Source organism: Tengunoibacter tsumagoiensis (assembly GCF_003967535.1).
Lineage (GTDB): Bacteria > Chloroflexota > Ktedonobacteria > Ktedonobacterales > Ktedonobacteraceae > Tengunoibacter > Tengunoibacter tsumagoiensis.
Genome location: NZ_BIFR01000001.1, coordinates 5,056,832 through 5,168,355, shown reverse-complemented (window position 1 = coordinate 5,168,355; position 111,524 = coordinate 5,056,832). Strand labels below are relative to the sequence as shown.

The following is a 111,524-nucleotide window of genomic DNA, read 5'->3' as shown; positions in this document are numbered from 1 at the left end:
TCTGATGTTCAGCGGGAGTGGGGAGAGAAGTAATGGGAGCATGAGCAGTGGATTCACCGCGAACATAACGAAGAATTCCTTCGAGAATTGTGCAGAACCCCTGGCCACCAGCATCGACCACGCCGGCCTGTTTGAGAGTTGGAAGGAGATCTGGAGTGCGGGCAACCGATTGGCGAGCAGCATTCACAATCTCTTGCATCAGAGCCACAAAGTCATCGCCCCGTTCAGCGCTTCGCCTGGCCCCTTCAGCAGTCTCGCGGACAACCGTCAGGATCGTCCCTTCGACCGGTTTAATCACTGCTCGATAGGCCAGAGTCGATGCTTGTTGGAAGGCATCAGAGAGATCCTGGGGAGTAAACGTAGCTTTATCGCGTAGACCTGCGGCAATGCCGCGCAGAGTTTGAGAGAGAATCACGCCAGAATTTCCACGAGCGCCCAATAAAGCATCATGGGCGACCTTGGAGGCAATCACACCCGCCGAGGTTTCCTCGCTATTAACAATATTGCGAATAGCAGACTTCATCGTGGCGGCCATGTTGGAGCCGGTATCGCCGTCTGGGACGGGGAAGACATTGAGAGCGTTGATGTACTCACGATTCTCCTCGAGCCATGCAGCGCCTGCAAGAATAGCTTTGCGGAGATCCTGGCCATCGAAAACGCTAATGCGTCTGGCTCGTTGGCGTTTGGTGGGTGATAATTTTTCCTCCATAGCGGCTGTGCTACCTCAAGTCCTTTATTTCTTTTCGGTGGATGGTCCATGGATAAGCCCCTGGACATTGACATTCACCTGACTAACGGGAATACCGAGCATCTTTTCGGTTGAGAATTTGACACTACTCATAATATTGTGAGCGATTTCGGAGATGCGTAGTCCATATTCCAGTGCCACATACACGTCGATAATTAATTGGTCATTGGTAATAGTAACCTTCACGCCTTGATTGCTCTGTTCTGGTGCCAGGAGCACGGCTTGTCCATTGCGCAAATGGGCGGCGGCAAGCCCCAACACGCCATAGCAACCATATGTTGCCTGGACTGCAATACTATGGATAGCATTGGGGAGTACCTCGATTTTGCCGAGGGGGCGTGAGCCATCTTGCGGTTGTAGAGCAGATGCTTTTGGCATATGCATGTATCTTCTCTCTTGCCAAATTAGCCAATATCAGTTATACTCGCATAACGTGTTCGGATTATCCAACACCAGTACACGAGTTTTCTTGAAGCAGTATACCAGAGGGCTCGAGGATAATCAAGTAAACGATACGGAACACTCAGAGAACCTTCTTACGCGAGAAGGGGTTGCGTCGTGTCCGTTGGAATTTTTTAGGGAGGAATGGAAATGTCAGCAGGTCGTTGTGATATCTGTGAGCGCAAGCCGATGTACGGTAACAACGTTCCCTTTTCGCAGCATCGTACACGCCGCCGTTTTGTGCTCAATGTACAGCGCCGCCGTATCGAGGTGAATGGTTCGCCAAAGAACGTCAATGTGTGCACACGTTGTTTGCGGACGATGAGCAAGCTGCCCAAAGTGCGCTAAGCTCTCAGATAAGATGTTAAAACAATCTACAAAGACACTCCTACAATAGAGACAAAACTGATCTGGATGGGGTTATTTATTTGCTCGTGAGTCAGTCATCATATTGCCTGTCTGAGGAGCGAAATGAGCCAGCTAGAACGACTCTGGTGGGGGTGTCTTTGTGTGTTTAAAAGAGTATTGTTCTGTAAAAGAGAATTGCATGCGGTTACGCTATGTCCATGACATGACCGCATGCAATTCTCTCTGGCTATGCTTGAGGGGTAATGACAGGAAGCTCTGTTCCTGTTTTCTTGACGCGATTCTCGAAGCGGGTGCGGAGCTGGCCGCAGGCGGCTGCGATGTCGTCGCCTCGTTCGGCGCGGACGCTATTGCTAATGCCGCGCTCGAAGAGAATGTTGCGAAAGGCGCGGATGGCATCTGGTCCAGGTGTGCTATAGCTGGCCGAAGTGGCGTTGACGGGGATACAGTTCACATGGGCAAACTGCTGCAAAGGCTTGAGAAGCCTGGCAAGCTGTTCAGCATGCTGTGCTGTATCATTGACGCCTGAGAGCAGGACATACTCAAAGGTAACCTGACGTCGCGTAACGGCAATATACTCCTGGATGGCGGCAAAAAGCTCTTCCAGCGGATATTTTTTGTTGATGGGCATTGTCTGCCCACGCAGCTCGTTGGTTGGAGCATGGAGCGAGATTGCCAGATTGACCTGGAGCTTCTCCTGACTGAGCTGACGAATGGCAGGCGCAAGTCCCACCGTTGAGATTGTCATATGGCGAGCACCCAGGTTAAATCCTTCTGGACTATTGAGGATGCGCAGGGCTTGCAGGACATTATTGTAGTTGTGCAGGGGCTCTCCCATCCCCATGAGCACAATGTTAGTGATATGATCGATTGGTGTCGTACCAGGGAGGCCTGGGGCGCTCCAGGCTTGAGTGCGCAGCTCGCGGGCAAAATGCAGGACCTGGGCAACAATCTCGCCCGAGCTGAGATGGCGATCAAAGCCCATCTGACCAGTGGCACAGAATGTGCAGCCAAAGGCGCAGCCAGCCTGACTGGAGACACAGACCGTAGCGCGTGCACTGCTTTCGCCTAAAGGAGGATAGAGCATCAACACCGACTCGACTAATTTCCCATCTGCCAGTTCGAGCAGAATCTTACGGGTGCGATCGTCTTTTGAATGTTGTTCACTGCGCACGATCATCGGGCCGATGGATGCCTCTTCTTCCAGGCGTGTACGCAGAGAAAGGGGCAGATTGGTCATGGCTGCAAAATCGGTGACAAGCTGTTGATAGAGCCAGCTATAGATCTGTTTGGCGCGGAAGGCAGGTTCATTCCGCTCTTTGAGCCACTCTTTTAATTGGTCAAGAGTGAGCGCAAGGAGATCTGTTTTCTTTGGCATGGTCGTTGTGTTAGATAATGATGTCGGTGTTATGGTCGTCATAGCTTCATTATAACACGTTCTGGCTGCGTTATGATGATTGAAATTGGTCTCCTGTGCCCCGAAAGTGGTAGTGTAGGGCATCTTCTTTCATACTTTTTGCTACAATGAAACGTATACCGAATAAGAGGACTATCATTGTAACGTGCTAGTGAGCCTCGTAACACAAAGATGGAAGAAGGCAAGACGGTCTATGTCGATTCCTACTGAACAGACGGAGAAAGCTATCGCCCAGGATCAGCAGGCAAATGTTGCGAGTTTTCGGCAGGTGCTGAAGAATCGCAATTTTCTGTTGCTCTGGCTGGCTCAATTGATCTCCCTTACGATTCTCAACGCAGCGAATTTTGGCCTGATCGTGCTGGTTAATGAGCTTCCCAATAAAACGTTTATGGCTGGTCTGGCGATCATTGCCTTTACATTGCCTGCCATTCCCTTCAGCGCTATTGCGGGCGTCGTTGTGGATCGAATGGATAAGCGCCTTGTCATGTGGGTAAGCAATCTGCTGCGCATGTTTACTATGTTGTTGATGTTTGCTTCGCTATTATATGACCATACGAATGTGTGGAGTCTCTTCGGGCTTATGTTCCTGACTTCCCTGATTGGCCAATTTTTTATTCCAGCGGAGGGGTCGGCTATTCCACTTCTCGTCGGAGAGGGTGAGCTGATGCCAGCTCTGTCGTTGTTCAATGTCTCATTGACGCTCTCACAGGCCCTGGGTTTTCTCATTCTAGGCAGCATTATCACCAAGCTCTTCCCTCCGTTTACGATCCACTTTGGTTCGTTTATGCGTACTGTTCAATCGACGGATACGATGTTCTTGATCGTTGCTGTGCTGTATGCTGTCTGTGTCGTGCTTATTCTGTGTATTCCTGCAAAGGCATTCGCTGAAACTCATTTGCGCCGTCAGAAGAATGAGGTGGAGATTCATACAACATATGATGCGGCAAAGAGTGCTCTTTATACGCTCTGGCGGGATATCATGGGGGGATGGCGCATTATTCGCTCGGATCGTCTGCTCTTCTTCTCGGTGATCCAGCTCTCTGTCGTAGGTATTTTGATGCAATTGATTGGACAGCTGGCTGGTACGTTTGTGCAGGAGATTCTGAAGCACCCGCCAACTGATATGTCCCTTGTCCTGGCTCCGGCTGCAATTGGTCTGGTAGGGGCTTCAATCTTTATGACGAAGATTACGGCGCGGGTAGACCGGATTCATCTGACGACGATTGGTTTTATTTCGCTTGCGGTGGGTTTTATTGTCTTGCCTGCACTGGAATTGCTGGCGATCTTCCTGGATCCAGCGCATGGGCAAGAATCGCTCTGGCTGTTGATTCTGGTGGTGACTGTCTTGATCCTGCTAGGTGTGGCGATGGCCTGTGTCAATATTCCAACGAACACGATCATGCAGGAGAGAGCGCCAGATGCTGGTCGAGCTCGTGTGCTCTCGCTGCAATTTATGATTTATAGTGCGGGCACAATTCCTGTGCTGTTGTTTGCAGGTGCCTTTGCCACCTTTATTGGCTTCAACCAGCTGATAGTGGTTGTGTCGGTAAGCCTCTTGCTTTTCTGCTGGTGGGGTGTGCGCTACATCAAGGGTCATACCAACGATCCTAAAGTGGATTATAGTTTAAACGAGGACGAGGAAGAGATAGAAGCTAATAGCGCTTCATAAAATGTGTTTCAGCACGTATTTTTGAATGAAATCGACAAAAAGGCCTTCTTCCTCAATCGTGGGGGCTGCACAATGGCAGCCCCTCCATGGCCCATGTTCTCGTTAAGCCATGGAGGGGCTCACACAGCGGAGCAGGAAAAGAGGAAAGAGACAAGCGACTTTCCCTACTTTACATCGTTTTATGTATGAAATGGTGCGTAATATAGCAATACAAGTAGGGAAGGTAGCTTGTCTCCTTCCAAAATTTCCCGTTCCGCCATGCCAGCCCCCCCATAGCATCATTTCCCCATTAAGCCATGGAGGGGTGACCAGAGTGGAGTGGGAAAAGAGGAAAGAGACAAGCGGCTTTCCCTACTTTACATCGTTTTATATGTGAAATGGTGCGTAATACGGCAAAACAAGTAGGGAAGGTAGCTTGTCTCCTTCCAAATCTCGAAGCTCCGCCATGCCAGCCCCCCCATAGCATCATTTCCCCATTGAGCCATGGAGGGGTGACCAGAGTGGAGCAGGAACAGAGGAAAGAGACAAGCGACTTTCCCTACTTTAAAGTGCATGATGTGTATTTTTATGTTTGAGATAACATTACCAGTAGGGAAGGTTGCTTGTCTCCTTCCAAAATTTCCCGTTCCGCCATGCCAGCCCCCCCATAGCATCATTTCCCCATTAAGCCATGGCAGGATGACCAGAGTGGAGCGGGAAAAGAGGAAAGAGACAAGCGGCTTTCCCTACTTTAAAGTGCATGATGTGTATTTTTATGTTTGAGATAACATTACCAGTAGGGAAGGTAGCTTGTCTCCTTCCAAAATTTCCCGTTCCGCCATGCCAGCCCCCCTATAGCATCGTTTCCCCCCATTAAGCCATGGAGGGGTGACCAGAGTGGAGTAGGAACAGAGGAAAGAGACAAGCGGCTTTCCCTACTTTACATCGTTTTATGTGTGAAATGGTGCGTAATACGGCAAGACAAGTAGGGAAGGTAGCTTGTCTCCTTCCAAAATTTCCCGTTCCGCCATGCCAGCCCCCCCCATAGCATCGTTTCTCGTTTCCAATTGAACAATGGAGGGGTGAACAGGGTAGTTTAGATTACCAGATATAGTCAAAACAGATGAGTTTCAGATCTTCACGTTTCAAGCGAGGTTGCTGAATCCGTTGTATTGGACGGAGATCAGTGGCCTCACCAATGCTGAGAACGCTCTGTAGAAGCTCTGACAATTGCCCATTCTTGGTAAAGATATCATAGGCCTTCTTTAAGGTTTTGATATAGACGCGTGGTTGTGGAACATTGAGACGACGAATAGCGTCAATAATCTCTTGACGATTGAAGCCGGGATGATCATAGACCTGGCGCAGGATGACGATAATCTTTTGTTGAATCGGATCAAGCGTCCTGGGGGCCTCTTCCTGGTGGGCCTGCTTTTCGGCGCTTTGCAGAATGTCGGCGATGACTTTTTCCTGGAGGGCGAAGATATCCAGCTCTCGCGATCCTGGTACGCTGCGTAACGTTTCAGGAGAGCATTGAATCAGATTGGTGATGAGATAGCGATTCTGTTCAATCTCTCCTCCAGCATGGCTCTCGGTAAGGTCGATATAGCGCCAAAAATGCTGACGCCTTATCTCCATGCCTGGTTGCTCTGGCTGGGGAGTGCGGCGTTTTTTTTCACGGGTGCTAAAGGCGAAAAAGACTCCTCGTGCTCCCTGGCGCTCCAGTCCACTATGAATGCCGTCTGGCAGGTTTTGAAGCTGTTCGCGCATCCCTTGATCCAGCAGATCTTTGAGCGATTGGAGCAAAAACTCGCTACTGACCAGTTCGGCAAATTGTTCTTGCTCTTCAACAACGCTGCCATCCTCATCCTCTATCCGTTTCAAGGTATTAAAGTTCTGGGGGTGAACAATCTCTCCAAGGATGCTGGCATCGAGGAGGCCGTTGCGATCAATGGCAGCAATCTTATTGGAGAGGCTCTGTACCAGCCCGAGTAACTTCTCCAGGCCATCATCGGGGAACATATTCATAACCCAGAGCGTCTCAAAGCTGGTTCCCAGGCGATCAATTCTGCCTGCCCGCTGAATCATTCTCGTTGGATTCCAATGCAGATCATAGTTGATGAGGAGCCCGCAGTCCTGAAGATTCTGGCCTTCCGAGAGCACATCGGTAGAGATTAAGATATCAATCTCTTCTGTTGTGTCTGCAATCTCTTCACGATGATTGGCTCGCGGGGCAAACTGATGGACAAGCCGGGAGCGCTCTTTGCTATCGGCTCCGCTGTCCATGCGCCGAATATGAGGATTGCCTGCCTGATCTCTCCATGGACTGTTCTCATCGCTACACAGTTGTTGGTAGAGGTAGCGAGCTGTATCTTTGTAGTAGGTAAAGATCAGAACTTTCTGCCCTTTGAGCTCTCCACTCAATAGCTCCAGGAGGCGCTGAAGTTTAGCATCACGTCGGGATGGAATCTGTGAGATCCGTTGCCAGATCTCACGCAGGGCGTCAACATCTTTCCGTAGATCGTTGTGGAGCCGTTTGAGATCATAACGGGTTGTATCAAGCCGAGGGAGCTCTTCAATAAATTGCCTGGCCTCTTGCTGGTTGTCAATCTCCTCGGCGCGGGAGTTGGGCGTGGTTGTTGCATCATCCTCTTCATCTTCGCGCGCCAGGAAGCGCAGGGCCTTCTGAAAGCTGGCACTATCTAAGATCTTGTTATCGAGTACATAGCTTTCAAAGGTCTCAAAAAACTCCAGGGCGCGGCGCACGCTGATCCGAAACGCTTCGATGCTGCTCTCAAAACGCTTGAGATAGCGACTCTTAAAGATGCCGACCAGGGCTTCTTCGCGACCTTCCTCCAATTGATCTCGCTCAATCCCTTTCTTTTTGTAGCTCTCCAGACGATAGGGAGCGAGCCTGAGCCCTTCAATCCGCTCTACGATCTGGCTATAGATCCCATCATAGCTTTGCTCTAGATGATAGCGGATGGTCTTGAGCTTCCGTTCGGGCCAATGAATGCTCTCGCCTTTAATGGTCGCGTCTGGATAGGCATGTTTGATAAAAGGGCGGGTGCGCCGAATCACGACCTCTTCTAGCAGGTTGAAGAGGGCTATGCCGCTTTCTTGCTGACGATTAAGACGGCGGGCGGCGGCGAAGTAGCGTGGGAGATCGCCAATGCCTGCGGTGGCAAAGTAGCCGCGATCTCCTCCTGTCATGAGATTAATCTGATGGTAGAGATCAAAAACCGTATTATTGATCGGGGTGGCTGTCAACAAGATCAGTTTTTTGCGCTCATGGCTGAGGCGTCCCTGTCTCTGGTTTGCTGCCAGGAGCCGTTCAAGGTTCTCATAGCGGCGGGTCGTCTGATTGCGAAAATTATGACTCTCATCGATCAGGATTAAGTCGGCGTCGGCGTCCTGATAGATCTCAAAGCTCTCTCGTCCCAGGATCTCCTGGGTGATGATGTGGGCTGCGATATTGGCGCTTCTGAGCTCTTCCTGCCACATCTTCTGAAGAGCTGCAGGGCAGATCACGACGGTTTTGTAGCGGCGATGATAGGCGTAATCCTCCAGAAGCTTTTTTCCGATCCAGGTCTTGCCAAGTCCGACGCTATCGGCAATCATGACGCCGTCGTAGCGGGCCAGGATCTTCCGCGCCTTCTTTACTGCATCCTCTTGAAACTCACTGAGCTCGACGGCTGAGCGGGTTCCGCTGCTCTGTTCCTGTTCGCTCTCCAGTTCATCGCTGAAATAATCAAAGAGGGCCTTCATGTAGATCTGGTAAGGGGTATATTCTTTGCGCCCAAATTTGGAGGCATTTAGCAGTTCGATCAGCTCTTCTTTAAAGTCTCGTGAGCTATCCCAGCAGCGCTCATACCAGTCATTGAGCTGGTGCATGGCAAGCAGGCCGGGGACGTTGGCGGCAATTGTGCGCTGCTGCGCGGGCAGTTCGATGAGTTGCTGGCGTTCTGGAGCCTCCATGATCCCTTTGACGCGTTCGGGGCCGATCTCTTCGGGCAGGAGACGGGCGCGATGAACAAGATTCAGTTCGCGGCTAGTATGCAGGCCGGCCAGCGTAAAATTGGAGGAGCCTACGATGGCGGCATCTGGCATCAGACGCGCAAAGTCGTTGTCGCCATAGAAGAGGTAGCATTTGGCATGCAGAAAACCCTCCTGATGGTGACGAACGAGAACCTCCTGTCGCTGGAGGAATGCGATCAGTTCTTCGACAAGATCCTGGGTGTGGGCATTAAATGGTTCATCGGAGAGCTCGCGCAGCAGACCTTTGACGGGCCGGGCCGCCGCTTCACGAATCCCAAGATCTGCCCCAGCCTCTGGCTCATCGCCCAGTAAGAGGCGAAAGGTGCTGAGATGGGCCAATCCTTGCTTCAGTAAGCGCCAGCCGCCCACATTAAAGTAGGCGCTGGCAATATCCAGCGAGTGCCCATGGTGCAGTGCTAAGAGAAGATTCAAGATGGCTGAGAGCTTATGCTGTTGATTATCAATCACAAAGGGCAGCTCTTGCGCGGTAGTTGGCTGCTCGCTGGTGGTATAGAGTGGTAGCTCAAGCTGTCGATCTGGCTCTGGCATCTATCGCTCTCCCTCTACGATCTGGATCTCTTCTGCGGTCAGTCCATAGAGCCGATAAACGATCTGGTCGATCAAGGCATCGGTCTGCCGCAACTGTTCTTTGAGTGGGAGTACAACCTGTAGGCTCTCACTATAGGCTGCCTTGATGAGCTCCAGGGTTCCCCGGGTCGGTGGCGGGTACATCCGTTTCAGATTATCCCTGGTGAGCAGAATCTCTTGCAGTCGCTCAAAAGAGAGTGGCTCCTCGTGTTTCTGATAGTCACCAGGATAATCCAATAGCTCATCCTTATACTTGAGCAGCGCCAGACCCTGCTTATCCGGCTGTGGCTGAAGATGGAGTTGCAGTACCAGCCATTCCAGAAAGCGCCGCTGCTCAGCCTGCTTCTGCTTATTCAGATCCAGCATCACTTCTGCAAGATATGCCAGCAGATCCTGAACCACATCTGAGGCCTCTGGCTGCTGAGAGAGATGATGCTGGACAAAGGCCAGGATCTCTGCTTGATTTTGTGACGAGAGAGTCGTCTGATAAAGCTGTTTGGCCTCTACAAGGTATTGGGTGCGAAGAGGTTGTGGGGTGGCAAAATTGATCTTGTAGATAGGAATTTGAGCTATGTATTGGTATATAAAACGCATATAACCACCTCTTAGAGATGGCGATATTGTTCGATAAAAGAATTCAACTAGTGATGAATTTAGTATAGTAAGCAAAATTATTTGATGAGGAACAATTGGCATGATATATGTTGTATTTACTGCATATAAGTTTTTCGAGTCGAATGCAAACTGGGTATGGGCTGCAATATCGGGAAAGACAATCTTCGGCTTTTCAAAATCTGGATAGTAGTCGCAGTGACGGAGCTCCCACCAATATTTCCCTTTATCCCAGCGTTTTTCTAACTGCTCTTGATACTGCTGAAGATGTTGAAAAATGGCGGGATAGCGTTTGATGGGCACGCCTACATACGTCCAGATCAGATATTTTTCCTGAAAATCGATGGTATATTTGCGCACATTCTCCCCCACAAGAAAGGGCTTAATAATCTCAGCGCTCTTAGGGTCTTGTGCGATCAATTGTTCGCGTGTGGCTTTGTCGATAATAAAAGCCTCGTTGAAGCCTGTTAAGATGCCTCGTCGGATAGCGCCCCCCGTATACTGCTCAAGCGTCACGCTATTGACCTTTAGTTTGTCCAGGATGGCCTGGGTTGAACTGGAACTGAGGGTCCAGTTCTCGCCCTCGAAGGAGTTACGGGGAAGAGCGGTGTTGACCCTGGCAATCTCCAGGGGCAGTTTGTCAAAGGCTAGGGTCTTCATTAATGCATACTGGATCGGCTCCTGTGAGGGCCGGGCCCGGGTTGAAGAGATAATCACGGGGTAGGCGGTGGCATCGCCAAAGACTGGCAGGTCGCCAAAATCGATCAACTTTTCTAGTTTTACTTCGTTTATAAGATACTTGCGCAAGTTTTTGCCATAGTTGGCACGCATAAATTTATTGGCGGTAATCATCCCAAAATGCGATTTTATCCCCCCCCCGTTGTGCAACAGAGCATGGCCGCGCTCGATAAAGTATGTGTAGAGATCCGCGATATTACTATGCACGTTTTTATAGAGCTCTTTGAAGGCATTCTTATCTTCGCTTAAGCCCTCTTGCCGAACATAGGGCGGATTGCCGATCACGGCGTCAAAGCCTGCCATGCCATTGGGCTTCCGTCCCAACGCATTGAAAAAAACCTCCGGGAATTCCAGATCGTAGTGGAAAAAATTTTTATGTTGTTTATCAGCTAACTGCTGGCCCTTCTCAATTGATGCCAGCGTCAGCCCTTTGAGCTCGTGGTAGCTTCCATGCAAGATTTTTTTTGTCTGTGTATTAACAGTATCCTGGGCCCCTTTATTGCCAAAGTACTCACTGATCCAGACATCCATCAAGCGTTTATAGGGGGCCAGCACCTGTTCCGCATCGGTATAGAAGTTCTGAGACTCATGGACCTCTTTGACGGTTACATCAGCCCGTTTGCTGAGCTGTAACATCATATCAGTCCCACTGAGAAGGGCTGCAAAATCCATCCCCCAGATATTCCGCGCCATACCATCTTTTACCTCCTGGATACTGCCCCCCAGCAGCGAATTACCCCATTTCATATGGTGATCCAGGAAGGAGAGCGGGGCACCCAGCGTAAAGCTATCCAGCCAGACGCTCACCTTAGCCAGCTCTACTGCCATACGATTCAGATCGACGCCAAAGATACAGCGCTTCAGGACCTGGCGCTTGAGCAGGTTGATCTCGGTCAAACGATTGCGATCGATCGAGACCTCCTGCTGCTCAACGTCGCTGGCAATTGCCAGCTCAATCTCTTTGAGGGTTCTACGAATTGGATTATTGGGGTAGCGCTCGAGAAATTTCAGCATGCGGCGCGTAATATAATCAACGGTCTCGACCAGGAAGTGGCCGCTTCCCATAGCGGGATCGAGGACCTTGATATCAAAAAACTCATCAACCAGCTGTAGCTCCTCTGGACCGAGCAGGATAATCTGTTTTGGTCTGATCTGGCGACGCTCAAACTCTTTATTGTCGCGCTTCTGCCTGACCACCTTCTCCTCAATCTGTCGGAAGCGAGGGATGAGGAGCTGCTCTTTGGCATCCAGGATGGGCCCGACCGTCTGTTCAACAATATACTCAACAATATAATCGGGCGTATAATAGCTGCCAGTTGATTTCCGATCTGAGCGATCATTCTCAATATAGGCATCATTGGGGCCTTTGACCGAGGCATACTTTCGGGCTGGAGGAGCCTTGCGAGCGGGTACAATCGCCCCTTTGACCTCCACCATCTCTTCAGTCGCGACACGCAGCTTAAATTCCAGCAGCCCCTCATAGATGCTCCCCAACTGGCGAACGCCAAGACTTTTATAATCGATCTGCACCAGCTTATGGCTTTTGGGATCGAGATTGCGAGCCAGCTTATCCAGTCCCGAGACCAGATGGCGATCAGAGATCGGATAGCTGCTTAACAGATAGGTATCTAGCTCCTGGGGAGAGAGCGTATCAATGAGGCGCTCCCACTCCTCAAGCGTCCTAACAGGAGCTGCCAGCGAGCTCTCCGTTAAGAAGAGACCGCCATTATACGTTGGCAGATTAAACTGAGGATCGCCCTTATCAACCGCGCGGAAGAGGCGGTTGAGGTAGTGGTAAAAGGCCACACTGTGATAAGAATATTGTTGCTCAATCGCCTTAAGCGCCTGCTCCTGATTATCGCCAACGCAATCAGCAATCTCAAGTTTTAGCTTTGTCAGGCTCTGTTTATAATAAGATGGATCACGTAGCGGCAGTAGATCGCGGCTCTCAGCATAGAGCAAGAACAGCAGTCGATAGAGATAAGTCAATGTAGCATTAAAGAACGGTTTCAGCACCTTGTCGCACTGCTCAGGGCTGAGCAGGCCCATATTGGTAGGAAGCGTCCCGGCCCGTTGAGCCGAATGGACCAGACCCTCGGCAAAGTAGGCAAATATCTCCTCAAAGATACGCTTCTTCAGCGAATCGCCTAGAGTTAAGGCATATTGCTGGCTTTCAAAGAACAGATAATCCAGATATGTTTTCTGCTCATACTGAGGATAGTGAAGAAATGCCTCAGCACTAAAGAAGAGCCAGAAATAGCGGAAGGCATCCTTCGCCTCCTGGCTGTGCTCGCTATCGCGTCTGATCGCCAGCGTCTCCGCCAGATCAATCTCATAGTAATTGGTCGCGCGGCTATGAGCTTTAGCCGAATAGAGTCGCCAGAGCTTGCCATTCGTCAGAATCGCCCAATCTACCCCCTCTTGATCGAGAAGATTGACCACCACCGCGCCAGGATTCTCCGCATTGGTCTCATCCAGTCCCTGTCTACTGGCGGCCATCTCTTCATTTACCGCCTGGTATGTATCCAGTTCACGGCCCCAGCCATAGGCCAGGCAGATCGCAATCTGCTGTTGCGTTGGCTGGCCCGTCTGAAGATCGCGAGCGTAGAGCCGATAGCTAGGCTGGCGTACACCATTGGTATCAACATAGGAATCGACCACCCTGGCATCAAAGTGAAGCGCCGTAAAAAGCTCCGTCAGGAGTAGATCCCGGGTTTGCGCCAGCGGTTGACCATAGAGGGTACGGTCGATCCCATCGTACAGCTCACGGGCGCGCTGATAGCTCCTATCAAAGCGGCGTAAGACCGGGCCTGGCTTCCTGGTCTGTTGCCAGAAGCCATCCGCATCATCGTGCAGATTGATCAAATAATGATCAGAGAACAGAGCTCGATTATTAAAATATTCTTCACTCCAATCAGCGACATCAAAGGCACTATGGAGGATATGACAGTGGGCCGCCACACTTCTCCCTCTGGGCCAGGCAAGCCGATTGAGCACCCGTAGAATCACACGTACCCGTTTGGGATGAAGAAGATCAACCTCTATCTTTCGTGGCGTCGCCTTTCCCACCACAAATGCAGAAGCCATCTCTGGCAGACTTTGCTGCATCAATAGATCAGGCGTTTGATTGGTAGGTTGTTGAGTGAATATACCAGCTGCTCGATCGACATAGAGCAAGGTTATCTTCCGCTCACCGGCTTTATTGAGAACGACCAGGAAATCTGCATTTTTTCGGCTGAGCTCTTGAAATATTCTGGTCATAAGAGGAGCAGTTAACGTTTTAAGCGTATAGTAATAGACATAAAAGACGGATGTCTCATCAAAGTGCTGAGCCAGTTGTTTGCAAGAGAGAATATTTTCTAATAAAAGATCATTTGTATGAAGAGACGTCTGATAATCGTCCTGGAGCGAGCCTTGCTCAGGAATAGCATATCCTAATTGGGAGAAGAGTTCTTGTAGACTATTGGCACCTAAGAGGGATGGAAGCATCTGCTCAGTAATTTCAAAAGTAGGAGACTGCATTGTGCTTATCTCATATTTCTAGCGCAAGCGCCCATAAATAGACATCCACAAGATAAAGATATTTCAAAATATAAAACAAGACTAACATCGACAGGAACGGCCTGTCAAGATAAAGACGAATCTTTTTCATCAATTGATGCTATTAGATCTTTTCACAAGCGTCAACTCAGTGGATGGAGAGTGGATAATTGTGAGACCAGTACGACGGCAGCTAGTATAGAGGGCCTGGTACAGCTCATTCGCAATGTCGCTCTGAAGAGGAAGAAGTTCGACCAGTTTCTGAATGACCCATTCCTCATGAGCCATTCTTTGTAAAGCATAGGCTGAGCTCTGACGAACCTCCAGAAGGGTTCGTGTCGAGAGGAGTTCGAGGAGCGTGGGAATAAGGGTGTTTCTTTGCAGCCGGGAGAGACTTTGAATAAAGAGGCACCGTCGCCAACTCTCCAGACGTCGATCAGTGATCACATCGCTTAATTGTTGATCTGGCATTATTTTTGTCACACTATCCGTTAACTCATCCAGATAGATACCATATGTATGGAGACTAACCAGACGATGTTCATCCTGCTGTATCAACTCTTCTCCAAGGGGCATAAGTTGTGAATCATCTCCTAACCAACCAAGTGTCATACGGATTGCCAGTTGTAGATATGTGGGTACGTATGAGGAAATAAGCAGAGACTGTAGGAAAGTAACCGTGAGGGGATGGGTACTTCTGCGTAGAGCCAGAGCCAGCCAGATCCTCGTCTGTTCAGTTAAACGTTCATCCTGTATCCACTGGATAAAAGAGTCATGATTGGCCAGCTCATCTCTTTTGAGCATTCTTTCCGCAATACTCTGGAACTGGTAATAGGTGAAGGAGTGCACACAGAGAAGCTCAGCCAGACGTCGCTGAACCTCTTCGTCATCAGTCTCTACCAGCGTATTGATCACGTGTTGATGTCTGACCGGGTGGAGCTCGCCTTTCTCCAACAAAGGGAGAACCTGCATCAAAGCAAAATCTGGGACAAGCTTGATGAGCGCGATAGCACACGCCTGAAATAGATCTGGATCATTGCTTTCATGGAAAAGTTGTGTGAGCGCCGGGATGGCATTCGTAGCCATAAGCTGTGCTAAAGCCAGGGGGAGCGAGTTGCGAATACGAGATGAAGTTTTCTCATTTTCGAGAAGTGAAAGGAGCGTTTGGATCGCTCTAGAGTCTCCCACAGCACCAATCAGCTCTGCATAATCCAGAAGAGGGGAGACAAGAGCCTGTTTATCCTCTTGCAAAAGTTGAAAAAGAAGCACTAGATTCTCAGAAGTACAAATGGCACGAAGAGATGACTGCACAACATTCTCCATCTGATACTCGGAAAATGGAGCATAATCACTATCGGATACAACCCATTCAAAAACGCCCTGATTGGCCAGCAACAGAAGTCGTTGTGCTATATCACTTGAACAAGAGCCACCAAGAGCCAGGGCCTGTATAATAGCAGCTTGCATGGAATGCTCCGTCGAAGGAGTCAGGAGGGCAAAGAGGCTTGCATAAATCGTACCTTCGGCATCAAATTTCCCTATGTTTACCAGGGTTTCAGCAATCTGACGTTGGAGAAGAGGATTCGAGGAATTCTGAAGCAGATGTAAGAGTAGAGCTGGAATCCGTTGTCGGACCTCCCTCATTGTTCTAATAGAGGGGAATGAGCAGAGACAGCGGCCAGCCAGTAAGAGATTCGTAAAAAAAATATCATCCGCAGAGGTAAACAAACGATGAAGAAAAGGGCCTGCATCATTAGTTAATCCTATAAACAGCAGAATAACCTCTTCCCACCAGGGATCGCCGCGATAGTCAAAGAGTTCATTCTCCACATGATTTATCGTTACATATGTAGCTGCAAAATACTCCTGAAACGTGAGATGAAGAAAACCAAAGTAGTCATGGCCCTGTTGTCTTAAGAGGCCATTCTCACTACTCATCTCTTCCAGGATAACATCAACCTGATGAGAGGGATGATTATAATGAGCAATGAGATCGGTTAAGATTTTTCTGAGCTCTGAGCCCTGTTCTGAGCTTAATCGGCTTTTATGAAACTTCCAGGCAATCTCAGGAAGCATTGCCAATTGTTGTGAGACTGGAAAAACACGCAGGCGTGTTCTGTGACGGCTTCGATCCCAGTGTGAAAGAAGTTCATCCACACAGCTTTTATACAGATCAGCCCGGTGATAAAAAGATTGACCACCATTGGCCTCATAGGTTAAAGCCATGAATGAAAGCAAAAGAGGATTAGCAGCCAACATTTGTAGGCGTGGATCATTGTGTAGCATTGCAAGAAACTGCTGAGAGTTGATTGAGTATGTAGCATCTCTATAGTGGGAGAACCACTTCTGGATAAATTGCTCAATTTCAGGAAGCTGAAAATTCTGTATGGCTAGTTCTGTAAAACCAGATAGACGTCCATATGCGTTATAGCTAATTTTGCGGGCAGTAACAACGAGAGGGGCCTGAGGATACTGTTTGGCAAGCAAGAGGATTGCTCGACAGACCCTTTGGTACGAGGTGGCAGCTTGCTCAAGGGTCGTTCCTATAACCGTCTCATCAAGGGCATCCAATAGAATAATGACCTGACCCTTTTGAAGTAATTGATCAAGGTGGTTAAAAGAATCCGTCTGCGAGAGATGGTATTGACTTTGGAGGTAAGAGCATGCGAACTCCAACAAACCTTCTTGTGAGAATGGAGTCGCCATTTCATGAAGAGGGATATAGAGTGGAAGAAGAGAGGATTGGGGTTGAAGGGATTGAAGAGCCAGCCGTTTTAATAACGTCGTTTTTCCTGCTCCAGGATCACCAACGATGACGCAGCGCTGAAAACGTTTGATTGCTACCATGGGATCGAACGTTTGAGTGGATCGCTTATCGTTTGCTTGTTGTTGCCTTTCTGTGAAGGCGAAAGATTGTTGTTGGTTAAAGTCTTCAGCTCGTTTGATCTCTTGCTGAATCTGCACCTTTACATAAATATCTCCAACGGAGACAGGGTGATTCATCGTAAGAACTTTAATCTGAGCAATCTCAGGATCTTGTATCAAGTACCTTTTGTAGAGCTCTTGCCAGTCCTCATTCGAGAGAGAGGATACATTGAGCGCTGGTAGAGATATCTCTGTTGGAGGATCTCGTTGGGCAAGGGTTTCTAATCTCTGTTCAGCTACCTGGCGGATTCGTTGCCCAACATTGCTCCACCATTCTTCAGCTTCGGCCTCACCTTGCATGCTGGAGAGAGGCTCATTCCAGGGATGAGCTGGTTGACGATCAGCAATCCAGTCGAGATTCTCGCGAGGAAAAGAGCGAAGAAGAATAGGAATAATAACAAGGCCACCATCTAGTTCTGCTTGTTGAAGAAATAAAAGATCTTCTTCATAAATACTGTCTTCAGCCTGAAAATTGACGCCAATCAGCAGAATCGCCATGTGAGCCTGAAAGATCATAGCACGCAAGCTATCGAGGCGATTGTCTCCCGGGAGAATATTCTTCTTCTCGGAAAGGCTATAACTGATGTCAGAATGACGAAAAGAAGCCTTGAGGTGTATCTGTAGCTTCTCAAGATAAGGTTTATCATGAGGATGATGGCTTGCACAGAGGTAGATAGTAACAGATCTCTTAGCAGAGGATGATAACACGAGGATCACCTCCAATAGAATTATAGTATGGCTGATTTAAATATGAAGAAATATTGATAGTATATGGATAGTATATGAATATTCTATAACTTCGTCAATAAAAGAAGGTGATGTCCGAGGTTGTGTCCAAAAAGGGGGGGGCGGTTCTTCGGGAGGATGAGGGAAGGGAGAAAAGGTCATCGTGTATCGGGAAGATGGAGGGAGGGAGAAAAGGTCCTTGGTAATCGAGAAGATGGATGAATGGTGAAAAGGTCCGCGGCCATCATTTATGATGGTTGATGAGAGCCAATCCAACCTGTTGCCCTCTGATGAGCTACGAGTGATGTTCCACGGCTCCGGTTTTTTTACGCTTTTTCGATAGCGGCCTGGCGGGTCTGAATTTTGCGGAGGCGTTCGCCATCGAATTTGAGGCCGCGAGCATAGGTATAGATACCGTTCTGCTCAATCGAGACATCTGTGAGCTGGGTGTAGCAGTAGCCAAACATATGCTCGTTATCCAGGAGGATGTCGCAGAGAGCCTGGAAGCGGCGATAAAACTCTTCCTCACTATCGGGCGCTATGCCATAGCCCCAGCTAGAATTGGTATTGCTGTGTCCGGCCTTATGATCAGGCTGCCACCACATACCCCCAAATTCGCTGACAAAATAGGGCTGACCACGATAAGGAGTCGAGATCTGGACCTTACCATCGCGCTTATTCGTAAACGCGATTCCTTCACCGAGATGTGAGTGTTCCTCTTTGAAGGTCTCCAGATCCTTCCAGAAATCTTCTCCAGTGAGATAATAGTGCGAGTCATAGACGTCGGTCTCAAGGACACGATGCGAATAGCCAGAAGCATCAAGCACAGGCCGTGTGGTATCCATAGCTTTGGCCGCCAGGAATAGCGCACGCGTAGCATCACCCAGCACTGTGTTGCTATCGCGTATATCCTGGATGGTCTCATTGAGGGCACACCAGCCGACAATAGCAGGATGTGAATAGTCGCGCTCCAGCTCTTCAAGCCACTGTGCTGCAAAGGTGATGGTATAGCTGGGATCATCCTGCCAGGGGACACGGTCCAGCGCACCCCAATCGGGGAATTCTCCCCAGACGAGATAGCCCATTTTGTCGGCATGATAGAGAAAACGCTCTTCAAACACCTTCTGATGTAGCCGGGCTCCGTTAAAGCCAGCGGCCAGGCCAAGTTTGATATCCTGGATCAGAGCCTCTTCATTTGGGGCCGTCATAATGCCATCAGGATAGTAGCCTTGATCCAGCACGAGACGTTGAAAGATCGTCTTGCCATTAATTTTGATCGCCTTCCCGTCCAGACTGACACTGCGCAGGCCAGCATAGCTGGTGAAGCGATCAACGACTTTTCCCTCTGCATTGCGTAACTCGATGATCAGATCATAGAGATGAGGATCTTCCGGTTGCCAGAGACGACGGCGCTCGGCTGGAATGGTCAGATCGAGGCGTGGTGCCAGATCGAGGTCGGCTCGCGTCTCATTTTCAACAACGACCCCCTTTTCATCCAACAAGGTCGCATGCAAGCGCAGGCCAGGTGTATTATTGGTCAGCGGCTGCTCCAGACGAATGATGCCATTGGCGACATCAGGAGTGATACGCGTGCGGCGCAGAGCAATCTCTGGCACAGGTTCAAGCCAGACTGTCTGCCAGATGCCAGTCGTACGTGTATAGAAACATGTATAGTCGGCGAACTGCTGCGATTGCTTACCTCGTGGTTGACCGGGGCGGCTATCATCGCGAGCGCGTACAACAATGGTAATGGTCTGTCCAGCGATCTGGCCCAGATCGCAGCTAAAAGGTGTGAAGCCGCCGCGATGGCGAGCCACCTCTGCACCATTCACCCAGACTGTGCTATCATAGTCAGCAGCCTGGAAGTGTAACAGCACCCTTTGTCCAGCCCACTCCGAGGGAACCGTCACAGTGCGTCGATACCAGACAGCCTGCATAAAATCTTGATAGTGGATGCCTGATAATTCGGACTCAGGGCAGAAAGGGACGGTAATCCGTTGCTGTAGAGAACGTTCGACGAGGCCGCGCTCAAAGCCGCTATTGCCGTGATCAATCTCGAACTCCCATTCTCCATTGAGGCAGAGCCAGTCTGGACGGACAAATTGAGGACGAGGATACTCTGGACGTGGGATATTCATTCTTGCTCCTCCAGGTGATGCTGGCGACACTGGCTAGCATCTTATTGCTACAAGGTTGGTTTTGATACGTGGCCTGTCGATGCAAGGCCGGTCAGATCTGCTGCTTATCATACTGAAGAAAGCGAATAGAGGCCATGAGTTATTCCAACGTTGACCTTCGCGAAACCCACATCGTTGGGATACGAACGCGCGAACAGATCATCAATTCGCAGCTCCATCCAGCCCTGACCAGCTATCAGATCTGGTTAGCTGGCATCTCTTCTGCCTTCCCTCCATTTCAGTTTGTGCGCCATCGGCCAGCCACGAATCAGTTTCTTGTCTGTTTAGCTGGCAGAGGTGAGGTCTGGTATGAGAATGAGTGGAGGCTCTGTAGTGCTGGTATGGCCTATATTACTCCGCCCCATAATTTTCATGCGTACCGGGCCCTCGATCAAGAGCAGGCCTGGAAGCTCTGCTGGATTAACTATAGTCCGAGCTTTCATGATCACTTTATGAGCGCAATTACTGCGCCACTTTTGCTTGATGTCGAGCCACAAGAATTGGCGCTGGCGATGGAGGGTCTCTACCATGAATGTATGGGAGCAGCCGAAGAGATTGCGATCCATCATTGGATACAATTAACGCATCTCTATGCGCAGCGTCTTCTCGGCGAGCGAGCGCGAGATAACCGTCTGTTCAGTCTCTGGAAGAAGGTTGACGCCAACCTTTCGCACTCCTGGAATAATGAAGAGTTAGCCGCAATTGTGGGAGTAAGTAGTGAGCATCTGCGTCGGCTCTGCCAGCAGCAATCTGGTCATAGCCCGATGAAGCATCTCACGCTCTTACGGATGCAGCGGGCGATGGCTCTGCTGATTAGCGATTCCAATACCATAGAGGCCATTGCCTTTCGCGTTGGCTATGAAAATGCCTTTGCCTTCAGCACAGCCTTCAAGCGCCATGTTGGAATGTCGCCTTCCCAGTACCGGTTACGCAATCAGCCATAGCAAAAGAAGCTTCAAGCAAAGACCTGACCTTTATCGACAAGAAAGACTAATTCAGTCGCAAACTCGTACCGTTTGATCTCCCATGCTTCATCCGCAACCAACTGGCGAAAATGAGCCTCATAAAAAGCAGCCATACCTTTGCCACGACCACCGAGACTCTGCACAGGAAATGAAACAATGAGATAACGAGCCTGTATCTGCCTCAACAGCCGATAGCTTGCCTGTTTATCTACCTGTTCGAGGCATGGGAGTGCCTTGAGGATAAAGGCTACATCAGCCGTTTGAGCAGGACAATGAGTAATGACATTACACGTCTCAGCGTAGCCAGGGATATGTGCTAATGAGAGGTAGGTATTCAGGAAATCTGTCATCTGCTGATAGATATCATAGGCATAATACTCAACGTGGGGAGGAAGGCACATCCAGGGAATAGCCAGAGGGTTTAGCCCGCAAGCGATATCGAGGACGCGATGGATAGGTGGGAGCTCCAGCAGCAGAGTCGTATAGAATTGAGCGAGAATAGGAATACGTTCGCGGGTCGAGGCATGACCATGCATAATCTTACTGCTTGCCTGCTTAATACTCTGCTCATCTCCAGAGAGGAGCGCTTCCTGGAGCGTACTGAGCCAGACAGCGTAGTTGGAGCGATCATCTAGATACGCTCCTCCAATCTGATGAAGTTTATTTTTAGTAGCTTTCAGCGCCTCTTTCAGATTGCGGCGCTTTGCCAGTTCCTGGGCCCCGATGGTCTGAACCAGATCGGGACTGACATCACGCTGCTTGCTACTGGAGAGAACTTGCTGCACCAGAAGCGCGATGAGATCCTGCTCTTTATTGGACATCGGCAGCCGCTCGCAAACGTTGGGTGAGCATCGTCATAAAGCGCAGGTTGTGTATAGTAGCCAGGCGAAAAAAAAGCGTATCGTTGATTTTAAACAGGTGGCGCAGATAGCCGAGCGAATAGCGTTGACAGCAGAGGCAGTCGCAATAGGGAGAGACTGGCTGATCGGTCTTGATGTACTTATCGTCGTTGGCATAAACGTAGTGAAACCACTTCTCGCCCGCAGCAAAAGAGGATTGAGGGCCCGTAAAAGCATATAGACGAGCGTGACGGGCATCGCGTGTAGGCATAGCACTATCAAAGATACCATAGCCAATTTTTGTGCAATCGGCGATATTAGCTGGATGACCAACTCCCAGAGCATGCATCTGATAGTGAGCAGGGATCAGCTCGCGGGTATACGTAATAATCTCCGTCAAGAGTTTCCCCTGCCCATCGAGTGGCCAACCACCATAGCCAAAGCCATCAAACCCGATCTCCAGCAGAGCCTCAGCACAGCGTTTGCGGAGCTCAAAAGAGCCACCTCCCTGAATGACCCCAAACAGCATAGGCTGCTTGCCAGCAGGGAATTTCTTCTGTTTCAGTAAGCGTTCAAACTCTTTTTTGCAGCGTTTCGCCCAATCGATTGTATGCATTACTGCATCGGCCTGAATCTGTTCGGGGGCATCGACATGTGTACAATAGTCCAGGCACATAACGACATCGGCATCATAGCTGAGTTGAAGTTGAATGGCTTTCTCAGGCGTAAGCTGAAACTTGCGATCGGCACCCTCGGGCTTAAACGTAATGCCATCATCGCTGAGTGAGCCAAACTTTGCATTCTGTTGAATGAGCGAATATGCCTGAAAGCCTCCCGAATCCGCAACAATGGGCCGTTGCCAGCCGCTCATTTTGTGCAAACCACCAAGAGCCTGAATAGTGGAAGAGCCAGGTTTCTGCATGAGATGGAACGTATTCATCACCACTGCTTCAACCGAGCAGTTTTCCAGGTCGGCAGCGTCCAGTGAGCGTACGACTGCCAGCGTCGCATCTGGCATATAGATTGGGAGCTGTATCTCTCCATGTGGTAGGGAGAGCGTGCCATACTGATCTTGAGATTGAGATGTAGAAGAAGAGAGATTGCTCGTCGTCACCTGACTCATGCCTATCCTTTTTCTGACTGGTGCTATGCAGCCTTAGTTTGAAGATCTCTAAATATTCTAGACCTTGATATAAATATCAATTATACACCACATGTATATCTCCAGAAATATTGTCTGGCACTTGTCCAGATGCCAGAAGGTGAGCAGAAGAAATTTTTGATTGGCAGAAGAATGGGAAGGAAATAGGAAGAGGCCTTTGTTGTAGACTTTTGGTGAGGGTGGGTTCTAGCCCAAATTAGGTATACCCACTTTTTCAGCAGAAACTCTCTTTGCATTTGGTTATGTATGCACTGACAAGATCACTATTGCCAGACACTTTCGATATGAAGGAGAACAGATACATGAAAATTCTTTATACAGCAGAAACGACGGTCCATGGTGGGCGTGAGGGAGAGGCTCGCTCATCAGATGGTAACCTTGTTGTGAAATTGGCGACACCTAAAGAAATGGGTGGGACGGGTGAGCCAGGTACCAACCCTGAGCAGCTCTTTGCAGCTGGTTATGCAGCCTGTTTTCAGTCTGCTCTGATGCTAGTAGCACGCCGACAGCATGTGGATGCGGGCAAATCGACCATTGTCTCGAAGGTTGGAATTGGTCCAATCGCTGGTGGTGGGTTTGGTCTTGAGGTTGAACTCCATATCTCCATTCCAGGCGTTGATCATGAGACGGCTGAGAAGTTAGTTGAGCAGGCGCATCAGGTCTGCCCCTATTCCAATGCCACACGTGGCAACATTCCCGTAACACTGGTTGTCGAGAACTAAGAACACATCCGGAATAGAAGGTAGCCAGTCTGCTTCTTGAGGAACCAGGTCTTCTTTTGAAGAATGGGAAGCGTCACAGGATAATCGGTAGCAAACAAGCAAGGATTTTTGTTTGTTCGCTACCGATTATCCTGTGTATTGTATTGTAAACAAGACAATTGTAGAGCCAGAGAGAGTTTATAGAGTGGACAGCCACTTTCAAAAATGCATACAATAAAGATATTCTAATAAGAGCGAGTGCAGCCGTTTTGGGTACAAGTATCAGCATTGTAGGCAACTTCGTCTGGCTCAACATCTTTTTTTATCCCTTGCTATGCTGATTCACAGCTTGTACTATTTATGCGAAAGGGAGATGGCCATGCGGGATCTGGCTATGCGAGCGCTCAATGCGGCCCAACAACATGGTGTGAGCTATGTTGATGTACGGGTCATGGAGCGAACGACAGAGGGGATCGAGGTACGCAACGGGCGTGTTGAGGGTGTCTCGAGTACGATCAGTAGCGGTTTCAATGTTCGTGTACTATTAAATGGGGCCTGGGGCTTTGCAAGTAGTGCCCGTTTAGAGTTAGCTGAAGCGGAGCGCGTGGCACAGTTAGCTGTACAGATAGCTCGCGCGAGCGCTCTGGTGGCAGGAGAAGGGGTTCGGCTCTCGCCGTTAACCGCTCAAAAAGGTTCTTATAGTACTCCATTACAGAGAGATCCATTTCAAGTGCCGCTGAATCAGAAGGTACAGTTATTGCTGGACGCGGATGCAGCAATGCGTAGCGTCAAAGGGATTACTCTCACCAACGCGAATATGGAATACTCGCGCGAACACAAATTATTTATCAGTTCGGAAGGAAGCGAGATAGAGCAGGTGCTCTATGATACGGGAGCAGCGATCTCAGCTAGCGCAGTTGATACAGAGAGTAGTGAGATTCAGACACGCTCTTATCCTAATTCTTTTGGTCGTCAGGCGGGAACCAGTGGGTATGAATTTATTGAAGCTATGGATCTGGTAAAGCATGGTGCACGTATTGCCGAGGAGGCAGTCAGTCTGCTCACTGCTCCGCAATGCCCCAGTGGTCTGATGACAATAATTCTTGATGGTCCCCAGACAGCGCTGCAAGTTCATGAATCGTGTGGTCATCCAATCGAGCTGGATCGTGTCCTGGGCTACGAGGCAGGGTTTGTCGGAAAGAGCTTTCTCACCACGGATAAGTTGAATGGACAGTATCGCTATGGTTCAGACGTCGTCAATCTTACTGCTGACGCAACTATTCCAGGGGGATTAGGCACATTTGGCTGGGATGATGAAGGCGTGCCTGCTCAACGCACACCAATCGTCTCACGGGGCATCTTCAGCGGATATCTTATGTCGCGAGATACAGCCCCTTTGATTGGCCTGAGCAGCAATGGTTGTGTGAGAGCCGATGGCTGGAATCGTCTCCCAATGATCCGCATGACCAATGTCAGTCTGGAGCCAGGAGCGTGGAAATTAGCGGACCTGATTGCCGATACCGAAGATGGCCTCTATCTCAGCATTAACAAGAGCTGGAGTATTGATGATCGGCGCTTAAATTTTCAGTTTGGGGTAGAGATGGCCTATGAGATCAAGCATGGCCAGTTGGGGCAGATCTATAAAAACGCAACTTACACAGGAATTACACCACAGTTCTGGGGGAGCTGTGATGCTGTTTGTGGAGGCTCTGATTGGACAGTCTGGGGAACCCCCAACTGTGGGAAGGGTGAGCCAATGCAGGTGATGCGCACAGGGCATGGTGCCGCTCCCGCACGTTTCCGTAATGTGCAGGTCGGCGTTGGACGCTGGTCTTAGGTAGTCTGGAGGGCATCCACATGTATTTTGATGAAGCAAACGTGCGTACAATCTTACAAAAAGTCTTACATTACTCGCAGGCAGATCAGACAGAAGTTGTTTTTACAGCTACCGAAAGTGCCTTAACGCGTTTTGCCACCAACTTTATTCACCAGAACCTGGCTGAAAATGATCATGAGCTGCGTGTACGGGCGGTCGTAGGGAAAAAAGTAGGTGTTGCAGTCACGAATCGACTTGATGATGAAGCGCTCCATCGTGTGACCGAACAGGCATTGGAGATTGCTCGTATTCAGCCCGAGAATCCAGAATTTCACAGCCTGCCAGCTCCCCAGCAGATCATCCCCGCTCGGGGATATGCTGAAAGAACAGCAACCATCACGCCAGAGGAGCGAGCACATGGGGTCAAAACCATCGTGCAATTAGCAAAAGAGCGCAATCTAGAGTCTGCCGGTGCCTTCTCAACCAATCTGCATATCAGTGCCGTTGCCAACTCGTTGGGTATTTTTGCGTATGAGATGCGGACCGATGCCGAGGCACATGCAGTAGTAATGGCTGATGCGCAGGGTTCAGGCTATACTCAGCGTATGGCGACGGATAGCAGCGCCTTTGATTTTGAAGAGATGGCCCAGGAAGCGGTTGGAAAGGCCGAACGGAGCCGTAATCCGATCAGCATTGAGTTGGGAGAGTATCCAGTGGTGTTAGAGACCTATGCTGTGGCCGATATGCTTCAGCATCTGGTCTTTATGGGTCTTTCGGCAACGGCTGTGCAGGAAGAGCGCAGCTTTATGAATGGTCAATTTGGGAAGCAACTGGTTCATCCAGGTATTACCCTTTATGATGATGGGCATGATCCACTGGGTCTGCCTCAAGCCTTTGATTATGAAGGCGTCCCCAAGCAGAAGGTAATCATGTTTGATAAAGGGATTGCCAATGCCGTCGTGTATGATTCTTTTACAGCAGCTCGCGAAGGGAAGGCAAACACGGGCCATGCACTGCCTGCTCCTAATAGTGAAGGTCCAATGCCAACGCACACCGTCTTAGCAGCCGGCACATCAAGCCAGCAGGATCTTCTCAAAGGCATCAAGCGTGGCATCTATGTAACGCGTTTTCATTATACCAATAGCGTGCATCCAGTGAAAACCTTATTTACAGGCATGACGCGTGATGGAACGTTCTTGATCGAGAATGGAGAGCTTACCCACCCGATTAAGAATCTTCGTTTTACGCAAAATATTCTGGATGCGCTACGGAATGTAGAGGCAATTGGCCGTGAACAGCGTCAATATGTTGACTATCTAACCGTCGTTGCACCTGCTCTGCGTATTGCTCGCTTTAACTTTACAGGAATTACAGAGAGCACCCTCTAGATAGGGGGCCCATCTTTATGGTAGCTGCTTCATAAGGCTTCATAGGGAGAGCCCATTCTACTATAGTCTCGTGGGAGCATAGTGGAGTGGGTTCTCATGAAGCGGCAACGCAGCGGTAGGTAAGATGGGCATCACCTCTGTCTTCTCTCTTGCCTTTTCAATGAAGCAGCCGCCATAAAGACAACCATTTGTGAGGTAATTCACAAAGGAAGAGTTATCCAGACCCTTTACCAGACGATGAGGATAGTGGATAATAGTCTCAACTGTTATCACATTAGCACTCTGGAAGGACAAACCTATGGCACTGAGCGTAATAGATCTTCTGTTTGTCATCACAATGGTACTGTTAATTATCAATGGATTGCGTAATGGGGCCATCTTTAGTCTTGTTAGCCTGTTGATCCTTCCAGTAGGACTGGGGGTTGCCTATTTCTATGGACCCTCCTTTACCGAACTACTGGCCAATAACGGTATCCCGGCAACGCCTTTGATCTCGTATGGCGTTCTCTTCATCGGCAGCATCCTTGTCCTGCATATTCTTGGGAACCTGGTTCGAGGGGTCGTAAAGAGTGTGCCACTGGTCAGCCAGGGAGATACCCTGTTGGGAGGAGCGATTGGATTTGTTGAAGCGTGGCTCATCTGGCTTATTCTGTTGATCATCCTGGGCACCTTTTTGGGAAATGTGCAGTCAAGCATCCAACAGGGCTCAACACTGATTCCAGGTTTTAACATTCACGTTGATCAATTGCAGGCCTGGCATGATTTTTATAATCAAGCTGTTACCAATAGTCTGTTTGCCAAAGTGAATGGATTGTTTGTCAAGCAATTGCCCAATCTTCCACACTTACCCCAATAGAGAGAACAAAACTTGCTTTCTTGCTCTCCGCTTCATACAATACTATAGTAATAGTGTTTGGATTGAAATTGTTCGGAGGTAGCATACGGCAAAGCAAGATCGTCTTATTGAGACGGGAATCAATCGAGGTCCTGAGCGTGCCTATCTGGTAGCTGTTGAGTCCGCGCATGAAGACACGATGTGGAGTGTAGAAGATTCGTTAAATGAGCTTGAGGCCCTGGCCCAGACCGCCGGTGCAATGGCAGTTGGACGTATGCTTCAGCGCTTGCCGCATCCAGATGGAGCCACCTATGTTGGAAAAGGTCGTGCCCAAGAGCTCGTTGAGATAGTGAAGCGATTGGATATCGAGCTAGTCATTTTTGATGATGAGCTCTCGCCCAATCAGCAACGGACGCTCGAGAAGTTGTTAGATGTGCGGATAGTGGATCGAACGGCTCTCATTCTGGATATCTTTGCTCTTCATGCACATACGCGCGAGGGACAATTGCAGGTTGAACTGGCCCAGATGGAATATCGCTTACCGCGGCTCTCCAATCAGAATGTGGAGTTTACACGTCAGGCTGGCGGTTCGCGTGGTGGTACAGGTGTCGGAGGAGCCATTGGTGTGCGAGGTCCCGGTGAAACCAAGTTGGAGATTGATCGACGGCGCATTCGGAGCCGCATCTCAGATCTAAAAGAAGAGATCGAAGAGGTTCGTAAGCAACGAACTATTCATCGTCGGCAACGTTCAGGTCAGGTATTACCCGTGATTGCAGTGGTTGGGTATACCAATGCCGGCAAATCTACGTTGTTTAACACCCTTACCTCAGCTGGCGTGATAGCAGAGAACCAGTTGTTTGCCACCCTTGACCCCGTCACACGCCATATTGTTCTGCCAAGCAACCAGGAGATCTTACTAACAGACACAGTTGGTTTTATCCAGAAGCTTCCCACCCATCTGGTAGCGGCCTTCCGAGCTACTCTGGAAGAGGTAGTGGATGCGGACGTGTTGCTGGAAGTGGTCGATATTCATCATGAGAATGCGATCGAACAGAGCGACACCGTCAACGAGATTCTGGGAGACCTCAAAGCGCAAGATAAGCCTCGTGTGACAGCTCTCAACAAAATTGATCTGCTCGACTCATCAGATGAGATTGATACCAGTCTGTATCCCAATGCCGTCCCTGTTTCGGCTTTGCAAAAGATCGGCCTGGATGCCTTGCAAGAGAAGATCGCCGAAGTACTGGCCCAGAATATGGAGACAGTTCAACTCTTGCTTCCCTATCAAAAAGGCGAACTGGTCGAGCTTTTTCACCGGCGTGGCTCGATTGACCTTGAGGAGCATCAGGAGAACGGAGTGCGCATCAATGGGCGACTTCCTCGCTCTTTACGGGGTCTCTACACAGCCTACATACAGCCTGCTCGATGACAACGAACGAGTAGCAGGATAAATAAACTGTACAACCTTCGCTCGTATGAAAGATGCTAGCGAAGGTTGTACAGTTTATCTTCTATTACCCTAGAAGTGCTATTTCACTTGAAGCTAATCTAGTTCCTGTGTTATTCTTTTGAAGAAATACATAAAGAGATTGCTACAGCGTTGGAGTCGTTAATGTCAGAACGTAGACCGCAGACAAAATATATTCCATTACGTCTCCGTTTTCGTCCAGCATCGGAGTATAGTCAACTTGGACGGGAGCAGGTAGAACAATTTATGGCAACATCTGAGAATCTACAATTTAAGCAGCCGTATCTCCCATCTTTGACCCAGCTTTCGCAAGCGGAGCGGCCAGCGCAACAGATTAAAGAGCTCCTTCGCCTGGGTAATCTTTTGCGTGCTGACCTCAGCCCTGATCATGTTCTGGCGCAGATCGTCGATTCGATTGTTGCCTGTACTGGATTTCGGATGCTGGTTATTCGGTTAATTGATGAGGGTGGTTCATCGTTATCGGCGGTCGCTTTTGCGGGTTTTCTCGCTGAGCAGCAAGAGATCCTGCGTCGGAAACCTTATCCATTACAAGAGCTACGCAAGGCGATGCGCCCAGAATTTCGTATCAGCCAGAGCTATTTTATCCCTCATGAATACACAGCCAATATTTTTGCCAGTCGTGGCTTTCTGGTTAGTAAGACGCTCGAAGACTATGAGCCTGGTGGTTGGCATCCCGAGGATGCTTTTTTTGTGCCCCTCTATAGTCCACGCGAACAGAAACTGCTGGGGATTCTTTTTCTGGATGATCCCGAAGATAGCCAGGTCCCTACCATAGAGAGCGTTGAGATTGTCGAGCTGTTTGCTAATCAGGCGGCATTAGCGATTGACAATGCCTATTTATTTCAAGAGCGAGAGGCTGAACGGCTGGCTTTGGAGCAAGGGATTGCAGCGTTACGAGAAGATCTTGAGCATCTTCAGAGCGGGGATCTAAGAGTTCGTGTGCGTTCAATGCATGAGAAATTGGAGCCCGTCGCGGATGCCATTAACACAACCCTGGAGAAGATCAGTGCTATTCTATTAGGGATGCAAGCCGTCTCGCAGGCCGTTGATGAGCATTCGCATAATGTGCAACGCAACTCACAGATTCTTGTTCGTGAGACGACCCAGCAAGAGCAACAGGTCCATCAGATCTCGCATGTTATTACTGAGATTGCCAAGATGATGCAGAGCATCTTTGAGCGCACTACCTCTCTGTCTGAGATGGCCGCCGATACAAAAGCTGTCGTTAACGATGCACAGCAGAAGGTTGATCGAGCTGTGACGGGTATGGGCGATGTACGGGAAGCTACAATGCAATCAGCACGTACGATGAAGACACTGAGCGAGAGTGGTCAGGAGATCAATGAGACGATAACAGCCTTAACAGATCTCACCATGCGCATGCATCTTCTCGCTTTGAACGCAGCAATTGAGGCCACAAGGGCGGGCGAACATGGTCGTGGCTTTGCTGTGGTTGCGCAAGAGATTCGGACTCTGGCCGTCCATAGTGCTGAGGCCGCACGCAAAGTAGGAGCGTATATTCGTATTATTCAACATGAGACGAATAATGCATCCCAGAGCGTGGAGCAGAATACCCAGCAAGTTGTGCTTCAGACCGAGCTTGTTAACCAGACAGGAGTCTCGCTTGAGGCGATTGATGAAGAGACTGAGCGCCTGATGCGTTTGATTCAAGAGGTCTGTACAGTTGTTGAGAGCCAGTCGCAGAGCTCTCCCCTGATCAAAGGTGCGACCAATGAGATTTTGCGTATGATGAGTGCCGTCGGGCAAAATATGCGCGAGATGCAACAATCGGCCTCCCATCTGGTCGGATTAACAAACTCACTCCGCTCGAGCATGAGCGAGATCCGCTTACAGGATCGACCCGTAAAATCGTATTAAATCTCTCTCTAGAGACCCTCACTCATTCGAGGGTGGCAAAGAATGAAGGGATGGGGTCTGGCGTGATGGCCATGGTGCATCCCCTCATTCTTTGAATTGCCCCTCATGAGCGATTTATCGCATAAATAACGTATGGCCCATCATTCATGATGGCCGTGGCAACCCAATCATCGATGTTCCTCCCTGATGACCATGGCAACCCAATCATCGATGTTCCTCCCTGATGGCCGTGGTAACCCAATCTGCCTAGGAGGCAGGCTTATCCAATTATTTTCTCTTAGAGCGGGTCCGTTGGGGGCGTGCTTTAACCACAGGTGGCTCATATTCGCGATAAGCTTTTTTGCCGATTTTCCAGCCGAAATAGCCACAGATAATCATAGCGATGATCGCGACAAGCACCATCAAAATGCGGACAGTAGGGGCCAGCGCTCCATGTAAAAGATCGCCTAATGGAGCTGCAAAGATACGGCTCAGCAGCGGGATAACCAGACTAAGCAAAATCCCGATCATTGTACCCAGGCAACAGCCAAGAGGGCCACCATTGGCCTCTCCCTGTGCCTCAGGTGGAAGGAGCTGTTCGGGTGTAAGCTCTTCTCCATTCTTTTCGGGCTCTTCTGAGGGGACCGTAGCTTCAGAGGAAGAAACTGGTTCCGTCCCCTCGTTGTCTGTGTGCAAAGGTGAATCTGATGGTGGGTTAGTAGACACGAGTATCTATCCTTCATAGATCTAGCAAAGATCTCATTCTATTCGTCCAGGTGTTCACATATCAGGTAGAGTCTAGAATGTACCAAACTGGCGATCACCGGCATCTCCCAGGCCGGGCACGATATAACCGACATCATTGAGGCCCTCATCTAGCTCGGCAATATAAATGTCGATATCAGGATGAGCCTGACTGAGCCTGAGAAGACCGTAGGGAGCTGCAATAATGCCGATATATGAGAGTCGTGGAATATTGCGCCGTTTGAGCACATTGATCGCGTCAATAGCGGAGCCGCCCGTAGCGAGCATCGGATCAACCGCGTAACAGACCTGGAGATCGACCTCATGTGGAAGACGATTATAATATTCTAGCGCCTGGAGCGTGCGCTCATCGCGTCGCAGTCCCAGATGCCAGACCTGTACATCAGGAATAACCTGCCGAAAACCCTCTGCCAGTCCGAGCCCGGCACGTAAGACTGGTGTAACGCCAATCCCACCGGCGAGACGATACGCCTTTGTCTCCTGTAAAGGCGTCTCAATCGTCTGCTCTCTTAGAGCCAGCGAAGAGGTTGCCTCATAAGCCAGAAGCGAACCGATCTCTTTGACCAGTTGATAAAATTCTGGCGAAGCCGTGTGTCTATCGCGCAGCAGCCGCATCTTATGAGCCATAACTGGATGTTGAGAAATATGGACACGCGGCAGGTTCAGAACCTCCGCTCGTGTGGGTTGAGCAATTCCCTGCATTGGTAGCTTCGTGTGGGACTCGCCACTTGCCTCAAGCATACAAAACCCCTTCCTTCTGTAGCGACACATAATTACTGGAAATTGTATCAGAGATAGCTAGCAACGTCGAGGGCTTTCAGTTCGAACCTCTTTCAACAGAGAGCCTGCTTTTATAACCGATGAAACGAAGAGCCTGATTGAAGCAGGAAGAAAACCAGCCCATCTTTAAAGCTCCGTTTCAGAGCGGCACATAGGTAATAGGTCAAAGGAAGAGCCCACTGGACAGGGAGGTATGCTATACTAAGCACATGGTCATAGGAGCTTGCGAAATTACTTTACACCTGCCTGAATGTCACTCTTTAAAGGAGAAACGTCAGGTCATAAAATCAGTTATGGCGCGAGTACGCAACCATTTCGAGGTCGCCATTGCAGAGGTTGATGATAATGATCTCTGGCAGATTGCGAAATTCGGCGTGAGTTGTGTCAGCAATGACGGTCAGCATGCAAGCGATATATTAGAGCGTGTGCGCGAATATATTGAAGAGACGCGACCAGACCTGTTGATCTCGCAATTTGAAACAGAAATAATTAATTGGTAAGTATATGCTACAGAAGCTGAACACACCTCGGCCTGAGCTACCAGTTCCAGTCTCTGTCTTAGGAGTGCGGGTTGACCGCATCACGCAGCAGCAGGTGCTGGATTATATCATTGAGCGTATTGTCACGCAGCAGCAATCTACCCTCCTCTGTCAGCAGATCATCACTGTAAATCCCGAATTTGTTATGGCTGCGCAGCGTAATTCTGATTTTTTAACGTGTATTAATCAAGCGGCTCTGGTGGTGCCGGATGGGATAGGCATCGTCTGGGCTGCTCGTTATTTGGGGAGACCGACGCCGGAGCGGGTGACAGGGGTTGACACCGTTGTTGCCTTAGCCAGACGTTGCGCGGAAGCAGGCTATCGGCTCTATCTCTTAGGGGCGGCCCCTGGTGTGGCTGAAATTGCAGCGTCACGTTTGCAAGAGCTTGCCCCAGGACTACAGATCGCGGGGACCTATGCAGGTTCGCCCGCTGCAAGTGAAGAAGAAACCATCCTTGAACGTATTTCCAACGCCCGGGCCGACATCTTACTTGTCGCCTACGGCGCACCCGCGCAGGATCTCTGGATCAAGCGCAATCTCTCCCGGCTGCCTGTTGCGATTGCGATAGGAGTCGGGGGAACCTTTGATTTTCTGGCAGGTCGTCAGCAGCGGGCCCCGCATTGGATGCAGCGTGCGGGCCTGGAATGGCTTTATCGGCTCTACCGGGAGCCCTGGCGTTGGAGGCGTATGCTCTCCTTGCCTCTCTTTGTCATTCAGGTAGTATTGAAAGGGCGCAAATCTTTATGATGCTTGATACCCCCCCACTCTCCTCGCCACGTCTGCGCTCATTAATTGAGGCCTTTCGTGGGAAACGCGTCATGGTTATTGGAGATATGGTCGCGGATGAGTACCTGATTGGTCGTCCTTCGCGCATCTCCCGCGAGGCTCCTGTCCTGATTCTGGACCTGGATGAAGAGCGCACTGTCCCTGGCGGTGCCTGTAATGTGGCCGTCAATGCGAACTCACTGGCCGCCGAAGTTTTTCTCGCTGGCGTAACGGGAAATGATCTGCCGGGCCAGCGCCTGCGTCAGGCCATTGCCGAGCGTGGGATGCACCAGGAGGGGCTCGTTATTGACCCTTCGCGCCCCACTTCCACCAAGACGCGCATTCTTGCTGGCAGCCCTCAGATTGTACAGCAACATATTGTCCGTGTTGATCGCGTGGATAACTCTGAAGTAGATGGCCCTTATAAAGAGCAGATCATCACCTATCTCAATAAGATGCTGCCAGGCATTGATGCGATTGTTCTTTCCGACTATGAAAATGGCGTGATTAGCCCGGATATTATTGCCGCCTGTATTCCTGCTGCTCGTGCCCTCAATAAGGTCGTAGTCGTTGATTCCCATAATGAACTTTTCCGTTTCAAAGGTGTCACAGCTCTCACACCGAACCAGCCAGAAGCCGAATTGACATTGGGAATGACCATTACAAATGCCGAAGAATTAGAGGAAGCTGGCCGACGGTTACTGGAGGGGACCGACGCACAGGGAGTGCTGATCACCCGTGGTAGCGAGGGCATGAGCCTCTTTGAACGTGGGAAGCAATCGGTACATCTGCCGCTGCATCCTTTGCCCTATGCCAGCGAGATCGTTGATACCAATGGAGCGGGCGATACCGTAGCAGCGACCTTTACTCTGGCTCTTACCGCAGGTGCAAGTATGTCTGAGGCCGCCTATCTAGCCAATGCAGCGGCTGCCCTGGTTGTGCGCCGCCTGGGTTGTGCCAGCAATACACCAGAAGAATTGAAGAATATCATTCATGAGTAACAGCACATTTTCTTCGCAGAGCAAGATCTGGGAACGTACCCGGCTTGCGAATGAGATTCAGCATCGTCAGAAGGCTGGAGAGCGGGCCGTCTTTACCAACGGGTGTTTTGATCTCTTACACCTGGGCCATATTCGCTATCTACAGGAAGCACGTAGTCAGGGAGAGTTCTTGATTCTCGGGCTCAATAGTGACGAGAGCGTTAGACTGCTCAAAGGCCCGACTCGTCCGCTTGTGCCAGCGGAAGAGCGAGCAGAAATGCTGGCTGCCCTGGCCTGCATCGACTATGTCACCGTTTTTCCTGAGCGGACCGCCAACAATCTTATTGACCTGCTACGGCCTGCCATCTATGTCAAAGGGGGAGATTATGCGGGAGCGCATAGCGATGTTCCCGACACCACGCGTTTACCTGAAGCAAAAGTAGTCCAGGCCTATGGTGGTACCATACGGTTAATCCCCTATCTTCCTCATCACTCAACAACGGAGTTGATTGCCAGGATCAAACAATTGCCTGATCGAGCATCGTAGCAAGCGTCGCCTTCTATGAGGAGTAGTTGCCTAATGTCTAATGATTCTATAAAAGCTATGCAATCATCTCAAAATGATGAAGAAAATACTATCGAAGTTATTCCCATCGTTAGTAGTGGAACCAGTGGGGAGATCGAGCGGATTGTCGATGTGGAAGAGACGCCCACCCCTATAGACGTCCAGGCGGAACAGCCAAATGAGCGACGTGAACTGGTGAAATCAGCCTCGTTAGTGATGGTTGGCAACCTGGGAAGCAGCGTTATGGGTCTGGTGCGCCAGATGGTTGTGGCTGCGACAGGAACGACCATCTCGGCTCCATTCCTGGCGGCGTTCCGTCCGACACAGACTTTCTATGATTTATTGGCGAACGGCGCGGTCTCAGGAGCACTGATCCCGACGTTCAACGACTACTCAGCACCCGAGAAGCGCCAGGAATTGCGGCGGCTGGTTTTTACCCTTGTCAATCTCATGGTTCTCATCATGGGTGTTGCCGTTATCTTCTTTCTCTTTGTATCGCCCTGGTTTGTCCGCACCATTCTCGTCCCTGGCTATGATGCTAAAGCATTACAGCGGACGATCCATCTCTCGCAGATCATCTTCATTGCCTTAATTGGGTTAGGACCTTTTGCCATCTTATTAGCGGCACTTTATGCCCTGAAAGAGTTTGGCTGGCCGGCCTTTGCCACCGTAGCAGCCCATACAGGGATTATTCTGGGAGTGATTATAGGATCGGCGATTGGATTACAGCAACACGGGTACCTGGGACTTGGATTTGGTGTACTGATTGGGACGATTGGTGAACTGGCGCTCCTCTTACCGGGTTTACGGCGGCAACGGCTGACCTATATGTTCGTGTTAGATCTCAAGCATCCAGCATTGCTAAAGATCTTAAAGCTCTATGCGCCAGTGGCCTTTAGCTTTCTGGTCAGCATGATCATTGTCTTTCTGGATCAGAGCCTCTCATCTAATACACCCTGTCTGTCCTTTATACACGGAATGAGCAGAGCTAGCTGTAGCCAGGCCAATTCTGCGGCCAAAGACTTTGCAACCACCTTGATTCAATTTCCAGTTGGCTTAGTTGCAGCAGCCCTCTCATTTGCCATCCTGCCAACGCTCACAACGCACATTCGTGAGGGTCGGAATGAGCAATTTAAGGACACATTATTGTTGGGCTTTCGTCTGGGTCTGCTCCTGATGATTCCAGCGGCGGCTGGCCTCATCGTCTTGCAAGGACCGATTATTCGGCTTATTTTTGAGCATGGCAGCTATACTCCACAGCAGGCCCAGCTGGCCTCGATCGCACTCCAGAATTATGCCTATCAACTGCCATTTTTAGCAATTGACCAGTTATTAATTAGTGCTTTCTATGCGCGGAAGAATACAATTATCCCGGTCACCGTTGGTTTTGTCTCGGTAGGAGGCTATCTATTAGTCGCACTCCCATTCTGGAACACCATTGGGATGCCAGCTCTCGTCTTTGCCAATACCGTTCAAAACTCTTCGCATGCGATTATATTATTGATCCTGCTGCGTTTTGCCATTGGCCCATTGCATATGCGCAAAACGCTTCCAGCCATTGGCAAGATACTGGTAGCAACGGCCTTGATGGTGCTTGTGGCGGGAGCTTTGCTGGCGGGAATGAAGCAGATCGCATTTCTGACTTCAGATACAGTATTCGTCAACCTGATCCTTGTCGTCGTCGCTGGTGGACTGGGAGCTGCGACCTATTTTGGCGGGACAATGTTTCTAAAGGTTGAGGAGATTCACCTGTTGAAGGGAGCCATCATGGCAAAATTGGGCAAACGCTAGAGAGACTGCCAAAATCGTTGCAGCGGTGTGCTTGCAGACGTTTGCACATACAAAGTTGAACAGGGAATGCTTTGCTTCTGGCAGAGCTTCCCTTTTTTTATGTATGAACCCCATTTAAGGGACGCGTGCAAAAAGATTATTCTCACCAATGACATCGTAGCCAACACGCGAGGCCACGAGCTGAAAATATTCGGTGCTCCAGAGCTTGCGGCGGAGCTCATAGGGGAGTAAGGTGAGGAGCGTATTCGAAGTTAATTGAGTGCGATGAGCCTCCCAGGCCTTGGCTTTCCCATTCTGCCACCGTTCAACATCTAAGACATTATTGAACTGATCATCAGTAAAGCCGAGCTTCTCAATCTCAAGATCCTTGATAAAGCCCTCATAGCCCTGACCTTCCAACCATTCGGCCATCGTCACCAGTTGTCGGCGGGCAAACGAAGAATAGTACAACTTTGAGACAGCATAGGCGGGGCCAGCTTCTGGATATTGAAGCTCATCAGCAGCTGAGTGAAAAGCGCCCGTCACATACTTATAAATAGCGATATGATCGGGATGTTCATTGCCCCCCCCGGTCTCATCAAAAGTAACGATCACCTGAGGGCGAAACTCACGGATAATCGCTACCAACTGACCGATAACTTTAGCTGCGCGAGCATGGATAAAGGCTTGAGGGTCTTGATTATCTGCCGATCCGTGTGGGCCAGAATCGCGATAGCCCAGAAACCATAGATGAGGAACATGAAGGATAGCGGCGGCGGTACGTACCTCGCGTTCGCGAACCTCTCCAAGGTTTTCTGGAGTTGCTAATGAAGAGTCCGAGATTTCACCGACTTCTCCTCGCGTTGCATAAACAAGACCCGTTTCAGCTCCGTGTGCATGATACTGTTGTAGTGCACCGCTGATAATGCCCTCGTCATCGGGGTGGGCGAAGACGCCAAGTAGTCTTTTCGTTGACATAAGCTTGATCCTTCTTGTTTTGCTTGGGTGAGGTCTGCGACCTTTATCCTACTGTAGCATGTGCTAAGAATGACTGTCAATTCTGTAAGTATATTGCCCTTATCCATAAGGAATGGAACGAGTATTTAGTATAAATATCTATCTTTCCTGTGACAAATATGTTACACTATGTTTGGTGTGGTGGGTAAAATACGCCCCCTTGGCACTGAAGTAAAGAGGCCTCAGAAGCGGCTTCGGTGTACCATGAGAGCAAGGAGAGAGCAGCATGACAAGAACGACTTTAGATAGAGAGTTGAACGAGTTAGATGGTCAGATTCAGCAATTAGGCCATCTTGTCGATGATGCCCTGGGAAAAGCCCTGGAAGCATTAGAAACAGGAGATCTTGCCAAAGCTGGCCGCGTGATCGAGGCCGATTCTATTATTGATAGTTTGCGGGCCACCGTAGAAGAACATGCCGTCAGGTTGATGACCTTACAACAGCCACTGGGCCCACGCGATCTGCGTTATCTGACCTCGGCATTATCCATTGCAGGTGATCTCGAACGCATGGGCGATGGTGCTGAAGGTATTGCACAGATCTTATTGCGCATGGCCCCCTTACGTCCAAACGAGACGCCTGTAGTGATTAAGGAAGCTGACGGTGAGATTACCGAAGGCAGCGTCACACATGGTCTGCTCGAGCTTGGGAAAGAAGCCCGGCGTGTTCTCCAGGGGACAATCAAGGCCTTTAGCGAACGAAACGTTGCAGTTGCCCGGTATATCTGGGAAGAGGACGATGTTGTCGATGTCCGTTATCATCTGGTGCGCCATGATCTGATGGCGATGATGACCGGTGCACGTGCCATTCCCGCGCTACAGAATGATGCCATGGCGTTACAGCGCGTCACTTATCTGCTCTGGATTGCTCACAAGCTTGAGCGCGTAGGGGATCATTGCGGCAATATCTGTGAAAGAGTTGTCTTCACTGTCGAAGGTGAAGTCGATCTGACACCTTCTGACAAAAAAGAGTAGTGCTGCTCTCATAAAAAAAAGAATCCACTATTTGGAGACTTTATCAATAGATGAAAAGGATGCTTCTTCCCCTGTATTAAGAGGGAAGAAGCATTCTTTTTATCTATTGGCCTGAATAGCATTCCAGAAAAAATTGGCCAGCTGGACATAGCCAGCAGGACTGGGATGAAATCCGTCGCCGCTGATATACTCCGGATGTGCCGTCAGTTGACTATCTTTACTAAAAAGATCCACTACAATTACATTATAATTCTTAGCAATAGTAGATATTTTTGCGTTCCAGCGTTGAATTTCGGCTCGTGTTTTCGCCTTCTGGGCTGTGCTGCCTCCTGAGAGTGCGGGAAGCAATGTAAGATCGGGCAGATTCGCAATGACTATGCGGGCTTGAGTGCCTGCTCGCAACTGTTTGAGAAGTTTCTCAAGGTCGGGCATATACTGGTCGTATGGAACGCCACCTACAAAGTCGTTCGCTACCAGCCAGATGGTGATCAGCTGCGGTGAGGTCGAGAGAGCGATTGGTAGCTCTTGATTGATAGCTTCATGCAGACGAATGCCACTGATTCCAAGATTTATCGCATGTGAATTTTGTGAGAGGTGTGCAGAGACCAGTGGAACATAGCCTTCGGAGCCTGGTTGAGATGTGCCCACGCCTACGGCATCGGAGGCCCCCAATGCAACATAGACAACCGGTTGGGTGCTGATCTCCTGAGCTGAGACAGGTTGCGTACTTTGAACCTGTTGGGTTGGCGTTGGCGTCACTGTTGACGTCGTAGAAGCACTACAAGATGAGCAAAAAAGAGCCAGTGCCAGTAGTGGCAGAAAGGCGTGTGTAAGGAAGCGCTGATATTTTTGCATGTTTTCACAGGGTTACGTTTTCAATGACAGCAAACACAGATGTAATTCTATCATAACATACTTTTTCCTGTGCTTGCCACTTCTTCCCTTTGTCTCTGTGCGCCCTCTCATCCTTTTTCAGGTCTGGCCGGGATGAGAGGGTGCACAGATGATAGCGGTGGGATGGAAGAGGTTAAGCTCCGGAGACCGAAGAATAGCCAGCTTTTCCATCAAAGTTATAGAGGTTTTCCGTCTTGATAAAATCAAGGCCCTGCTCCGAGACTTTTTGCAGGAGAGCTGTGATCTGTGCATGAGTGATAGGCGTCTGGGAGAGGAAGCGTGAGCGCCAGTGATCAGTTGTGAAGGTCTCGGGCTGTCCATTAGGCCAGACGCGAGCGCCACGATTGCTGATGAGTGTAAGCTCTAAACCATCGTGATTGAGCGTGCTAAGAAGTTCACCCAACTGATCAGCAGTGCCAGCGGTCCAATCGAGGAATACATCGACGCCGACCAATTCTTTATTGGCTTTAGGCCGTTGAGGGCGAACCGTTTTCTCTGTCACCTGTTGTGGTGCTGATGAGTAATGTACGGGCGAGAGTGTTTGTGGTTCCTGCCCCAGGCGAGCAATGACCGCATCAGCGAACTCGCGTGTTCCAACCTTTTGTTTGCTTACCCCTTCAGCAAAGATATCGTAGGTATGAACCCCATCTTCCATCGTACGGAGCCAGGCATTATGGACCTTTGTGGCTACATCGGGTTGATTGATATGGACCAGAAGCATGACCGCAGCCAGCAGGAGTCCCGAGGGATTTGCGACATTCTGACCGGCGCGCCGTGGAGCTGAGCCATGAATAGCCTCAAACATAGCGCACTGTTCACCAATATTCGCTGAACCAGCCAGGCCAACCGACCCGGCGATCTGTGCTGCAACGTCAGAGAGAATATCGCCATAGAGATTGGGCATGACAATAACGTCAAAGGCCTCGGGGGTATCGGCTAATTTGGCGGAGCCGATATCAACGATCCAGCTCTCATTCTCAATATCGGGATATTCTTTAGCGATCTCATCAAAGACTGTATGGAACAGGCCATCTGTCTGCTTCATAATATTGTCTTTGACAAAGCAAGTAACTTTTTTACGATTATTGCTGCGGGCATATTCAAAGGCGTAGCGGACGATCTTTTCGGACCCGGGGCGGCTAATGAGCTTCAGGCACTCCATCATATCCTGAGTCTGGCGGTATTCAATGCCAGTATAGGTATCCTCTTCATTTTCGCGGACAATCACAACATTCATTTTAGGATGTTTGGTATCGACGAAAGGATAATAGGAGACGCAGGGACGGATATTGGCATAGAGGCCGAAGGTCGTGCGAGTAGTCACATTGAGACTTTTATAGCCGCCACCTTGAGGTGTGGTAATGGGAGCTTTGAGAAAGACTTTGGTGCGGCGGAGAGATTCCCAGGCGCTGGGCTCAATGCCAGCGCTGATGCCGCGGAGGTAGACCTTTTCACCGACTTCAATCTGTTCAATCTCAATCTGAGCGCCAGCGGCCTGAATAATCTTCAGGGTTGCATCCATAATCTCTGGCCCAATGCCATCGCCATGCGCTACAGTAATTGGGGTTTTATTACCCATTGAGGAGATCCTCCGTACTCACTAGCAATCATCAAGCTCTATCCGGGAGCTGATGGTGTCAGACAGTGGCTCATAGTTCTTCCTGACTAAAGGAAGAGAGCTTCTTGAAAATAACAGTATCTTAGCACAAATGATAGATGCTGCAACTGCATTGTATCACACAGTCTAGATGGCTCCAGTTCTTTTTGATGCTACGAAGAGCCCTTGTTTTACAGGATTGACCTGGATTGGCATCCTGCGTGACAGGGTCTGGAGCTGGTAATCTCCCTGAAATATGCGATGAGTACACATTGAGCCTGTACTATCGTAAATCTCTATTATATAAGATAATCCAGGCTCTCTCAGCTATTTTGCGGTGAAAAGTGAGTGAGCGCAAAATGCCGGAGGAGACCGGCAGAGGAGTCGTATTGCTAGACTAAAACTGTTCTGTATGGTACACAGACAATTTTTTTCGCTTGCCTGCTTTGGCGACGACGTACGCGTACGCGGAGGAGGATAAGGGTGGCAACGAGGGGACGGCATCATTGCCGATGAAACATCGTGGTTTGCTCATGTCGCCCTCCCTTTTGCTGTTACTATGCGTAATGGTTAGTAGGATAATACTACCATACGCTGCTCGTCTTTGTCAACGGTTTCCTCGGCGTCTTTTTTCTTTCTTTTCGCCCTCGGATTACTCAAAGATGGTTTCTTTATTTGGTCGAGATCCTCTTTGCGCCATAGCGACGCATTGTCAGTGAGCATTGCTGGTCGCAAATTCTTTCTCCTGTGCCTGAGCTGTCGGAATGCTACTGTTGAGTAGCTCGGCATCCCCCACTTCTCTGCTAAGTAGCTGGCTGCCTCTCCAGCCGACAATAATTTTTCTTCTTCGCTCATATTCCCTCCCGTATATGACACTACGTCGTAACGTAGCGTAACACATAGCCGCAGACCTGGTCAATAGTTGTTACGCTGAAATTAAAAATATCCAAGAGAGACAGAGATCTTTCTTAGATATTTTTTTAATTATTCTTCTTATTCTTCTTATTCTTTAATGTCCAAATTAGGACGCCCCCGTCCTGTCTAGCACGGGGGCGTCCTAATTTGGACGGGGGCGTCCTGTCTAGCACGGGGGCGTCCTAATTTGGACGGCTGAAAATGGCTTTTTCGTCTAAAAAACTCATGCAAAAACTCATAGGAATACCTATTGACATCACCCACCGTAACGGTTATACTGTGATTAACCGTTACGGATAGTTACGGTTAAATCAATCAAAGGGGTGCAAAAAAATGACAACAACACTACGACGATCGGCCAAGATCTCCACGAGTGGCTATGGATACGTCGCCATCAAATGCGATCACATCCACGCAGCGACAAATTCCATCCGCTGCGTCGCAAAAAAGGACATGGTTGTCCAGGGGACCAATGGAGCCGAGGTCCATCTGCGATTCGGCGATGTCTTCTATCTGATTCGCTCAGCAAGCCTTGGTGACAACATGTTCTACGTTGTCCTGGCGGATGCTCGAGGAGCGAAGAAATGCAGTTGTCCCGCTCGCAAGCCTTGTAAGCACGAGATCAAGGTGAGCGACCTGGTCGCAGCTCGTCCGAGTGAGCAGCGCGCTATCTCATCGCTGCCGACTTTGCTGCCGACTTTAACTCCGCGCCAGCAAGAGCGTATCGATCTCCTCATCGATGTTTATCCAGATGGCCCTAGCTCCGATCCCCGGCAGGCAGCCAGCAGCATCGAGGAACGTGGAAGCCTCAATGGCTCGAGAGCGTTCAGCATACTTCGTTAAAATTCATAGTAGTATAGATTAGCGTGGATTCGCGGACGATTGCGAATCCACGAAGAGGAGCAGGGATAATGGCGAAATTAGCACGCGACGTACAGCACAACGGCTACCAGGCGCTCTATGAACCGGCGGTGAGTACAGCAGTGACGACTGTGACGAGCACAGAAATTATGAGCGAATCAATACACGAGGCATTGCATTTAGGAACGCCATTTATCAGCGTCGCAAAGCGCGGCGGGTCATCGCTGAGCCAGCATCGGTTGAGCTGGTTTACGGGAAACAATAAGGCTCGAGGCCTGGATGGTCGGGCGCTGCCTGATATCGCGGGGTGGGCAATCGAGCAGCCAGACTTGGATGAAACCGGACTACCAGAGGACTATGAGCTCTACGATGCAATGGCGCTCCTCGTTCAGCGTGGTTTGGCCGCAGAGTGTGTTGTACTTCATCCCGACGATTCCGGCAAACCGCGACCAGTGCGATATTGGGCAATGCCACAACTCGGACTATTCGTGGTATGCGAAGGGGTGCCATCAAAGCAAGAGATGCTCCGCGATCCTGCTGAGAGATGGGGTGTGGCCTATGCCTGGCCGCAGGGCCGAAGCTCAGAATTGCATTTGATTGCATTTTCAAAGGAGTTGATGGATGCAGGATACTGTTATCCATTATCGGTAAAGTTCAGCTCCTACTGTACGGATAGAGCACTAGCCTGCTTAAAGGCTCACGAGCGCGTCCTCAACGTGGCAGATAAGTTCCGAGAAGAAGCAGGAGAGCACATCGGCGCTGCGTACTATGCCTATGCATTGCCGATCGGCGTATCTCCTCGCAGTATCACAGCTGGCAAGGACGCCGGCAAAACCAAGGAGATCTATTACCCTTTCCCTGTAGTCCCTAGACAGATTGATTTACAATACCTGTCCAGTGTCGCGATCAGTCGCGATCAGGCTTTGTTGCTAGAGGAAGACGGTCGCGTCGAGCGCACCGTCGCCTGGTCGGTGGAAAAATCCAGGAGAATTATGGCTGGCAATGAAGCCAGTGAGGTCAACGACGAGGATCATCCATTCTAAGTATTGTTTCGTTTCGTTTAGTTGCGTGCCCCCGGCTAGTTCCTGGGGGCTAATCAAAGGGGTGCATATTATGGTTCATTTAACTGCGTCGTCACTGGACGACCAGGCAGCACAGCTTATTGCTCGTGCCGGCGGCCAAGTCGAGAAATCCCTGGAAAACGATACTATCACCATCACCGTCCATCTCCCTGCGAGCGCAGAGGTCAATCTGGTCTATCCAGGACTCTCTGATATTACTATTGATGTATCTCCACATCACAAAGTATTCCTAAAGTTTGAGGATACTGTCATCTACATTGTGGGCGAGGCCATCAGTGGCCCCATCGCCCTCTGTCCCAACTGCCACCGACCAGGAGTATTAGACTGCGAAGGACCTGGAGAGACGCCGATCTGCTTCGCATGCTTTGTCATTAACGTTGTTGTTGCTTAGTCTTTCTTCCGTTTCCTTGTTTTGTTTGTTTTGTCATCGCGGCGCAATCGACAAGCGCCGCGACATCAAAGGGGTGCTAAATGAAGATTACCATTACTGCTATCGTGCGATTTGCAGTCAGCGGGTTTGCCGCGACAATCCAGATCCAGGCGAGAAATATCGACGCCGTGACCTTGACAATTATCCATGAGTCGATGGTAGAAACGCAGGCGCATGATCTCATCGGTTGCGAGGTTGGCTCGCCGATTTCAGTGACAGACCGCGAATCGGTAACTATGATTGCGCGCGCCGAGGGGCGCATCATTGGAAGTGGCATTTTCGAGATTTGCACCGACATGGCGGAGAGCATTGGCCAGCTGCTTGTAGCGCAGGGCCTGAGCAATATCCTCATCATTCAAGAAGAGGATCAAGAGGATCAAGAGGATCAAGCGGATCAAGCGGATCAAGAGCACCAGGCCACGCGCGAGAAAGCGCAGGTGCTTTAATGCGTCGTCCAGACACTACTGAGATCAACTTGCTGGCGATCAAGGTCGCGATGAAATCATCGCAATCTGCGCAGCCTGCGCTCAGTGCTCGACAGATGGCTTATGCCATATTTATGGCTGCCATGGAGTTCTATTGCGCAAATCCATCGATTACTATGCCTGGCGAAGTACGAGCGACTATTGCCGCAGCCTATAACGAGGCGATCAGCGGAGATGGTAAATTTCATTGCATTTTTTGCTTTAGCGTGGTCATCGCAGCCAGTGAGGCGGGCAAAGACCCACAAGTTTCGCAGGTGCTAGCCGGTATCCGCGCTGACCTGGACGCCATTCTTTGCAACGCCATGGCTTAAGCACTAAGACAACGAACAACAAGACACCTGGGAAGTCAGCATTCCGACGCTACTTCCCAGGTGTCTTTTTAGTTGCGAGGATACAATATGTCCGTTTCCACTTTGTCCTGTGTATGTCCTTCATCATAGTAGCATCCTCATTGATCGCCGTCAATCCTCGAGTACCAATGCACAAAGAGAGACCTGGATCTCTCCAGGCCTCATAAAAAAAGCGGCGACGAGCTGTGCGAGGTAAGCTACGGTCCGCTTATCGGCTTCATTGGCGCGGTGTCGGCGGTTGCGATCTTGTTCGCGTCGGTGACAGTGGGGACCTTTGAGGCAGGCAATATCGGAGCAATGGGCGATGGCCTGGCGAGGAGAAATCTATAGAGCGGTGCCAGAACGCCACACTTGATCAGAGCGTAGCAATACGCGACGATGAGCATAAAATCTATGGATAGATCCCCGACCAGGCGATCTGTAAACATTGCAGCCAATGCAGCACAGGCAATCATGACAACGGCGCTGATGAGCGCGTTGATCCATGGGGCCAGAGTGTCCTGGCTGAGCCATCCAGCTATGACCGTAACAAGCAGAGGCAGGAGCAAAAGCACCGAATCAGGGAGAGTAGGGATGGTCGTCATTTTGCCTCCAGGTCGGCGAGCGCTGCTGCTGCTGCCACGTTGATCTCCTGGATCTCCTTGATCGCATCGACAACCTTTGGATTGATTGCTTGTGCTGAGAGCTGCGCCTGAAGCGACGAGATCTGAGCCTGAAGTGATGAGATCTGCGTGTGTGCAGCGTCCAGCTGCGATTGCAATGCGTAGATCTCCGCGCCGAGCTGCGACTCCTGGATGACGCCGGTTGCCGGAGTCCACCACAACAGGCTATGGACAAAGCATTGGATCTGACCCGCGCCAAAATTGGGCGCATGGGCCTGCACCGGATCGCGATGTTGCTCCAGGCTGAGCGGGACGTCGTCGCTGCTCCAGTTATGCGACAACACCCAATCGCGGAATCCTTGCGTAATGCTGATGCCATTCGGCGCGATCAGCGTATGGCCATCATCGCGCCAGGCTGTTGGTATTCCTCCCATTGTATTTGCACCCCTTTGATTTAGGTATAAAAACAACTCTTGTAACGGGTAATTACCTGGACACCTCGCCCTGGACTGCGGCGCTATGTCCTTGTGTCCGATGATTCCACCGCCTGCGTCGCCTGGCCGCATTGGTATGCGGTGACGTTGGCAGATATCAGCGATCAGCCCAAAGCTCGCCAACTTCTGCGCCACTGTGAGCGGTGTCGAATTGTCTGGCGACGGGTCAATGTGCTCGATACTAATTGTGCACAAATTGAGATTGATGGCTGGCAGCCATGGTGCATGACCAGGCTCGACGCAGCAATTCGCCGCCGCGCCATCACCCTCGCCGACACATTGAACGATCTCGCCATCTAGACCGACAATGTAATGTGACGAGGTCATGAGCGGCGTCGTCGCAAAGTAATTGGCGCATTCGCGGGCTGTTTGGAATCCAGCGGTCTTGTGGATGACAATCCATCGCGGTGCTGGATTGCCAGCGATAAATACGCGAGTTTGATCTACGAGCATCGGAATAATAAACATTGGAGGTTGTCGTCTCCTATATAATCATTGATTATACAATGCAAATGCATTATCTTGCAAATCCATTGCATACAACTAGACATTTGCAATGATTGTCTAATTGTACACATCGTATAGATCGTACAGATCTTACAGATCGTATACAACATTTATGCATAATTATTGTGCTCTAATGTGCAATAATGCTATTAAATGTTGATAACAATGTGGATAAGTGTTCACTTTGTCCACATTATACCACAATAAGCTGTACAATGTATCCATATAAAATCTTAATATTATCTTAATGACACTGGCGCAATCGCCAGGAATAGGACATTCGCGCGCTGCATTGCTCGTGGCGCACGCCATAGAATATAATGATTGAAAATACAAAATAAACGGAGGCGCACATGCCTATTCTTATAAATTTCTCTCATCCCTTATCACCGGAGACCAAACAACAAATATTTCAATCGATCGCAGACGTCGAGATTCGCGCTGTGGTAGTGCAGATCAACCATGATCTCAGCATGGCGTCGCAAATCAGCAAGATCGTTGACAGTACTGCGCTGAGCGGCGACGAGTGGCGCAATGACCTCTATGTCATTATGCCAGGCTATGCACCAGCTGCGACTGTGCTGCTCGCGGCCATAGCTGGTCGTCACGGTCGTCTGCCATTCCTGGTCGCGCTGCGTCCTGTGCCTGGTGCGACGCCAATGAGATATGAGTTGGCTGATGCTGTTGACCTGGAAGCTTTCAGCAAGCAGCAAAATCTCTATCAAACTGCTGTCAATGACGGTCGCGAAGATGCGACCGCAGACTACTCGGAATATTCTGAGAGCAAAGATCGCGAAGAGATTGCATCATTCTGCCAGGACAAAGTGCGCGAGGTCGAGAAAAAATCTGGAGAGCTCTCGGCCATCGATTACAAAAAAAGCTATATTGCTGGATACATGGAAAAAACAGCGCAGCTCGAACAAGAGCGCCCGAAAAAAATCAACTAAGCCCTTTGGCCAGGCTGCTCTCTTGGACAGCCTGACCAATATTGTTCACGGAAGTCATAGAACAGTCCGGCTTTATCGTTATCCGAACAAAGGTGCCACGCAGCAATGCATCGCTTTATCGCATTGCCTGGCCCACAGCGCAAGAGCAATAAAATCAACGAAAGCCCTGGTCTGCGTTGTGCAGCCAGAGCTTTCTTAGTGCCAGTGCGGTGCAATCAGCGTGATCACCCCGATGATAGTGCTGATTGCCAGGCCAGCGGCACCAACCAGACAGCCACCGACCGTCATGGCCGTCCCCGTCCAGGCCTGCGCTTCCGCCGGCTTTTTGCGTAAATCGTTGATATCACCCCGGATCTCCCCGATAGTGGCGTTGAATAGCTCGGTGCTGACCTTCGTCGAAATCATCGCTTCAACCTCAGCCCGCGTTGGCCTCTGTCGCACTTCGATGAGCAGCTGCTGCAATGAGACCTGCACCTCTTTGATATTCCCCGACATTTCTCCGCGCCAGGCATCAACCGGGCTATGATTCTGCTGTGGAGTCATCGTCCATCTCCTTCTCCTTCTCGTCAGCGCTGCTCTTCGGCGCGATGTAACGTTTGCCATGCGCTTCCAGGTGCTTCGCGAATTCCTGGTGCCTCGCAAAAAACGGATTTGCGCCGATTGGCCGCAGCGCAGGAATCATCACTGGTATAGGCTCGCCGGTTAGCGCATGAGGCAAGGTCATTTCTTCGGGCACCATGCCGTACTGGATGGCGTTGGTCGCGGCGAGCTCCTCGGGTGTGAATGCGACGCGGACGAACATCCGCGATCCGCAGCTGCATGGTGGTAGCGCAACGAGATCGTGGTTGACGAAGTAAATATCGTCGTGGCTGACGTGCGCCTGGAGCGGTTTGCAGGCCTTGTGATGACAGCGCCAGTGGATGGAGCCGTCATCGTGGATGGCGTGGAGTCCCATGATGTACCTCTCTCTAATCTAATATTGGATGGTGTAGTTGCCACCGACCGACCAGGAGAGCGACGCGCCAGTGCCGCTCGTATTTACCTGGAATCCATTGGCCGTAAGGTGGCCAGCAACGGCGGTATTGCATCCGCCCGCAACGTGGCCCATATCCGCCTCATCAATAGTGATGGAGACTGGCGTCGATGTCCTCGAGAGACTTGGAATGTAATTGCTGGCATTGGCCCCGGACGCATATGAACTGCCGATCAGAAAGTATTTTCCGGTCTCGGTCGATCCTGATGGTCGCTGAAGCACGTTGACGAGCTGATTGATGTCGGCAGCCAGAACAGTGTTGCCGGTGGTGACGGTATTGAGTGCCATGGTGTGTGGTCTCCATTATTGAAGCGAGATCAGATAATCGTTGGTGATCGGCGTGCCGTTGGGCTTGGTATATGCGTAGAGCGTGTGGGTCATGAGGGTACCACTGCCGATCGTCGATGTTGCATTGATGCCGTAGAGGCCGGCATTAGTGTAGGTGCCATTGGCCTGCGACGGGCCGAAGTATGTTGAGATATCGATCTGGGTTCCTGTGATCGTCTGCGAGCCAGGCACAGCTCTGAAGATCTCTGTTTGCACCGAGGTGTCACCTGGACTCACTGCGTTGATCGGAAAAGTCCCGACCGCGAAGAATTGAGCAAAGCCGAGCGTGGTGGCCGTCGAGCTGCCAATGTAGGTCAGCAATTGAGCGCGGCCAGCGCTGGTCAGCACATTCTTGTGTTCGTAGACCGTGTAGCGATCTCGCTCATTCGCTGCTAGTCTCGGCCACCACTCCATAAAGTCCGTGAGATCGCAGTCTCGCGGTAGTTCGCGGACACGCACCAGGCCACTGAAGCGCAAGGTGTCGCCTGGTGCGACGATGCGCACAATGCAACTGCGAATATTGTCGATGATATTAGCCATAGATCGTTGATCTCCCGTATTGTGCCGTCGATCCATAGAGACCGGTCGCGCCACCGTATGCGCAGGAACCATAGTGGCCGGTCCCGTACACTGATGTCGCATAGGCCGTCTGCACCGTGGCCGAGATTGCGTCGCGCCAGGCGATAATTTCCGACGCGACGACATCGATCTGCTGTGGAGTGGTGATGTTGAGCGTCGTGGTACTGCGGTTGAGCGCTTTGTTTGCGTTGCGGATGTGATCGATGAGTCCTGGCTGGTAGGCACCGAGCTGGTAGGCGTATTCGTTAATGCCATTGCCGAGATAGCTGGCATCGATCGATTGCACCGTATATGGCTGATTGATGATACCGCTCAGCATATGAGTGAGGTAAATGATGCTACCAGCTGGGGCGAAGTGGTCGCTTTTCAGCTTGATGATGGTGCGCGGCTGGCTATACTTCGTCAGCTCAGCCAATCCGCGCGTGGTCGCCGACACCAGTGTAATCAAGTTAGTATCGTTGACTTTGCTATCATAATTCGGCACCGCATACCCTGGTGCCACAGCAGGCCTGGAACCACTGACGCTCTGCGTCGCGACGGGTGCTTCGTACGTATAAGTGCAGATGACGTTGTTGGTGCCGCTGCCCGGAGCGCTCTGGAACGTCAGCGTCTTATTGGCTTTGTCGATGAGCGCTACAATGCCACCACTGCCGAGCGTATCGCGGCCTGCGACGCCAGTAGTTTGCGCCGATCCGCCAACCGTCACCGATTGAACATTGAACGGCGACTGCGACAGTGCAAAGACCTTTGTTGATCCGTTGCCACTGAATGTATCGGAGATTGCCGGTGCGATGAACTTGCCGCCCGTCACCTTGACGCGACGTTTTAGTTGGGTGCCGTCGGACTCCAGAGAAAAGTCGTAGTAGTTGAACAGCGAGGCATTGTCCGGTGTCTCGCTCGTCAATGCGAACAGTGCCGCCGTGTAGAACGCGGTGTTATAGCGGATCGCATAGTAATAATCTATGTAATACACAAAGCCGCTTTGATCCACCAGGCCATTAAGGATCTCGCGCAGTGTATTGTCGGAGTAGCTCACCGAATCGATGTATGCACCGCGCTGCACTGGCGCAGCCGACGAATTATTCGGCGCGGCCAGGCTGATCTGGCCAGCGAAGTTATTGCTCACGACCGATGTGATGATCTGGTCGTCGTATTGGCCAGTGTAAATCGCATTGATCAAACCGTTTTCAAGCAACGCGCCTGGCCCGGCGATGCTGAGTTGCCATATCCGATTCGGGCCGTCGTAGGTGATCACGTAGTCGTCGATCGTGCCCGCGAAGACGCGGCACTGCCTCGAGAACGTGCCGTCGGGCATCTGCGCACTGCCGACCTGCGCAATGTTGTTGTCGGCGGTTGGGTAGGTCACACCACGAGCAAGCGAGGTAAACCACATCGGCTCAGCCTGCGGAGATCCAAAGACCACGACGCCGCTATTGGACCCGCCGACCGTCGTAGTCCCCCCAAAGCTGGCCTTGAGTGCCGTTGCGGTCGCTGGTGCGGTGCCGACGACCGTGATTTGCTGCTGCTGATTGTTGCCAAGCGCTGCTATAGTCGTGGTCGTTGCCCCACCGATGACGTTACCGCTAGCATCGATAAAGTCGAGCTGGAGGAATGCGTTGGCGTTGACGAGCGGCGTGGTCATGAGCATGTACATCGAAAACATGTACTGCTGGCCTGGCCGAACGTGGCCAGCCGGGCAAATCTGGCCGTAGGAGCCACTGCCGAGCGCCGAATTGTTGAATGTCATCGTCGGATTGACGGCCACCGTGATCAATGAACTCAACGCGCCAGCAGCGGTCCATGGGCTCACATTGGGCATGCCGATCAGCACATTATGCGATGGCGTCGTTGGCACTGCGCGGCCACTGGACGTATAGGTCGGTGTCGCGTTCTCGTCGAAGATGATGACTTCCTGACCGATGCTGAAGCTGAACTGCGAGCCGATATCAGTGACTTCGAGGCCGGCGCGTGGCTGCGGATCGCTGATCGCGCTGTGGATCGAAATCGATGGAAATTCGATGTAGTCGGTGTAGTCGAAGCCATTTATCACAGTAAACAAAGCTCAGCTCCTTCCGCCGCTGGTCACGGTCACCAGATTACCGCTGCGTCTCAGCTCACGGCTCAGCTTATCCAGCACCATATCAGCGATCTCATTGGCCTCGTTGCGTGTCCTAGCTGGCGCATTGACCGTGATGTTGATCACGGTACCGCTACCGCCGCCACTCAATGCCGCAGTGCCACCCGACGTCGTCACACCGGACGCGCCAGGCTGGCCGAGCACTGCGACGTGTTGCGCTGTGACCTGCATGGTGGCGTCGAGGATTGGCAGTGCGCTCTTGACGCTTTCGCTGAAGCCACTGATCAAGCCTGGGCCCCACGTCATCAGCTCAGATCCAGGGCCCTCCTTCGCGGGCGAATGGAATCCGAGAAATGAGGCAACCTTGCCGGCGATGTCAGAGGCAGCCTGGCCGACGTTGCTGGCCATGTTTTTGATGCCGTTGATGAAGCCCTGGATCAGGTTGGTTCCCCAGGTTGTCGCGGATGTTGCCAGCGAAGAGAACCAGGTGCTTATGGAAGTCCATAGGTCGCCGAGTGGTTTGGACAGGTACGTCGTCCAGATCGCCGAGAAAACCGAGGCCACTGCGGACCAGGCAGTCTTCGCCAGATCTGCGAAGCTATTCCACTTGTCGGAGATCCACGATGATATCGTCGTCCAGATCGCGACGAGCCAGGACCACACGATCTGCACTGCAACCATGATGGCCGTTGTGATCGTTGCCCATCCACGAGTCGTCGCATCGGACAAAAACGTCCAGGCGGCGACGATCCAATCGACGGCACTTTGCCATGCTGACATCAGCCAGGCTATCGCTATTTTGACGGCGGCGACGATGGCATCACAGAGCATCTGGAAATAGATGTTGTGCTGGTAGAGCCAGACAAAGAGCGCCGCGATGGCCAGGATCGGGCCAAACAAGACGATGAGCAACACCGCTACGGCGATCTTCGCGGCGTTCACGATAAAATTCCACGCCGCCTGCATGGCTTGCTGAATGCCATGCCAGATGTTGATGAAAAATGCGCCCACTGCATGCATTGCATCTTGGAACCACGCTGAGAACGCCGCCCACACAGTCTGCAACCATTTGATGATGTCCCCCCAGTGCTGCACTGCCATGATTATCGCGAAAACGACGAGTGCCACCGCTGCGCCGATCGCAACGAATGGCCAGATGGCGGCCAATGTTGCCACGGCAGCCGCGCCAGCTGCGACCGCCCATGTCCAAAATGAGGCTATCAGCGCTGGAAGCAACGTCGCTAGATAAATCGCAAGTCCAGCGGCCAGACCTGCGAGCGCGGCGAGCAATGCGTCGGTGGCGACCTGGCTATGCTGGAAAAAGGCAACGATCTGCACAATGGCAGAGACAAGCGATGCTATATCCCTGGCCACGGTGACAATAACCTGCGACAGCACTGAGATGGTCGCAGTGAGTGCGGACGCGACGGCCTCGAGGACATGATGCTGCGTCGCCCACTCTGAAAATTGAGAGATGAGCGGTGTGACCTGCGCCATGAGCTGAGAAAGCACCGGTAGCAATGCGGACCCAACTTTAATGAGCAGCGCATTGAGAGCCTGCTGTGCCTGGCCGACCTGGAAATTGAAGTCTTTTTGTACCAGGCTCCAGCCCTGCACCGAATCGCCGCCGCTCTTCATCGCCTTGCCAATCGAGTCGACATTGCCCTCAAAGGTCTTCATGTTTTGCCCACCGAGCATCAGCGCCACATTGTATCCAGTGGCACCACCGACAATGTGTTTAAAGGCATTCACCGCCTCGACGCTCCCTGCTGGAAACTTTGAGCCGACGTGATCCTCGACCATTTGCAGTGCTGCGGATAGGCCCTGATTTTGCAATGTGTCTTTGAGATCCTGTGCCGACAGACCAACGGCTTTCATGCTTTTCTCAGCGGCAGCGTTGGGCGCGGCCAGGCTGCGGATCGTATTCGCGAGGTTCTGCGACGCTTGCTGCGCTCCCATGCCAGCGTTGGTCATCGTCGCGATGGCCCCGCCAACCTGCGGAAATGAGATACCGAGCGAAGAGGCCAGAGGGAGCACTGAACCCATTGAAGACGCGAGATCCTGGAGATGTGTTTTTCCCGAGGCAACTGTGGTGATCAATGCATTCGTTGCTGACGCGGCCTCGGTGGCTGGCAGGTGGTAATCAGTGAGAATCGTGGTGACTGCGTTAGCCGTGACACCGAGATCCGCAGATCCAACCTTCGCCCCCTCAGCTGCCGCCTGGAGCACTTTGAGTCCATCGGCACCATGGATACCACTGCTTTCAATGAGATACATGCCGTCCGTGAGCTGCTTCGTGCTCGTCGCTGTCTTCACAGAGAGATCCAGGATGCCATCGCCGACTGCCTTGAGGTTCGCCTGAGCTTCGCCCGCGCCAGTCACAAGAGATGTGAGTCCTTCCTGGAAGTCGCCAGCCATCTTCGTCGCCTGAACACCAACGCCAACCGCAGCCGCGCCAACACCAAGCAGGACCGCACCGGCAGCCGATGCTGCTGCGGTGACATTTCCGCTGCCGAGCGATGCCAACGCGCCGCCAATATTTTTGACGACGTTGCTGGCCATGTCCACGGCGGCGACATTGATTGCGAGGTTGAGGTTGTCTGACACGGTGATCTCCAGGGGATGCTAAGAGGACGGTGTATTGTCTTTATTGGCGTCGTATTCAGCCTGGCGCATCGCCGACCATTCCTCGATCTGTTCGGCGACGACGCCACGTGGCGCGCTTCGATATTGTTGCCAGCCACCGAAGCGCTGCATCATGACTGCGTCGATTACTTGCTGTGGGACGCGGTTGCTACGACCTCGATGCCATGCGTAGCACTCGTCGTAGATTCTTTTTTTTCCTCAGCGGACAGAGGAGCGCTGATGGCTTCGATCTCGTCGAAGATAAATTTGGAGTCGGCGCGATCCAGGCCGCGAATGCTCTGCTCATTGAGCGGCAGGGGGCGATTCTGGTCGTCCGTGAGTGTCCAGGAGACGATGCCGCGCTGGAGGGTGAGGCGTTTGACGCGGCCAGTGTGGAGATGGACCTGGCTGTTCGCGTTGACGCTGGCGATCTCATCCTGGATCTGCTCTTCGTCTTCAGTGTTGAGACTTCGAATGATAACGACTTCGTGGGCGTCCCAGTGGTCGGCGCGGATTTGCTTGGTTGCGATGCTTTTGCGTCGAGACATATCAATGTGTTCCTTTATATATGCAGTGAGAGTTGAAGTAATGAGTACGCCAGCGAAGAAGCACGCTGGCGCAGGGGATTACGCGGTGTAGTTCGGGGGTTGCTGCGACACAATGACCAACTGGTGCGAATAGCCCTTTGAGATCTCATAAATGCCTTTGGCCTCGAGATCAGCCTGGACATTGTCGAGCTTCGTCGCGTCGCGTTTGAATTTGACGTATTGCGCGGGGAAGATCCAGGTCCACGACTTTGAATAGATGGTGCCGGCCACGGAGCCGATGTAGCCGCCGAGGAACTGGAACGCCAGAAATTGCTTGAGATTGGTGCGGTATGCTTCGAACTGGTCCAGACTCGCGAAGTCAATCTTCGCCGTCAACATGACCTCGCGCTGCTGTCGATACAATCTATTGAAATTCTGCGTCACCGTGGCCGTGTAGATCGGCTTCTGCGGTACTTTAATGCTGACCTTGCCTTCAACGACGCTGCTGTAAGCAGTGGTTGCCGGTGTGCCACCAAGGCTATCGATGTAGATGGCGGTCTGCCAGCCGACCATCGGCAAGTCCTGCGGCTGCGCAAGCGATGAGACAAGCGACGCGCTCAGTGGGTTCGTTGAGCGATTTCCGATCGGCAAAACATCCCACGTCCCACCCTTCACTGAAAGTGACGTCTCTTTTTCGACGTTGAAGGCAAACTCCAGGTCCGTGAGGTAAGTCTGCGGAATGACGTTGCTATCGGTGCCGCTGTACCACTCCAGGCACGCGCTATAGAGTGCGTTGAGGTCCGGTGTGAAGGTATATTGCCAGCCGTAGACGCCGGTGATCGCGCAGGAGCCCGAGGTCAATCCCGTGAATGCCACGCCGCTTGCATTGACGGCGCTGTAGACATTGGTGCTGTAATACGTGCCGTTGCCGTTACTACCACCCGCTGCGGCAGTGATGGTTTCTGAAACAGCTACGCCCCACTGATTTGTGCCTGATACGACGATGGTGCCCGTAGCCGACGATGAAGTCACCGTGAAAATGAGTACCATGCCTGGCGCGGTCGGCTGAGTGGTCAGCGAAAATGGGCCACCGCTGATAGCACTGCTGGTTTTGAGCGACGTCGGTGAGGCGGGGATTGAGACCACAGCCGGATTATTGCTGACACCTGCGTAGGCCGCAAACATCGATGCCTCGGGGTATAGAGCCTGGTCAATTTTGTTGATCGTCGGCTTTTTGATGGTCTGCAACGATCTCGTGTCACGATCCAGGAGGCCGCGCGCTTCTTGAGGCGAAAAGTAGCCGAAGGGATCTTCGATGTCGGCGATGCAGGGAATGAGATATTTCGCAGCCTGGACACCGTAGATCATGATCTTCGCGTTCGCCAGGCCGGTCGTGGTGATGCCGTTGGCGTTCACGGTCGCGTAGACGTTGGTGCTGACATATTCATAGTCGTTGACCTGGACTGCCTGGCCCGCCGCTTGGATTGGTATTGTAGGCGTTGTCTCGGTCGGCGTGCCGCCACCGACACCGGTGCCGGTGATCGTCACGGTGCCAGTCGTGGTGTTGCCTTGCACCAGGATGTATAAGCGCATCCCTGTTGACCCGCTAGGCTGCGTGGTCAGTGAGAACGAGGCTGACACAGCGCCGTTGTAAAGGAGCTGCGGACCTGGATTATTGATGTTTTCGAGGACGAGGCCGAGGGTTCCCTTGGCTGCTGTGCCCATAATGGACTCCTTAGAAGAGGTAGTTTACGGCTGTGGGCCGTTCGGGAGGAAGTATTCGTAGGTAATTTCGAGGAGGAATTCGTGTGCTCGGCAATTGTTGCCGTTGATCGTCGGGAACGAATAGCGCTCGCTACCAGGCACCATATTGACAATCACTGGCCCTGCGACGCTCAACGTCGCTGACTGCGCAAAGAGAAACGTTACAGCGTCGCGGATCGCATAGAGTTGCTGTTCAGCCGACGAGGCGCTAGCGTACGGCACCACGCTCGCAATGTTAAAGTGCGGCTTATCGTGGATCTTCGCGGATCTGCCGAGCGTATAGCGCTCCACAGAGCCAGCAACGGCCATGACCACGCCGACCGGCATAGCATCGGTATAATCCTTGAGTCCGCCGATGATTGTGTTGGCATATGCTGGAGATCCGTTGACGGTCGCGCCTGCCATGATCGCCTTGATGGCCGTGGCGACGGCGTAGGTGTTCGGTGAGGTTGGCATGGTTAGGCTCCTAGCCTGTTCAGTGCACGCTCAACTGCGTCCTCGACAAGGCCGAAGACGTGGTCGTGTTCCTGGTTGGCAGCGGCGGCGAAGTAGTAGGCACCGGGGTCAAAGTGATAGTAGCGTCCGAGGCGATCAACCATACCGCTAAAACCAAATTCGCGACGCCTGGCGTAGGGAAGATCCGAGCCGATCTCGAGCTCATATGGCGAATCGTTGACCTTGCGGATCGATGCCTCCAGGCGTCCACTTGGATTCTGCCAATGCATGTTGCCGCGCACCGCACCCACGAGGATATCCCCTGATTCGCTGAGCGCTGCCTGGACTTCCTCGCTCATATAGACGCCGAAGCCCGCGAACTGCGCGATCTGCGCCAGGCTTCGCGGGTCGAAGCTCATCGAGAATCCAGCCATATTACACTCCTAGCAGCTTCTCAGCCGGTATTTTTGCGTATGTCTGGCCGTAGGACTCCACGTTTCCGAAGACTCGGTAGCGCGTCAATGCGCCGGTCAGCGGATCGATGTTGTGCTCATCGATGAGCAGATCGCCACGTCGAATATCGAGCGGGCCGCCGCCGGTGCTGCGAATCCAGAATGAATCATAGGGGCTCTGGCCGCCAAGATCCGCTGCGACCCGCCATTGCATATTCTGAATATTCGTTGGAATGCCAGTGCGGACCGTCGCAGCTGAGCGCTTGATGGTCATGGTTGTATCGAACATTAAAAGGCTCGCTGTCTGTAAGGAGAAAGCGCGGATTCAGCACGCATCACGAGGACAGAGCGGCCAGTGGTTTCGCCGCGTAGCCTGGTTATCAGTTGCACATCGCCGAGCCGAACCTCAGCCGCGCCGGTTGGATTTCGCCGATCGCTCAGAAGATCGCTGACGAGCCAGATGCATGCCTGGCTGATGTCGTATGGCAATGATGCGTATGCATAACCTGCGGTATATGAGATCTGTACAAAGCCAGGCGTGGTCTGCGAGAGAGGCCGTGTAATCCCCGACCACGGCACCGTCCCCGAGGTTGTGGAGAGTTGCGCAATCGTCACAATTTGTTGATCGGCGTCGATCATGGCCTGGCTTGCATCCAGGTTGATCGTTGTCGATGCATTGAGCGAGATCGTCACCGCCGACACTGTTGTCACAGGGAATTGCTTTGGCCGAATCAGCAATTGATAATCTCGGTTCATCGCTGCGCGCATAGAGCGCAGCTGAAGCCGTTCGGCGCTATGCGATGCCTGGAGTAAAGGCTGCCGGCAGAAAGCCTCGATCTGCGCCGAGGCATTGATGATCATGGACGCCAGGCTACCCCCGCTTCCATCGCTACACAGCGAGATGCCAGCAGTATGCGCATTGCTCAGCGGTGTGCAGGTGAGCGACGTCGCGCCAATGGTTGCCGCTGCCGTCAGGGTCACAATCTCGGTCGCGCTGCCATCAAAGAGATAGATGCGATCTCCGCTGGACTGCGCAGCCGTGAGCGCGGTCACAGGCAAGGTTGTTGCACCTGTTGTTGTTGACGATGAAAGCAATAAGACATTCGATACGAGCGTTGAGGTGTCGTGGCCTGACGGCGCGCGAAGATAGTCAGCGACACTGATGTATGTATTCATCATTTGGCGATCACCTGGAAGACTCCGATGCTCAATGTCTCAGTGAAACCGCCTGGAAATGAGATAACCAGGAAGAGCACATAATTACCGAGGCTCGCAACATCAGCGCTAGATGGCTGATAAACGACGCTCGCCGGCGTGCTGCCACTGGCTGCGGTGATGGCCGAGAAGGTACCAGAGCCTACGACCTCGACGCCATTATCGGTATTTTTGATCAATAGTGTAAAGCTGGATGGAGAAAGTGACGCGACATTGATAGTGCCGCTATCAGGGATGAGCGAGATCGTCCAGGATGGCGCTGTGTCACCCTTATACCATGGAGATATTGCCATTAATGCCCCCTTGCCGTTGCTTTGCCGTCGCGGCCTGTAGCGGATGTTTTGCCGTCTCTGCCTGTCGCGATGACCGTTGTATTCTGCGGCGAGCTTACGGGTACGATCAGGTCGTCGGCGATAAAATTATCGATGCTAATGCCGCTGGCCGTGTTGCCGTTGGCCAGAACCGCAAAGCCGCCCGATAACACCGAGGAATCCGTTGTGGTTGTCGTCCAGGTCGTTGGCTCCATGGTGCCATCTTGCCAGACGCGGCCATAGAGCGATGTGCCGATGCATCGAAGTCGCATCCAGTAATGCGTGGCGACGACCATGGTAAATGTTGCAGTGGTCATCTGGGTGTTAGTGCCGGCATTGGCCTTATTGAGATGCACACCGCCACCATAATATAAAAATTTATAGGTGGTCGTGTTGCCACCACCAGCAGAAAAGCGCGCCTGGACTCCAACGACATCTCCGCTATTGGCGATGGCCACGCGAGCGCTCACATCCTGGTCGGTCAGCGTCTTGCTCCCAAGCTGCACATGGGTGTCTGTGGCAAGCGATGAGATCAACCCGCTATTTGCGCTGATTGACAGCGTTCCAACGCCCGTCTCGGTCCACGTCTCGCCATCGCTGGCCGTTCCCCATCCGCTTTGGTTGCCCCGAGCGAATGTATCCGATGCCTGGATCGTCATGTTCTACAACCCTCGCGCATCGAGCTCTTTGATCCGCGACGTGTGCAGGAATCGCTTTGTTCCTGCGACGGGGCAGGGAACCTCAATAAACACGTCCCCGACGTCGGGATCGAGGATACCAGCCAGGACCGATCTCTTGAGGTTGAGGTGATACTCAAAGCTATTGTCCATTCGCAGCGTCACCGCAAGGATCTCGTCGGACTGCGCAGTCTCCTCGCTTTGTTGCTGTATTTCTCTTTCGGCTGAGGTTGCGCTGCTCTGCTGATTTTTCTTGGCCATGATGACCTCCAGGTAGTTCGGTGAGAATCAATCTCACCGAACCTCGATCTTAGTGATAGACAACGCCGTTGAGGATGCCCCAACCGCCGAGAAATTCGTTGCAGAGCGTCTCGTCCACGAAATCGCCGAAACCCCAGGCCGTCGGGTTTTGCTGAGTCGGTGGATAATCGACTCCGTAGTAGTCACGGTTGTAGATGATTCTGAATGGAGGATCATTGTAGCCAGAAACAGGGTACGGAAAGCTCATCGAGCCGAAGATGAGCGTGCCTTGCGCCAAATACGGCAGTGGCACGATGTCAACTAGCCGACCGGTGGCCTCATTGAGAATCTTCGTTACTCTGTATCCGGCGATCAAATTGTTCTGTGATGAAGCCGAGTCGGCAGAGACCACAACGCGTGTGTTGCCAGCCGCAGTAACCAGGTTAGTAATCGTGATCGCGTCCTGTGGGCTGCAAAACAGGTATTCGGGGTTTGCGCGCGCGGCGTTAAACATCTGCAAGAATTGATTCTGTATGTCGGAGAGAGCCAGGTAGCCAGTGGTAGCCGCTGGCTGAGTGATAAATGATTTCAATGCCCCGGTGCCGGTTGCGATGTTGGCGAAGATGCCGGCATTGTTATACACCAGGCTTTGAGCTCCCTGCCAGGTGAGCGGCTGAGACAGAGTCGAAGGCTTGACCATCGCTGTATTGGAAACCACCGTGCTCAACGCGGTGCCGCTGGTCGTCAGCGAGGTCATGGTTGCGCTGAAATTTCCTTGAATTTGTGAGGCTGGCTGGTTCAGAGCCGACGCGCCACCGAAATTTGAGGCTGCGCTCTGGAGGAACATGGCGGATGCCGCTGGCTTAGAGGCTGCGGTCGCGGCGTACACGTTGTATTTCGTCGTGGTGTTGGGCACTGTGAATAACGTGAGTGCGATGCTGCCGGTGGTGCCGCTGGCAATGGTGTATGGCCCAAGAATACCAGTGCTCAATGTTTCGCCGTTAGTGTTGACAGCGGTGACGGCGAACCAGTACGGATTCGTCGCGGCCAGAGATCCGCCGGTGGTGCTCGTCGAGACCAGGGGAGGCGGTGGAGTCCAGAGATAATCACTCATATTGATGAGCCAGTTCTCTTCGATCAGCTTCAGCGCATATAGGAGCTGTGACGTCAAGAGTGCGCGCAGATCCCCCTCGAAGCTTCGACCGCGCCATTCAGCCTGGAAGGTGAGGGCGTCTTGGAGTCCGATGGTTTGAAAGGTGTTCGACAGTGCGGTGACTGTGCGACTGACATAGCTAGGTGTGCCGCCATCATCGACTGCACCAAGGACCGATAAAGGAGAATTTCCGCCAAAGAAGTCGACGACAGCTTTCCAGTTGTGAATCGGCACTCCTACGCCAGCCTGGCGCGGCGTCATATTGAGCAAGGGCGTCAGGAACGGAATCAGCATTGCAGCCGGGGCTTTTAGATCATATCCAATAAAACCCGTTGCAAGATTGGTACCAGCACGAACAAAGTCAGCCTGAGCATTTTTGACGAGTGATACCGTCTGATTGCTGATGTCAGCCTGGTCGGATGCATTCGGAGGCAGTGCATTACGGTAGATCGATCCGACCTGCTGCCGGGTCATTTCCTTGCTAGGCGCAGGTAAGCCATGAGTAATCGGTGTTAATTCGTTGACGATCTCGGTCGCCAATTCCGGGGAAAGTCCACGGACACGCTCGACGAGCGCATCAATTTTTTGAGCCAAGGTAGTGCTCCTTGAGGATAGAAAAAACAGAGGAAGTATGCAGAGAGCATATGTGGGAGAGAGAGCGGGGACGCGATGACATACAAAGCTATGCTATGAGCATAGATTATCGGCGAGGCACCAGGGCCGCAGCGGCGCGAATGGCATCGTCGACATTGGTTGGCGGCGCGAATCCAAGTTCTGCTGCGCGCTGGATGACGTCCGCGTCGCTCATCGCACTTCGTTGCACGCCGCTGGTCGCCAGGTGCTTCTCGACAGCCACGCCCGCGCCATGCAGCACTGGCCCGCCATCGAGTGGCGTCTCCGCGATTTTTTTGCAGAGAGTCTTGATCTCGTCAAGCTGCGAGGACAGATCATCGACGCGCCTCGTCAGATCTGGCGCTTCTTTGCGTTGTGCGTCGCGAGCCAGCAGAGCGTTGACGCGCTGAGTCGTACTGCCGAGCTGCGCCTGGATCGCGACATTGACTTCGCGGATGATCTCCGCGATCAAAGCACGCTGCTGTGCATCCTCGCCGGCAGCCAATTTCTCAACCATACCAACGCAATCATCACAGCCGCAGAGCGTCATCGCCTGGTCGCGCATGGTATGCAGCGATGACTTGGTGTCAGCGGAGATCCGAGCACCGGCACGCTCGATGGACTCATCGACTGGCTCGGCAGACGGTGAGATCTCATCTTCGCTGTCAGCGGCCAGAACATCGGTTGCAGAGCCGTTAGCCCGGACAATGGCAATGTTGGCGACTGGACAGCTCGGGTTATCGACGAGCGACAATTCGACGAGATCGTAGCGATCCAGGATTTGGACGCGGCGACCGTCTTTGTCGATCTCTGACCATTTGCCGTTTTTGCCGCCAACCGAAAAGCCGGTGAGCGTGCCATCTAAGACTTTTTGCCAGGTGTCTTCAGCGCCATTGCTGATTTTTGCGCGGACGATGATCTGTTTGTTGTCGTCGTCAGGTTTGATCTCCAGTGCTCGCCCAACCGCCTTGTGGGGGTCGTGCATCTCCCGGATATTTCCGCGCCATGCTGTGAAAGCATCTTTGCTGCCCTGGTAGCGAAAAATCGTTCCATGGCCGTCTTCGACCTCCGCTGTAGCAGTGCCAATGACTTCGCGCTTTTCGCGATCGATCCGCTCGATGGGGATGTAATAATTGATGGATTCGGGGAGTGTGCCGCGCTCAATAGGTTCGGCGCTAGCTAAATTTGTCATGGGTTATGGGTTCTCCAGTCGTTCAATGAGGATGGCTTTGTCGCCGGTGTGTGATTCGTAGCGAGCTATGGTGACGTCGCAATAATGAGGAGAGATTTCGATGCCGTAACAATGGCGATCTTTGTTGTGCGCGGCCAGCAGAGTCGAACCGCTGCCAAGGAAGGGGTCATAGATGACGGTGGCTCTTGGAATTACGCTGAGAAGAGATTCAAGGACTGGCAGTGGCTTTTGAGTGGGGTGCCAAATATTGCCAGATCGCTGGCAGGAAATGACGTTCCCATGCCCTGCCTTTAGGTCAAAACACCCTTTACTAATGGTTCCTACCAGGATAAGTTCATGCTGAGCACGCCAACCAATACCCATACCCATGCTTTTCTTGTCCCAGACGACCATCGATCTTACACCATATCCTCTGCTTTCTGCGACATCGAAGAGGTAGCACCACATGCGCCAATCAGTAAAGACATTGATGATGTTTGCTTCAATTCCCATCACCGCCTGCCTTATCAGAGCCATATATCCTCGTGTGGAGAGCTGATCATTAATGATAGTTGCTCTTCCTGGCGCGCCAGTTCCAATGCTTCCATTGCTCTTCCCTGCTTCCTGCCAACCGCCGCTACAATACGGTGGATCGGTGACAACTGCATCTACTTTGATACCAGTCAATAATCGTCCAACATGATGCTTATCAGTCGAATCTCCGCAGAGAATGCGATGCCTGCCAAGTTGCCAGAGATCGCCTGGCAGACATCGAGCCTCAACGTCTGTCCTCATTGTGCTCATTTTTGTCTAATCCTATGCCGGCGCAATCGTACATCGACACCGAGGATGCGCCGGCGGAGCAGTGTCACCCGATGGCCATAATTGATCTATAGGCAGAGGCGAGGCGTCAGCATTTGCGAGGCACCGATCGCACGCATCAGGCTCAGCGAGCCAGTAGATCTCCTCGACGCCTGCCTGTTGCATTTGATGCACCACCTCTTCCTCGACCGCCGCGCAGACCTCTGTCTGGCCGACCATATCTGCGTATTCTTCGCCCCATGCGTCGAACTCAGTCTCAGCCTGTGCTTGCTTCTCTGCATCGCTGATCTCCTCACCCTCGCCGTCACCAAAGATCGCATCGATGATACCAGCGACGCGATCCTTGATCTGTTCGATGATACCGGCAACGACCTCGGATGCGCGGCTTGCGAAGTTGGCCAGGCTGATCATCTGTCGCTGAGCCTGGCCGACAATGCGTTCTCCTTCAGTCCTGGCACTTTCCAGGAGTTCAGTGATTGCATCGACGAGCTGAGATTGCGCCGCCTGGTCTGGCAGTTCGACACCATCTTTGCTCAGCTTGGCCAGGCTGATGAATCCCTGGATGGCACTGGCTAGCCGCTTCTCCAGGGATATCTGCGATTTTGATGGTGGCCGCCACTCTCGACGGCCACGCCGAAAAAATCAGGGTACTCGCTTCGCTCTTCGTCGTCGTTGGGCTTTGCGCCTTGCTCCGGTGGGGTTCCTTGCTTCTGCTGCTCTTCGTTGCCATTCGGCGCGGTCGGGGGATTCTTCGCGAGTTCGAAGCCTGCCATTTTAGCATCGTTGGAAGCTTTGCGCATCGCAGGATCGGCAATGTCCTCCAGGAAGACGGGGCCATCTTTGGTGAGAATGAATGGCGGTATGTCTTTCTCGACAGGTAGCTTGAGTTGGCGCGCCGCGACACTCGGCGACACAATGCCAGAGGTGACAAGCGTTGAGTACGCGGTTGCCTGCGCCTGGAAGTCTTCAGCCTCTTCGAAGCCTGCGAATGTGACGATGAACCGATCTTCGTTGAAGTACTTTTTGAGAATAAATGAGAACAACGTTGCATAGCGGTCTACCAGCGGTTGCACAGCGCGTCGGTAGAAAACGTTTTCCTGGCTATCTCCGCTCGATTTGTTAACATCCTCGGTGAAACCAAGATCAGCGAGCGTCATCGAATAACATGCGGTCGTGATGTTTAACAGAAATTGGTCAAAATCGACATAGATGTCTTTGTCATCCGTTGCCGTGTATTTGCTGCCAGGCTGAATCACCTTGACGCGGCTTCGCGCCTGATCGTTTCCGGCAAGCAACGCATCCCATAAATCTTGATATGCGAGGAGTTGCTCAGGCGTCCACTGACTGCCATCGTCAGGCGGCTCTAAGAGACCCGCTGGAACATTGCCATCCGTAAATCTCGAGAGATCCTTGTTTTCCTTGCGAAGAGCCTGGTTGATGCGAAGTATAATTCTCTCATTGCGAGACAAACCATAGGGGCTATCAGCGCGCACCGTCTCTCGGAAATACAGCATTTCGTCGCTGGTGTAGAGACCTGCGGGCACTCCATACAGGAATTGCTGATAGCTCGGGTATGGCGGCTGTGGTCGTCGGCCACGCGGATCTAAGAGTGGCTTGATCGTGGCACCATCGACGATCTCCAATGCATAAAGCCCGCCGCCTCGATTCAGACGAGGATAGATCGCGAGGGCATCGATTTGCAATGTTTCTCGTGTTGCCATTCGAAGCCACGATTTGAGATCGTAGCCATTGCCTGGATCTGGCATCGAGAAAAACTCGGTGTAGCGGGCAATGTCTGCGGCGAATTTCTTATCGCTGCTATCAGCGTCCCCAACGATTAACTCAGGTCGTGGCTTGATGACAAGGTTGAGCTTTGCGACCGTGTCCAACCATACTTGCTCGCAGAGCATTGCACCATCATAGAGCGCTGCCAGATTGCGCAGGGTATCAAAGCTGGTCGCCTCAGTGCTGCGCGGTCGCACTGAGATGTTGTAGCCGACGGGAAATTGCCAGCCTCGAGGCATGCCTCCAGGGCTTAGATCAGGCTGCGGAGTCAGCGGTGCGCCAGGCGAAAACATCGGAGTTCCCTGCTTGGCCGGGGCCTGGCTCTGCTGCATCTGCTGCAACAGCGCGTCTTGATTGATAGGCCGAGGAGTAGCGCCGGGTGGCAATGCTAGCTGAGAGAATCGGCGCGCTATCGCAGCATCAACGATCTGCTCTATATTCTGTTTTTGTCTGCGCGATCTTCGTGACATCGGTGATCTTTCGTGGTGTAATCAGAGGCAAATAGCGAGGAGTCGAGGACGAGCAATTATTGCTAGGTGCAGGCTGTGGTGGAGGAACGGCCAGAAAATAATGCTACACCTCCGTAAAATCTGATTTCTTCGCCAGCAAAAAATCATCGCTGACATACTTGAGTATAGCGCGGCCAATCCTCGGATCGGTGCGCTCGATGAGCGGCTTGATGACGACGCCTTCGCGGATATTCGCACCGAAACAGTCTCCGCTTGGTGCCACTTGTGTTACTCCGGATGCCCACTTGCGGGCCTTGTCAAGCGTACAGTAAGTAAATGGAGCAATGCGAGGTACCATCTTGACTCCGTACTCAGTGCAGATTCCGAAAAATGCGTCATAGTCGAGGAATCGACCATCTACTAAGAGATCAAATGCTCTGTATCCTTCATGGCCTTTGTAGCCATAATCCAGCGATTGCACATCGCTACCCAGGATCTCACCGTACAAGATGATCTGTTGGTGGTACTTGCTTAGGTTTTCTATCAGTGCTTTGACGCCCCAGAATCGACGCGGAGACCAGTACAACTCATCGCCTTCACCGCGTCGCACCCGATGACTGCCGGCCATCCATTGACCGTTGACCATGCCGATGCGGCTGTTGGTGCCGTGGATCTTCTCGGTAACAACAACGATCTCGTTATCGCCGAAGACGTTCGGATGGTGGCGCAGATTGTTGATGGCAGTGTACTCGGGAAATAGCGGATCTTTGGGCTGCGCATCGGGGTTATCGATGTGCTTACCCTGGCCGCGCAGTGGTGGCTCATACTTCGCCGCTCCGTAGTGCTCAGCGACGTTATCGCCGACTTGCCATTCGTCGTTTTCACACGGCATGACCAGGCCAAACGATGGCTCGCCGCGCAGCCGTGTCGCTTTGATGCGCTGGTGATCCAGGTACGCAGTGACGCCGAAGCGATCACTGACCTCGCGAGGCAGGACGGTGTCAGGAGCGAAATAGACGACTTTGTCACCGGCGGCGTACTTGCCGCGAGGCACAACGCATTGCCAACCGAGGACCTGCGCGAGGTCGAGGCTGTCGGCATTGGAGTGCGGTGTGATCGTGCTGATGGTAGCGACGGGAACGTGGAGGGGGCTAGGCATAGAGCGGATCTCCTGATTGATGCTTGATTGATGCCTTGCACTGACATCGATTGCTAGAGCCTAAGAATGCGAATCCGCATTCTTTGCAATGCAATTTCTGCGATGCCTTCATCGCCTGGCGCTGCGACGACGAGATCTTTGCTCGTGCTTTGCGTGCGACGTAGCGCCAGCCTGCTCTGCGTTGTGCCCGGTTGAGCAATGGTGGCGTGGATTTCTCTTTGGCTTGGGTGGTGATCATTGTTTCACCTCGGCATCAATGTACTTGACACTGAACGACTTGCCACAAACTATATCCAGACGCTCAACAGAGTCATAGAAGGAGCATTCACCAAACCATGCTTCACCCTCTATTTTCTTCTCCCACCGCAGCATTACCGCCCCATCACTGAATACAATGCCCACAGCGGCAATATTGGATCTACCATCATCGCCTATAAGGTAAAATCGACGCATTCTGCAGCTCGCCTGGAGAGCGATGCGCTCTTTGGTCTCGTCGATCGAGGCTTTGATCTGCTTGATAGCATCGGCGAACAGGTCGTCGAACAATTTTGAGTTCTGCTCTGCCATTATTGCTCCACCTCCGCAGCCGGCATATGCTCGGTTATCGTCGAGACCACGTCAGCCTCGAACTCCAAATTTTTAATAACCTCTCGCCAGAAACGTTGATATTCAGCGATCTGCTCCAGGCCGACGCCGGTAAGATCCGTGGTAATATTGATGGTGTGTGTCATTGTTGTCTTATTCATAATTGCCCTAGAAAAAATAATTGTTTGCCTTTGCGGCCCTTCAAGATATCCATATTAAAAAGATTGAAACTTGCAAAAAAGTGCATCATGGCGCGGCGATACCCATCAGGATCATCGACGACCTTGCCATCTTCATCGACCACGACAGCCCTGCCATCTTCATCAGTGACAATGAAACCCCAGGGCGCGCAGCTTTCCGTCGCTGCGTGGCCTGCATCAAAGGCTTCCGAGGTCGTGTCAAAAATTTCCTCGCTTAACTCAGAGCCGCCACCGAAGCAACCATGCTCATCGCCGGTGCAATCATCACAGAACAGCCGATATCGATACTTCATCGCTTCATCCTCAACTCCGCTAATTTCCTGGCATACTCGACATGGCTCTGTGCGCTTTTGCCAAAGAGCTGCTCCATGGCACCGCTGAGTGCATCGACGGCATCGTCGTGGACGCCAACAGTCGGGAACGCTTCAAGCTCTGAGAGGAGAGCATCATTCCACGCCGATCGCACCAGGCGCACATTGCCAGCTTGCGCTTGCGATGAGACCGGCTGCGCTCTGGTCTCTTTGTCCGCGCCGACCTTGTGGCCGAAGAATGCATAGCCTGGCAGCACCTTGCGCCGATAATAATCAATGAGCGACTTTGAGCCCGCGCCAGGCTCTTGTTCCATGTAGACCTGGATCTCATGGCCGTCTTCGTCTGCGGTGCGCTTCACCAACGCTTCAACGCTGGCCGGGCTGTATCGTTCGCGTCGCATGTCCAGGATGGCATAGCTATCATCGACCAGACGGGCAACCTTGATGCCAACGGTCCAGTCAGGGTCTTTGTTGGTCTCCGATGGCTCTGTCGCTGCGACGTCCCAGTACCTCACGATGCGAGCAATGTCGCTGTGAGGAGGTGCCTGGTCAACGAGGGGGAACCAGTGTCGTTTGAATAGACTGCCTGTGTTCCGCGCCGACCAGTCACCAAAGAGGAGGCGTTGCCGCTCGACGAGCGGGAGGGCTTTCAGCGCTGAGAGGTAGCCGGGGTCCGCTGAGAGTAACGCTGGATTGTCAAAGATTGACGCGGCGATGAATGAGACGCTAACCGCGTCGGGATGTCGCTCTCCTGGAGCGAGCCATGAGATGACGCCGCCATCTCGGACAAACCAGCGGATCTCTCCGCTTGCTGCGTGACCACCGTGACCGTCGTAGCTATCATCGACCCACGGCGCTAAGAATGCCTTGACCCACGAATCTGCATCGGGGTTCACTGTTCCGACCACTCGCGGCATGACACCGCATGTACTTCGGGCCCTGGAGAGCATATAGAAAAACTGCGATTCGAGGAAATGTGTGAGTTCTTCAAATCCGATGAATGCCAGCTGCGATCCTTGCCATGCGAGCCTGTCGGACTCGTACTGCATTGAGGCGAATTTGATCTTTGTCCGATGCTGAGGCCAGCGCCACTCATAGCGGCTCTGATTCGCCTTGCCGCCGGCCAGGCTGTACATCATCTGCGACTCATCCCAGAGACCACCTGGTAATGTGACCTGCGGCATGACTCTGCGAAAAATCACCGCATTATAGCCTGGTCGCGGGTCCAGAGCTGCATATCGCAACGCCATCAAGAGATGCGCGAATGTCTTACCGCCGCCAGCTGCTCCGCCGTAGATCGTGATCTTTGCTGGCGATGCCAGGAAGAGCTCCTGCGGCCCTCGCTGTGGTCCGATGATCTCTGCGCCGAGAGCTTGCTGCTGTGCGACAAAGGATTCAACGGGTCGTGGAATAGAGCGCGCTGCGAACGTCATAGATGGCCTTTGGTGGAGGAGAAGCTATAACGCGATCTCGTCGTCGTGAGCCGAGAAAACAGGACCGACGATAAACACTCCAATGGTCACGAGGAGATAGGCGAGCCAGGCTTGCCACATGTTGATGGTCGGCGCAGACCACATCGACACCACTGCATTGTAGAGTTGCCAGAAGATCATTGTTGCTACGATTCCGAGCCCCGTCCACAGCGCGCCTACGATAATCAGCGCGGCCAATGCCTCCCCGAAAATCCTCCGAACCGTTGCATGTGCGAGGACCAGCGTTGCGCACGCGGCCAGGCCGTAAAAGCTAATCATCATCATTCTACTCCATCAATCTGCTGAGAGCTACCAGCAACCGCGACGTCGCCATCGACGTCTGGCATGTAGAAGACGACGCGGAGGCGCTGCTCTTCATCCTCGCCGGCACCAGCGCTGACCGAGACACTGAGTGCTTTGCCGCCTTTGCCGCCAGGCTGCGACGCATAGCCGCCTGTGTGCTTCGCCATGACATCGACTGCTGCGAGCAGCTGACCGACGACCTTTGCGGTGGTTTCGGCGCTGAAATCAGCGTCAACATCGAGTTTCTCCAATTCCGCCATCGCTTTGCCATGGAGCTTCTCAATGAGAGTGTCAAGCTTCTTAACGCGCTCCAGGTCGCTCGCATTGCCTGCCGCAAACACTTCAGCGCGCCGCCAGGCATCGTAGGCCGCTGCTCTTCGCTGCCAATCGAACATCTTCGCCGCTGCGGTCCACGACGCAGGCACCGGCTTGCTCCGCTCATTGCGGCGCTCGGCATTGTAGACCCCACGGATTGACCGTGATGCACCAGCGGCCAGATACTGAGAGAATCGCTGATACCAACGATCATTCTCACCTGGACGCTGAAGCCAGGCTTGATCTTCGGGTGTTGTCGGTGCTGGCGATGCATGCATGGCTCTCCCTTAAATAACCTCGAAATGAAAGATTATATCTCGAGAATGAAGGTACACTCGGAGCCCTTCCATGCTAGAATGAATGTGTCGCAAATCGCCACCAGCATCGTCATACAAAAAAACCCGTGGCTTTCTCGCATCTTCCTCGCCATCAGAGTCTTCCTCGCCATCAACGAATTCGACGCCATACGCTGTGTAGGCCTTGTCTCGCCAATATATCAGGATAAATCGGCGAATCTCGATTGTGGGCCGACCAAGAACCGCAGCATCTGCTATGCCTACCAAGGCTTTTTTAATACGATTCTCTCGATTCGCAGATGCTTTTTCGACGACCTTCGCCAATGGCGAGAGATCTACATCGTCTGGCAGGGCCTTCGCTACGAACGAGGCAAGATCTTGGATTGATGAAATAGGTATTGTGGCCTTTTCCTTTTGAGAAGGATCATCCGACCATTGAGGCGTGTAGGTGTGCCCATCATAAAATATTTTAAATTTTTCCATGACTCTCCCTAACTTAATTTAAATCGGCGAGAAACATTATATGCCGTCGCCTCTCCTCGCCGAATCTCTAGAACGATGTCGGCGTTGCCTTTTTCGTCGGCCAAGTGCCCGAGCAACGGGTTGAGCCGCCTGGCCAGATCGATGGCCTCTGGCCTCAGGGATTGCAGGCTACTAAGTGGTAGTTCAGCATCGTCGGTATCTTGCAATTGCATCATGACCAGGCCTTTCGAAAAAGTCGTTAGAGACGCAAAAAGGCATGGCCGCGACGGGCCATACCTCGTTACTGATGAGTATAATTGAACCTTTGTTCTTTGTCAACAAAAATCATCACCAATTTTGATGAATTTCTCAGATTCCATCAAAATTAGTGATGATTCGCTTTAGAGCTTTGCTGGCGGCGGCAAGCAGCTCTCATCAACGATTTTCACGACCAGGCTTCTAGGTAATTCTGTTGTCATCCAGATGTCGCAGGATTCGCAGTGGTATGTTGTTTTGACGTAGTCATTGCCCGCCTGGCTTTTCGTCATGCGCTGCGATGTCCCGATCATTTTATCCTGGCAGATGTCGCAGGTGTACGCGAAGTACTGACGCCCTGGTGTTTCTGGTAATACCCCTAATACTGCGGGTTGGATTTGTGTTGGCATGCGCTTTCTCCTTTTTCATCGAAAACAATGTATTCCCCACTAAAATACATTGTACTCGGGGCACAAAATGAGCCCCTGGATGGATCTCCAGGGGCTCAAGAAAGAATAGCGGCTAGAAATATGTGGCGCATCTACCGCAGTAGTGCATACCATCGTGACCTTGAGGACCGGCGATGCAATTGCCCTGCGTTTTATTATCGCGTGTGCATTGGTGTGTTGCCGAGCAGTCCTTCCCGAATGTATCATCATCTGATGATCGTGTTGGCTCTTGATAGTCATGGGCATGTCTGGTCTTGATTTCTAATTCCATTTTCTTATCCAATCTTTTCCATGATCTCACAAACAATTCGCCGCGCCTCTTGGGCCCCTACCACCTCAGCGATCTCATTGCACCCTGCCGCCATTCTCTCCGTGATAAATCGATGTTTCGCAGTCTCAGCGAACCCTTCGAGGCCTTGTTTGGCACCACTCAGCTCAGCCTCGATCTGCGCCCTGATTCGCGCCACCTCGCTCTGATTGTGATTCATAAAGCACCCCTTTGATTTTTGATGACTATCCAGGCAACGACGGCCAGGCGGTAACAATCCTGGCGTCGTTGCTGGTCACGATGCAGGCCACGCGTCGATGGTAGTGACAGAAGGCATCGCTCGCCGCGACCTATGAATAGTATACATTGAATCTATGATTTTAAATCATCATTGCATCGTCTGATTCTCGTCTCTTCTTCTGGCAATCTGCATACGTTCTGCATATCTGCATATTGTCTGCATTTTCGCAGTGATTTGCACTGAAGATAGACAAAATACAGAGTGCAAAGTATAATTTGAGGGTATTGTGGATGGCGTGCGAAGTGTAATGTTATAGTATTAGAGGGCAGCGAACGCACATGGAAAGAACATTGCTCATCCAGGCCCGAATAAAAAGGAATTGGAGTCAGCGGCATGCTGCTCAAGCGCTCGGAGTTGATGTAAACACCCTGTTGAGATGGGAAAAGGGTGTATCATCGCCACGAATGCAGAGTATTGCTGATTTGTGCAAATTATATGGCAAGTCAGCGGAAGAATTACAATTGTCACAAATCGACCAAATTTCAATCACACCGGGAGGGTTGATGACAGACAATATCAGGGCAGGGCTCAGCTACGACCTAACGTCGCGCCTTATGAGAATCATCTTCTCATGGAGGAAGCAAGATACCTATGAATTGCAAAATAAGATTAATCAAACAATCAACGATTACGACCCAATCGTTGAGATGGATATCGAGCGCACAATAACTAGGAGAGATGCACTAAGGACGCTGGTTCTCTTTGCGTGCGAGACCTGCTATATTGGCACCGCAAAAAAGGCAGGCAGCGAAGAGATCCTTGCACAGTGCGCAGCGGCCATAACGGCCTGCTGGTATCTGAGAAAGGGCAAAGAGCTCGCGCTAGCCAACGATGCGGTATCGACATACATTGCATCTCTGCAACCGCTCGCAGAAATAAATGCATCTAAGAAAAGCGCAAGCGCTCTCTTGACGCAGTGCTATCTACTGAAAGCGACTCTCTCGCGGCTTGTGGAAGGTCACGATCAACCGTTGAGTCACCTGGAGCAAGCACAGCGGTTTAGCGGAATGGCAGAGGATCCAATTCTCCAAGTGCTAGCACTGCGGACACTAGCGGCAACGTATAGCTACGGCAACAAGAGCAGCGCAGCGCTAACACTTGGAGAAAAAGCAGCGGAGAAATTAAAGAATATTTCCGCGCCGCCAAAGCTTCAGAGTTTCGTCTACGCAGGTCTTGCCAACTATCAAGCACAGTGCAGTCTTAAAAATGACTCATTAAAATCATTAGAAATGGCAAACAAAACGTTTACCGAAGAGTCTTATATCTGGATTGATCACCCAGAGTCAAACATGTGGATAAACACCGGGATGGTCAATCTGCACCTGGGTGATTTTCAATCCGCAATCACCGCATTTGGGAGAGTTGAAACTCTGCCGGATCTATCTGGTAGTAGCGATGGAAAGATAGAGGCAACAATCAATAGCGTTGTCGCAGAAGTGCAACGCGATGATCGACCTCGCGACCTGGATCGCTGTATCGCTCTGTGGCAACAGGGCATCAACGGCGCAAAGGCGCTGAAGAGTGAACAATGGTTTAGCGAAGCCAAGAATGCGCACAGATTAATGTGCGCAGCATGGCCGACGGAACAACGCATTAAAGCACTCAGAGAACAACTGGCGCATTGGTAGCTCGGTAGCTCGGCACAAAGAACGAGGGTCACTCATCGATTTCATGAGTGACCCTCGTTCTCTTGGCTACTTCGATGCAACCCAAAGCCCAATGCTGATTATCACAACCAATACCACGAATTCCATAACCAGCCATAATGATCGCATCCACCTCAATATATTTACCTCGCCTTCCTCGCCTTCCCCGTCTTCATTGCCTTCGCTGGCCGCCTCGTCCTTTACGGACCACCGCGCAGCTGCGATCTGCTGCGCTTCGGCCAGAATGTCATAGCCTTTTTTCATTGATTTACTCCTATAGATATGCGGGGTCTATGCTAACAATCACAAAGGCAAGCAGAGAGCCGAAAAAAAACGCGATGCAAACGGCGACGAACGCGATGCATACCATCGTGAGGGCATCGCAACGCGGACATCGATACTTCGTGGCACCAGCTGCGACCATGCCCAACAGCACTGAGACGACGCCAACGATGGCCCACGCACCAGTATCAATGAGTAGTCGCATACTCATGCCACCATTCCCACAATAGTCAACACCATCCAGGCCAGTAATGCCATTCCCAGGATGACCAGGAGGCCGAGGCCTGCGCCGAACAGCAGGCCATCTCGGATCGACAATAAAATATCTTTGCGGCTCATACATACTCCTCGAGATCAATACCAATAATTCCGTATGAGTCCACGACACCGACGGTTTTCAGCGCAGCCACTGCGATAATGCGTGGTGTAACGAGGCTCAGCAATGCGTACATCGGCGAGCCTGGCCGTGGGAGATCCACGGCCAGGAAGAGGCTCAATGTGGTGCGATCGTGCGCTGGCCGAAGCGAGAATGCATTGATGATCATCAATGCATTCTCCATTGATGAGGAGTAGCTAGGAGCACCTGCACCATACATATTAAAAAAGAGATGTTTATCGATCAGTGCATCTATTTGGACGTTTGTTAAATTGTCGATGTGCGTGGTTCGTCGCTTTGACTCTGCGGATGCTGAGGCCTTAGCTGGCAGGCGCAGAATGCTGGAGGCAAGCAAAAATGATTGACTTGATATAAATGGAGTAAATGCTGCCATTATTTGCCCCCTCTCATTGACTTAATGGTGGCGACCAAACTAGCTTTTGATGGATTTTTATACCAATGCTGGTTGAGGTCTATCCCAATGTCAGCAAGCTCATTGATAGCCCACCAGCGATCAATACTAATAGACAAATCCAGGCTATTGATGATCTTCTCCGCCTTTTGCTGATTGTCGCTTCCTTCAATGACGGTCTGGAGCCAGCAGGCGAAAGTCTTCGAATCCACATTCAGGATGCTATATTCTCGATGCTTTTCGCCGCCATTCGGCGCAGCAACGATGAAGATGGACGACAGATCGTCCAAAGCGATGGTCGGCGCTAATTTTATTGACATTATTTGCACCCCTTTGAATAAATACAACTAAGATTGTTGTGTGCTCTCAAGGAGCACTATGGCCATTGCCAGGACCGCATTGTCCTGGCTCAAAGAATCATCGTACCCGGTGTGAATTCTCCGCTGGCGACGACTGGATAGATATACCTCATTGCGGTTGATGAGATCCTCCAGGTACGCCGTTACAGCCTCGATACTGCCATAACCTCGGCGCTTCGCAATGGTTGCGAGCGCGATGATATCCTTATCTTCCATGCTATCCCCCTTCACTCTTTATTATCCGGGGTTGGCGCTGAATCGAGAAAGATCAGCGCCACCGGAACAACGATAGCCAGGCTCACCATGATCACCATTGCGATGATCATGGTTGCTTCACCAGATCGCCGAATTTCGCTGTAATAAATTCGAGGAGTTGCTCCGGGCGCATGGCCCCCATTCGATCTAGCCTGCCGAGGCCAAAAGATCGAAATTTCTTTGTAGCAGGGTCGTACTTGCCAATGGATAAATATTCATAATGTTTGCCATTTCCCTTTTTATTTATGATATCCCTGGACATCAGGCGAAGGCGATGCGCCCCTATGATTGCCTTGATTTCTTCTGTGGTCATCTGATTTCTCCTTTTCCTTGTGTGGCCAGGCTTATCATTATCAGCCTGGCCGAGTCCATTGTTTACGCCTGGACCAGCATTGGCTGGACCTTGGACTTACGATGTCGGTCCTTGTATTTTGCGAGGGTCGTCTTCGACCTGATCCCGAAATTCTCCGTGATGATCGAATTTGGGGGATACTCGCCTGCGTGGTCCACCATCCATGTATCAAAGAATGCGTGGACCTCCTCCTCGATACCCTGGACCTGGTGGACCTGGACCTCATCGGTTGATGATTCACGGTCCACTCGAGGGAGTCCACGGTTCGCTGGTCCAGCAATCATCTGCACTGAGTGAACCTCGGTGTGAACCTCGGTGATTTTAGTCTGGACCTCTCGTACTTCTTGGACCTGGACCTGGAGCTCGCCATGGATTGCGCCGATCTTTGAGCTCAATTCTTCGCGAAGAGTTGCAATGCGATCGCCGAGCTGATCGAATGCCGTCCGGTTGCAATCTTCGATCGTACGCATGAGCGGTTCGACGCGCTCGAGCAAAGATATACCGATCTGCTCACCGATCTCTCCGTGAATCGCCTGGATCTCGCCATTGAACCCCTCAATGGCCTCGTGGACCTGAACCTTGAACGCCTGGATCTCCACGAGTCCATGGTTCAGGCTCGCGATGGACCCGTGGACCTCCGCAAGTTCACGGTCCAGATTGACAATGGACTCTTGGACTTCGCGGACCTTTGCCTCAAGTCCAGTGACGGCCTCGTGGACCGCGTCTCTGGACTTCGAAAGTTCACGGTCCAGTGATGATTGTCGCTGGTCCATGCGCTGATCCAAGATTTCCAAGAGTTCATCGTGGACCTCCTGGACCCTGGACTTTCGCGGCTCTTTCTTGTGGTCGTCGTGTGGCTGGAGTGCGTGGACCACCTTCGAGTACTCCAGAGCGAAATAGCTTCGGATGACGATAAAGATCAGCGAGATAATCAGTATGACAGAATCGGGCATGCCAGGGATAACCCGCTGTACTGCTCCCCAAACCAAATTAGCCATCATGACATAGAAGAGGTTCTTCGACAGAGCAATAGCTGCCGTTGCGGAATCTTCGCTGATGAGCCCCTTGGCTTGTGCCGCTCGTGCCAAGCCTGGAAGCCCAAACGAACCAAGATCGAGCGCTGCATTTTGGGATAAGAACATGATGAGCGATAGCGAGGCTCCATGAATATTGATCTTGGGAAAATTGGGGTATGTCTCCCCAATTGAATACATGACCGTCACGAACAGCACTGGTTGAACAAGTCTCGTGACCAAATTCATAAACCACGACCACATATGTGTGATATATATGCTCTCGACAAATCCTTGCCAGGCCGCACAGCATGTCTCCCATACCCAGGGCCAAAATCTAAACTTCGATGTCTTCTCTGGTTTCATTGCTTTATTTCCAATCTTTCATTATCATTATTATTAAGAGCCTCGACTTCCAATCCGAGGCCGCTCGGCGAGAATGCTTGATAGCGCCGAGCTTTTTTTATTTTGCATCGAATCCTGGTATAACATCGCGTCTCAAGGTGAGCTTATAGCTCTGCACTGGCTTTGGGTATGAGCCGCACACCCATTGACCGCTGAGATGGTTCTTCTCCGCGGTCTTGATCTGCACCAGCTCATAGTCCCCCGCGCTACAATCACGGGATTGCAATACAACAGCTGCGACTTTTTGCTGATTGATTTTCGCGTAAACTTTATCTCCTCGATTCCAACGCCTCACAGCCTACCTCCATAATCCAGCGCCTTCTCGATGGCGCGCCTCGTTTCTGGCCCTGGGTCGAGCCATTCTCTCAGCGACGGCACGTCAAACCATTCATCGTCGGCGACCTGGATACCAACGCATGCCTGGCCGTCGTCGAGTTCCAGGATTCCGACAATGATCTGCGGATATTTCTCTCCGATCTGCCGGGCCAGGCTTTCAGCTCTTGTCGCTTTCATCGCTGGCTTTGCACTGGTCGCTGTCGATGGCGGCAGTGGTGGCGGCGACGCATCGACGATTGGCGCATCAACAATGATGGTCGCCGCCGCTGTCGCTGGCTCAGCTGGTGCCGCGCCAGGCTGACCGACCACGACTGGCTCAACAGACGGCGGGCTAACACTGCCGCCATAGCCAGCTGCGTAGACCTCCTCGTCCTCGTAAATCGGCTCGTAGGCAATGAGCGCCGTGGTCGGAGGTTGCCAGCCACTCCTCATATAATCATCGAATTGATCGAAGAGGTGACGCTCGACGTCGCGCAACGTTACAGCAGACTTTGTTTTTCGCCATCCTCGGGGATCACCTGGTTCTCGCTGCCACCAGGATGGCGAGCCAGGGCAGGACATATGAAGTGCGACGAGCTGCACATGCTCCCATGCGCGGACCGGATCTTTTCCTGCTAAGCGATCCATGATTCGTTGTGCTGTTTCGAGCACATCGGATGCAGGCGAGTCAGAGACACTTGTCAAGATACGACTGATAAGATGCACAAATGTTACAGCCGTCCATGGCGCGCAAACGACGTTCGCATCAGTCGCGACTAGGCTTTTATCGTTGTAACATTTCTTTATCGATTCTATGGACACGGAATTATCAAATGTGATATTCTGATAATCGAATGGCGGAATAGACGATGCTTTCGAAGCACCCCTTTGAACGTCGTTAGGATTGCCGTTTTCTCTCCCGCCAGCATTGGAGGTTGTCGTCTCATTAATGCTGGCTGGCCTTCTGACCCTCACAGTGACCGGTACCGGCCATCTATCCGGTTCCTCCGGTGGATCAATCCAATCCAACGCAGCGATGGCTGCATTGACGGCCTGGATCTCGTAACGATATTGCCTCGATAATCGCGACCATCCCTGGCTGATCGCGTTGCGGCTCTCATCGTCGTCGCCGACATAGTTTCCTGCGCCATCTGCGACGATAATAAAGGCGCTCTCCTCATCGCGATAAAGCGTCGCCGCTTCTGGCTCCTTGGCCGCGTTAGCTCCAGGCCGCGCGATCCATCGTTTGCTTAGAAATCCGAGTTCCACAAGGTTTCGCTTTTTCGAATGCTCGTCGTCGTCTCCTGCGTCGTCAGCCCCGGACTCAGCCTTTTTTGACTCAATGCCAAAGCAATGAGCATAGGTGCTCTTCCCCTGCACCTTCAATGATAGCGTTTCGACGGTCCTCAATGGGACTTCAATCCAGAGATCGTCCGCGTGTGGAAGTGTTGCATCTGGTATTGCGTGCGATCTTTGTATCGCCGCGATCCGCCCCGACGTCATGAATTCCACGACGCGCAGCGCATCTGCGCAGGATTCATCGTCGGTAATATCCATGAAGTCCTCGTATCGGATATGGTATCGACCATTTGGGCGATGGTGCGTCCAGCTGCGCCTGGCCACCGGCAACTGAGGCTGTGCGTTTACTGGGGCCGCTGTTGATTGCGGTTTCTGTAACTGTTGTGCCTGCATGGTACTTTCTCCGTATATATTTTTTAATACATAAAATATATGATATAATGTCGAAGTACTTTCTTCTCAGAGAGCTCCAGGGGTGCACCTGGAGCTCTCTGCTTTTACTCGCACTCGTCAAACATTGGTTGCAGAGGAAGGACTGGCGAGAGCTCGTCGAATCCTGTGCAGTGCTCTGCGTCGTGCACCGCCTCAATGAGACCCTCTTTGTTTATGGTATAGCCTCTCCCTTTTTGCCCTCCGCCGCCAGCAACGACAAGGCCGGCAGCACGTAACGTTGCTACGTGCCTGGACACGGTGGCTTGAGGAACCTCGAGGCTCTGCGTCAACTCTTTGACGCTTACCGGATCAGCGCGGTGTGTGGCTAGGAACCTTAAAATTTTTAACCTTGTGTCATTCCCCAATGCCGCAAGTCTTGCGGCGATCGGAGTCGAGGCTGGCCTGGTTACGCTCATACTTCCTCCTGTGAATTTCCACTAATAGGTATTAGTGGCAACTTCAGCATTAAAATTTTATTAATATTGCATACTTGTACTTCATATCGTTTTTGCATTTTATACATATTGACGGTTGCTATTGCCGTCAGTTAATCTCTTACTGGAGAGGGTAGCTACCTCTCCTTTGGGCCAGGTAAAGGCCTTCTGTATGGATGGCATCAAGCCGGATGGCTTCAAGCCTGCACTATAACTGGTCCTGGCGGACGTAAACCTAATAAATGTATGGCAGCATCAAGCAAGCCTATGTCTGTGACTGGTCCTGTCCGCCGCCTGGCCCTCCCCTATTTAAATATTTAAAAAAGAATCAGGAGAAATGCCATGGTTGCCATTCCCCTTCATGCTCATAAAGAGCGGCTCTATGTCGGAATCGACATAGCAAAGTCAAAACACGTCGCCGGATTTTTGTCTGCGCCATTATTGGCATCGCGACAAAAATTTAATAATTGCCCCTCCTTCTCTTTTCAAAACACCAGAGAAGGCTTCGAGTTCCTCGTGTCGAGGATGGCCGACCAGGCACCGCTGGCGATGTGCCTGGTGATCGTCGAAAACACGGGTCATTATGGACGAGCCCTCATTCAATACCTTCGGGCCCACCACATTGAAATTTATTCCATCCACGCAGCAAAGAGGCTGTCTAAGAACAAGACAGACCGCTCTGATGCGCTGAACCTGGCGAATATCCTCTACAACCAGGAGGAGTTGAAGGTACAGGCGAGTGACGCTCAATTGGAGGCTCATCGCTATGAGGAAGCGACGGCAACCGCTGCGCAGCTCGCGGTCCTGGCGCAGCGTCGACAAGAGCTGACCCAGGGCATTACGAAAATTCGCAACAAGTTGACGGCCATATGCGATGAACTTTTCCCCGAATTCGTCACTGTTATCAAAGATCCCAATTTGCCTACCGCATTGGCAATCAGGCACCAATACCCAACCGCTGCCCATGTGGCCGCAGCGTCTGTCGATGATCTCCTGGCGCTTCGGTCTGCCAGAACAAAAAAACCTGGTAGACCTACGCTTCAGCGGCTCGTAGACGTTGCTAAATTCAGCGTTGGGAACGTTGACGAATTCCGCATTCGTGGCCTTATCATTGAGCAGCGGCAACTCATCGAAGAGCTGCGACTTGCAAACCAGCACGCCGACGAACTGGATCGAGATATCGCGGCGATCCTCGCCGAAAGCAGGGAGGGAGCGATCCTGATGTCGATCGACGGCATTGGCCCGACGCACGCGGCGTCGATTATTGCCGCCATCGGAAATATCAATAATTTCGAGAGCGCCTCGAAGCTTCGAGGATACTTTGGGTGGTCCCCCAGATGGACGCAGACTGGTACGACCATTGATTCTGCTACACTGGACAAGGGCGGTAATAATATGCTGAAATCCACCATGTATCTTGTGGCCATGGTGGCAATCAAAAACGACACAGAGTGGAAAGCGATCTATGATCGTTTGGTGCCGATCAAATGCCGGTACGACGACCGGAAGAAAACTTATTCTGGCAAAATTAAAGTCCTTGGCCGCATCGCCGGCCAGATAGTGGGCGTCATCTATAGTCTTCTTAAACGAGACTCCGACTATCTGGCACGTCTCGAGCCAGGCCAGTCTGCCTCTGCCTCTGCTCCAGTTCTCTACAGCCGAGAGGTCCATCGATTTAAAATGGGCCGAGTGTCCAAGCTGGACTAAAACTTTTATAAATGTTACAGACAATTTTTTTCGCTTGCCTGCTTTGGCGACGACGTACGCGTACGCGGAGGAGGATAAGGGTGGCAACGAGGGGACGGCATCATTGCCGATGAAACATCGTGGTTTGCTCATGTCGCCCTCCCTTTTGCTGTTACTATGCGTAATGGTTAGTAGGATAATACTACCATACGCTGCTCGTCTTTGTCAACGGTTTCCTCGGCGTCTTTTTTCTTTCTTTTCGCCCTCGGATTACTCAAAGATGGTTTCTTTATTTGGTCGAGATCCTCTTTGCGCCATAGCGACGCATTGTCAGTGAGCATTGCTGGTCGCAAATTCTTTCTCCTGTGCCTGAGCTGTCGGAATGCTACTGTTGAGTAGCTCGGCATCCCCCACTTCTCTGCTAAGTAGCTGGCTGCCTCTCCAGCCGACAATAATTTTTCTTCTTCGCTCATATTCCCTCCCGTATATGACACTACGTCGTAACGTAGCGTAACACATAGCCGCAGACCTGGTCAATAGTTGTTACGCTGAAATTAAAAATATCCAAGAGAGACAGAGATCTTTCTTAGATATTTTTTTAATTATTCTTCTTATTCTTCTTATTCTTTAATGTCCAAATTAGGACGCCCCCGTCCTGTCTAGCACGGGGGCGTCCTAATTTGGACGGGGGCGTCCTGTCTAGCACGGGGGCGTCCTAATTTGGACGGCTGAAAATGGCTTTTTCGTCTAAAAAACTCATGCAAAAACTCATAGGAATACCTATTGACATCACCCACCGTAACGGTTATACTGTGATTAACCGTTACGGATAGTTACGGTTAAATCAATCAAAGGGGTGCAAAAAAATGACAACAACACTACGACGATCGGCCAAGATCTCCACGAGTGGCTATGGATACGTCGCCATCAAATGCGATCACATCCACGCAGCGACAAATTCCATCCGCTGCGTCGCAAAAAAGGACATGGTTGTCCAGGGGACCAATGGAGCCGAGGTCCATCTGCGATTCGGCGATGTCTTCTATCTGATTCGCTCAGCAAGCCTTGGTGACAACATGTTCTACGTTGTCCTGGCGGATGCTCGAGGAGCGAAGAAATGCAGTTGTCCCGCTCGCAAGCCTTGTAAGCACGAGATCAAGGTGAGCGACCTGGTCGCAGCTCGTCCGAGTGAGCAGCGCGCTATCTCATCGCTGCCGACTTTGCTGCCGACTTTAACTCCGCGCCAGCAAGAGCGTATCGATCTCCTCATCGATGTTTATCCAGATGGCCCTAGCTCCGATCCCCGGCAGGCAGCCAGCAGCATCGAGGAACGTGGAAGCCTCAATGGCTCGAGAGCGTTCAGCATACTTCGTTAAAATTCATAGTAGTATAGATTAGCGTGGATTCGCGGACGATTGCGAATCCACGAAGAGGAGCAGGGATAATGGCGAAATTAGCACGCGACGTACAGCACAACGGCTACCAGGCGCTCTATGAACCGGCGGTGAGTACAGCAGTGACGACTGTGACGAGCACAGAAATTATGAGCGAATCAATACACGAGGCATTGCATTTAGGAACGCCATTTATCAGCGTCGCAAAGCGCGGCGGGTCATCGCTGAGCCAGCATCGGTTGAGCTGGTTTACGGGAAACAATAAGGCTCGAGGCCTGGATGGTCGGGCGCTGCCTGATATCGCGGGGTGGGCAATCGAGCAGCCAGACTTGGATGAAACCGGACTACCAGAGGACTATGAGCTCTACGATGCAATGGCGCTCCTCGTTCAGCGTGGTTTGGCCGCAGAGTGTGTTGTACTTCATCCCGACGATTCCGGCAAACCGCGACCAGTGCGATATTGGGCAATGCCACAACTCGGACTATTCGTGGTATGCGAAGGGGTGCCATCAAAGCAAGAGATGCTCCGCGATCCTGCTGAGAGATGGGGTGTGGCCTATGCCTGGCCGCAGGGCCGAAGCTCAGAATTGCATTTGATTGCATTTTCAAAGGAGTTGATGGATGCAGGATACTGTTATCCATTATCGGTAAAGTTCAGCTCCTACTGTACGGATAGAGCACTAGCCTGCTTAAAGGCTCACGAGCGCGTCCTCAACGTGGCAGATAAGTTCCGAGAAGAAGCAGGAGAGCACATCGGCGCTGCGTACTATGCCTATGCATTGCCGATCGGCGTATCTCCTCGCAGTATCACAGCTGGCAAGGACGCCGGCAAAACCAAGGAGATCTATTACCCTTTCCCTGTAGTCCCTAGACAGATTGATTTACAATACCTGTCCAGTGTCGCGATCAGTCGCGATCAGGCTTTGTTGCTAGAGGAAGACGGTCGCGTCGAGCGCACCGTCGCCTGGTCGGTGGAAAAATCCAGGAGAATTATGGCTGGCAATGAAGCCAGTGAGGTCAACGACGAGGATCATCCATTCTAAGTATTGTTTCGTTTCGTTTAGTTGCGTGCCCCCGGCTAGTTCCTGGGGGCTAATCAAAGGGGTGCATATTATGGTTCATTTAACTGCGTCGTCACTGGACGACCAGGCAGCACAGCTTATTGCTCGTGCCGGCGGCCAAGTCGAGAAATCCCTGGAAAACGATACTATCACCATCACCGTCCATCTCCCTGCGAGCGCAGAGGTCAATCTGGTCTATCCAGGACTCTCTGATATTACTATTGATGTATCTCCACATCACAAAGTATTCCTAAAGTTTGAGGATACTGTCATCTACATTGTGGGCGAGGCCATCAGTGGCCCCATCGCCCTCTGTCCCAACTGCCACCGACCAGGAGTATTAGACTGCGAAGGACCTGGAGAGACGCCGATCTGCTTCGCATGCTTTGTCATTAACGTTGTTGTTGCTTAGTCTTTCTTCCGTTTCCTTGTTTTGTTTGTTTTGTCATCGCGGCGCAATCGACAAGCGCCGCGACATCAAAGGGGTGCTAAATGAAGATTACCATTACTGCTATCGTGCGATTTGCAGTCAGCGGGTTTGCCGCGACAATCCAGATCCAGGCGAGAAATATCGACGCCGTGACCTTGACAATTATCCATGAGTCGATGGTAGAAACGCAGGCGCATGATCTCATCGGTTGCGAGGTTGGCTCGCCGATTTCAGTGACAGACCGCGAATCGGTAACTATGATTGCGCGCGCCGAGGGGCGCATCATTGGAAGTGGCATTTTCGAGATTTGCACCGACATGGCGGAGAGCATTGGCCAGCTGCTTGTAGCGCAGGGCCTGAGCAATATCCTCATCATTCAAGAAGAGGATCAAGAGGATCAAGAGGATCAAGCGGATCAAGCGGATCAAGAGCACCAGGCCACGCGCGAGAAAGCGCAGGTGCTTTAATGCGTCGTCCAGACACTACTGAGATCAACTTGCTGGCGATCAAGGTCGCGATGAAATCATCGCAATCTGCGCAGCCTGCGCTCAGTGCTCGACAGATGGCTTATGCCATATTTATGGCTGCCATGGAGTTCTATTGCGCAAATCCATCGATTACTATGCCTGGCGAAGTACGAGCGACTATTGCCGCAGCCTATAACGAGGCGATCAGCGGAGATGGTAAATTTCATTGCATTTTTTGCTTTAGCGTGGTCATCGCAGCCAGTGAGGCGGGCAAAGACCCACAAGTTTCGCAGGTGCTAGCCGGTATCCGCGCTGACCTGGACGCCATTCTTTGCAACGCCATGGCTTAAGCACTAAGACAACGAACAACAAGACACCTGGGAAGTCAGCATTCCGACGCTACTTCCCAGGTGTCTTTTTAGTTGCGAGGATACAATATGTCCGTTTCCACTTTGTCCTGTGTATGTCCTTCATCATAGTAGCATCCTCATTGATCGCCGTCAATCCTCGAGTACCAATGCACAAAGAGAGACCTGGATCTCTCCAGGCCTCATAAAAAAAGCGGCGACGAGCTGTGCGAGGTAAGCTACGGTCCGCTTATCGGCTTCATTGGCGCGGTGTCGGCGGTTGCGATCTTGTTCGCGTCGGTGACAGTGGGGACCTTTGAGGCAGGCAATATCGGAGCAATGGGCGATGGCCTGGCGAGGAGAAATCTATAGAGCGGTGCCAGAACGCCACACTTGATCAGAGCGTAGCAATACGCGACGATGAGCATAAAATCTATGGATAGATCCCCGACCAGGCGATCTGTAAACATTGCAGCCAATGCAGCACAGGCAATCATGACAACGGCGCTGATGAGCGCGTTGATCCATGGGGCCAGAGTGTCCTGGCTGAGCCATCCAGCTATGACCGTAACAAGCAGAGGCAGGAGCAAAAGCACCGAATCAGGGAGAGTAGGGATGGTCGTCATTTTGCCTCCAGGTCGGCGAGCGCTGCTGCTGCTGCCACGTTGATCTCCTGGATCTCCTTGATCGCATCGACAACCTTTGGATTGATTGCTTGTGCTGAGAGCTGCGCCTGAAGCGACGAGATCTGAGCCTGAAGTGATGAGATCTGCGTGTGTGCAGCGTCCAGCTGCGATTGCAATGCGTAGATCTCCGCGCCGAGCTGCGACTCCTGGATGACGCCGGTTGCCGGAGTCCACCACAACAGGCTATGGACAAAGCATTGGATCTGACCCGCGCCAAAATTGGGCGCATGGGCCTGCACCGGATCGCGATGTTGCTCCAGGCTGAGCGGGACGTCGTCGCTGCTCCAGTTATGCGACAACACCCAATCGCGGAATCCTTGCGTAATGCTGATGCCATTCGGCGCGATCAGCGTATGGCCATCATCGCGCCAGGCTGTTGGTATTCCTCCCATTGTATTTGCACCCCTTTGATTTAGGTATAAAAACAACTCTTGTAACGGGTAATTACCTGGACACCTCGCCCTGGACTGCGGCGCTATGTCCTTGTGTCCGATGATTCCACCGCCTGCGTCGCCTGGCCGCATTGGTATGCGGTGACGTTGGCAGATATCAGCGATCAGCCCAAAGCTCGCCAACTTCTGCGCCACTGTGAGCGGTGTCGAATTGTCTGGCGACGGGTCAATGTGCTCGATACTAATTGTGCACAAATTGAGATTGATGGCTGGCAGCCATGGTGCATGACCAGGCTCGACGCAGCAATTCGCCGCCGCGCCATCACCCTCGCCGACACATTGAACGATCTCGCCATCTAGACCGACAATGTAATGTGACGAGGTCATGAGCGGCGTCGTCGCAAAGTAATTGGCGCATTCGCGGGCTGTTTGGAATCCAGCGGTCTTGTGGATGACAATCCATCGCGGTGCTGGATTGCCAGCGATAAATACGCGAGTTTGATCTACGAGCATCGGAATAATAAACATTGGAGGTTGTCGTCTCCTATATAATCATTGATTATACAATGCAAATGCATTATCTTGCAAATCCATTGCATACAACTAGACATTTGCAATGATTGTCTAATTGTACACATCGTATAGATCGTACAGATCTTACAGATCGTATACAACATTTATGCATAATTATTGTGCTCTAATGTGCAATAATGCTATTAAATGTTGATAACAATGTGGATAAGTGTTCACTTTGTCCACATTATACCACAATAAGCTGTACAATGTATCCATATAAAATCTTAATATTATCTTAATGACACTGGCGCAATCGCCAGGAATAGGACATTCGCGCGCTGCATTGCTCGTGGCGCACGCCATAGAATATAATGATTGAAAATACAAAATAAACGGAGGCGCACATGCCTATTCTTATAAATTTCTCTCATCCCTTATCACCGGAGACCAAACAACAAATATTTCAATCGATCGCAGACGTCGAGATTCGCGCTGTGGTAGTGCAGATCAACCATGATCTCAGCATGGCGTCGCAAATCAGCAAGATCGTTGACAGTACTGCGCTGAGCGGCGACGAGTGGCGCAATGACCTCTATGTCATTATGCCAGGCTATGCACCAGCTGCGACTGTGCTGCTCGCGGCCATAGCTGGTCGTCACGGTCGTCTGCCATTCCTGGTCGCGCTGCGTCCTGTGCCTGGTGCGACGCCAATGAGATATGAGTTGGCTGATGCTGTTGACCTGGAAGCTTTCAGCAAGCAGCAAAATCTCTATCAAACTGCTGTCAATGACGGTCGCGAAGATGCGACCGCAGACTACTCGGAATATTCTGAGAGCAAAGATCGCGAAGAGATTGCATCATTCTGCCAGGACAAAGTGCGCGAGGTCGAGAAAAAATCTGGAGAGCTCTCGGCCATCGATTACAAAAAAAGCTATATTGCTGGATACATGGAAAAAACAGCGCAGCTCGAACAAGAGCGCCCGAAAAAAATCAACTAAGCCCTTTGGCCAGGCTGCTCTCTTGGACAGCCTGACCAATATTGTTCACGGAAGTCATAGAACAGTCCGGCTTTATCGTTATCCGAACAAAGGTGCCACGCAGCAATGCATCGCTTTATCGCATTGCCTGGCCCACAGCGCAAGAGCAATAAAATCAACGAAAGCCCTGGTCTGCGTTGTGCAGCCAGAGCTTTCTTAGTGCCAGTGCGGTGCAATCAGCGTGATCACCCCGATGATAGTGCTGATTGCCAGGCCAGCGGCACCAACCAGACAGCCACCGACCGTCATGGCCGTCCCCGTCCAGGCCTGCGCTTCCGCCGGCTTTTTGCGTAAATCGTTGATATCACCCCGGATCTCCCCGATAGTGGCGTTGAATAGCTCGGTGCTGACCTTCGTCGAAATCATCGCTTCAACCTCAGCCCGCGTTGGCCTCTGTCGCACTTCGATGAGCAGCTGCTGCAATGAGACCTGCACCTCTTTGATATTCCCCGACATTTCTCCGCGCCAGGCATCAACCGGGCTATGATTCTGCTGTGGAGTCATCGTCCATCTCCTTCTCCTTCTCGTCAGCGCTGCTCTTCGGCGCGATGTAACGTTTGCCATGCGCTTCCAGGTGCTTCGCGAATTCCTGGTGCCTCGCAAAAAACGGATTTGCGCCGATTGGCCGCAGCGCAGGAATCATCACTGGTATAGGCTCGCCGGTTAGCGCATGAGGCAAGGTCATTTCTTCGGGCACCATGCCGTACTGGATGGCGTTGGTCGCGGCGAGCTCCTCGGGTGTGAATGCGACGCGGACGAACATCCGCGATCCGCAGCTGCATGGTGGTAGCGCAACGAGATCGTGGTTGACGAAGTAAATATCGTCGTGGCTGACGTGCGCCTGGAGCGGTTTGCAGGCCTTGTGATGACAGCGCCAGTGGATGGAGCCGTCATCGTGGATGGCGTGGAGTCCCATGATGTACCTCTCTCTAATCTAATATTGGATGGTGTAGTTGCCACCGACCGACCAGGAGAGCGACGCGCCAGTGCCGCTCGTATTTACCTGGAATCCATTGGCCGTAAGGTGGCCAGCAACGGCGGTATTGCATCCGCCCGCAACGTGGCCCATATCCGCCTCATCAATAGTGATGGAGACTGGCGTCGATGTCCTCGAGAGACTTGGAATGTAATTGCTGGCATTGGCCCCGGACGCATATGAACTGCCGATCAGAAAGTATTTTCCGGTCTCGGTCGATCCTGATGGTCGCTGAAGCACGTTGACGAGCTGATTGATGTCGGCAGCCAGAACAGTGTTGCCGGTGGTGACGGTATTGAGTGCCATGGTGTGTGGTCTCCATTATTGAAGCGAGATCAGATAATCGTTGGTGATCGGCGTGCCGTTGGGCTTGGTATATGCGTAGAGCGTGTGGGTCATGAGGGTACCACTGCCGATCGTCGATGTTGCATTGATGCCGTAGAGGCCGGCATTAGTGTAGGTGCCATTGGCCTGCGACGGGCCGAAGTATGTTGAGATATCGATCTGGGTTCCTGTGATCGTCTGCGAGCCAGGCACAGCTCTGAAGATCTCTGTTTGCACCGAGGTGTCACCTGGACTCACTGCGTTGATCGGAAAAGTCCCGACCGCGAAGAATTGAGCAAAGCCGAGCGTGGTGGCCGTCGAGCTGCCAATGTAGGTCAGCAATTGAGCGCGGCCAGCGCTGGTCAGCACATTCTTGTGTTCGTAGACCGTGTAGCGATCTCGCTCATTCGCTGCTAGTCTCGGCCACCACTCCATAAAGTCCGTGAGATCGCAGTCTCGCGGTAGTTCGCGGACACGCACCAGGCCACTGAAGCGCAAGGTGTCGCCTGGTGCGACGATGCGCACAATGCAACTGCGAATATTGTCGATGATATTAGCCATAGATCGTTGATCTCCCGTATTGTGCCGTCGATCCATAGAGACCGGTCGCGCCACCGTATGCGCAGGAACCATAGTGGCCGGTCCCGTACACTGATGTCGCATAGGCCGTCTGCACCGTGGCCGAGATTGCGTCGCGCCAGGCGATAATTTCCGACGCGACGACATCGATCTGCTGTGGAGTGGTGATGTTGAGCGTCGTGGTACTGCGGTTGAGCGCTTTGTTTGCGTTGCGGATGTGATCGATGAGTCCTGGCTGGTAGGCACCGAGCTGGTAGGCGTATTCGTTAATGCCATTGCCGAGATAGCTGGCATCGATCGATTGCACCGTATATGGCTGATTGATGATACCGCTCAGCATATGAGTGAGGTAAATGATGCTACCAGCTGGGGCGAAGTGGTCGCTTTTCAGCTTGATGATGGTGCGCGGCTGGCTATACTTCGTCAGCTCAGCCAATCCGCGCGTGGTCGCCGACACCAGTGTAATCAAGTTAGTATCGTTGACTTTGCTATCATAATTCGGCACCGCATACCCTGGTGCCACAGCAGGCCTGGAACCACTGACGCTCTGCGTCGCGACGGGTGCTTCGTACGTATAAGTGCAGATGACGTTGTTGGTGCCGCTGCCCGGAGCGCTCTGGAACGTCAGCGTCTTATTGGCTTTGTCGATGAGCGCTACAATGCCACCACTGCCGAGCGTATCGCGGCCTGCGACGCCAGTAGTTTGCGCCGATCCGCCAACCGTCACCGATTGAACATTGAACGGCGACTGCGACAGTGCAAAGACCTTTGTTGATCCGTTGCCACTGAATGTATCGGAGATTGCCGGTGCGATGAACTTGCCGCCCGTCACCTTGACGCGACGTTTTAGTTGGGTGCCGTCGGACTCCAGAGAAAAGTCGTAGTAGTTGAACAGCGAGGCATTGTCCGGTGTCTCGCTCGTCAATGCGAACAGTGCCGCCGTGTAGAACGCGGTGTTATAGCGGATCGCATAGTAATAATCTATGTAATACACAAAGCCGCTTTGATCCACCAGGCCATTAAGGATCTCGCGCAGTGTATTGTCGGAGTAGCTCACCGAATCGATGTATGCACCGCGCTGCACTGGCGCAGCCGACGAATTATTCGGCGCGGCCAGGCTGATCTGGCCAGCGAAGTTATTGCTCACGACCGATGTGATGATCTGGTCGTCGTATTGGCCAGTGTAAATCGCATTGATCAAACCGTTTTCAAGCAACGCGCCTGGCCCGGCGATGCTGAGTTGCCATATCCGATTCGGGCCGTCGTAGGTGATCACGTAGTCGTCGATCGTGCCCGCGAAGACGCGGCACTGCCTCGAGAACGTGCCGTCGGGCATCTGCGCACTGCCGACCTGCGCAATGTTGTTGTCGGCGGTTGGGTAGGTCACACCACGAGCAAGCGAGGTAAACCACATCGGCTCAGCCTGCGGAGATCCAAAGACCACGACGCCGCTATTGGACCCGCCGACCGTCGTAGTCCCCCCAAAGCTGGCCTTGAGTGCCGTTGCGGTCGCTGGTGCGGTGCCGACGACCGTGATTTGCTGCTGCTGATTGTTGCCAAGCGCTGCTATAGTCGTGGTCGTTGCCCCACCGATGACGTTACCGCTAGCATCGATAAAGTCGAGCTGGAGGAATGCGTTGGCGTTGACGAGCGGCGTGGTCATGAGCATGTACATCGAAAACATGTACTGCTGGCCTGGCCGAACGTGGCCAGCCGGGCAAATCTGGCCGTAGGAGCCACTGCCGAGCGCCGAATTGTTGAATGTCATCGTCGGATTGACGGCCACCGTGATCAATGAACTCAACGCGCCAGCAGCGGTCCATGGGCTCACATTGGGCATGCCGATCAGCACATTATGCGATGGCGTCGTTGGCACTGCGCGGCCACTGGACGTATAGGTCGGTGTCGCGTTCTCGTCGAAGATGATGACTTCCTGACCGATGCTGAAGCTGAACTGCGAGCCGATATCAGTGACTTCGAGGCCGGCGCGTGGCTGCGGATCGCTGATCGCGCTGTGGATCGAAATCGATGGAAATTCGATGTAGTCGGTGTAGTCGAAGCCATTTATCACAGTAAACAAAGCTCAGCTCCTTCCGCCGCTGGTCACGGTCACCAGATTACCGCTGCGTCTCAGCTCACGGCTCAGCTTATCCAGCACCATATCAGCGATCTCATTGGCCTCGTTGCGTGTCCTAGCTGGCGCATTGACCGTGATGTTGATCACGGTACCGCTACCGCCGCCACTCAATGCCGCAGTGCCACCCGACGTCGTCACACCGGACGCGCCAGGCTGGCCGAGCACTGCGACGTGTTGCGCTGTGACCTGCATGGTGGCGTCGAGGATTGGCAGTGCGCTCTTGACGCTTTCGCTGAAGCCACTGATCAAGCCTGGGCCCCACGTCATCAGCTCAGATCCAGGGCCCTCCTTCGCGGGCGAATGGAATCCGAGAAATGAGGCAACCTTGCCGGCGATGTCAGAGGCAGCCTGGCCGACGTTGCTGGCCATGTTTTTGATGCCGTTGATGAAGCCCTGGATCAGGTTGGTTCCCCAGGTTGTCGCGGATGTTGCCAGCGAAGAGAACCAGGTGCTTATGGAAGTCCATAGGTCGCCGAGTGGTTTGGACAGGTACGTCGTCCAGATCGCCGAGAAAACCGAGGCCACTGCGGACCAGGCAGTCTTCGCCAGATCTGCGAAGCTATTCCACTTGTCGGAGATCCACGATGATATCGTCGTCCAGATCGCGACGAGCCAGGACCACACGATCTGCACTGCAACCATGATGGCCGTTGTGATCGTTGCCCATCCACGAGTCGTCGCATCGGACAAAAACGTCCAGGCGGCGACGATCCAATCGACGGCACTTTGCCATGCTGACATCAGCCAGGCTATCGCTATTTTGACGGCGGCGACGATGGCATCACAGAGCATCTGGAAATAGATGTTGTGCTGGTAGAGCCAGACAAAGAGCGCCGCGATGGCCAGGATCGGGCCAAACAAGACGATGAGCAACACCGCTACGGCGATCTTCGCGGCGTTCACGATAAAATTCCACGCCGCCTGCATGGCTTGCTGAATGCCATGCCAGATGTTGATGAAAAATGCGCCCACTGCATGCATTGCATCTTGGAACCACGCTGAGAACGCCGCCCACACAGTCTGCAACCATTTGATGATGTCCCCCCAGTGCTGCACTGCCATGATTATCGCGAAAACGACGAGTGCCACCGCTGCGCCGATCGCAACGAATGGCCAGATGGCGGCCAATGTTGCCACGGCAGCCGCGCCAGCTGCGACCGCCCATGTCCAAAATGAGGCTATCAGCGCTGGAAGCAACGTCGCTAGATAAATCGCAAGTCCAGCGGCCAGACCTGCGAGCGCGGCGAGCAATGCGTCGGTGGCGACCTGGCTATGCTGGAAAAAGGCAACGATCTGCACAATGGCAGAGACAAGCGATGCTATATCCCTGGCCACGGTGACAATAACCTGCGACAGCACTGAGATGGTCGCAGTGAGTGCGGACGCGACGGCCTCGAGGACATGATGCTGCGTCGCCCACTCTGAAAATTGAGAGATGAGCGGTGTGACCTGCGCCATGAGCTGAGAAAGCACCGGTAGCAATGCGGACCCAACTTTAATGAGCAGCGCATTGAGAGCCTGCTGTGCCTGGCCGACCTGGAAATTGAAGTCTTTTTGTACCAGGCTCCAGCCCTGCACCGAATCGCCGCCGCTCTTCATCGCCTTGCCAATCGAGTCGACATTGCCCTCAAAGGTCTTCATGTTTTGCCCACCGAGCATCAGCGCCACATTGTATCCAGTGGCACCACCGACAATGTGTTTAAAGGCATTCACCGCCTCGACGCTCCCTGCTGGAAACTTTGAGCCGACGTGATCCTCGACCATTTGCAGTGCTGCGGATAGGCCCTGATTTTGCAATGTGTCTTTGAGATCCTGTGCCGACAGACCAACGGCTTTCATGCTTTTCTCAGCGGCAGCGTTGGGCGCGGCCAGGCTGCGGATCGTATTCGCGAGGTTCTGCGACGCTTGCTGCGCTCCCATGCCAGCGTTGGTCATCGTCGCGATGGCCCCGCCAACCTGCGGAAATGAGATACCGAGCGAAGAGGCCAGAGGGAGCACTGAACCCATTGAAGACGCGAGATCCTGGAGATGTGTTTTTCCCGAGGCAACTGTGGTGATCAATGCATTCGTTGCTGACGCGGCCTCGGTGGCTGGCAGGTGGTAATCAGTGAGAATCGTGGTGACTGCGTTAGCCGTGACACCGAGATCCGCAGATCCAACCTTCGCCCCCTCAGCTGCCGCCTGGAGCACTTTGAGTCCATCGGCACCATGGATACCACTGCTTTCAATGAGATACATGCCGTCCGTGAGCTGCTTCGTGCTCGTCGCTGTCTTCACAGAGAGATCCAGGATGCCATCGCCGACTGCCTTGAGGTTCGCCTGAGCTTCGCCCGCGCCAGTCACAAGAGATGTGAGTCCTTCCTGGAAGTCGCCAGCCATCTTCGTCGCCTGAACACCAACGCCAACCGCAGCCGCGCCAACACCAAGCAGGACCGCACCGGCAGCCGATGCTGCTGCGGTGACATTTCCGCTGCCGAGCGATGCCAACGCGCCGCCAATATTTTTGACGACGTTGCTGGCCATGTCCACGGCGGCGACATTGATTGCGAGGTTGAGGTTGTCTGACACGGTGATCTCCAGGGGATGCTAAGAGGACGGTGTATTGTCTTTATTGGCGTCGTATTCAGCCTGGCGCATCGCCGACCATTCCTCGATCTGTTCGGCGACGACGCCACGTGGCGCGCTTCGATATTGTTGCCAGCCACCGAAGCGCTGCATCATGACTGCGTCGATTACTTGCTGTGGGACGCGGTTGCTACGACCTCGATGCCATGCGTAGCACTCGTCGTAGATTCTTTTTTTTCCTCAGCGGACAGAGGAGCGCTGATGGCTTCGATCTCGTCGAAGATAAATTTGGAGTCGGCGCGATCCAGGCCGCGAATGCTCTGCTCATTGAGCGGCAGGGGGCGATTCTGGTCGTCCGTGAGTGTCCAGGAGACGATGCCGCGCTGGAGGGTGAGGCGTTTGACGCGGCCAGTGTGGAGATGGACCTGGCTGTTCGCGTTGACGCTGGCGATCTCATCCTGGATCTGCTCTTCGTCTTCAGTGTTGAGACTTCGAATGATAACGACTTCGTGGGCGTCCCAGTGGTCGGCGCGGATTTGCTTGGTTGCGATGCTTTTGCGTCGAGACATATCAATGTGTTCCTTTATATATGCAGTGAGAGTTGAAGTAATGAGTACGCCAGCGAAGAAGCACGCTGGCGCAGGGGATTACGCGGTGTAGTTCGGGGGTTGCTGCGACACAATGACCAACTGGTGCGAATAGCCCTTTGAGATCTCATAAATGCCTTTGGCCTCGAGATCAGCCTGGACATTGTCGAGCTTCGTCGCGTCGCGTTTGAATTTGACGTATTGCGCGGGGAAGATCCAGGTCCACGACTTTGAATAGATGGTGCCGGCCACGGAGCCGATGTAGCCGCCGAGGAACTGGAACGCCAGAAATTGCTTGAGATTGGTGCGGTATGCTTCGAACTGGTCCAGACTCGCGAAGTCAATCTTCGCCGTCAACATGACCTCGCGCTGCTGTCGATACAATCTATTGAAATTCTGCGTCACCGTGGCCGTGTAGATCGGCTTCTGCGGTACTTTAATGCTGACCTTGCCTTCAACGACGCTGCTGTAAGCAGTGGTTGCCGGTGTGCCACCAAGGCTATCGATGTAGATGGCGGTCTGCCAGCCGACCATCGGCAAGTCCTGCGGCTGCGCAAGCGATGAGACAAGCGACGCGCTCAGTGGGTTCGTTGAGCGATTTCCGATCGGCAAAACATCCCACGTCCCACCCTTCACTGAAAGTGACGTCTCTTTTTCGACGTTGAAGGCAAACTCCAGGTCCGTGAGGTAAGTCTGCGGAATGACGTTGCTATCGGTGCCGCTGTACCACTCCAGGCACGCGCTATAGAGTGCGTTGAGGTCCGGTGTGAAGGTATATTGCCAGCCGTAGACGCCGGTGATCGCGCAGGAGCCCGAGGTCAATCCCGTGAATGCCACGCCGCTTGCATTGACGGCGCTGTAGACATTGGTGCTGTAATACGTGCCGTTGCCGTTACTACCACCCGCTGCGGCAGTGATGGTTTCTGAAACAGCTACGCCCCACTGATTTGTGCCTGATACGACGATGGTGCCCGTAGCCGACGATGAAGTCACCGTGAAAATGAGTACCATGCCTGGCGCGGTCGGCTGAGTGGTCAGCGAAAATGGGCCACCGCTGATAGCACTGCTGGTTTTGAGCGACGTCGGTGAGGCGGGGATTGAGACCACAGCCGGATTATTGCTGACACCTGCGTAGGCCGCAAACATCGATGCCTCGGGGTATAGAGCCTGGTCAATTTTGTTGATCGTCGGCTTTTTGATGGTCTGCAACGATCTCGTGTCACGATCCAGGAGGCCGCGCGCTTCTTGAGGCGAAAAGTAGCCGAAGGGATCTTCGATGTCGGCGATGCAGGGAATGAGATATTTCGCAGCCTGGACACCGTAGATCATGATCTTCGCGTTCGCCAGGCCGGTCGTGGTGATGCCGTTGGCGTTCACGGTCGCGTAGACGTTGGTGCTGACATATTCATAGTCGTTGACCTGGACTGCCTGGCCCGCCGCTTGGATTGGTATTGTAGGCGTTGTCTCGGTCGGCGTGCCGCCACCGACACCGGTGCCGGTGATCGTCACGGTGCCAGTCGTGGTGTTGCCTTGCACCAGGATGTATAAGCGCATCCCTGTTGACCCGCTAGGCTGCGTGGTCAGTGAGAACGAGGCTGACACAGCGCCGTTGTAAAGGAGCTGCGGACCTGGATTATTGATGTTTTCGAGGACGAGGCCGAGGGTTCCCTTGGCTGCTGTGCCCATAATGGACTCCTTAGAAGAGGTAGTTTACGGCTGTGGGCCGTTCGGGAGGAAGTATTCGTAGGTAATTTCGAGGAGGAATTCGTGTGCTCGGCAATTGTTGCCGTTGATCGTCGGGAACGAATAGCGCTCGCTACCAGGCACCATATTGACAATCACTGGCCCTGCGACGCTCAACGTCGCTGACTGCGCAAAGAGAAACGTTACAGCGTCGCGGATCGCATAGAGTTGCTGTTCAGCCGACGAGGCGCTAGCGTACGGCACCACGCTCGCAATGTTAAAGTGCGGCTTATCGTGGATCTTCGCGGATCTGCCGAGCGTATAGCGCTCCACAGAGCCAGCAACGGCCATGACCACGCCGACCGGCATAGCATCGGTATAATCCTTGAGTCCGCCGATGATTGTGTTGGCATATGCTGGAGATCCGTTGACGGTCGCGCCTGCCATGATCGCCTTGATGGCCGTGGCGACGGCGTAGGTGTTCGGTGAGGTTGGCATGGTTAGGCTCCTAGCCTGTTCAGTGCACGCTCAACTGCGTCCTCGACAAGGCCGAAGACGTGGTCGTGTTCCTGGTTGGCAGCGGCGGCGAAGTAGTAGGCACCGGGGTCAAAGTGATAGTAGCGTCCGAGGCGATCAACCATACCGCTAAAACCAAATTCGCGACGCCTGGCGTAGGGAAGATCCGAGCCGATCTCGAGCTCATATGGCGAATCGTTGACCTTGCGGATCGATGCCTCCAGGCGTCCACTTGGATTCTGCCAATGCATGTTGCCGCGCACCGCACCCACGAGGATATCCCCTGATTCGCTGAGCGCTGCCTGGACTTCCTCGCTCATATAGACGCCGAAGCCCGCGAACTGCGCGATCTGCGCCAGGCTTCGCGGGTCGAAGCTCATCGAGAATCCAGCCATATTACACTCCTAGCAGCTTCTCAGCCGGTATTTTTGCGTATGTCTGGCCGTAGGACTCCACGTTTCCGAAGACTCGGTAGCGCGTCAATGCGCCGGTCAGCGGATCGATGTTGTGCTCATCGATGAGCAGATCGCCACGTCGAATATCGAGCGGGCCGCCGCCGGTGCTGCGAATCCAGAATGAATCATAGGGGCTCTGGCCGCCAAGATCCGCTGCGACCCGCCATTGCATATTCTGAATATTCGTTGGAATGCCAGTGCGGACCGTCGCAGCTGAGCGCTTGATGGTCATGGTTGTATCGAACATTAAAAGGCTCGCTGTCTGTAAGGAGAAAGCGCGGATTCAGCACGCATCACGAGGACAGAGCGGCCAGTGGTTTCGCCGCGTAGCCTGGTTATCAGTTGCACATCGCCGAGCCGAACCTCAGCCGCGCCGGTTGGATTTCGCCGATCGCTCAGAAGATCGCTGACGAGCCAGATGCATGCCTGGCTGATGTCGTATGGCAATGATGCGTATGCATAACCTGCGGTATATGAGATCTGTACAAAGCCAGGCGTGGTCTGCGAGAGAGGCCGTGTAATCCCCGACCACGGCACCGTCCCCGAGGTTGTGGAGAGTTGCGCAATCGTCACAATTTGTTGATCGGCGTCGATCATGGCCTGGCTTGCATCCAGGTTGATCGTTGTCGATGCATTGAGCGAGATCGTCACCGCCGACACTGTTGTCACAGGGAATTGCTTTGGCCGAATCAGCAATTGATAATCTCGGTTCATCGCTGCGCGCATAGAGCGCAGCTGAAGCCGTTCGGCGCTATGCGATGCCTGGAGTAAAGGCTGCCGGCAGAAAGCCTCGATCTGCGCCGAGGCATTGATGATCATGGACGCCAGGCTACCCCCGCTTCCATCGCTACACAGCGAGATGCCAGCAGTATGCGCATTGCTCAGCGGTGTGCAGGTGAGCGACGTCGCGCCAATGGTTGCCGCTGCCGTCAGGGTCACAATCTCGGTCGCGCTGCCATCAAAGAGATAGATGCGATCTCCGCTGGACTGCGCAGCCGTGAGCGCGGTCACAGGCAAGGTTGTTGCACCTGTTGTTGTTGACGATGAAAGCAATAAGACATTCGATACGAGCGTTGAGGTGTCGTGGCCTGACGGCGCGCGAAGATAGTCAGCGACACTGATGTATGTATTCATCATTTGGCGATCACCTGGAAGACTCCGATGCTCAATGTCTCAGTGAAACCGCCTGGAAATGAGATAACCAGGAAGAGCACATAATTACCGAGGCTCGCAACATCAGCGCTAGATGGCTGATAAACGACGCTCGCCGGCGTGCTGCCACTGGCTGCGGTGATGGCCGAGAAGGTACCAGAGCCTACGACCTCGACGCCATTATCGGTATTTTTGATCAATAGTGTAAAGCTGGATGGAGAAAGTGACGCGACATTGATAGTGCCGCTATCAGGGATGAGCGAGATCGTCCAGGATGGCGCTGTGTCACCCTTATACCATGGAGATATTGCCATTAATGCCCCCTTGCCGTTGCTTTGCCGTCGCGGCCTGTAGCGGATGTTTTGCCGTCTCTGCCTGTCGCGATGACCGTTGTATTCTGCGGCGAGCTTACGGGTACGATCAGGTCGTCGGCGATAAAATTATCGATGCTAATGCCGCTGGCCGTGTTGCCGTTGGCCAGAACCGCAAAGCCGCCCGATAACACCGAGGAATCCGTTGTGGTTGTCGTCCAGGTCGTTGGCTCCATGGTGCCATCTTGCCAGACGCGGCCATAGAGCGATGTGCCGATGCATCGAAGTCGCATCCAGTAATGCGTGGCGACGACCATGGTAAATGTTGCAGTGGTCATCTGGGTGTTAGTGCCGGCATTGGCCTTATTGAGATGCACACCGCCACCATAATATAAAAATTTATAGGTGGTCGTGTTGCCACCACCAGCAGAAAAGCGCGCCTGGACTCCAACGACATCTCCGCTATTGGCGATGGCCACGCGAGCGCTCACATCCTGGTCGGTCAGCGTCTTGCTCCCAAGCTGCACATGGGTGTCTGTGGCAAGCGATGAGATCAACCCGCTATTTGCGCTGATTGACAGCGTTCCAACGCCCGTCTCGGTCCACGTCTCGCCATCGCTGGCCGTTCCCCATCCGCTTTGGTTGCCCCGAGCGAATGTATCCGATGCCTGGATCGTCATGTTCTACAACCCTCGCGCATCGAGCTCTTTGATCCGCGACGTGTGCAGGAATCGCTTTGTTCCTGCGACGGGGCAGGGAACCTCAATAAACACGTCCCCGACGTCGGGATCGAGGATACCAGCCAGGACCGATCTCTTGAGGTTGAGGTGATACTCAAAGCTATTGTCCATTCGCAGCGTCACCGCAAGGATCTCGTCGGACTGCGCAGTCTCCTCGCTTTGTTGCTGTATTTCTCTTTCGGCTGAGGTTGCGCTGCTCTGCTGATTTTTCTTGGCCATGATGACCTCCAGGTAGTTCGGTGAGAATCAATCTCACCGAACCTCGATCTTAGTGATAGACAACGCCGTTGAGGATGCCCCAACCGCCGAGAAATTCGTTGCAGAGCGTCTCGTCCACGAAATCGCCGAAACCCCAGGCCGTCGGGTTTTGCTGAGTCGGTGGATAATCGACTCCGTAGTAGTCACGGTTGTAGATGATTCTGAATGGAGGATCATTGTAGCCAGAAACAGGGTACGGAAAGCTCATCGAGCCGAAGATGAGCGTGCCTTGCGCCAAATACGGCAGTGGCACGATGTCAACTAGCCGACCGGTGGCCTCATTGAGAATCTTCGTTACTCTGTATCCGGCGATCAAATTGTTCTGTGATGAAGCCGAGTCGGCAGAGACCACAACGCGTGTGTTGCCAGCCGCAGTAACCAGGTTAGTAATCGTGATCGCGTCCTGTGGGCTGCAAAACAGGTATTCGGGGTTTGCGCGCGCGGCGTTAAACATCTGCAAGAATTGATTCTGTATGTCGGAGAGAGCCAGGTAGCCAGTGGTAGCCGCTGGCTGAGTGATAAATGATTTCAATGCCCCGGTGCCGGTTGCGATGTTGGCGAAGATGCCGGCATTGTTATACACCAGGCTTTGAGCTCCCTGCCAGGTGAGCGGCTGAGACAGAGTCGAAGGCTTGACCATCGCTGTATTGGAAACCACCGTGCTCAACGCGGTGCCGCTGGTCGTCAGCGAGGTCATGGTTGCGCTGAAATTTCCTTGAATTTGTGAGGCTGGCTGGTTCAGAGCCGACGCGCCACCGAAATTTGAGGCTGCGCTCTGGAGGAACATGGCGGATGCCGCTGGCTTAGAGGCTGCGGTCGCGGCGTACACGTTGTATTTCGTCGTGGTGTTGGGCACTGTGAATAACGTGAGTGCGATGCTGCCGGTGGTGCCGCTGGCAATGGTGTATGGCCCAAGAATACCAGTGCTCAATGTTTCGCCGTTAGTGTTGACAGCGGTGACGGCGAACCAGTACGGATTCGTCGCGGCCAGAGATCCGCCGGTGGTGCTCGTCGAGACCAGGGGAGGCGGTGGAGTCCAGAGATAATCACTCATATTGATGAGCCAGTTCTCTTCGATCAGCTTCAGCGCATATAGGAGCTGTGACGTCAAGAGTGCGCGCAGATCCCCCTCGAAGCTTCGACCGCGCCATTCAGCCTGGAAGGTGAGGGCGTCTTGGAGTCCGATGGTTTGAAAGGTGTTCGACAGTGCGGTGACTGTGCGACTGACATAGCTAGGTGTGCCGCCATCATCGACTGCACCAAGGACCGATAAAGGAGAATTTCCGCCAAAGAAGTCGACGACAGCTTTCCAGTTGTGAATCGGCACTCCTACGCCAGCCTGGCGCGGCGTCATATTGAGCAAGGGCGTCAGGAACGGAATCAGCATTGCAGCCGGGGCTTTTAGATCATATCCAATAAAACCCGTTGCAAGATTGGTACCAGCACGAACAAAGTCAGCCTGAGCATTTTTGACGAGTGATACCGTCTGATTGCTGATGTCAGCCTGGTCGGATGCATTCGGAGGCAGTGCATTACGGTAGATCGATCCGACCTGCTGCCGGGTCATTTCCTTGCTAGGCGCAGGTAAGCCATGAGTAATCGGTGTTAATTCGTTGACGATCTCGGTCGCCAATTCCGGGGAAAGTCCACGGACACGCTCGACGAGCGCATCAATTTTTTGAGCCAAGGTAGTGCTCCTTGAGGATAGAAAAAACAGAGGAAGTATGCAGAGAGCATATGTGGGAGAGAGAGCGGGGACGCGATGACATACAAAGCTATGCTATGAGCATAGATTATCGGCGAGGCACCAGGGCCGCAGCGGCGCGAATGGCATCGTCGACATTGGTTGGCGGCGCGAATCCAAGTTCTGCTGCGCGCTGGATGACGTCCGCGTCGCTCATCGCACTTCGTTGCACGCCGCTGGTCGCCAGGTGCTTCTCGACAGCCACGCCCGCGCCATGCAGCACTGGCCCGCCATCGAGTGGCGTCTCCGCGATTTTTTTGCAGAGAGTCTTGATCTCGTCAAGCTGCGAGGACAGATCATCGACGCGCCTCGTCAGATCTGGCGCTTCTTTGCGTTGTGCGTCGCGAGCCAGCAGAGCGTTGACGCGCTGAGTCGTACTGCCGAGCTGCGCCTGGATCGCGACATTGACTTCGCGGATGATCTCCGCGATCAAAGCACGCTGCTGTGCATCCTCGCCGGCAGCCAATTTCTCAACCATACCAACGCAATCATCACAGCCGCAGAGCGTCATCGCCTGGTCGCGCATGGTATGCAGCGATGACTTGGTGTCAGCGGAGATCCGAGCACCGGCACGCTCGATGGACTCATCGACTGGCTCGGCAGACGGTGAGATCTCATCTTCGCTGTCAGCGGCCAGAACATCGGTTGCAGAGCCGTTAGCCCGGACAATGGCAATGTTGGCGACTGGACAGCTCGGGTTATCGACGAGCGACAATTCGACGAGATCGTAGCGATCCAGGATTTGGACGCGGCGACCGTCTTTGTCGATCTCTGACCATTTGCCGTTTTTGCCGCCAACCGAAAAGCCGGTGAGCGTGCCATCTAAGACTTTTTGCCAGGTGTCTTCAGCGCCATTGCTGATTTTTGCGCGGACGATGATCTGTTTGTTGTCGTCGTCAGGTTTGATCTCCAGTGCTCGCCCAACCGCCTTGTGGGGGTCGTGCATCTCCCGGATATTTCCGCGCCATGCTGTGAAAGCATCTTTGCTGCCCTGGTAGCGAAAAATCGTTCCATGGCCGTCTTCGACCTCCGCTGTAGCAGTGCCAATGACTTCGCGCTTTTCGCGATCGATCCGCTCGATGGGGATGTAATAATTGATGGATTCGGGGAGTGTGCCGCGCTCAATAGGTTCGGCGCTAGCTAAATTTGTCATGGGTTATGGGTTCTCCAGTCGTTCAATGAGGATGGCTTTGTCGCCGGTGTGTGATTCGTAGCGAGCTATGGTGACGTCGCAATAATGAGGAGAGATTTCGATGCCGTAACAATGGCGATCTTTGTTGTGCGCGGCCAGCAGAGTCGAACCGCTGCCAAGGAAGGGGTCATAGATGACGGTGGCTCTTGGAATTACGCTGAGAAGAGATTCAAGGACTGGCAGTGGCTTTTGAGTGGGGTGCCAAATATTGCCAGATCGCTGGCAGGAAATGACGTTCCCATGCCCTGCCTTTAGGTCAAAACACCCTTTACTAATGGTTCCTACCAGGATAAGTTCATGCTGAGCACGCCAACCAATACCCATACCCATGCTTTTCTTGTCCCAGACGACCATCGATCTTACACCATATCCTCTGCTTTCTGCGACATCGAAGAGGTAGCACCACATGCGCCAATCAGTAAAGACATTGATGATGTTTGCTTCAATTCCCATCACCGCCTGCCTTATCAGAGCCATATATCCTCGTGTGGAGAGCTGATCATTAATGATAGTTGCTCTTCCTGGCGCGCCAGTTCCAATGCTTCCATTGCTCTTCCCTGCTTCCTGCCAACCGCCGCTACAATACGGTGGATCGGTGACAACTGCATCTACTTTGATACCAGTCAATAATCGTCCAACATGATGCTTATCAGTCGAATCTCCGCAGAGAATGCGATGCCTGCCAAGTTGCCAGAGATCGCCTGGCAGACATCGAGCCTCAACGTCTGTCCTCATTGTGCTCATTTTTGTCTAATCCTATGCCGGCGCAATCGTACATCGACACCGAGGATGCGCCGGCGGAGCAGTGTCACCCGATGGCCATAATTGATCTATAGGCAGAGGCGAGGCGTCAGCATTTGCGAGGCACCGATCGCACGCATCAGGCTCAGCGAGCCAGTAGATCTCCTCGACGCCTGCCTGTTGCATTTGATGCACCACCTCTTCCTCGACCGCCGCGCAGACCTCTGTCTGGCCGACCATATCTGCGTATTCTTCGCCCCATGCGTCGAACTCAGTCTCAGCCTGTGCTTGCTTCTCTGCATCGCTGATCTCCTCACCCTCGCCGTCACCAAAGATCGCATCGATGATACCAGCGACGCGATCCTTGATCTGTTCGATGATACCGGCAACGACCTCGGATGCGCGGCTTGCGAAGTTGGCCAGGCTGATCATCTGTCGCTGAGCCTGGCCGACAATGCGTTCTCCTTCAGTCCTGGCACTTTCCAGGAGTTCAGTGATTGCATCGACGAGCTGAGATTGCGCCGCCTGGTCTGGCAGTTCGACACCATCTTTGCTCAGCTTGGCCAGGCTGATGAATCCCTGGATGGCACTGGCTAGCCGCTTCTCCAGGGATATCTGCGATTTTGATGGTGGCCGCCACTCTCGACGGCCACGCCGAAAAAATCAGGGTACTCGCTTCGCTCTTCGTCGTCGTTGGGCTTTGCGCCTTGCTCCGGTGGGGTTCCTTGCTTCTGCTGCTCTTCGTTGCCATTCGGCGCGGTCGGGGGATTCTTCGCGAGTTCGAAGCCTGCCATTTTAGCATCGTTGGAAGCTTTGCGCATCGCAGGATCGGCAATGTCCTCCAGGAAGACGGGGCCATCTTTGGTGAGAATGAATGGCGGTATGTCTTTCTCGACAGGTAGCTTGAGTTGGCGCGCCGCGACACTCGGCGACACAATGCCAGAGGTGACAAGCGTTGAGTACGCGGTTGCCTGCGCCTGGAAGTCTTCAGCCTCTTCGAAGCCTGCGAATGTGACGATGAACCGATCTTCGTTGAAGTACTTTTTGAGAATAAATGAGAACAACGTTGCATAGCGGTCTACCAGCGGTTGCACAGCGCGTCGGTAGAAAACGTTTTCCTGGCTATCTCCGCTCGATTTGTTAACATCCTCGGTGAAACCAAGATCAGCGAGCGTCATCGAATAACATGCGGTCGTGATGTTTAACAGAAATTGGTCAAAATCGACATAGATGTCTTTGTCATCCGTTGCCGTGTATTTGCTGCCAGGCTGAATCACCTTGACGCGGCTTCGCGCCTGATCGTTTCCGGCAAGCAACGCATCCCATAAATCTTGATATGCGAGGAGTTGCTCAGGCGTCCACTGACTGCCATCGTCAGGCGGCTCTAAGAGACCCGCTGGAACATTGCCATCCGTAAATCTCGAGAGATCCTTGTTTTCCTTGCGAAGAGCCTGGTTGATGCGAAGTATAATTCTCTCATTGCGAGACAAACCATAGGGGCTATCAGCGCGCACCGTCTCTCGGAAATACAGCATTTCGTCGCTGGTGTAGAGACCTGCGGGCACTCCATACAGGAATTGCTGATAGCTCGGGTATGGCGGCTGTGGTCGTCGGCCACGCGGATCTAAGAGTGGCTTGATCGTGGCACCATCGACGATCTCCAATGCATAAAGCCCGCCGCCTCGATTCAGACGAGGATAGATCGCGAGGGCATCGATTTGCAATGTTTCTCGTGTTGCCATTCGAAGCCACGATTTGAGATCGTAGCCATTGCCTGGATCTGGCATCGAGAAAAACTCGGTGTAGCGGGCAATGTCTGCGGCGAATTTCTTATCGCTGCTATCAGCGTCCCCAACGATTAACTCAGGTCGTGGCTTGATGACAAGGTTGAGCTTTGCGACCGTGTCCAACCATACTTGCTCGCAGAGCATTGCACCATCATAGAGCGCTGCCAGATTGCGCAGGGTATCAAAGCTGGTCGCCTCAGTGCTGCGCGGTCGCACTGAGATGTTGTAGCCGACGGGAAATTGCCAGCCTCGAGGCATGCCTCCAGGGCTTAGATCAGGCTGCGGAGTCAGCGGTGCGCCAGGCGAAAACATCGGAGTTCCCTGCTTGGCCGGGGCCTGGCTCTGCTGCATCTGCTGCAACAGCGCGTCTTGATTGATAGGCCGAGGAGTAGCGCCGGGTGGCAATGCTAGCTGAGAGAATCGGCGCGCTATCGCAGCATCAACGATCTGCTCTATATTCTGTTTTTGTCTGCGCGATCTTCGTGACATCGGTGATCTTTCGTGGTGTAATCAGAGGCAAATAGCGAGGAGTCGAGGACGAGCAATTATTGCTAGGTGCAGGCTGTGGTGGAGGAACGGCCAGAAAATAATGCTACACCTCCGTAAAATCTGATTTCTTCGCCAGCAAAAAATCATCGCTGACATACTTGAGTATAGCGCGGCCAATCCTCGGATCGGTGCGCTCGATGAGCGGCTTGATGACGACGCCTTCGCGGATATTCGCACCGAAACAGTCTCCGCTTGGTGCCACTTGTGTTACTCCGGATGCCCACTTGCGGGCCTTGTCAAGCGTACAGTAAGTAAATGGAGCAATGCGAGGTACCATCTTGACTCCGTACTCAGTGCAGATTCCGAAAAATGCGTCATAGTCGAGGAATCGACCATCTACTAAGAGATCAAATGCTCTGTATCCTTCATGGCCTTTGTAGCCATAATCCAGCGATTGCACATCGCTACCCAGGATCTCACCGTACAAGATGATCTGTTGGTGGTACTTGCTTAGGTTTTCTATCAGTGCTTTGACGCCCCAGAATCGACGCGGAGACCAGTACAACTCATCGCCTTCACCGCGTCGCACCCGATGACTGCCGGCCATCCATTGACCGTTGACCATGCCGATGCGGCTGTTGGTGCCGTGGATCTTCTCGGTAACAACAACGATCTCGTTATCGCCGAAGACGTTCGGATGGTGGCGCAGATTGTTGATGGCAGTGTACTCGGGAAATAGCGGATCTTTGGGCTGCGCATCGGGGTTATCGATGTGCTTACCCTGGCCGCGCAGTGGTGGCTCATACTTCGCCGCTCCGTAGTGCTCAGCGACGTTATCGCCGACTTGCCATTCGTCGTTTTCACACGGCATGACCAGGCCAAACGATGGCTCGCCGCGCAGCCGTGTCGCTTTGATGCGCTGGTGATCCAGGTACGCAGTGACGCCGAAGCGATCACTGACCTCGCGAGGCAGGACGGTGTCAGGAGCGAAATAGACGACTTTGTCACCGGCGGCGTACTTGCCGCGAGGCACAACGCATTGCCAACCGAGGACCTGCGCGAGGTCGAGGCTGTCGGCATTGGAGTGCGGTGTGATCGTGCTGATGGTAGCGACGGGAACGTGGAGGGGGCTAGGCATAGAGCGGATCTCCTGATTGATGCTTGATTGATGCCTTGCACTGACATCGATTGCTAGAGCCTAAGAATGCGAATCCGCATTCTTTGCAATGCAATTTCTGCGATGCCTTCATCGCCTGGCGCTGCGACGACGAGATCTTTGCTCGTGCTTTGCGTGCGACGTAGCGCCAGCCTGCTCTGCGTTGTGCCCGGTTGAGCAATGGTGGCGTGGATTTCTCTTTGGCTTGGGTGGTGATCATTGTTTCACCTCGGCATCAATGTACTTGACACTGAACGACTTGCCACAAACTATATCCAGACGCTCAACAGAGTCATAGAAGGAGCATTCACCAAACCATGCTTCACCCTCTATTTTCTTCTCCCACCGCAGCATTACCGCCCCATCACTGAATACAATGCCCACAGCGGCAATATTGGATCTACCATCATCGCCTATAAGGTAAAATCGACGCATTCTGCAGCTCGCCTGGAGAGCGATGCGCTCTTTGGTCTCGTCGATCGAGGCTTTGATCTGCTTGATAGCATCGGCGAACAGGTCGTCGAACAATTTTGAGTTCTGCTCTGCCATTATTGCTCCACCTCCGCAGCCGGCATATGCTCGGTTATCGTCGAGACCACGTCAGCCTCGAACTCCAAATTTTTAATAACCTCTCGCCAGAAACGTTGATATTCAGCGATCTGCTCCAGGCCGACGCCGGTAAGATCCGTGGTAATATTGATGGTGTGTGTCATTGTTGTCTTATTCATAATTGCCCTAGAAAAAATAATTGTTTGCCTTTGCGGCCCTTCAAGATATCCATATTAAAAAGATTGAAACTTGCAAAAAAGTGCATCATGGCGCGGCGATACCCATCAGGATCATCGACGACCTTGCCATCTTCATCGACCACGACAGCCCTGCCATCTTCATCAGTGACAATGAAACCCCAGGGCGCGCAGCTTTCCGTCGCTGCGTGGCCTGCATCAAAGGCTTCCGAGGTCGTGTCAAAAATTTCCTCGCTTAACTCAGAGCCGCCACCGAAGCAACCATGCTCATCGCCGGTGCAATCATCACAGAACAGCCGATATCGATACTTCATCGCTTCATCCTCAACTCCGCTAATTTCCTGGCATACTCGACATGGCTCTGTGCGCTTTTGCCAAAGAGCTGCTCCATGGCACCGCTGAGTGCATCGACGGCATCGTCGTGGACGCCAACAGTCGGGAACGCTTCAAGCTCTGAGAGGAGAGCATCATTCCACGCCGATCGCACCAGGCGCACATTGCCAGCTTGCGCTTGCGATGAGACCGGCTGCGCTCTGGTCTCTTTGTCCGCGCCGACCTTGTGGCCGAAGAATGCATAGCCTGGCAGCACCTTGCGCCGATAATAATCAATGAGCGACTTTGAGCCCGCGCCAGGCTCTTGTTCCATGTAGACCTGGATCTCATGGCCGTCTTCGTCTGCGGTGCGCTTCACCAACGCTTCAACGCTGGCCGGGCTGTATCGTTCGCGTCGCATGTCCAGGATGGCATAGCTATCATCGACCAGACGGGCAACCTTGATGCCAACGGTCCAGTCAGGGTCTTTGTTGGTCTCCGATGGCTCTGTCGCTGCGACGTCCCAGTACCTCACGATGCGAGCAATGTCGCTGTGAGGAGGTGCCTGGTCAACGAGGGGGAACCAGTGTCGTTTGAATAGACTGCCTGTGTTCCGCGCCGACCAGTCACCAAAGAGGAGGCGTTGCCGCTCGACGAGCGGGAGGGCTTTCAGCGCTGAGAGGTAGCCGGGGTCCGCTGAGAGTAACGCTGGATTGTCAAAGATTGACGCGGCGATGAATGAGACGCTAACCGCGTCGGGATGTCGCTCTCCTGGAGCGAGCCATGAGATGACGCCGCCATCTCGGACAAACCAGCGGATCTCTCCGCTTGCTGCGTGACCACCGTGACCGTCGTAGCTATCATCGACCCACGGCGCTAAGAATGCCTTGACCCACGAATCTGCATCGGGGTTCACTGTTCCGACCACTCGCGGCATGACACCGCATGTACTTCGGGCCCTGGAGAGCATATAGAAAAACTGCGATTCGAGGAAATGTGTGAGTTCTTCAAATCCGATGAATGCCAGCTGCGATCCTTGCCATGCGAGCCTGTCGGACTCGTACTGCATTGAGGCGAATTTGATCTTTGTCCGATGCTGAGGCCAGCGCCACTCATAGCGGCTCTGATTCGCCTTGCCGCCGGCCAGGCTGTACATCATCTGCGACTCATCCCAGAGACCACCTGGTAATGTGACCTGCGGCATGACTCTGCGAAAAATCACCGCATTATAGCCTGGTCGCGGGTCCAGAGCTGCATATCGCAACGCCATCAAGAGATGCGCGAATGTCTTACCGCCGCCAGCTGCTCCGCCGTAGATCGTGATCTTTGCTGGCGATGCCAGGAAGAGCTCCTGCGGCCCTCGCTGTGGTCCGATGATCTCTGCGCCGAGAGCTTGCTGCTGTGCGACAAAGGATTCAACGGGTCGTGGAATAGAGCGCGCTGCGAACGTCATAGATGGCCTTTGGTGGAGGAGAAGCTATAACGCGATCTCGTCGTCGTGAGCCGAGAAAACAGGACCGACGATAAACACTCCAATGGTCACGAGGAGATAGGCGAGCCAGGCTTGCCACATGTTGATGGTCGGCGCAGACCACATCGACACCACTGCATTGTAGAGTTGCCAGAAGATCATTGTTGCTACGATTCCGAGCCCCGTCCACAGCGCGCCTACGATAATCAGCGCGGCCAATGCCTCCCCGAAAATCCTCCGAACCGTTGCATGTGCGAGGACCAGCGTTGCGCACGCGGCCAGGCCGTAAAAGCTAATCATCATCATTCTACTCCATCAATCTGCTGAGAGCTACCAGCAACCGCGACGTCGCCATCGACGTCTGGCATGTAGAAGACGACGCGGAGGCGCTGCTCTTCATCCTCGCCGGCACCAGCGCTGACCGAGACACTGAGTGCTTTGCCGCCTTTGCCGCCAGGCTGCGACGCATAGCCGCCTGTGTGCTTCGCCATGACATCGACTGCTGCGAGCAGCTGACCGACGACCTTTGCGGTGGTTTCGGCGCTGAAATCAGCGTCAACATCGAGTTTCTCCAATTCCGCCATCGCTTTGCCATGGAGCTTCTCAATGAGAGTGTCAAGCTTCTTAACGCGCTCCAGGTCGCTCGCATTGCCTGCCGCAAACACTTCAGCGCGCCGCCAGGCATCGTAGGCCGCTGCTCTTCGCTGCCAATCGAACATCTTCGCCGCTGCGGTCCACGACGCAGGCACCGGCTTGCTCCGCTCATTGCGGCGCTCGGCATTGTAGACCCCACGGATTGACCGTGATGCACCAGCGGCCAGATACTGAGAGAATCGCTGATACCAACGATCATTCTCACCTGGACGCTGAAGCCAGGCTTGATCTTCGGGTGTTGTCGGTGCTGGCGATGCATGCATGGCTCTCCCTTAAATAACCTCGAAATGAAAGATTATATCTCGAGAATGAAGGTACACTCGGAGCCCTTCCATGCTAGAATGAATGTGTCGCAAATCGCCACCAGCATCGTCATACAAAAAAACCC

At 52.6% G+C, this 111,524-nt stretch carries 123 protein-coding genes (2 of these 123 running past the window's edge); 32 read left to right on the top strand and 91 right to left on the bottom strand.

The genetic code is table 11. From position 1 onward, the window contains the following. Together EL628_RS20485 and EL628_RS20480 are read right to left on the bottom strand one after the other, a co-directional pair. On the bottom strand, positions 1 to 709 hold the start of the coding sequence (locus EL628_RS20485) for a DAK2 domain-containing protein (RefSeq protein WP_126581714.1). It extends 968 nt beyond the left edge of the window; only the first 709 of its 1,677 coding nucleotides appear in the window; its start codon is at positions 707 to 709; the stop codon falls past the left edge of the window. Positions 710 to 733: 24 nt separating this feature from the next. Further along, positions 734 to 1,126: an Asp23/Gls24 family envelope stress response protein gene (locus tag EL628_RS20480; protein WP_161975630.1), complete on the bottom strand. Its 393-nt coding sequence runs from the start codon at positions 1,124 to 1,126 to the stop codon at positions 734 to 736. A gap of 213 nt (positions 1,127 to 1,339) precedes the next feature. Here EL628_RS20480 and rpmB point away from each other — a divergent pair, with 213 nt between their 5' ends. Next, entirely contained in the window at positions 1,340 to 1,537 is a 198-nt protein-coding gene (rpmB, locus tag EL628_RS20475; RefSeq protein ID WP_126581712.1) for a 50S ribosomal protein L28, read from the top strand. Between the two features lie 247 nt (positions 1,538 to 1,784). Here the strand turns inward: rpmB and rlmN are convergent, their stop codons facing one another. Beyond that, positions 1,785 to 2,975: a dual-specificity RNA methyltransferase RlmN gene (rlmN, locus tag EL628_RS20470; RefSeq protein WP_371859675.1), complete on the bottom strand. Its 1,191-nt coding sequence runs from the start codon at positions 2,973 to 2,975 to the stop codon at positions 1,785 to 1,787. A 190-nt stretch (positions 2,976 to 3,165) separates the two neighbouring features. Here rlmN and EL628_RS20465 point away from each other — a divergent pair, with 190 nt between their 5' ends. Further along, on the top strand, positions 3,166 to 4,641 hold the full coding sequence (locus EL628_RS20465; protein ID WP_126581711.1) for an MFS transporter: 1,476 nt from the start codon (positions 3,166 to 3,168) through the stop codon (positions 4,639 to 4,641). A 1,080-nt stretch (positions 4,642 to 5,721) separates the two neighbouring features. Here the strand turns inward: EL628_RS20465 and EL628_RS20460 are convergent. The 4 genes from EL628_RS20460 to EL628_RS20445 form a co-directional block, all read right to left on the bottom strand. Further along, complete coding sequence (locus tag EL628_RS20460; protein WP_126581710.1) at positions 5,722 to 9,207, bottom strand: helicase-related protein; 3,486 nt, start codon at positions 9,205 to 9,207, stop codon at positions 5,722 to 5,724. Continuing rightward, positions 9,208 to 14,118 (bottom strand): Eco57I restriction-modification methylase domain-containing protein, encoded by a 4,911-nt coding sequence (locus EL628_RS20455; RefSeq protein WP_126581709.1) that lies wholly within the window; start codon positions 14,116 to 14,118, stop codon positions 9,208 to 9,210. A 129-nt stretch (positions 14,119 to 14,247) separates the two neighbouring features. Next, positions 14,248 to 17,769, bottom strand: a complete 3,522-nt coding sequence (locus EL628_RS20450; RefSeq protein WP_126581708.1) for an NACHT domain-containing protein — start codon at positions 17,767 to 17,769, stop codon at positions 14,248 to 14,250. A 344-nt stretch (positions 17,770 to 18,113) separates the two neighbouring features. After that, on the bottom strand, positions 18,114 to 19,925 hold the full coding sequence (locus EL628_RS20445) for a glycoside hydrolase family 2 protein (protein ID WP_126581707.1): 1,812 nt from the start codon (positions 19,923 to 19,925) through the stop codon (positions 18,114 to 18,116). Between the two features lie 134 nt (positions 19,926 to 20,059). Between EL628_RS20445 and EL628_RS20440 the strand changes: the two genes are divergently transcribed. Continuing rightward, positions 20,060 to 20,908, top strand: a complete 849-nt coding sequence (locus tag EL628_RS20440) for an AraC family transcriptional regulator (RefSeq protein ID WP_126581706.1) — start codon at positions 20,060 to 20,062, stop codon at positions 20,906 to 20,908. 11 nt (positions 20,909 to 20,919) lie between these two features. On the opposite strand, the gene EL628_RS20435 is transcribed toward EL628_RS20440, so the two are convergent. Both EL628_RS20435 and tgt read right to left on the bottom strand, forming a co-directional pair. Continuing rightward, positions 20,920 to 21,750: a class I SAM-dependent methyltransferase gene (locus tag EL628_RS20435; protein WP_126581705.1), complete on the bottom strand. Its 831-nt coding sequence runs from the start codon at positions 21,748 to 21,750 to the stop codon at positions 20,920 to 20,922. Beyond that, positions 21,740 to 22,891 carry a tRNA guanosine(34) transglycosylase Tgt gene (tgt, locus tag EL628_RS20430; RefSeq protein WP_126581704.1) on the bottom strand — a complete coding sequence of 384 codons (1,152 nt, stop codon included), beginning with the start codon at positions 22,889 to 22,891 and terminating at the stop codon, positions 21,740 to 21,742. The genes EL628_RS20435 and tgt overlap by 11 nt, the downstream gene beginning before the upstream one ends. Positions 22,892 to 23,232: 341 nt before the next feature. Between tgt and EL628_RS20425 the strand changes: the two genes are divergently transcribed. The 3 genes from EL628_RS20425 (at position 23,233) to EL628_RS20415 (ending at position 26,835) form a co-directional block, all read left to right on the top strand. Further along, complete coding sequence (locus tag EL628_RS20425) at positions 23,233 to 23,652, top strand: organic hydroperoxide resistance protein (protein ID WP_126581703.1); 420 nt, start codon at positions 23,233 to 23,235, stop codon at positions 23,650 to 23,652. Positions 23,653 to 24,010: 358 nt separating this feature from the next. Beyond that, complete coding sequence (locus tag EL628_RS20420) at positions 24,011 to 25,468, top strand: TldD/PmbA family protein (protein ID WP_126581702.1); 1,458 nt, start codon at positions 24,011 to 24,013, stop codon at positions 25,466 to 25,468. A gap of 20 nt (positions 25,469 to 25,488) precedes the next feature. Beyond that, on the top strand, positions 25,489 to 26,835 hold the full coding sequence (locus EL628_RS20415) for a TldD/PmbA family protein (protein WP_126581701.1): 1,347 nt from the start codon (positions 25,489 to 25,491) through the stop codon (positions 26,833 to 26,835). Positions 26,836 to 26,895: 60 nt separating this feature from the next. Here the strand turns inward: EL628_RS20415 and EL628_RS20410 are convergent, their stop codons facing one another. Further along, the gene (locus EL628_RS20410) at positions 26,896 to 27,108 is read right to left on the bottom strand and encodes a hypothetical protein (RefSeq protein WP_126581700.1); all 213 of its coding nucleotides are present in this window, start codon (positions 27,106 to 27,108) and stop codon (positions 26,896 to 26,898) included. A 25-nt stretch (positions 27,109 to 27,133) separates the two neighbouring features. Here EL628_RS20410 and EL628_RS20405 point away from each other — a divergent pair, with 25 nt between their 5' ends. The 3 genes from EL628_RS20405 to EL628_RS20395 all read left to right on the top strand — a co-directional run bounded on the left by EL628_RS20405 (position 27,134) and on the right by EL628_RS20395 (position 31,037). Beyond that, positions 27,134 to 27,691 (top strand): CvpA family protein, encoded by a 558-nt coding sequence (locus EL628_RS20405; RefSeq protein WP_126581699.1) that lies wholly within the window; start codon positions 27,134 to 27,136, stop codon positions 27,689 to 27,691. Between the two features lie 106 nt (positions 27,692 to 27,797). After that, a complete protein-coding gene (hflX, locus tag EL628_RS20400) occupies positions 27,798 to 29,099 on the top strand; it encodes a GTPase HflX (RefSeq protein WP_281276559.1) in 1,302 nt (433 codons plus the stop codon). Between the two features lie 183 nt (positions 29,100 to 29,282). After that, positions 29,283 to 31,037 carry a methyl-accepting chemotaxis protein gene (locus EL628_RS20395; protein ID WP_126581697.1) on the top strand — a complete coding sequence of 585 codons (1,755 nt, stop codon included), beginning with the start codon at positions 29,283 to 29,285 and terminating at the stop codon, positions 31,035 to 31,037. 267 nt (positions 31,038 to 31,304) lie between these two features. Here EL628_RS20395 and EL628_RS20390 read toward each other — a convergent pair whose 3' ends face one another. Both EL628_RS20390 and upp read right to left on the bottom strand, forming a co-directional pair. Then, positions 31,305 to 31,742, bottom strand: a complete 438-nt coding sequence (locus tag EL628_RS20390) for a hypothetical protein (protein ID WP_126581696.1) — start codon at positions 31,740 to 31,742, stop codon at positions 31,305 to 31,307. Between the two features lie 72 nt (positions 31,743 to 31,814). Further along, positions 31,815 to 32,441: a uracil phosphoribosyltransferase gene (gene upp, locus EL628_RS20385; RefSeq protein WP_126581994.1), complete on the bottom strand. Its 627-nt coding sequence runs from the start codon at positions 32,439 to 32,441 to the stop codon at positions 31,815 to 31,817. A 329-nt stretch (positions 32,442 to 32,770) separates the two neighbouring features. On the opposite strand from upp, the gene EL628_RS20380 reads away from it, so the two are divergent. The 5 genes from EL628_RS20380 to murJ are packed head-to-tail and all read left to right on the top strand — an operon-like array spanning position 32,771 to position 37,202. After that, complete coding sequence (locus tag EL628_RS20380; protein WP_126581695.1) at positions 32,771 to 33,061, top strand: DUF503 domain-containing protein; 291 nt, start codon at positions 32,771 to 32,773, stop codon at positions 33,059 to 33,061. Between the two features lie 4 nt (positions 33,062 to 33,065). Beyond that, positions 33,066 to 33,848: a WecB/TagA/CpsF family glycosyltransferase gene (locus tag EL628_RS20375; RefSeq protein WP_126581694.1), complete on the top strand. Its 783-nt coding sequence runs from the start codon at positions 33,066 to 33,068 to the stop codon at positions 33,846 to 33,848. Next, positions 33,845 to 34,867, top strand: coding sequence for a bifunctional heptose 7-phosphate kinase/heptose 1-phosphate adenyltransferase (locus tag EL628_RS20370; RefSeq protein ID WP_161975629.1), 1,023 nt, complete (start codon positions 33,845 to 33,847; stop codon positions 34,865 to 34,867). Before EL628_RS20375 ends, EL628_RS20370 begins: the two co-directional genes overlap by 4 nt. After that, entirely contained in the window at positions 34,860 to 35,393 is a 534-nt protein-coding gene (locus EL628_RS20365; RefSeq protein ID WP_126581692.1) for an adenylyltransferase/cytidyltransferase family protein, read from the top strand. Before EL628_RS20370 ends, EL628_RS20365 begins: the two co-directional genes overlap by 8 nt. A 33-nt stretch (positions 35,394 to 35,426) precedes the next feature. Next, positions 35,427 to 37,202 (top strand): murein biosynthesis integral membrane protein MurJ, encoded by a 1,776-nt coding sequence (gene murJ / locus EL628_RS20360; protein ID WP_161975628.1) that lies wholly within the window; start codon positions 35,427 to 35,429, stop codon positions 37,200 to 37,202. A gap of 114 nt (positions 37,203 to 37,316) precedes the next feature. Here murJ and EL628_RS20355 read toward each other — a convergent pair whose 3' ends face one another. Then, on the bottom strand, positions 37,317 to 38,159 hold the full coding sequence (locus EL628_RS20355) for a PIG-L deacetylase family protein (protein ID WP_126581690.1): 843 nt from the start codon (positions 38,157 to 38,159) through the stop codon (positions 37,317 to 37,319). Between the two features lie 265 nt (positions 38,160 to 38,424). Here EL628_RS20355 and phoU point away from each other — a divergent pair, with 265 nt between their 5' ends. Then, complete coding sequence (gene phoU / locus EL628_RS20350) at positions 38,425 to 39,171, top strand: phosphate signaling complex protein PhoU (protein WP_126581689.1); 747 nt, start codon at positions 38,425 to 38,427, stop codon at positions 39,169 to 39,171. A gap of 99 nt (positions 39,172 to 39,270) precedes the next feature. Here the strand turns inward: phoU and EL628_RS20345 are convergent, their stop codons facing one another. From EL628_RS20345 to EL628_RS20335, 3 genes are all read right to left on the bottom strand, one after another. Next, positions 39,271 to 40,026, bottom strand: a complete 756-nt coding sequence (locus tag EL628_RS20345) for an SGNH/GDSL hydrolase family protein (RefSeq protein ID WP_126581688.1) — start codon at positions 40,024 to 40,026, stop codon at positions 39,271 to 39,273. A gap of 172 nt (positions 40,027 to 40,198) precedes the next feature. Next, positions 40,199 to 41,644, bottom strand: a complete 1,446-nt coding sequence (locus EL628_RS20340) for an NADP-dependent isocitrate dehydrogenase (protein WP_126581687.1) — start codon at positions 41,642 to 41,644, stop codon at positions 40,199 to 40,201. Positions 41,645 to 42,232: 588 nt separating this feature from the next. Next, positions 42,233 to 42,517, bottom strand: a complete 285-nt coding sequence (locus EL628_RS20335; protein ID WP_126581686.1) for a hypothetical protein — start codon at positions 42,515 to 42,517, stop codon at positions 42,233 to 42,235. Between the two features lie 393 nt (positions 42,518 to 42,910). On the opposite strand from EL628_RS20335, the gene EL628_RS20330 reads away from it, so the two are divergent. From EL628_RS20330 to EL628_RS20310, 5 genes are all read left to right on the top strand, one after another. Next, a complete protein-coding gene (locus EL628_RS20330; protein WP_126581685.1) occupies positions 42,911 to 43,420 on the top strand; it encodes a hypothetical protein in 510 nt (169 codons plus the stop codon). 23 nt (positions 43,421 to 43,443) lie between these two features. Next, a complete protein-coding gene (locus EL628_RS20325) occupies positions 43,444 to 44,481 on the top strand; it encodes a hypothetical protein (protein WP_126581684.1) in 1,038 nt (345 codons plus the stop codon). A gap of 70 nt (positions 44,482 to 44,551) precedes the next feature. Next, complete coding sequence (locus tag EL628_RS20320; RefSeq protein ID WP_126581683.1) at positions 44,552 to 44,911, top strand: hypothetical protein; 360 nt, start codon at positions 44,552 to 44,554, stop codon at positions 44,909 to 44,911. A gap of 80 nt (positions 44,912 to 44,991) precedes the next feature. Continuing rightward, the gene (locus EL628_RS20315) at positions 44,992 to 45,396 is read left to right on the top strand and encodes a hypothetical protein (RefSeq protein WP_126581682.1); all 405 of its coding nucleotides are present in this window, start codon (positions 44,992 to 44,994) and stop codon (positions 45,394 to 45,396) included. Then, the gene (locus tag EL628_RS20310) at positions 45,396 to 45,746 is read left to right on the top strand and encodes a hypothetical protein (RefSeq protein ID WP_126581681.1); all 351 of its coding nucleotides are present in this window, start codon (positions 45,396 to 45,398) and stop codon (positions 45,744 to 45,746) included. Before EL628_RS20315 ends, EL628_RS20310 begins: the two co-directional genes overlap by 1 nt. 236 nt (positions 45,747 to 45,982) lie before the next feature. Here the strand turns inward: EL628_RS20310 and EL628_RS20305 are convergent, their stop codons facing one another. Together EL628_RS20305 and EL628_RS31245 are read right to left on the bottom strand one after the other, a co-directional pair. After that, entirely contained in the window at positions 45,983 to 46,369 is a 387-nt protein-coding gene (locus EL628_RS20305; RefSeq protein ID WP_126581680.1) for a hypothetical protein, read from the bottom strand. Then, positions 46,366 to 47,334, bottom strand: a complete 969-nt coding sequence (locus EL628_RS31245; protein WP_503827290.1) for an N-acetylmuramoyl-L-alanine amidase — start codon at positions 47,332 to 47,334, stop codon at positions 46,366 to 46,368. Before EL628_RS31245 ends, EL628_RS20305 begins: the two co-directional genes overlap by 4 nt. Positions 47,335 to 47,741: 407 nt before the next feature. Between EL628_RS31245 and csx15 (EL628_RS20295) the strand changes: the two genes are divergently transcribed. Next, complete coding sequence (gene csx15, locus EL628_RS20295; protein WP_126581678.1) at positions 47,742 to 48,335, top strand: CRISPR-associated protein Csx15; 594 nt, start codon at positions 47,742 to 47,744, stop codon at positions 48,333 to 48,335. A 195-nt stretch (positions 48,336 to 48,530) separates the two neighbouring features. Here the strand turns inward: csx15 (EL628_RS20295) and EL628_RS20290 are convergent, their stop codons facing one another. From EL628_RS20290 to EL628_RS20205, 19 genes are all read right to left on the bottom strand, one after another. Then, positions 48,531 to 48,878 carry a hypothetical protein gene (locus tag EL628_RS20290; RefSeq protein WP_126581677.1) on the bottom strand — a complete coding sequence of 116 codons (348 nt, stop codon included), beginning with the start codon at positions 48,876 to 48,878 and terminating at the stop codon, positions 48,531 to 48,533. Continuing rightward, positions 48,856 to 49,290: a hypothetical protein gene (locus EL628_RS20285; protein ID WP_126581676.1), complete on the bottom strand. Its 435-nt coding sequence runs from the start codon at positions 49,288 to 49,290 to the stop codon at positions 48,856 to 48,858. Before EL628_RS20285 ends, EL628_RS20290 begins: the two co-directional genes overlap by 23 nt. Positions 49,291 to 49,308: 18 nt before the next feature. Then, complete coding sequence (locus tag EL628_RS20280) at positions 49,309 to 49,656, bottom strand: hypothetical protein (protein WP_126581675.1); 348 nt, start codon at positions 49,654 to 49,656, stop codon at positions 49,309 to 49,311. A 15-nt stretch (positions 49,657 to 49,671) separates the two neighbouring features. After that, positions 49,672 to 50,337 carry a hypothetical protein gene (locus tag EL628_RS20275; RefSeq protein ID WP_126581674.1) on the bottom strand — a complete coding sequence of 222 codons (666 nt, stop codon included), beginning with the start codon at positions 50,335 to 50,337 and terminating at the stop codon, positions 49,672 to 49,674. Continuing rightward, complete coding sequence (locus tag EL628_RS20270; RefSeq protein WP_126581673.1) at positions 50,228 to 52,333, bottom strand: hypothetical protein; 2,106 nt, start codon at positions 52,331 to 52,333, stop codon at positions 50,228 to 50,230. Before EL628_RS20270 ends, EL628_RS20275 begins: the two co-directional genes overlap by 110 nt. 3 nt (positions 52,334 to 52,336) lie before the next feature. Continuing rightward, positions 52,337 to 54,958: a phage tail tape measure protein gene (locus tag EL628_RS20265; protein ID WP_126581672.1), complete on the bottom strand. Its 2,622-nt coding sequence runs from the start codon at positions 54,956 to 54,958 to the stop codon at positions 52,337 to 52,339. Between the two features lie 18 nt (positions 54,959 to 54,976). Beyond that, positions 54,977 to 55,111, bottom strand: a complete 135-nt coding sequence (locus tag EL628_RS30855; protein ID WP_281276550.1) for a hypothetical protein — start codon at positions 55,109 to 55,111, stop codon at positions 54,977 to 54,979. An 11-nt stretch (positions 55,112 to 55,122) separates the two neighbouring features. Continuing rightward, positions 55,123 to 55,524 (bottom strand): hypothetical protein, encoded by a 402-nt coding sequence (locus tag EL628_RS20260; protein ID WP_126581671.1) that lies wholly within the window; start codon positions 55,522 to 55,524, stop codon positions 55,123 to 55,125. Positions 55,525 to 55,602: 78 nt separating this feature from the next. Then, the gene (locus tag EL628_RS20255; protein WP_126581670.1) at positions 55,603 to 57,228 is read right to left on the bottom strand and encodes an Ig-like domain-containing protein; all 1,626 of its coding nucleotides are present in this window, start codon (positions 57,226 to 57,228) and stop codon (positions 55,603 to 55,605) included. Between the two features lie 24 nt (positions 57,229 to 57,252). Further along, a complete protein-coding gene (locus EL628_RS20250; protein WP_126581669.1) occupies positions 57,253 to 57,723 on the bottom strand; it encodes a hypothetical protein in 471 nt (156 codons plus the stop codon). A gap of 2 nt (positions 57,724 to 57,725) precedes the next feature. Continuing rightward, positions 57,726 to 58,136 carry an HK97 gp10 family phage protein gene (locus EL628_RS20245; protein WP_126581668.1) on the bottom strand — a complete coding sequence of 137 codons (411 nt, stop codon included), beginning with the start codon at positions 58,134 to 58,136 and terminating at the stop codon, positions 57,726 to 57,728. A 1-nt stretch (position 58,137) separates the two neighbouring features. After that, complete coding sequence (locus tag EL628_RS20240; RefSeq protein ID WP_126581667.1) at positions 58,138 to 58,443, bottom strand: hypothetical protein; 306 nt, start codon at positions 58,441 to 58,443, stop codon at positions 58,138 to 58,140. Continuing rightward, positions 58,443 to 59,333, bottom strand: a complete 891-nt coding sequence (locus EL628_RS20235; protein WP_126581666.1) for a hypothetical protein — start codon at positions 59,331 to 59,333, stop codon at positions 58,443 to 58,445. Before EL628_RS20235 ends, EL628_RS20240 begins: the two co-directional genes overlap by 1 nt. Then, the gene (locus tag EL628_RS20230; protein ID WP_126581665.1) at positions 59,330 to 59,662 is read right to left on the bottom strand and encodes a hypothetical protein; all 333 of its coding nucleotides are present in this window, start codon (positions 59,660 to 59,662) and stop codon (positions 59,330 to 59,332) included. Before EL628_RS20230 ends, EL628_RS20235 begins: the two co-directional genes overlap by 4 nt. Then, entirely contained in the window at positions 59,662 to 60,339 is a 678-nt protein-coding gene (locus EL628_RS20225) for a hypothetical protein (RefSeq protein ID WP_126581664.1), read from the bottom strand. The genes EL628_RS20230 and EL628_RS20225 overlap by 1 nt, the downstream gene beginning before the upstream one ends. Before the next feature lie 3 nt (positions 60,340 to 60,342). Next, a complete protein-coding gene (locus tag EL628_RS20220) occupies positions 60,343 to 60,618 on the bottom strand; it encodes a hypothetical protein (RefSeq protein ID WP_126581663.1) in 276 nt (91 codons plus the stop codon). A 49-nt stretch (positions 60,619 to 60,667) separates the two neighbouring features. Beyond that, positions 60,668 to 62,344 carry a hypothetical protein gene (locus EL628_RS20215; RefSeq protein ID WP_126581662.1) on the bottom strand — a complete coding sequence of 559 codons (1,677 nt, stop codon included), beginning with the start codon at positions 62,342 to 62,344 and terminating at the stop codon, positions 60,668 to 60,670. Between the two features lie 106 nt (positions 62,345 to 62,450). Beyond that, positions 62,451 to 63,554, bottom strand: a complete 1,104-nt coding sequence (locus tag EL628_RS20210) for an HK97 family phage prohead protease (RefSeq protein WP_126581661.1) — start codon at positions 63,552 to 63,554, stop codon at positions 62,451 to 62,453. A 3-nt stretch (positions 63,555 to 63,557) separates the two neighbouring features. After that, complete coding sequence (locus EL628_RS20205) at positions 63,558 to 64,337, bottom strand: DNA-methyltransferase (protein WP_126581660.1); 780 nt, start codon at positions 64,335 to 64,337, stop codon at positions 63,558 to 63,560. A gap of 81 nt (positions 64,338 to 64,418) precedes the next feature. Between EL628_RS20205 and EL628_RS20200 the strand changes: the two genes are divergently transcribed. Beyond that, entirely contained in the window at positions 64,419 to 64,931 is a 513-nt protein-coding gene (locus EL628_RS20200) for a hypothetical protein (protein WP_126581659.1), read from the top strand. On the opposite strand, the gene EL628_RS20195 is transcribed toward EL628_RS20200, so the two are convergent. The 13 genes from EL628_RS20195 to EL628_RS20135 all read right to left on the bottom strand — a co-directional run bounded on the left by EL628_RS20195 (position 64,928) and on the right by EL628_RS20135 (position 72,884). Further along, a complete protein-coding gene (locus tag EL628_RS20195; protein WP_126581658.1) occupies positions 64,928 to 66,610 on the bottom strand; it encodes a phage portal protein in 1,683 nt (560 codons plus the stop codon). The two genes, EL628_RS20200 and EL628_RS20195, sit on opposite strands and share 4 nt — an antisense overlap. Positions 66,611 to 66,713: 103 nt before the next feature. Further along, positions 66,714 to 67,748 (bottom strand): RNA ligase family protein, encoded by a 1,035-nt coding sequence (locus EL628_RS20190; protein WP_126581657.1) that lies wholly within the window; start codon positions 67,746 to 67,748, stop codon positions 66,714 to 66,716. Continuing rightward, complete coding sequence (locus tag EL628_RS20185) at positions 67,741 to 67,986, bottom strand: hypothetical protein (RefSeq protein WP_126581656.1); 246 nt, start codon at positions 67,984 to 67,986, stop codon at positions 67,741 to 67,743. The genes EL628_RS20190 and EL628_RS20185 overlap by 8 nt, the downstream gene beginning before the upstream one ends. Continuing rightward, positions 67,983 to 68,315 carry a hypothetical protein gene (locus tag EL628_RS20180; protein WP_126581655.1) on the bottom strand — a complete coding sequence of 111 codons (333 nt, stop codon included), beginning with the start codon at positions 68,313 to 68,315 and terminating at the stop codon, positions 67,983 to 67,985. The genes EL628_RS20185 and EL628_RS20180 overlap by 4 nt, the downstream gene beginning before the upstream one ends. Further along, positions 68,315 to 68,494, bottom strand: a complete 180-nt coding sequence (locus EL628_RS20175; protein ID WP_126581654.1) for a hypothetical protein — start codon at positions 68,492 to 68,494, stop codon at positions 68,315 to 68,317. The genes EL628_RS20180 and EL628_RS20175 overlap by 1 nt, the downstream gene beginning before the upstream one ends. Then, the gene (locus tag EL628_RS20170; RefSeq protein ID WP_126581653.1) at positions 68,491 to 68,826 is read right to left on the bottom strand and encodes a hypothetical protein; all 336 of its coding nucleotides are present in this window, start codon (positions 68,824 to 68,826) and stop codon (positions 68,491 to 68,493) included. Before EL628_RS20170 ends, EL628_RS20175 begins: the two co-directional genes overlap by 4 nt. Beyond that, positions 68,823 to 70,277 carry a phage terminase large subunit gene (gene terL / locus EL628_RS20165; RefSeq protein ID WP_126581652.1) on the bottom strand — a complete coding sequence of 485 codons (1,455 nt, stop codon included), beginning with the start codon at positions 70,275 to 70,277 and terminating at the stop codon, positions 68,823 to 68,825. The genes EL628_RS20170 and terL (EL628_RS20165) overlap by 4 nt, the downstream gene beginning before the upstream one ends. 24 nt (positions 70,278 to 70,301) lie before the next feature. Then, positions 70,302 to 70,601 (bottom strand): hypothetical protein, encoded by a 300-nt coding sequence (locus EL628_RS20160; protein WP_126581651.1) that lies wholly within the window; start codon positions 70,599 to 70,601, stop codon positions 70,302 to 70,304. After that, positions 70,598 to 71,212, bottom strand: a complete 615-nt coding sequence (locus tag EL628_RS20155) for a hypothetical protein (protein WP_126581650.1) — start codon at positions 71,210 to 71,212, stop codon at positions 70,598 to 70,600. Before EL628_RS20155 ends, EL628_RS20160 begins: the two co-directional genes overlap by 4 nt. A 9-nt stretch (positions 71,213 to 71,221) precedes the next feature. Continuing rightward, the gene (locus EL628_RS20150; protein WP_126581649.1) at positions 71,222 to 71,713 is read right to left on the bottom strand and encodes a hypothetical protein; all 492 of its coding nucleotides are present in this window, start codon (positions 71,711 to 71,713) and stop codon (positions 71,222 to 71,224) included. An 8-nt stretch (positions 71,714 to 71,721) separates the two neighbouring features. Beyond that, positions 71,722 to 71,928 (bottom strand): hypothetical protein, encoded by a 207-nt coding sequence (locus EL628_RS20145; RefSeq protein WP_126581648.1) that lies wholly within the window; start codon positions 71,926 to 71,928, stop codon positions 71,722 to 71,724. A 165-nt stretch (positions 71,929 to 72,093) separates the two neighbouring features. Further along, positions 72,094 to 72,357: a hypothetical protein gene (locus EL628_RS20140; RefSeq protein ID WP_126581647.1), complete on the bottom strand. Its 264-nt coding sequence runs from the start codon at positions 72,355 to 72,357 to the stop codon at positions 72,094 to 72,096. A gap of 314 nt (positions 72,358 to 72,671) precedes the next feature. Beyond that, positions 72,672 to 72,884 (bottom strand): hypothetical protein, encoded by a 213-nt coding sequence (locus EL628_RS20135; RefSeq protein WP_126581646.1) that lies wholly within the window; start codon positions 72,882 to 72,884, stop codon positions 72,672 to 72,674. A 359-nt stretch (positions 72,885 to 73,243) separates the two neighbouring features. Here EL628_RS20135 and EL628_RS20130 point away from each other — a divergent pair, with 359 nt between their 5' ends. Next, positions 73,244 to 74,593, top strand: a complete 1,350-nt coding sequence (locus tag EL628_RS20130) for a helix-turn-helix domain-containing protein (protein WP_126581645.1) — start codon at positions 73,244 to 73,246, stop codon at positions 74,591 to 74,593. Between the two features lie 66 nt (positions 74,594 to 74,659). Here the strand turns inward: EL628_RS20130 and EL628_RS20125 are convergent, their stop codons facing one another. The 8 genes from EL628_RS20125 to EL628_RS20090 all read right to left on the bottom strand — a co-directional run bounded on the left by EL628_RS20125 (position 74,660) and on the right by EL628_RS20090 (position 79,106). Further along, entirely contained in the window at positions 74,660 to 74,875 is a 216-nt protein-coding gene (locus tag EL628_RS20125; RefSeq protein ID WP_126581644.1) for a hypothetical protein, read from the bottom strand. 10 nt (positions 74,876 to 74,885) lie between these two features. After that, on the bottom strand, positions 74,886 to 75,236 hold the full coding sequence (locus tag EL628_RS20120; protein ID WP_126581643.1) for a hypothetical protein: 351 nt from the start codon (positions 75,234 to 75,236) through the stop codon (positions 74,886 to 74,888). Next, positions 75,229 to 75,663, bottom strand: coding sequence for a hypothetical protein (locus EL628_RS20115; protein WP_126581642.1), 435 nt, complete (start codon positions 75,661 to 75,663; stop codon positions 75,229 to 75,231). Before EL628_RS20115 ends, EL628_RS20120 begins: the two co-directional genes overlap by 8 nt. Further along, the gene (locus EL628_RS20110) at positions 75,663 to 76,001 is read right to left on the bottom strand and encodes a hypothetical protein (RefSeq protein WP_126581641.1); all 339 of its coding nucleotides are present in this window, start codon (positions 75,999 to 76,001) and stop codon (positions 75,663 to 75,665) included. The genes EL628_RS20115 and EL628_RS20110 overlap by 1 nt, the downstream gene beginning before the upstream one ends. A gap of 27 nt (positions 76,002 to 76,028) precedes the next feature. Beyond that, positions 76,029 to 76,256: a hypothetical protein gene (locus EL628_RS20105; protein WP_126581640.1), complete on the bottom strand. Its 228-nt coding sequence runs from the start codon at positions 76,254 to 76,256 to the stop codon at positions 76,029 to 76,031. 106 nt (positions 76,257 to 76,362) lie between these two features. Further along, the gene (locus EL628_RS20100) at positions 76,363 to 76,608 is read right to left on the bottom strand and encodes a hypothetical protein (protein ID WP_126581639.1); all 246 of its coding nucleotides are present in this window, start codon (positions 76,606 to 76,608) and stop codon (positions 76,363 to 76,365) included. A gap of 62 nt (positions 76,609 to 76,670) precedes the next feature. Next, positions 76,671 to 78,026 (bottom strand): coiled-coil domain-containing protein, encoded by a 1,356-nt coding sequence (locus tag EL628_RS20095; RefSeq protein WP_136626717.1) that lies wholly within the window; start codon positions 78,024 to 78,026, stop codon positions 76,671 to 76,673. Positions 78,027 to 78,356: 330 nt separating this feature from the next. Beyond that, positions 78,357 to 79,106, bottom strand: a complete 750-nt coding sequence (locus EL628_RS20090) for a hypothetical protein (RefSeq protein WP_126581637.1) — start codon at positions 79,104 to 79,106, stop codon at positions 78,357 to 78,359. Positions 79,107 to 79,284: 178 nt separating this feature from the next. On the opposite strand from EL628_RS20090, the gene EL628_RS29920 reads away from it, so the two are divergent. Continuing rightward, the gene (locus EL628_RS29920) at positions 79,285 to 79,446 is read left to right on the top strand and encodes a hypothetical protein (RefSeq protein ID WP_161975627.1); all 162 of its coding nucleotides are present in this window, start codon (positions 79,285 to 79,287) and stop codon (positions 79,444 to 79,446) included. Between the two features lie 730 nt (positions 79,447 to 80,176). On the opposite strand, the gene EL628_RS20085 is transcribed toward EL628_RS29920, so the two are convergent. Beyond that, on the bottom strand, positions 80,177 to 80,527 hold the full coding sequence (locus EL628_RS20085) for an ArsR/SmtB family transcription factor (RefSeq protein WP_126581636.1): 351 nt from the start codon (positions 80,525 to 80,527) through the stop codon (positions 80,177 to 80,179). 360 nt (positions 80,528 to 80,887) lie between these two features. Here EL628_RS20085 and EL628_RS20080 point away from each other — a divergent pair, with 360 nt between their 5' ends. Then, complete coding sequence (locus EL628_RS20080; protein ID WP_126581635.1) at positions 80,888 to 82,252, top strand: IS110 family RNA-guided transposase; 1,365 nt, start codon at positions 80,888 to 80,890, stop codon at positions 82,250 to 82,252. Positions 82,253 to 82,419: 167 nt separating this feature from the next. On the opposite strand, the gene EL628_RS20075 is transcribed toward EL628_RS20080, so the two are convergent. Then, positions 82,420 to 82,704, bottom strand: a complete 285-nt coding sequence (locus EL628_RS20075) for a hypothetical protein (protein ID WP_126581686.1) — start codon at positions 82,702 to 82,704, stop codon at positions 82,420 to 82,422. 393 nt (positions 82,705 to 83,097) lie between these two features. Here EL628_RS20075 and EL628_RS20070 point away from each other — a divergent pair, with 393 nt between their 5' ends. From EL628_RS20070 to EL628_RS20050, 5 genes are all read left to right on the top strand, one after another. Beyond that, entirely contained in the window at positions 83,098 to 83,607 is a 510-nt protein-coding gene (locus tag EL628_RS20070) for a hypothetical protein (protein WP_126581685.1), read from the top strand. Between the two features lie 23 nt (positions 83,608 to 83,630). Next, positions 83,631 to 84,668, top strand: coding sequence for a hypothetical protein (locus EL628_RS20065; RefSeq protein WP_126581684.1), 1,038 nt, complete (start codon positions 83,631 to 83,633; stop codon positions 84,666 to 84,668). A 70-nt stretch (positions 84,669 to 84,738) separates the two neighbouring features. After that, a complete protein-coding gene (locus EL628_RS20060; protein ID WP_126581683.1) occupies positions 84,739 to 85,098 on the top strand; it encodes a hypothetical protein in 360 nt (119 codons plus the stop codon). Positions 85,099 to 85,178: 80 nt separating this feature from the next. Further along, entirely contained in the window at positions 85,179 to 85,583 is a 405-nt protein-coding gene (locus EL628_RS20055) for a hypothetical protein (protein WP_126581682.1), read from the top strand. Then, entirely contained in the window at positions 85,583 to 85,933 is a 351-nt protein-coding gene (locus EL628_RS20050; RefSeq protein ID WP_126581681.1) for a hypothetical protein, read from the top strand. The genes EL628_RS20055 and EL628_RS20050 overlap by 1 nt, the downstream gene beginning before the upstream one ends. Before the next feature lie 236 nt (positions 85,934 to 86,169). Here the strand turns inward: EL628_RS20050 and EL628_RS20045 are convergent, their stop codons facing one another. Together EL628_RS20045 and EL628_RS31240 are read right to left on the bottom strand one after the other, a co-directional pair. Further along, complete coding sequence (locus tag EL628_RS20045) at positions 86,170 to 86,556, bottom strand: hypothetical protein (protein ID WP_126581680.1); 387 nt, start codon at positions 86,554 to 86,556, stop codon at positions 86,170 to 86,172. Next, entirely contained in the window at positions 86,553 to 87,521 is a 969-nt protein-coding gene (locus tag EL628_RS31240; RefSeq protein WP_503827290.1) for an N-acetylmuramoyl-L-alanine amidase, read from the bottom strand. Before EL628_RS31240 ends, EL628_RS20045 begins: the two co-directional genes overlap by 4 nt. Before the next feature lie 407 nt (positions 87,522 to 87,928). On the opposite strand from EL628_RS31240, the gene csx15 (EL628_RS20035) reads away from it, so the two are divergent. Further along, complete coding sequence (gene csx15, locus EL628_RS20035; protein WP_126581678.1) at positions 87,929 to 88,522, top strand: CRISPR-associated protein Csx15; 594 nt, start codon at positions 87,929 to 87,931, stop codon at positions 88,520 to 88,522. 195 nt (positions 88,523 to 88,717) lie between these two features. Here the strand turns inward: csx15 (EL628_RS20035) and EL628_RS20030 are convergent, their stop codons facing one another. The 19 genes from EL628_RS20030 to EL628_RS19945 all read right to left on the bottom strand — a co-directional run bounded on the left by EL628_RS20030 (position 88,718) and on the right by EL628_RS19945 (position 104,524). Beyond that, entirely contained in the window at positions 88,718 to 89,065 is a 348-nt protein-coding gene (locus EL628_RS20030) for a hypothetical protein (RefSeq protein ID WP_126581677.1), read from the bottom strand. Further along, positions 89,043 to 89,477, bottom strand: a complete 435-nt coding sequence (locus EL628_RS20025; protein WP_126581676.1) for a hypothetical protein — start codon at positions 89,475 to 89,477, stop codon at positions 89,043 to 89,045. Before EL628_RS20025 ends, EL628_RS20030 begins: the two co-directional genes overlap by 23 nt. Before the next feature lie 18 nt (positions 89,478 to 89,495). Further along, the gene (locus EL628_RS20020; RefSeq protein WP_126581675.1) at positions 89,496 to 89,843 is read right to left on the bottom strand and encodes a hypothetical protein; all 348 of its coding nucleotides are present in this window, start codon (positions 89,841 to 89,843) and stop codon (positions 89,496 to 89,498) included. A 15-nt stretch (positions 89,844 to 89,858) separates the two neighbouring features. Continuing rightward, on the bottom strand, positions 89,859 to 90,524 hold the full coding sequence (locus EL628_RS20015; protein WP_126581674.1) for a hypothetical protein: 666 nt from the start codon (positions 90,522 to 90,524) through the stop codon (positions 89,859 to 89,861). Beyond that, positions 90,415 to 92,520: a hypothetical protein gene (locus EL628_RS20010; protein ID WP_126581673.1), complete on the bottom strand. Its 2,106-nt coding sequence runs from the start codon at positions 92,518 to 92,520 to the stop codon at positions 90,415 to 90,417. Before EL628_RS20010 ends, EL628_RS20015 begins: the two co-directional genes overlap by 110 nt. A 3-nt stretch (positions 92,521 to 92,523) precedes the next feature. Next, positions 92,524 to 95,145: a phage tail tape measure protein gene (locus EL628_RS20005; protein ID WP_126581672.1), complete on the bottom strand. Its 2,622-nt coding sequence runs from the start codon at positions 95,143 to 95,145 to the stop codon at positions 92,524 to 92,526. 18 nt (positions 95,146 to 95,163) lie between these two features. Continuing rightward, a complete protein-coding gene (locus EL628_RS30850) occupies positions 95,164 to 95,298 on the bottom strand; it encodes a hypothetical protein (protein WP_281276550.1) in 135 nt (44 codons plus the stop codon). An 11-nt stretch (positions 95,299 to 95,309) separates the two neighbouring features. Next, positions 95,310 to 95,711, bottom strand: a complete 402-nt coding sequence (locus EL628_RS20000; RefSeq protein WP_126581671.1) for a hypothetical protein — start codon at positions 95,709 to 95,711, stop codon at positions 95,310 to 95,312. 78 nt (positions 95,712 to 95,789) lie between these two features. Next, a complete protein-coding gene (locus EL628_RS19995; RefSeq protein ID WP_126581670.1) occupies positions 95,790 to 97,415 on the bottom strand; it encodes an Ig-like domain-containing protein in 1,626 nt (541 codons plus the stop codon). A 24-nt stretch (positions 97,416 to 97,439) separates the two neighbouring features. Next, entirely contained in the window at positions 97,440 to 97,910 is a 471-nt protein-coding gene (locus EL628_RS19990; protein ID WP_126581669.1) for a hypothetical protein, read from the bottom strand. A gap of 2 nt (positions 97,911 to 97,912) precedes the next feature. After that, entirely contained in the window at positions 97,913 to 98,323 is a 411-nt protein-coding gene (locus EL628_RS19985; protein ID WP_126581668.1) for an HK97 gp10 family phage protein, read from the bottom strand. A 1-nt stretch (position 98,324) separates the two neighbouring features. Continuing rightward, a complete protein-coding gene (locus tag EL628_RS19980) occupies positions 98,325 to 98,630 on the bottom strand; it encodes a hypothetical protein (protein ID WP_126581667.1) in 306 nt (101 codons plus the stop codon). Beyond that, complete coding sequence (locus EL628_RS19975) at positions 98,630 to 99,520, bottom strand: hypothetical protein (protein ID WP_126581666.1); 891 nt, start codon at positions 99,518 to 99,520, stop codon at positions 98,630 to 98,632. Before EL628_RS19975 ends, EL628_RS19980 begins: the two co-directional genes overlap by 1 nt. Next, on the bottom strand, positions 99,517 to 99,849 hold the full coding sequence (locus EL628_RS19970) for a hypothetical protein (protein WP_126581665.1): 333 nt from the start codon (positions 99,847 to 99,849) through the stop codon (positions 99,517 to 99,519). The genes EL628_RS19975 and EL628_RS19970 overlap by 4 nt, the downstream gene beginning before the upstream one ends. Beyond that, positions 99,849 to 100,526, bottom strand: a complete 678-nt coding sequence (locus tag EL628_RS19965; RefSeq protein WP_126581664.1) for a hypothetical protein — start codon at positions 100,524 to 100,526, stop codon at positions 99,849 to 99,851. The genes EL628_RS19970 and EL628_RS19965 overlap by 1 nt, the downstream gene beginning before the upstream one ends. A gap of 3 nt (positions 100,527 to 100,529) precedes the next feature. Then, the gene (locus EL628_RS19960) at positions 100,530 to 100,805 is read right to left on the bottom strand and encodes a hypothetical protein (protein WP_126581663.1); all 276 of its coding nucleotides are present in this window, start codon (positions 100,803 to 100,805) and stop codon (positions 100,530 to 100,532) included. Between the two features lie 49 nt (positions 100,806 to 100,854). Continuing rightward, positions 100,855 to 102,531 (bottom strand): hypothetical protein, encoded by a 1,677-nt coding sequence (locus tag EL628_RS19955; RefSeq protein WP_126581662.1) that lies wholly within the window; start codon positions 102,529 to 102,531, stop codon positions 100,855 to 100,857. A gap of 106 nt (positions 102,532 to 102,637) precedes the next feature. Then, a complete protein-coding gene (locus EL628_RS19950; protein ID WP_126581661.1) occupies positions 102,638 to 103,741 on the bottom strand; it encodes an HK97 family phage prohead protease in 1,104 nt (367 codons plus the stop codon). Between the two features lie 3 nt (positions 103,742 to 103,744). After that, complete coding sequence (locus EL628_RS19945) at positions 103,745 to 104,524, bottom strand: DNA-methyltransferase (protein ID WP_126581660.1); 780 nt, start codon at positions 104,522 to 104,524, stop codon at positions 103,745 to 103,747. An 81-nt stretch (positions 104,525 to 104,605) separates the two neighbouring features. Between EL628_RS19945 and EL628_RS19940 the strand changes: the two genes are divergently transcribed. After that, positions 104,606 to 105,118 carry a hypothetical protein gene (locus EL628_RS19940; RefSeq protein WP_126581659.1) on the top strand — a complete coding sequence of 171 codons (513 nt, stop codon included), beginning with the start codon at positions 104,606 to 104,608 and terminating at the stop codon, positions 105,116 to 105,118. On the opposite strand, the gene EL628_RS19935 is transcribed toward EL628_RS19940, so the two are convergent. From EL628_RS19935 to EL628_RS19890, 10 genes are all read right to left on the bottom strand, one after another. Next, positions 105,115 to 106,797, bottom strand: a complete 1,683-nt coding sequence (locus tag EL628_RS19935) for a phage portal protein (protein ID WP_126581658.1) — start codon at positions 106,795 to 106,797, stop codon at positions 105,115 to 105,117. The two genes, EL628_RS19940 and EL628_RS19935, sit on opposite strands and share 4 nt — an antisense overlap. A 103-nt stretch (positions 106,798 to 106,900) precedes the next feature. Next, positions 106,901 to 107,935 (bottom strand): RNA ligase family protein, encoded by a 1,035-nt coding sequence (locus EL628_RS19930; protein WP_126581657.1) that lies wholly within the window; start codon positions 107,933 to 107,935, stop codon positions 106,901 to 106,903. Then, the gene (locus tag EL628_RS19925; RefSeq protein ID WP_126581656.1) at positions 107,928 to 108,173 is read right to left on the bottom strand and encodes a hypothetical protein; all 246 of its coding nucleotides are present in this window, start codon (positions 108,171 to 108,173) and stop codon (positions 107,928 to 107,930) included. The genes EL628_RS19930 and EL628_RS19925 overlap by 8 nt, the downstream gene beginning before the upstream one ends. Further along, complete coding sequence (locus EL628_RS19920; RefSeq protein WP_126581655.1) at positions 108,170 to 108,502, bottom strand: hypothetical protein; 333 nt, start codon at positions 108,500 to 108,502, stop codon at positions 108,170 to 108,172. Before EL628_RS19920 ends, EL628_RS19925 begins: the two co-directional genes overlap by 4 nt. After that, on the bottom strand, positions 108,502 to 108,681 hold the full coding sequence (locus EL628_RS19915; RefSeq protein WP_126581654.1) for a hypothetical protein: 180 nt from the start codon (positions 108,679 to 108,681) through the stop codon (positions 108,502 to 108,504). The genes EL628_RS19920 and EL628_RS19915 overlap by 1 nt, the downstream gene beginning before the upstream one ends. After that, positions 108,678 to 109,013 carry a hypothetical protein gene (locus EL628_RS19910; RefSeq protein WP_126581653.1) on the bottom strand — a complete coding sequence of 112 codons (336 nt, stop codon included), beginning with the start codon at positions 109,011 to 109,013 and terminating at the stop codon, positions 108,678 to 108,680. Before EL628_RS19910 ends, EL628_RS19915 begins: the two co-directional genes overlap by 4 nt. Then, the gene (gene terL, locus EL628_RS19905; protein ID WP_126581652.1) at positions 109,010 to 110,464 is read right to left on the bottom strand and encodes a phage terminase large subunit; all 1,455 of its coding nucleotides are present in this window, start codon (positions 110,462 to 110,464) and stop codon (positions 109,010 to 109,012) included. Before terL (EL628_RS19905) ends, EL628_RS19910 begins: the two co-directional genes overlap by 4 nt. A 24-nt stretch (positions 110,465 to 110,488) precedes the next feature. Next, positions 110,489 to 110,788 carry a hypothetical protein gene (locus EL628_RS19900; protein WP_126581651.1) on the bottom strand — a complete coding sequence of 100 codons (300 nt, stop codon included), beginning with the start codon at positions 110,786 to 110,788 and terminating at the stop codon, positions 110,489 to 110,491. Continuing rightward, entirely contained in the window at positions 110,785 to 111,399 is a 615-nt protein-coding gene (locus tag EL628_RS19895; protein WP_126581650.1) for a hypothetical protein, read from the bottom strand. Before EL628_RS19895 ends, EL628_RS19900 begins: the two co-directional genes overlap by 4 nt. A 9-nt stretch (positions 111,400 to 111,408) precedes the next feature. Beyond that, positions 111,409 to 111,524, bottom strand: partial view of a hypothetical protein gene (locus EL628_RS19890; protein WP_126581649.1) — the final stretch only. Its footprint extends 376 nt past the window's final position; 116 of the gene's 492 nt are visible here — the last part of the coding sequence; its start codon lies beyond the right edge, outside the window — the gene reads right to left on this strand; its stop codon occupies positions 111,409 to 111,411.

What these genes read in the sequence shown, in the direction of transcription:
- EL628_RS20055 (WP_126581682.1), top strand. Translation starts at nt 85,179, where the DNA reads ATGAAGATTACCATTACTGCTATCGTGCGATTTGCAGTCAGCGGGTTT.
- EL628_RS20245 (WP_126581668.1), bottom strand. Translation starts at nt 58,136, where the DNA reads ATGGCTGGATTCTCGATGAGCTTCGACCCGCGAAGCCTGGCGCAGATC.
- EL628_RS20140 (WP_126581647.1), bottom strand. Translation starts at nt 72,357, where the DNA reads ATGCCAACACAAATCCAACCCGCAGTATTAGGGGTATTACCAGAAACA.
- EL628_RS19965 (WP_126581664.1), bottom strand. Translation starts at nt 100,526, where the DNA reads ATGACGATCCAGGCATCGGATACATTCGCTCGGGGCAACCAAAGCGGA.
- EL628_RS20060 (WP_126581683.1), top strand. Translation starts at nt 84,739, where the DNA reads ATGGTTCATTTAACTGCGTCGTCACTGGACGACCAGGCAGCACAGCTT.
- EL628_RS20310 (WP_126581681.1), top strand. Translation starts at nt 45,396, where the DNA reads ATGCGTCGTCCAGACACTACTGAGATCAACTTGCTGGCGATCAAGGTC.
- EL628_RS20185 (WP_126581656.1), bottom strand. Translation starts at nt 67,986, where the DNA reads ATGATCACCACCCAAGCCAAAGAGAAATCCACGCCACCATTGCTCAAC.
- EL628_RS20425 (WP_126581703.1), top strand. Translation starts at nt 23,233, where the DNA reads ATGAAAATTCTTTATACAGCAGAAACGACGGTCCATGGTGGGCGTGAG.
- EL628_RS19990 (WP_126581669.1), bottom strand. Translation starts at nt 97,910, where the DNA reads ATGCCAACCTCACCGAACACCTACGCCGTCGCCACGGCCATCAAGGCG.
- EL628_RS20000 (WP_126581671.1), bottom strand. Translation starts at nt 95,711, where the DNA reads ATGTCTCGACGCAAAAGCATCGCAACCAAGCAAATCCGCGCCGACCAC.
- EL628_RS20240 (WP_126581667.1), bottom strand. Translation starts at nt 58,443, where the DNA reads ATGTTCGATACAACCATGACCATCAAGCGCTCAGCTGCGACGGTCCGC.
- EL628_RS20375 (WP_126581694.1), top strand. Translation starts at nt 33,066, where the DNA reads ATGCTACAGAAGCTGAACACACCTCGGCCTGAGCTACCAGTTCCAGTC.
- EL628_RS20210 (WP_126581661.1), bottom strand. Translation starts at nt 63,554, where the DNA reads ATGACAAATTTAGCTAGCGCCGAACCTATTGAGCGCGGCACACTCCCC.
- EL628_RS20275 (WP_126581674.1), bottom strand. Translation starts at nt 50,337, where the DNA reads ATGCGACATCAGTGTACGGGACCGGCCACTATGGTTCCTGCGCATACG.
- EL628_RS20145 (WP_126581648.1), bottom strand. Translation starts at nt 71,928, where the DNA reads ATGATGCAATTGCAAGATACCGACGATGCTGAACTACCACTTAGTAGC.
- EL628_RS19980 (WP_126581667.1), bottom strand. Translation starts at nt 98,630, where the DNA reads ATGTTCGATACAACCATGACCATCAAGCGCTCAGCTGCGACGGTCCGC.
- EL628_RS20180 (WP_126581655.1), bottom strand. Translation starts at nt 68,315, where the DNA reads ATGGCAGAGCAGAACTCAAAATTGTTCGACGACCTGTTCGCCGATGCT.
- EL628_RS19895 (WP_126581650.1), bottom strand. Translation starts at nt 111,399, where the DNA reads ATGCATGCATCGCCAGCACCGACAACACCCGAAGATCAAGCCTGGCTT.
- EL628_RS20395 (WP_126581697.1), top strand. Translation starts at nt 29,283, where the DNA reads ATGTCAGAACGTAGACCGCAGACAAAATATATTCCATTACGTCTCCGT.
- EL628_RS20120 (WP_126581643.1), bottom strand. Translation starts at nt 75,236, where the DNA reads ATGTATGAGCCGCAAAGATATTTTATTGTCGATCCGAGATGGCCTGCT.
- EL628_RS20420 (WP_126581702.1), top strand. Translation starts at nt 24,011, where the DNA reads ATGCGGGATCTGGCTATGCGAGCGCTCAATGCGGCCCAACAACATGGT.
- EL628_RS19930 (WP_126581657.1), bottom strand. Translation starts at nt 107,935, where the DNA reads ATGCCTAGCCCCCTCCACGTTCCCGTCGCTACCATCAGCACGATCACA.
- murJ (WP_161975628.1), top strand. Translation starts at nt 35,427, where the DNA reads ATGTCTAATGATTCTATAAAAGCTATGCAATCATCTCAAAATGATGAA.
- EL628_RS20105 (WP_126581640.1), bottom strand. Translation starts at nt 76,256, where the DNA reads ATGGAAGATAAGGATATCATCGCGCTCGCAACCATTGCGAAGCGCCGA.
- EL628_RS20230 (WP_126581665.1), bottom strand. Translation starts at nt 59,662, where the DNA reads ATGGCAATATCTCCATGGTATAAGGGTGACACAGCGCCATCCTGGACG.
- EL628_RS19985 (WP_126581668.1), bottom strand. Translation starts at nt 98,323, where the DNA reads ATGGCTGGATTCTCGATGAGCTTCGACCCGCGAAGCCTGGCGCAGATC.
- EL628_RS20285 (WP_126581676.1), bottom strand. Translation starts at nt 49,290, where the DNA reads ATGGGACTCCACGCCATCCACGATGACGGCTCCATCCACTGGCGCTGT.
- EL628_RS20030 (WP_126581677.1), bottom strand. Translation starts at nt 89,065, where the DNA reads ATGACTCCACAGCAGAATCATAGCCCGGTTGATGCCTGGCGCGGAGAA.
- EL628_RS19910 (WP_126581653.1), bottom strand. Translation starts at nt 109,013, where the DNA reads ATGAAGTATCGATATCGGCTGTTCTGTGATGATTGCACCGGCGATGAG.
- EL628_RS20155 (WP_126581650.1), bottom strand. Translation starts at nt 71,212, where the DNA reads ATGCATGCATCGCCAGCACCGACAACACCCGAAGATCAAGCCTGGCTT.
- EL628_RS20355 (WP_126581690.1), bottom strand. Translation starts at nt 38,159, where the DNA reads ATGTCAACGAAAAGACTACTTGGCGTCTTCGCCCACCCCGATGACGAG.
- EL628_RS20070 (WP_126581685.1), top strand. Translation starts at nt 83,098, where the DNA reads ATGACAACAACACTACGACGATCGGCCAAGATCTCCACGAGTGGCTAT.
- EL628_RS20345 (WP_126581688.1), bottom strand. Translation starts at nt 40,026, where the DNA reads ATGCAAAAATATCAGCGCTTCCTTACACACGCCTTTCTGCCACTACTG.
- EL628_RS20100 (WP_126581639.1), bottom strand. Translation starts at nt 76,608, where the DNA reads ATGACCACAGAAGAAATCAAGGCAATCATAGGGGCGCATCGCCTTCGC.
- csx15 (WP_126581678.1), top strand. Translation starts at nt 87,929, where the DNA reads ATGCCTATTCTTATAAATTTCTCTCATCCCTTATCACCGGAGACCAAA.
- EL628_RS20080 (WP_126581635.1), top strand. Translation starts at nt 80,888, where the DNA reads ATGGTTGCCATTCCCCTTCATGCTCATAAAGAGCGGCTCTATGTCGGA.
- EL628_RS20115 (WP_126581642.1), bottom strand. Translation starts at nt 75,663, where the DNA reads ATGGCAGCATTTACTCCATTTATATCAAGTCAATCATTTTTGCTTGCC.
- EL628_RS20290 (WP_126581677.1), bottom strand. Translation starts at nt 48,878, where the DNA reads ATGACTCCACAGCAGAATCATAGCCCGGTTGATGCCTGGCGCGGAGAA.
- EL628_RS19950 (WP_126581661.1), bottom strand. Translation starts at nt 103,741, where the DNA reads ATGACAAATTTAGCTAGCGCCGAACCTATTGAGCGCGGCACACTCCCC.
- EL628_RS20170 (WP_126581653.1), bottom strand. Translation starts at nt 68,826, where the DNA reads ATGAAGTATCGATATCGGCTGTTCTGTGATGATTGCACCGGCGATGAG.
- EL628_RS30850 (WP_281276550.1), bottom strand. Translation starts at nt 95,298, where the DNA reads ATGATGCAGCGCTTCGGTGGCTGGCAACAATATCGAAGCGCGCCACGT.
- EL628_RS20220 (WP_126581663.1), bottom strand. Translation starts at nt 60,618, where the DNA reads ATGGCCAAGAAAAATCAGCAGAGCAGCGCAACCTCAGCCGAAAGAGAA.
- EL628_RS20085 (WP_126581636.1), bottom strand. Translation starts at nt 80,527, where the DNA reads ATGAGCGTAACCAGGCCAGCCTCGACTCCGATCGCCGCAAGACTTGCG.
- EL628_RS20455 (WP_126581709.1), bottom strand. Translation starts at nt 14,118, where the DNA reads ATGCAGTCTCCTACTTTTGAAATTACTGAGCAGATGCTTCCATCCCTC.
- EL628_RS19915 (WP_126581654.1), bottom strand. Translation starts at nt 108,681, where the DNA reads ATGAATAAGACAACAATGACACACACCATCAATATTACCACGGATCTT.
- EL628_RS20135 (WP_126581646.1), bottom strand. Translation starts at nt 72,884, where the DNA reads ATGAATCACAATCAGAGCGAGGTGGCGCGAATCAGGGCGCAGATCGAG.
- EL628_RS20235 (WP_126581666.1), bottom strand. Translation starts at nt 59,333, where the DNA reads ATGATGAATACATACATCAGTGTCGCTGACTATCTTCGCGCGCCGTCA.
- terL (WP_126581652.1), bottom strand. Translation starts at nt 70,277, where the DNA reads ATGACGTTCGCAGCGCGCTCTATTCCACGACCCGTTGAATCCTTTGTC.
- tgt (WP_126581704.1), bottom strand. Translation starts at nt 22,891, where the DNA reads ATGAGTCAGGTGACGACGAGCAATCTCTCTTCTTCTACATCTCAATCT.
- EL628_RS20280 (WP_126581675.1), bottom strand. Translation starts at nt 49,656, where the DNA reads ATGGCACTCAATACCGTCACCACCGGCAACACTGTTCTGGCTGCCGAC.
- EL628_RS31245 (WP_503827290.1), bottom strand. Translation starts at nt 47,334, where the DNA reads ATGCTCGTAGATCAAACTCGCGTATTTATCGCTGGCAATCCAGCACCG.
- EL628_RS19945 (WP_126581660.1), bottom strand. Translation starts at nt 104,524, where the DNA reads ATGAGCACAATGAGGACAGACGTTGAGGCTCGATGTCTGCCAGGCGAT.
- EL628_RS20315 (WP_126581682.1), top strand. Translation starts at nt 44,992, where the DNA reads ATGAAGATTACCATTACTGCTATCGTGCGATTTGCAGTCAGCGGGTTT.
- EL628_RS20020 (WP_126581675.1), bottom strand. Translation starts at nt 89,843, where the DNA reads ATGGCACTCAATACCGTCACCACCGGCAACACTGTTCTGGCTGCCGAC.
- EL628_RS20480 (WP_161975630.1), bottom strand. Translation starts at nt 1,126, where the DNA reads ATGCCAAAAGCATCTGCTCTACAACCGCAAGATGGCTCACGCCCCCTC.
- EL628_RS20045 (WP_126581680.1), bottom strand. Translation starts at nt 86,556, where the DNA reads ATGACGACCATCCCTACTCTCCCTGATTCGGTGCTTTTGCTCCTGCCT.
- EL628_RS20460 (WP_126581710.1), bottom strand. Translation starts at nt 9,207, where the DNA reads ATGCCAGAGCCAGATCGACAGCTTGAGCTACCACTCTATACCACCAGC.
- EL628_RS20225 (WP_126581664.1), bottom strand. Translation starts at nt 60,339, where the DNA reads ATGACGATCCAGGCATCGGATACATTCGCTCGGGGCAACCAAAGCGGA.
- EL628_RS20255 (WP_126581670.1), bottom strand. Translation starts at nt 57,228, where the DNA reads ATGGGCACAGCAGCCAAGGGAACCCTCGGCCTCGTCCTCGAAAACATC.
- EL628_RS20435 (WP_126581705.1), bottom strand. Translation starts at nt 21,750, where the DNA reads ATGTCCAATAAAGAGCAGGATCTCATCGCGCTTCTGGTGCAGCAAGTT.
- EL628_RS20335 (WP_126581686.1), bottom strand. Translation starts at nt 42,517, where the DNA reads ATGAGCGAAGAAGAAAAATTATTGTCGGCTGGAGAGGCAGCCAGCTAC.
- EL628_RS20340 (WP_126581687.1), bottom strand. Translation starts at nt 41,644, where the DNA reads ATGGGTAATAAAACCCCAATTACTGTAGCGCATGGCGATGGCATTGGG.
- terL (WP_126581652.1), bottom strand. Translation starts at nt 110,464, where the DNA reads ATGACGTTCGCAGCGCGCTCTATTCCACGACCCGTTGAATCCTTTGTC.
- EL628_RS20365 (WP_126581692.1), top strand. Translation starts at nt 34,860, where the DNA reads ATGAGTAACAGCACATTTTCTTCGCAGAGCAAGATCTGGGAACGTACC.
- EL628_RS20110 (WP_126581641.1), bottom strand. Translation starts at nt 76,001, where the DNA reads ATGTCAATAAAATTAGCGCCGACCATCGCTTTGGACGATCTGTCGTCC.
- EL628_RS20190 (WP_126581657.1), bottom strand. Translation starts at nt 67,748, where the DNA reads ATGCCTAGCCCCCTCCACGTTCCCGTCGCTACCATCAGCACGATCACA.
- EL628_RS20025 (WP_126581676.1), bottom strand. Translation starts at nt 89,477, where the DNA reads ATGGGACTCCACGCCATCCACGATGACGGCTCCATCCACTGGCGCTGT.
- EL628_RS19960 (WP_126581663.1), bottom strand. Translation starts at nt 100,805, where the DNA reads ATGGCCAAGAAAAATCAGCAGAGCAGCGCAACCTCAGCCGAAAGAGAA.
- EL628_RS20250 (WP_126581669.1), bottom strand. Translation starts at nt 57,723, where the DNA reads ATGCCAACCTCACCGAACACCTACGCCGTCGCCACGGCCATCAAGGCG.
- EL628_RS20415 (WP_126581701.1), top strand. Translation starts at nt 25,489, where the DNA reads ATGTATTTTGATGAAGCAAACGTGCGTACAATCTTACAAAAAGTCTTA.
- EL628_RS20150 (WP_126581649.1), bottom strand. Translation starts at nt 71,713, where the DNA reads ATGGAAAAATTTAAAATATTTTATGATGGGCACACCTACACGCCTCAA.
- rpmB (WP_126581712.1), top strand. Translation starts at nt 1,340, where the DNA reads ATGTCAGCAGGTCGTTGTGATATCTGTGAGCGCAAGCCGATGTACGGT.
- EL628_RS19925 (WP_126581656.1), bottom strand. Translation starts at nt 108,173, where the DNA reads ATGATCACCACCCAAGCCAAAGAGAAATCCACGCCACCATTGCTCAAC.
- EL628_RS20130 (WP_126581645.1), top strand. Translation starts at nt 73,244, where the DNA reads ATGGAAAGAACATTGCTCATCCAGGCCCGAATAAAAAGGAATTGGAGT.
- EL628_RS19975 (WP_126581666.1), bottom strand. Translation starts at nt 99,520, where the DNA reads ATGATGAATACATACATCAGTGTCGCTGACTATCTTCGCGCGCCGTCA.
- phoU (WP_126581689.1), top strand. Translation starts at nt 38,425, where the DNA reads ATGACAAGAACGACTTTAGATAGAGAGTTGAACGAGTTAGATGGTCAG.
- EL628_RS20330 (WP_126581685.1), top strand. Translation starts at nt 42,911, where the DNA reads ATGACAACAACACTACGACGATCGGCCAAGATCTCCACGAGTGGCTAT.
- EL628_RS20125 (WP_126581644.1), bottom strand. Translation starts at nt 74,875, where the DNA reads ATGAAAAAAGGCTATGACATTCTGGCCGAAGCGCAGCAGATCGCAGCT.
- EL628_RS20380 (WP_126581695.1), top strand. Translation starts at nt 32,771, where the DNA reads ATGGTCATAGGAGCTTGCGAAATTACTTTACACCTGCCTGAATGTCAC.
- EL628_RS19970 (WP_126581665.1), bottom strand. Translation starts at nt 99,849, where the DNA reads ATGGCAATATCTCCATGGTATAAGGGTGACACAGCGCCATCCTGGACG.
- rlmN (WP_371859675.1), bottom strand. Translation starts at nt 2,975, where the DNA reads ATGACGACCATAACACCGACATCATTATCTAACACAACGACCATGCCA.
- EL628_RS19995 (WP_126581670.1), bottom strand. Translation starts at nt 97,415, where the DNA reads ATGGGCACAGCAGCCAAGGGAACCCTCGGCCTCGTCCTCGAAAACATC.
- EL628_RS20015 (WP_126581674.1), bottom strand. Translation starts at nt 90,524, where the DNA reads ATGCGACATCAGTGTACGGGACCGGCCACTATGGTTCCTGCGCATACG.
- EL628_RS20095 (WP_136626717.1), bottom strand. Translation starts at nt 78,026, where the DNA reads ATGAAACCAGAGAAGACATCGAAGTTTAGATTTTGGCCCTGGGTATGG.
- EL628_RS31240 (WP_503827290.1), bottom strand. Translation starts at nt 87,521, where the DNA reads ATGCTCGTAGATCAAACTCGCGTATTTATCGCTGGCAATCCAGCACCG.
- EL628_RS20160 (WP_126581651.1), bottom strand. Translation starts at nt 70,601, where the DNA reads ATGATGATGATTAGCTTTTACGGCCTGGCCGCGTGCGCAACGCTGGTC.
- EL628_RS20445 (WP_126581707.1), bottom strand. Translation starts at nt 19,925, where the DNA reads ATGAATATCCCACGTCCAGAGTATCCTCGTCCTCAATTTGTCCGTCCA.
- EL628_RS20320 (WP_126581683.1), top strand. Translation starts at nt 44,552, where the DNA reads ATGGTTCATTTAACTGCGTCGTCACTGGACGACCAGGCAGCACAGCTT.
- EL628_RS20205 (WP_126581660.1), bottom strand. Translation starts at nt 64,337, where the DNA reads ATGAGCACAATGAGGACAGACGTTGAGGCTCGATGTCTGCCAGGCGAT.
- EL628_RS20195 (WP_126581658.1), bottom strand. Translation starts at nt 66,610, where the DNA reads ATGTCACGAAGATCGCGCAGACAAAAACAGAATATAGAGCAGATCGTT.
- EL628_RS20370 (WP_161975629.1), top strand. Translation starts at nt 33,845, where the DNA reads ATGATGCTTGATACCCCCCCACTCTCCTCGCCACGTCTGCGCTCATTA.
- EL628_RS19935 (WP_126581658.1), bottom strand. Translation starts at nt 106,797, where the DNA reads ATGTCACGAAGATCGCGCAGACAAAAACAGAATATAGAGCAGATCGTT.
- EL628_RS20440 (WP_126581706.1), top strand. Translation starts at nt 20,060, where the DNA reads ATGAGTTATTCCAACGTTGACCTTCGCGAAACCCACATCGTTGGGATA.
- EL628_RS20260 (WP_126581671.1), bottom strand. Translation starts at nt 55,524, where the DNA reads ATGTCTCGACGCAAAAGCATCGCAACCAAGCAAATCCGCGCCGACCAC.
- EL628_RS20175 (WP_126581654.1), bottom strand. Translation starts at nt 68,494, where the DNA reads ATGAATAAGACAACAATGACACACACCATCAATATTACCACGGATCTT.
- csx15 (WP_126581678.1), top strand. Translation starts at nt 47,742, where the DNA reads ATGCCTATTCTTATAAATTTCTCTCATCCCTTATCACCGGAGACCAAA.
- EL628_RS20050 (WP_126581681.1), top strand. Translation starts at nt 85,583, where the DNA reads ATGCGTCGTCCAGACACTACTGAGATCAACTTGCTGGCGATCAAGGTC.
- EL628_RS20405 (WP_126581699.1), top strand. Translation starts at nt 27,134, where the DNA reads ATGGCACTGAGCGTAATAGATCTTCTGTTTGTCATCACAATGGTACTG.
- EL628_RS19920 (WP_126581655.1), bottom strand. Translation starts at nt 108,502, where the DNA reads ATGGCAGAGCAGAACTCAAAATTGTTCGACGACCTGTTCGCCGATGCT.
- EL628_RS20305 (WP_126581680.1), bottom strand. Translation starts at nt 46,369, where the DNA reads ATGACGACCATCCCTACTCTCCCTGATTCGGTGCTTTTGCTCCTGCCT.
- EL628_RS20075 (WP_126581686.1), bottom strand. Translation starts at nt 82,704, where the DNA reads ATGAGCGAAGAAGAAAAATTATTGTCGGCTGGAGAGGCAGCCAGCTAC.
- EL628_RS20465 (WP_126581711.1), top strand. Translation starts at nt 3,166, where the DNA reads ATGTCGATTCCTACTGAACAGACGGAGAAAGCTATCGCCCAGGATCAG.
- EL628_RS30855 (WP_281276550.1), bottom strand. Translation starts at nt 55,111, where the DNA reads ATGATGCAGCGCTTCGGTGGCTGGCAACAATATCGAAGCGCGCCACGT.
- EL628_RS19900 (WP_126581651.1), bottom strand. Translation starts at nt 110,788, where the DNA reads ATGATGATGATTAGCTTTTACGGCCTGGCCGCGTGCGCAACGCTGGTC.